Annotated in this window: 83 protein-coding genes and 3 pseudogenes; 50 read left to right on the forward strand and 36 right to left on the reverse strand. The window is 33.2% G+C overall.

Translation table 11 applies throughout. The annotated features are described in order from the left end of the window. The first annotated feature begins 281 nt into the window (after positions 1 to 281). From ACIQ0M_RS02035 to ACIQ0M_RS02065, 7 genes and pseudogenes are all read left to right on the forward strand, one after another. A complete protein-coding gene (locus tag ACIQ0M_RS02035) occupies positions 282 to 818 on the forward strand; it encodes a YfiT family bacillithiol transferase (RefSeq protein ID WP_396149204.1) in 537 nt (178 codons plus the stop codon). A gap of 47 nt (positions 819 to 865) precedes the next feature. Continuing rightward, positions 866 to 1,201 carry a n-acetylglutamate synthase gene (locus ACIQ0M_RS02040; RefSeq protein ID WP_396149206.1) on the forward strand — a complete coding sequence of 112 codons (336 nt, stop codon included), beginning with the start codon at positions 866 to 868 and terminating at the stop codon, positions 1,199 to 1,201. 11 nt (positions 1,202 to 1,212) lie between these two features. After that, complete coding sequence (locus tag ACIQ0M_RS02045) at positions 1,213 to 1,683, forward strand: OsmC family protein (RefSeq protein ID WP_396149208.1); 471 nt, start codon at positions 1,213 to 1,215, stop codon at positions 1,681 to 1,683. A gap of 8 nt (positions 1,684 to 1,691) precedes the next feature. Further along, a pseudogene (locus tag ACIQ0M_RS02050) lies at positions 1,692 to 2,429 on the forward strand (carbon-nitrogen hydrolase family protein). An 11-nt stretch (positions 2,430 to 2,440) separates the two neighbouring features. Continuing rightward, positions 2,441 to 2,605: pseudogene (locus ACIQ0M_RS02055) on the forward strand (DUF1272 domain-containing protein); the annotation flags it as partial. A gap of 637 nt (positions 2,606 to 3,242) precedes the next feature. Then, complete coding sequence (locus tag ACIQ0M_RS02060; RefSeq protein ID WP_396149210.1) at positions 3,243 to 6,986, forward strand: transglutaminase domain-containing protein; 3,744 nt, start codon at positions 3,243 to 3,245, stop codon at positions 6,984 to 6,986. 15 nt (positions 6,987 to 7,001) lie between these two features. Further along, positions 7,002 to 7,367, forward strand: a complete 366-nt coding sequence (locus tag ACIQ0M_RS02065) for a bleomycin resistance protein (protein ID WP_396149367.1) — start codon at positions 7,002 to 7,004, stop codon at positions 7,365 to 7,367. A 41-nt stretch (positions 7,368 to 7,408) separates the two neighbouring features. Here the strand turns inward: ACIQ0M_RS02065 and ACIQ0M_RS02070 are convergent, their stop codons facing one another. The 15 genes from ACIQ0M_RS02070 to ACIQ0M_RS02140 all read right to left on the reverse strand — a co-directional run bounded on the left by ACIQ0M_RS02070 (position 7,409) and on the right by ACIQ0M_RS02140 (position 25,163). After that, positions 7,409 to 9,481 (reverse strand): CotH kinase family protein, encoded by a 2,073-nt coding sequence (locus ACIQ0M_RS02070; RefSeq protein WP_396149212.1) that lies wholly within the window; start codon positions 9,479 to 9,481, stop codon positions 7,409 to 7,411. A gap of 38 nt (positions 9,482 to 9,519) precedes the next feature. Further along, positions 9,520 to 10,269, reverse strand: coding sequence for an Asp/Glu racemase (locus tag ACIQ0M_RS02075; RefSeq protein WP_396149214.1), 750 nt, complete (start codon positions 10,267 to 10,269; stop codon positions 9,520 to 9,522). A gap of 89 nt (positions 10,270 to 10,358) precedes the next feature. Continuing rightward, positions 10,359 to 11,828: a hypothetical protein gene (locus tag ACIQ0M_RS02080; RefSeq protein WP_396149216.1), complete on the reverse strand. Its 1,470-nt coding sequence runs from the start codon at positions 11,826 to 11,828 to the stop codon at positions 10,359 to 10,361. An 82-nt stretch (positions 11,829 to 11,910) separates the two neighbouring features. Next, positions 11,911 to 12,534, reverse strand: a complete 624-nt coding sequence (locus ACIQ0M_RS02085; protein ID WP_396149218.1) for a response regulator — start codon at positions 12,532 to 12,534, stop codon at positions 11,911 to 11,913. Positions 12,535 to 12,580: 46 nt separating this feature from the next. Beyond that, positions 12,581 to 13,936, reverse strand: coding sequence for a 7TM diverse intracellular signaling domain-containing protein (locus tag ACIQ0M_RS02090; RefSeq protein ID WP_396149220.1), 1,356 nt, complete (start codon positions 13,934 to 13,936; stop codon positions 12,581 to 12,583). A gap of 60 nt (positions 13,937 to 13,996) precedes the next feature. Further along, positions 13,997 to 14,905 (reverse strand): fumarylacetoacetate hydrolase family protein, encoded by a 909-nt coding sequence (locus ACIQ0M_RS02095; RefSeq protein ID WP_396149222.1) that lies wholly within the window; start codon positions 14,903 to 14,905, stop codon positions 13,997 to 13,999. A gap of 98 nt (positions 14,906 to 15,003) precedes the next feature. Then, positions 15,004 to 16,191: a retropepsin-like aspartic protease gene (locus ACIQ0M_RS02100; protein WP_396149224.1), complete on the reverse strand. Its 1,188-nt coding sequence runs from the start codon at positions 16,189 to 16,191 to the stop codon at positions 15,004 to 15,006. A 10-nt stretch (positions 16,192 to 16,201) separates the two neighbouring features. Then, complete coding sequence (locus ACIQ0M_RS02105) at positions 16,202 to 17,311, reverse strand: cupin domain-containing protein (RefSeq protein ID WP_396149226.1); 1,110 nt, start codon at positions 17,309 to 17,311, stop codon at positions 16,202 to 16,204. A 41-nt stretch (positions 17,312 to 17,352) separates the two neighbouring features. Continuing rightward, the gene (locus tag ACIQ0M_RS02110) at positions 17,353 to 18,330 is read right to left on the reverse strand and encodes a carbon-nitrogen hydrolase family protein (RefSeq protein ID WP_396149228.1); all 978 of its coding nucleotides are present in this window, start codon (positions 18,328 to 18,330) and stop codon (positions 17,353 to 17,355) included. Positions 18,331 to 18,375: 45 nt separating this feature from the next. Continuing rightward, positions 18,376 to 18,801, reverse strand: coding sequence for an acyl-CoA thioesterase (locus ACIQ0M_RS02115; protein WP_396149230.1), 426 nt, complete (start codon positions 18,799 to 18,801; stop codon positions 18,376 to 18,378). Between the two features lie 18 nt (positions 18,802 to 18,819). Continuing rightward, positions 18,820 to 19,614, reverse strand: a complete 795-nt coding sequence (locus tag ACIQ0M_RS02120; protein WP_396149232.1) for a hypothetical protein — start codon at positions 19,612 to 19,614, stop codon at positions 18,820 to 18,822. 16 nt (positions 19,615 to 19,630) lie between these two features. Then, positions 19,631 to 21,208, reverse strand: a complete 1,578-nt coding sequence (locus tag ACIQ0M_RS02125) for an AMP-binding protein (protein ID WP_396149234.1) — start codon at positions 21,206 to 21,208, stop codon at positions 19,631 to 19,633. A 3-nt stretch (positions 21,209 to 21,211) separates the two neighbouring features. Further along, entirely contained in the window at positions 21,212 to 22,042 is an 831-nt protein-coding gene (locus tag ACIQ0M_RS02130) for a KilA-N domain-containing protein (RefSeq protein ID WP_396149236.1), read from the reverse strand. Between the two features lie 44 nt (positions 22,043 to 22,086). After that, positions 22,087 to 24,390, reverse strand: coding sequence for an FAD-dependent monooxygenase (locus tag ACIQ0M_RS02135; RefSeq protein WP_396149238.1), 2,304 nt, complete (start codon positions 24,388 to 24,390; stop codon positions 22,087 to 22,089). A gap of 167 nt (positions 24,391 to 24,557) precedes the next feature. Continuing rightward, positions 24,558 to 25,163 carry a flavin reductase family protein gene (locus tag ACIQ0M_RS02140; RefSeq protein WP_396149240.1) on the reverse strand — a complete coding sequence of 202 codons (606 nt, stop codon included), beginning with the start codon at positions 25,161 to 25,163 and terminating at the stop codon, positions 24,558 to 24,560. A 257-nt stretch (positions 25,164 to 25,420) separates the two neighbouring features. On the opposite strand from ACIQ0M_RS02140, the gene ACIQ0M_RS02145 reads away from it, so the two are divergent. From ACIQ0M_RS02145 to ACIQ0M_RS02225, 17 genes are all read left to right on the forward strand, one after another. Then, positions 25,421 to 25,840 carry a helix-turn-helix domain-containing protein gene (locus ACIQ0M_RS02145; protein ID WP_396149242.1) on the forward strand — a complete coding sequence of 140 codons (420 nt, stop codon included), beginning with the start codon at positions 25,421 to 25,423 and terminating at the stop codon, positions 25,838 to 25,840. 110 nt (positions 25,841 to 25,950) lie between these two features. Then, on the forward strand, positions 25,951 to 27,330 hold the full coding sequence (locus ACIQ0M_RS02150; protein WP_396149244.1) for a porin: 1,380 nt from the start codon (positions 25,951 to 25,953) through the stop codon (positions 27,328 to 27,330). An 18-nt stretch (positions 27,331 to 27,348) separates the two neighbouring features. After that, complete coding sequence (locus ACIQ0M_RS02155; RefSeq protein WP_396149246.1) at positions 27,349 to 27,609, forward strand: DUF4212 domain-containing protein; 261 nt, start codon at positions 27,349 to 27,351, stop codon at positions 27,607 to 27,609. A 144-nt stretch (positions 27,610 to 27,753) separates the two neighbouring features. Further along, positions 27,754 to 29,466, forward strand: coding sequence for a sodium:solute symporter family protein (locus tag ACIQ0M_RS02160; RefSeq protein WP_396149248.1), 1,713 nt, complete (start codon positions 27,754 to 27,756; stop codon positions 29,464 to 29,466). A 271-nt stretch (positions 29,467 to 29,737) separates the two neighbouring features. Continuing rightward, positions 29,738 to 32,431: an ATP-binding protein gene (locus ACIQ0M_RS02165; protein ID WP_396149250.1), complete on the forward strand. Its 2,694-nt coding sequence runs from the start codon at positions 29,738 to 29,740 to the stop codon at positions 32,429 to 32,431. 2 nt (positions 32,432 to 32,433) lie between these two features. Further along, positions 32,434 to 32,805: a response regulator transcription factor gene (locus ACIQ0M_RS02170; protein ID WP_396149252.1), complete on the forward strand. Its 372-nt coding sequence runs from the start codon at positions 32,434 to 32,436 to the stop codon at positions 32,803 to 32,805. 60 nt (positions 32,806 to 32,865) lie between these two features. After that, the gene (locus ACIQ0M_RS02175; RefSeq protein WP_396149254.1) at positions 32,866 to 34,761 is read left to right on the forward strand and encodes an acetate--CoA ligase; all 1,896 of its coding nucleotides are present in this window, start codon (positions 32,866 to 32,868) and stop codon (positions 34,759 to 34,761) included. 106 nt (positions 34,762 to 34,867) lie between these two features. Then, positions 34,868 to 36,775 (forward strand): acetate--CoA ligase, encoded by a 1,908-nt coding sequence (gene acs, locus ACIQ0M_RS02180; RefSeq protein WP_396149256.1) that lies wholly within the window; start codon positions 34,868 to 34,870, stop codon positions 36,773 to 36,775. Positions 36,776 to 36,846: 71 nt separating this feature from the next. After that, positions 36,847 to 37,104 (forward strand): hypothetical protein, encoded by a 258-nt coding sequence (locus tag ACIQ0M_RS02185; RefSeq protein WP_396149258.1) that lies wholly within the window; start codon positions 36,847 to 36,849, stop codon positions 37,102 to 37,104. A 52-nt stretch (positions 37,105 to 37,156) separates the two neighbouring features. After that, on the forward strand, positions 37,157 to 38,278 hold the full coding sequence (locus tag ACIQ0M_RS02190; protein WP_396149261.1) for an NAD(P)/FAD-dependent oxidoreductase: 1,122 nt from the start codon (positions 37,157 to 37,159) through the stop codon (positions 38,276 to 38,278). Beyond that, entirely contained in the window at positions 38,278 to 38,988 is a 711-nt protein-coding gene (locus ACIQ0M_RS02195; RefSeq protein ID WP_396149262.1) for a methyltransferase domain-containing protein, read from the forward strand. The genes ACIQ0M_RS02190 and ACIQ0M_RS02195 overlap by 1 nt, the downstream gene beginning before the upstream one ends. A 10-nt stretch (positions 38,989 to 38,998) precedes the next feature. After that, entirely contained in the window at positions 38,999 to 40,051 is a 1,053-nt protein-coding gene (locus ACIQ0M_RS02200; protein WP_396149264.1) for a type III polyketide synthase, read from the forward strand. After that, positions 40,045 to 40,824, forward strand: coding sequence for an SDR family oxidoreductase (locus ACIQ0M_RS02205; protein ID WP_396149266.1), 780 nt, complete (start codon positions 40,045 to 40,047; stop codon positions 40,822 to 40,824). The genes ACIQ0M_RS02200 and ACIQ0M_RS02205 overlap by 7 nt, the downstream gene beginning before the upstream one ends. Before the next feature lie 12 nt (positions 40,825 to 40,836). Next, positions 40,837 to 41,265: a 3-hydroxyacyl-ACP dehydratase FabZ family protein gene (locus ACIQ0M_RS02210; RefSeq protein WP_396149268.1), complete on the forward strand. Its 429-nt coding sequence runs from the start codon at positions 40,837 to 40,839 to the stop codon at positions 41,263 to 41,265. Position 41,266: 1 nt separating this feature from the next. Further along, positions 41,267 to 42,541: a beta-ketoacyl-[acyl-carrier-protein] synthase family protein gene (locus ACIQ0M_RS02215; RefSeq protein ID WP_396149270.1), complete on the forward strand. Its 1,275-nt coding sequence runs from the start codon at positions 41,267 to 41,269 to the stop codon at positions 42,539 to 42,541. Positions 42,542 to 42,568: 27 nt separating this feature from the next. Then, on the forward strand, positions 42,569 to 42,823 hold the full coding sequence (locus ACIQ0M_RS02220; RefSeq protein ID WP_396149272.1) for an acyl carrier protein: 255 nt from the start codon (positions 42,569 to 42,571) through the stop codon (positions 42,821 to 42,823). After that, positions 42,820 to 43,293, forward strand: a complete 474-nt coding sequence (locus tag ACIQ0M_RS02225; RefSeq protein ID WP_396149274.1) for a 4'-phosphopantetheinyl transferase superfamily protein — start codon at positions 42,820 to 42,822, stop codon at positions 43,291 to 43,293. The genes ACIQ0M_RS02220 and ACIQ0M_RS02225 overlap by 4 nt, the downstream gene beginning before the upstream one ends. Here the strand turns inward: ACIQ0M_RS02225 and ACIQ0M_RS02230 are convergent. Next, positions 43,286 to 43,903 (reverse strand): 3'-5' exonuclease, encoded by a 618-nt coding sequence (locus ACIQ0M_RS02230; protein WP_396149276.1) that lies wholly within the window; start codon positions 43,901 to 43,903, stop codon positions 43,286 to 43,288. The genes ACIQ0M_RS02225 and ACIQ0M_RS02230 overlap by 8 nt on opposite strands. 3 nt (positions 43,904 to 43,906) lie before the next feature. Continuing rightward, positions 43,907 to 45,826, reverse strand: a complete 1,920-nt coding sequence (locus ACIQ0M_RS02235) for a DUF294 nucleotidyltransferase-like domain-containing protein (RefSeq protein ID WP_396149278.1) — start codon at positions 45,824 to 45,826, stop codon at positions 43,907 to 43,909. Between the two features lie 94 nt (positions 45,827 to 45,920). Between ACIQ0M_RS02235 and ACIQ0M_RS02240 the strand changes: the two genes are divergently transcribed. Both ACIQ0M_RS02240 and ACIQ0M_RS02245 read left to right on the forward strand, forming a co-directional pair. Then, entirely contained in the window at positions 45,921 to 46,523 is a 603-nt protein-coding gene (locus ACIQ0M_RS02240; RefSeq protein ID WP_396149280.1) for a Pr6Pr family membrane protein, read from the forward strand. Positions 46,524 to 47,006: 483 nt separating this feature from the next. Continuing rightward, positions 47,007 to 48,653 (forward strand): DUF4832 domain-containing protein, encoded by a 1,647-nt coding sequence (locus tag ACIQ0M_RS02245; RefSeq protein WP_396149282.1) that lies wholly within the window; start codon positions 47,007 to 47,009, stop codon positions 48,651 to 48,653. 61 nt (positions 48,654 to 48,714) lie between these two features. On the opposite strand, the gene ACIQ0M_RS02250 is transcribed toward ACIQ0M_RS02245, so the two are convergent. The 8 genes from ACIQ0M_RS02250 to ACIQ0M_RS02285 form a co-directional block, all read right to left on the reverse strand. Continuing rightward, positions 48,715 to 52,638: a DUF2194 domain-containing protein gene (locus ACIQ0M_RS02250; protein ID WP_396149284.1), complete on the reverse strand. Its 3,924-nt coding sequence runs from the start codon at positions 52,636 to 52,638 to the stop codon at positions 48,715 to 48,717. 2 nt (positions 52,639 to 52,640) lie between these two features. After that, the gene (locus tag ACIQ0M_RS02255) at positions 52,641 to 54,611 is read right to left on the reverse strand and encodes a hypothetical protein (protein WP_396149286.1); all 1,971 of its coding nucleotides are present in this window, start codon (positions 54,609 to 54,611) and stop codon (positions 52,641 to 52,643) included. Between the two features lie 3 nt (positions 54,612 to 54,614). Beyond that, positions 54,615 to 55,178, reverse strand: a complete 564-nt coding sequence (locus ACIQ0M_RS02260; protein ID WP_396149369.1) for an endo alpha-1,4 polygalactosaminidase — start codon at positions 55,176 to 55,178, stop codon at positions 54,615 to 54,617. Between the two features lie 15 nt (positions 55,179 to 55,193). Further along, positions 55,194 to 55,439 carry a hypothetical protein gene (locus ACIQ0M_RS02265; protein ID WP_396149288.1) on the reverse strand — a complete coding sequence of 82 codons (246 nt, stop codon included), beginning with the start codon at positions 55,437 to 55,439 and terminating at the stop codon, positions 55,194 to 55,196. Beyond that, entirely contained in the window at positions 55,411 to 56,304 is an 894-nt protein-coding gene (locus ACIQ0M_RS02270) for a hypothetical protein (protein ID WP_396149290.1), read from the reverse strand. The genes ACIQ0M_RS02265 and ACIQ0M_RS02270 overlap by 29 nt, the downstream gene beginning before the upstream one ends. Continuing rightward, entirely contained in the window at positions 56,301 to 57,023 is a 723-nt protein-coding gene (locus ACIQ0M_RS02275) for a hypothetical protein (RefSeq protein WP_396149291.1), read from the reverse strand. Before ACIQ0M_RS02275 ends, ACIQ0M_RS02270 begins: the two co-directional genes overlap by 4 nt. 72 nt (positions 57,024 to 57,095) lie before the next feature. Then, entirely contained in the window at positions 57,096 to 58,646 is a 1,551-nt protein-coding gene (gene pelF, locus ACIQ0M_RS02280; protein ID WP_396149293.1) for a GT4 family glycosyltransferase PelF, read from the reverse strand. 384 nt (positions 58,647 to 59,030) lie between these two features. After that, the gene (locus ACIQ0M_RS02285) at positions 59,031 to 60,569 is read right to left on the reverse strand and encodes a DEAD/DEAH box helicase (RefSeq protein WP_396149295.1); all 1,539 of its coding nucleotides are present in this window, start codon (positions 60,567 to 60,569) and stop codon (positions 59,031 to 59,033) included. 210 nt (positions 60,570 to 60,779) lie between these two features. Here ACIQ0M_RS02285 and nhaA point away from each other — a divergent pair, with 210 nt between their 5' ends. From nhaA to ACIQ0M_RS02300, 3 genes are read left to right on the forward strand one after another with little or no spacing between them, the layout of a single operon-like run. Next, on the forward strand, positions 60,780 to 62,141 hold the full coding sequence (gene nhaA / locus ACIQ0M_RS02290; protein WP_396149297.1) for a Na+/H+ antiporter NhaA: 1,362 nt from the start codon (positions 60,780 to 60,782) through the stop codon (positions 62,139 to 62,141). A gap of 2 nt (positions 62,142 to 62,143) precedes the next feature. After that, on the forward strand, positions 62,144 to 62,755 hold the full coding sequence (locus ACIQ0M_RS02295) for a YqaA family protein (protein ID WP_396149299.1): 612 nt from the start codon (positions 62,144 to 62,146) through the stop codon (positions 62,753 to 62,755). 1 nt (position 62,756) lies between these two features. Further along, positions 62,757 to 63,029, forward strand: coding sequence for a DUF3817 domain-containing protein (locus ACIQ0M_RS02300; protein ID WP_396149301.1), 273 nt, complete (start codon positions 62,757 to 62,759; stop codon positions 63,027 to 63,029). A 4-nt stretch (positions 63,030 to 63,033) separates the two neighbouring features. Here ACIQ0M_RS02300 and ACIQ0M_RS02305 read toward each other — a convergent pair whose 3' ends face one another. Next, positions 63,034 to 63,423 (reverse strand): acyl-CoA thioesterase, encoded by a 390-nt coding sequence (locus tag ACIQ0M_RS02305; protein WP_396149303.1) that lies wholly within the window; start codon positions 63,421 to 63,423, stop codon positions 63,034 to 63,036. Between the two features lie 266 nt (positions 63,424 to 63,689). Here ACIQ0M_RS02305 and ACIQ0M_RS02310 point away from each other — a divergent pair, with 266 nt between their 5' ends. Both ACIQ0M_RS02310 and ACIQ0M_RS02315 read left to right on the forward strand, forming a co-directional pair. Then, on the forward strand, positions 63,690 to 64,994 hold the full coding sequence (locus ACIQ0M_RS02310) for an OmpA family protein (RefSeq protein WP_396149305.1): 1,305 nt from the start codon (positions 63,690 to 63,692) through the stop codon (positions 64,992 to 64,994). Between the two features lie 81 nt (positions 64,995 to 65,075). Then, positions 65,076 to 65,480, forward strand: coding sequence for a glyoxalase (locus ACIQ0M_RS02315; protein WP_396149307.1), 405 nt, complete (start codon positions 65,076 to 65,078; stop codon positions 65,478 to 65,480). Here the strand turns inward: ACIQ0M_RS02315 and ACIQ0M_RS02320 are convergent. Continuing rightward, positions 65,477 to 66,247, reverse strand: coding sequence for an META domain-containing protein (locus ACIQ0M_RS02320; RefSeq protein ID WP_396149309.1), 771 nt, complete (start codon positions 66,245 to 66,247; stop codon positions 65,477 to 65,479). The two genes, ACIQ0M_RS02315 and ACIQ0M_RS02320, sit on opposite strands and share 4 nt — an antisense overlap. Positions 66,248 to 66,553: 306 nt before the next feature. Here ACIQ0M_RS02320 and ACIQ0M_RS02325 point away from each other — a divergent pair, with 306 nt between their 5' ends. The 5 genes from ACIQ0M_RS02325 to ACIQ0M_RS02345 all read left to right on the forward strand — a co-directional run bounded on the left by ACIQ0M_RS02325 (position 66,554) and on the right by ACIQ0M_RS02345 (position 71,756). Next, complete coding sequence (locus ACIQ0M_RS02325) at positions 66,554 to 67,267, forward strand: esterase family protein (protein ID WP_396149311.1); 714 nt, start codon at positions 66,554 to 66,556, stop codon at positions 67,265 to 67,267. Between the two features lie 20 nt (positions 67,268 to 67,287). Next, the gene (locus ACIQ0M_RS02330) at positions 67,288 to 68,244 is read left to right on the forward strand and encodes a RimK family alpha-L-glutamate ligase (RefSeq protein WP_396149313.1); all 957 of its coding nucleotides are present in this window, start codon (positions 67,288 to 67,290) and stop codon (positions 68,242 to 68,244) included. Positions 68,245 to 68,282: 38 nt separating this feature from the next. Further along, the gene (locus ACIQ0M_RS02335; protein WP_396149315.1) at positions 68,283 to 69,392 is read left to right on the forward strand and encodes a carboxylate-amine ligase; all 1,110 of its coding nucleotides are present in this window, start codon (positions 68,283 to 68,285) and stop codon (positions 69,390 to 69,392) included. A 267-nt stretch (positions 69,393 to 69,659) separates the two neighbouring features. After that, entirely contained in the window at positions 69,660 to 70,487 is an 828-nt protein-coding gene (locus ACIQ0M_RS02340) for a type 1 glutamine amidotransferase (RefSeq protein WP_396149317.1), read from the forward strand. 75 nt (positions 70,488 to 70,562) lie between these two features. Then, positions 70,563 to 71,756, forward strand: coding sequence for a hypothetical protein (locus ACIQ0M_RS02345; RefSeq protein WP_396149319.1), 1,194 nt, complete (start codon positions 70,563 to 70,565; stop codon positions 71,754 to 71,756). A gap of 21 nt (positions 71,757 to 71,777) precedes the next feature. Here ACIQ0M_RS02345 and ACIQ0M_RS02350 read toward each other — a convergent pair whose 3' ends face one another. The 5 genes from ACIQ0M_RS02350 to ACIQ0M_RS02370 all read right to left on the reverse strand — a co-directional run bounded on the left by ACIQ0M_RS02350 (position 71,778) and on the right by ACIQ0M_RS02370 (position 76,797). Beyond that, the gene (locus ACIQ0M_RS02350) at positions 71,778 to 72,188 is read right to left on the reverse strand and encodes a hypothetical protein (RefSeq protein ID WP_396149321.1); all 411 of its coding nucleotides are present in this window, start codon (positions 72,186 to 72,188) and stop codon (positions 71,778 to 71,780) included. 37 nt (positions 72,189 to 72,225) lie between these two features. Continuing rightward, complete coding sequence (locus ACIQ0M_RS02355; protein ID WP_396149323.1) at positions 72,226 to 72,768, reverse strand: hypothetical protein; 543 nt, start codon at positions 72,766 to 72,768, stop codon at positions 72,226 to 72,228. A 212-nt stretch (positions 72,769 to 72,980) separates the two neighbouring features. Next, positions 72,981 to 74,198 carry an acetyl-CoA carboxylase biotin carboxylase subunit family protein gene (locus ACIQ0M_RS02360; RefSeq protein ID WP_396149325.1) on the reverse strand — a complete coding sequence of 406 codons (1,218 nt, stop codon included), beginning with the start codon at positions 74,196 to 74,198 and terminating at the stop codon, positions 72,981 to 72,983. A 3-nt stretch (positions 74,199 to 74,201) separates the two neighbouring features. After that, positions 74,202 to 75,611 (reverse strand): leucyl aminopeptidase family protein, encoded by a 1,410-nt coding sequence (locus ACIQ0M_RS02365; protein ID WP_396149327.1) that lies wholly within the window; start codon positions 75,609 to 75,611, stop codon positions 74,202 to 74,204. A gap of 46 nt (positions 75,612 to 75,657) precedes the next feature. Continuing rightward, complete coding sequence (locus tag ACIQ0M_RS02370) at positions 75,658 to 76,797, reverse strand: alpha/beta hydrolase (RefSeq protein WP_396149329.1); 1,140 nt, start codon at positions 76,795 to 76,797, stop codon at positions 75,658 to 75,660. Positions 76,798 to 77,013: 216 nt separating this feature from the next. Between ACIQ0M_RS02370 and gcvT the strand changes: the two genes are divergently transcribed. From gcvT to ACIQ0M_RS02390, 4 genes are all read left to right on the forward strand, one after another. Further along, positions 77,014 to 78,096, forward strand: coding sequence for a glycine cleavage system aminomethyltransferase GcvT (gene gcvT / locus ACIQ0M_RS02375; RefSeq protein WP_396149331.1), 1,083 nt, complete (start codon positions 77,014 to 77,016; stop codon positions 78,094 to 78,096). 80 nt (positions 78,097 to 78,176) lie between these two features. Then, positions 78,177 to 80,204: a S41 family peptidase gene (locus ACIQ0M_RS02380; RefSeq protein WP_396149334.1), complete on the forward strand. Its 2,028-nt coding sequence runs from the start codon at positions 78,177 to 78,179 to the stop codon at positions 80,202 to 80,204. Positions 80,205 to 80,214: 10 nt separating this feature from the next. After that, positions 80,215 to 81,252, forward strand: coding sequence for a hypothetical protein (locus tag ACIQ0M_RS02385; protein WP_396149336.1), 1,038 nt, complete (start codon positions 80,215 to 80,217; stop codon positions 81,250 to 81,252). A 79-nt stretch (positions 81,253 to 81,331) separates the two neighbouring features. Further along, on the forward strand, positions 81,332 to 82,042 hold the full coding sequence (locus tag ACIQ0M_RS02390) for a YebC/PmpR family DNA-binding transcriptional regulator (RefSeq protein ID WP_396149338.1): 711 nt from the start codon (positions 81,332 to 81,334) through the stop codon (positions 82,040 to 82,042). 303 nt (positions 82,043 to 82,345) lie between these two features. Here ACIQ0M_RS02390 and ACIQ0M_RS02395 read toward each other — a convergent pair whose 3' ends face one another. The 3 genes from ACIQ0M_RS02395 to ACIQ0M_RS02405 all read right to left on the reverse strand — a co-directional run bounded on the left by ACIQ0M_RS02395 (position 82,346) and on the right by ACIQ0M_RS02405 (position 85,511). Next, positions 82,346 to 84,016, reverse strand: coding sequence for a T9SS type A sorting domain-containing protein (locus ACIQ0M_RS02395; protein WP_396149340.1), 1,671 nt, complete (start codon positions 84,014 to 84,016; stop codon positions 82,346 to 82,348). A 148-nt stretch (positions 84,017 to 84,164) separates the two neighbouring features. Continuing rightward, on the reverse strand, positions 84,165 to 84,338 hold the full coding sequence (locus tag ACIQ0M_RS02400; protein WP_396149342.1) for a hypothetical protein: 174 nt from the start codon (positions 84,336 to 84,338) through the stop codon (positions 84,165 to 84,167). A gap of 3 nt (positions 84,339 to 84,341) precedes the next feature. Next, on the reverse strand, positions 84,342 to 85,511 hold the full coding sequence (locus tag ACIQ0M_RS02405) for a class I SAM-dependent RNA methyltransferase (RefSeq protein ID WP_396149343.1): 1,170 nt from the start codon (positions 85,509 to 85,511) through the stop codon (positions 84,342 to 84,344). Between the two features lie 71 nt (positions 85,512 to 85,582). On the opposite strand from ACIQ0M_RS02405, the gene ACIQ0M_RS02410 reads away from it, so the two are divergent. From ACIQ0M_RS02410 to ACIQ0M_RS02455, 10 genes are all read left to right on the forward strand, one after another. Continuing rightward, positions 85,583 to 86,347 (forward strand): class I SAM-dependent methyltransferase, encoded by a 765-nt coding sequence (locus ACIQ0M_RS02410; protein ID WP_396149345.1) that lies wholly within the window; start codon positions 85,583 to 85,585, stop codon positions 86,345 to 86,347. Further along, positions 86,347 to 87,078 carry a ZIP family metal transporter gene (locus ACIQ0M_RS02415; protein ID WP_396149347.1) on the forward strand — a complete coding sequence of 244 codons (732 nt, stop codon included), beginning with the start codon at positions 86,347 to 86,349 and terminating at the stop codon, positions 87,076 to 87,078. The genes ACIQ0M_RS02410 and ACIQ0M_RS02415 overlap by 1 nt, the downstream gene beginning before the upstream one ends. Positions 87,079 to 87,233: 155 nt before the next feature. Further along, positions 87,234 to 88,049, forward strand: a complete 816-nt coding sequence (gene murQ, locus ACIQ0M_RS02420; RefSeq protein WP_396149349.1) for an N-acetylmuramic acid 6-phosphate etherase — start codon at positions 87,234 to 87,236, stop codon at positions 88,047 to 88,049. A 53-nt stretch (positions 88,050 to 88,102) separates the two neighbouring features. Continuing rightward, positions 88,103 to 88,330, forward strand: coding sequence for a DUF6095 family protein (locus tag ACIQ0M_RS02425; protein ID WP_396149351.1), 228 nt, complete (start codon positions 88,103 to 88,105; stop codon positions 88,328 to 88,330). Beyond that, on the forward strand, positions 88,314 to 88,889 hold the full coding sequence (locus tag ACIQ0M_RS02430; protein ID WP_396149353.1) for a DUF1572 domain-containing protein: 576 nt from the start codon (positions 88,314 to 88,316) through the stop codon (positions 88,887 to 88,889). The genes ACIQ0M_RS02425 and ACIQ0M_RS02430 overlap by 17 nt, the downstream gene beginning before the upstream one ends. Continuing rightward, on the forward strand, positions 88,886 to 89,254 hold the full coding sequence (locus ACIQ0M_RS02435) for a DNA topoisomerase IV (protein WP_396149355.1): 369 nt from the start codon (positions 88,886 to 88,888) through the stop codon (positions 89,252 to 89,254). Before ACIQ0M_RS02430 ends, ACIQ0M_RS02435 begins: the two co-directional genes overlap by 4 nt. A 33-nt stretch (positions 89,255 to 89,287) precedes the next feature. Continuing rightward, a complete protein-coding gene (locus tag ACIQ0M_RS02440) occupies positions 89,288 to 90,067 on the forward strand; it encodes a TerC family protein (protein WP_396149357.1) in 780 nt (259 codons plus the stop codon). A gap of 71 nt (positions 90,068 to 90,138) precedes the next feature. After that, positions 90,139 to 90,975, forward strand: a complete 837-nt coding sequence (locus ACIQ0M_RS02445) for an alpha/beta fold hydrolase (RefSeq protein ID WP_396149359.1) — start codon at positions 90,139 to 90,141, stop codon at positions 90,973 to 90,975. Between the two features lies 1 nt (position 90,976). After that, positions 90,977 to 91,462, forward strand: a complete 486-nt coding sequence (locus ACIQ0M_RS02450; RefSeq protein WP_396149361.1) for an RNA polymerase sigma factor — start codon at positions 90,977 to 90,979, stop codon at positions 91,460 to 91,462. Then, positions 91,459 to 92,028 carry a hypothetical protein gene (locus ACIQ0M_RS02455; protein WP_396149363.1) on the forward strand — a complete coding sequence of 190 codons (570 nt, stop codon included), beginning with the start codon at positions 91,459 to 91,461 and terminating at the stop codon, positions 92,026 to 92,028. The genes ACIQ0M_RS02450 and ACIQ0M_RS02455 overlap by 4 nt, the downstream gene beginning before the upstream one ends. A gap of 23 nt (positions 92,029 to 92,051) precedes the next feature. Here ACIQ0M_RS02455 and ACIQ0M_RS02460 read toward each other — a convergent pair. Further along, positions 92,052 to 92,154, reverse strand: a pseudogene (locus ACIQ0M_RS02460) (IS1595 family transposase); the annotation flags it as partial.

Genomic DNA, 92,154 nt, shown 5'->3' on the forward strand with positions numbered 1-92,154 from the left:
AAATGAACTTGGTAGAGCATTTTTGGGGTGAGTTCTTTTTTTCCTTGCATGACTAAAATTACAAAAAGTGAATCTTTTTTGCAAGATTTTTTTGGTATATTTGGGGAGTTGTGCAACAAGCACAGCATCTAGCGTCAATGGCAAGGCTTGGGCAAGTCAGGAAAGTACGCTGGTGTAATTAAATTTTGGATTTGTTTGTACAGTGCTAGTAGTAGCTACAAACATTACAGGAAGGACGTTATCGGTCAGGCTAAGATTAGACATGGTAAAAAATAATGTAAATGGACATAGAAAAACTAAAATATCCGATTGGAAAGTTTGAAAAACCAACAACAATCACGAAAGACATTTTAAAAAATTGGATTTCAGACATTTCAACATTTCCAAAAAAACTTTCAACCGAAGTTCTTGACTTGACCGAAAAGCAACTTGATACTCAATATAGACCTAACGGTTGGACTATAAGACAAGTAGTTCATCATTGTGCCGACAGCCATATGAACAGTTTAATTCGTTTAAAGCTTGCATTAACAGAAGACCAACCAACAATAAAACCCTATTTTGAAGAACGTTGGGCAGAACTTCATGACACTAAAAATATGCCTATTGAACCTTCTTTGAAAATGATTGAAGGAATACACGAAAGATGGACAGTTTTACTAAACAATTTGACTGACGAACAATATGCAAGAATTTTTATTCATCCTGAACACGGAAATACTTTTAGAGTTGACGAAAATATAGGAGTTTATGCTTGGCATTGTAACCACCATCTTGCTCACATCACTGAAACAATAAAAAGAAACGATTGGAACTAAGAATTAAAAACGAACCTTAACATCGTTTATTTTAGAAAAACGACACGATGAACTACAACGATAAAAAATTCAGACCGATTAGCAATACTGAAAACGGAGAAACTTCAAACGAAACTCTTTTTCATTACAAGCAAATCGGAAATCTTCTTACTTCTGAATATTCAGGGGGAAAGATTAAATATGGACATCTAATTGGTTTGGTTGACCATTTAGGAAACATAGAAATGCGTTATCATCAAGTAAATGACAATGACGAATTGATGACTGGAATTTGCATTTCAAAACCAGAAATTCTTGAAAACGGAAAAATTCGCCTTCACGAAAATTGGGAATGGACTTCGGGAGATAAATCAAAAGGAACATCAATAATTGAAGAGCAATAAACTTAATTAAAATGGCACACGAACACAACTACAAACTAACTGCGGTATGGACTGGGAATAAAGGTGACGGAACTAAAAATGTACGAACCTATGACCGTAGCCACACAGTTTCTATTGAAGGGAAACCTGAATTATTACTTACAACGGACAATCCTGCTGTTGGAGACAAATCAAAATTGAATCCCGAAGATTTATTGGTAACAGCTATTTCATCCTGCCATATGCTTTCCTACTTGTATGTATGTTCATTAGAAGGAGTTGTAATCACTTCTTACACAGACAATGCCACAGGTATTATGGTTGAGAAGGCAAGTGGTGGCGGAAATTTCAAAGAAGTAACTTTGAATCCAATCTTTTATGTAGCAGACGAAAGTATGGTAGAAAAAGCCATCGAGTTGCACCATAAAGCTCACGAAATATGTTATATAGCGAATTCAGTAAATTTTGAAGTAAAGTGTAATCCAACCTGCAAAGTAGAATAAACAAACATATGAAAATCTGCATCGCACAGACAAAACCAATTAAGGGCAATGTTTCAGCCAATATTGAACTTCATAAAAAATTTATTGAGCTCGCTTTGGCATTAAATGCGGAAGCAATTTTCTTTCCAGAACTTTCATTGACAGGTTACGAACCAGCACTAGCAAAAAAATTGGCGACTAATCAAAATGATCATCGTTTGGACATTTTTCAAGAAACAAGCGACAAAACCAATATCATTATCGGGCTTGGATTACCTACTGCTTCAGAATCGCAAATCCGAATTAGTATGATAATTTTTGAACCAAACAAACCGAGACAAACCTATTCAAAACAACAACTTCATTCAGATGAATTTCCTTATTTTGAGAATGGAGTTGGACAAGTAATAATCGAAACGAACGATTAAAAAATCGCACCGGCAATTTGTTACGAGAGCTTACAACCAACACATATTGAAAACGCTTTTAAATTGGGTGCTGATGTTTATTTAGTAAGCGTTGCAAAACCAGCAAAGGGTGTTAAAAATGCTTTTGACCATTATCCAAGCATAGCAAAACAATACGCAATGCCTGTATTAATGGCTAACTGTGTAGGTTTTTGTGACAATTTTTTAAGTGTTGGGAACAGTGCTGTTTGGACAAAAGAGGGAGAATTGGTTGGGCAACTTGACGACAAAAATGAAGGAGTTTTAATATTTGATACTGAAACAGAAGAAATAGTAATAAGAAATTTAACTAACAACTAAATTTATAAAAAATGTTAGAAATTAGACAATGCTGTGAAAACTGTGGTAAGAGTTTGCCAAACGAATCAAATGAAGCAATGATTTGTAGTTATGAATGCACGTTTTGTATGCAATGCGTGGAAAATATTTTAGAAAATGTTTGTCCTAATTGTGGTGGTGGTTTTGAAAAAAGACCTTGTAACTTCAGTTACTATTAGGTCAAGTGGTTAAGACTTCAACCTTTGTTATAATGTCTACATTTGACTTAGACAGAGGAAGTTATTTTGTAGAGGTGGCTACTGATAAATGAAAAAAACTAAAGTGTTACTAGTGGAGTAAATAAATTGTTCATACTATTGTAAAAGTATTTGACAAAGAGCTAATATAAAAACTCTCTATTCACACTTTTTGTTACCAAGAAACTACTGTAGGTAATAAAACCGAATAACTAACAGTTCTACTACCGCAACAAAAAATAAATTCTCATACTCCTTATAAAAAAACAACCTCGTTTAATCCTTTCTAAGCGATTTTTATTATTGGAATGAAGTTGATGTTGCAAAAAAAAAGGTTAAAAGAACGTTTTGTTTACAAAGTGTTTGGAATTCTATCAACTATTTATCCTCAACATCTAGGAAAATAAAATATTGAAAAGGAAAAATTAACTTTGAATTAGGATATAAAAAGCTCTAAAATTTATTTAAAAAAGTACGTTTTTTTTTATTTATATTTGAACTTAAACAAAAAATTAAAAAGTAAAATTAGCTCTTTACCAGTATGCATAGGCTAAATTGGCTTTTTTAGATTTACTATTCACAAAAATTTACCCTATTTATGAAAAAAATTGGATTCCTTTTTTTGCTTATCAGTCACATAATCTTTGCTCAAACTTCTGAAGAAAAGGTTTGGGATTTGTTGTTAAATAACAAAAGAGCAGAAGCCAGAAAGTTGTATGATAAGGAATTTAAAAATTCAAGTAAAAACAGTTTATCCTATTTTTTGCTAGGGGAAATCATTGATCTGGAAAATGGAAAAATGGATTTTGATGAAAATTTTGTTACCAATTTATCCAAATTTGAGGAAAGTAAAAATTATTTAACTTCTTTAATTAAAAAGCCATATATGCTGGATGACATTGCTGATGCTGGGTTTAATAACAGTACATATAATAAAATAGACATGCTTTCAACTCATGCTTTGTATGAAAAAAATCCAATGATAATTTATTATAAAGCCGTCGCTGATAGAAATCGTAAAAATTACCATGGATTTGCTGAAGGAATAAAAAAATTAAACGGAGTTATGGATTGGCAACTTTGTGGTGTTTTTGAAAATTTAAATGACAGCGGTATTGATATTGAATACGAACCTGAAGTATATCCTAAAAATGATAAGTTATTTGACGGTAACAGCAATGGAAAGCTGGGTTGGTACAATCCTAGTGTACCTCTCCGCGAAGGTTATCAAATTTTTTCAAACGAATCAGAATATGGTAATGGTATTATGTATTCTCAATTGTTTGTTGAAAATCCTGAAACACAAACGGTCTTCTTTAATTTAGGGATGAGTGGTTCGCTAAAGTTGTTTATCAATGATGTTGAGGTTTACTCCAATACATTGAGCAAAATGACCGATTTAAATGCCTATCAGTTGAAATTAACCTTACCAAAAGGGATTAATCGAATTTTGGTAAAGTCATCAATTCAATCAAATAGCTATTTTTTTCTATCACTCACAGATGCAAGTAATCAAAAAATAGAATCATTGGTTTATCATAATACTTATCAACCATATAATAAGTCAACATTGGTTTCATTGGCACCAGAAGAACTTATACCTGATTATGAAATTTATTTAACAAAAAAAATTAAAGAAAACCCGAACCACGTTCTATATCAACTTATGCTTTATGATGCATATATTCACAATAGAAAGTTAGATTTAGCAGAGGAAATAATCCATTTACTTGATGAGAAATACCCCAACAGTTCGCTAATCAAAACCCGTTTGGCGAAGTACCACAGCCTTAGAGAAGAAGGGTCAAAAGTTAATGAAATTCATAAAAATATAGAACTTAACGACAGTGATTATTTTTATAATATTGCTGTTAAAGCAACAGATAACAATTGGCTTACATCTGCCAGTATTTCAGAATTAGAAAACTATCGAGAAAAAGCAAGTAAATTACTATCTCCTCTTTTTTATGAACTGTATGATTTTTTGATTAATGCACGCAATTCTAAAGTTGATGCAATGATTAAAAATATAGATACCATCATCAATATGTCAGATTATAGAGAGAGTTACATTGTTAAGTTTGCACCGTTGTATGATTCTTTAGAAAAAAATAAAAAAAAGACCCTAGACATGCTGGAGGAGTTAGTTGGCAAACGAGACAATTATTCAGCAATAGCAAAATTAATTGACTATTATAATGCAGCAAACCGCAAAGAAGATGTAAAAAGAATTTTAGCAGAAAGAAAAACAAATTTTCCTTATTTTACTGGAATCATATATGATTATATTAATGTATTGATTGAAGAAAAAAAATATGCGGAAGCAATGGTAGAAATTGATTATTCTCTTGGACTTTTTCCTTATTCCTATACAATTTTAGAAAAAAAGGGAATGGTTTATCATTATATGAATAATGAAAAAGAAGCAGAAAAATACCTTCGTAAATCATTGGAACACAATTCTGAAAATGGAACACTACGCAAACAATTATATGACATAAAAAAAATTAAAGATGAAATAGAAGAGGTAACTTTTAAGGATAAATATAAATTAATCAAAGAACGCAGAAATGCAACCCTTAAAAGTGATTATGGTGTGGTTACTTTACTTGATGAATACATTATAAATTTGTTTCCCGAGGGTGGGATGAAATCAAAGGTTGTCTTAATTTATGAGATTACAAGTGAAAATGGAATCGATGAATTAAAGGAATATAGTTTAGATACTTACGGAATAACTATTCAAAAGACAGAATTTGTAAAAAATGATGGTTCAATTGTACCGGCAGAAAGGGGAGATGGCGTTCTAGTTTTTTCAAACCTTAAAGTTGGAGATGTTGTCTATATTGAATATGAAGGTTATAGTAATTCAACGGGAAGATTTTACAAAGATTTTAATTTAGATTGCTATTTTAATAGTGTTTACCCATCCGTTGAATCTGTTTTTACAATTATTAATCCTGATCATATCCAGTATCAATATAAGCTCTTTAATGGAGATATTAAACCTACTGTAAAAAAGGCCAATAATAAGGTGTTTACTACATGGCGAAAAACTAATATTGAAGCCATTCCATTATTAGAGTCGTTTTCTAAACCATATTCAGACCTCACCAATACAATACAAGTTAGTTCAATTAAATCATGGAAAGAAATCTCTAATTGGTATTCTGACCTAGTAAAGAAAACACTTATACCTGATAAAGTGACAAAAAGTACATTTGACCAACTTTTTCCTAATGGAGTAAAAGGATTCAATGAGGAAGAGATTGCCAGGATCATTTATAACTATATTACCGATAACATAAAATACAGTTCGTTAGATTTTAGACAAAGTGGCTATGTTCCCCAAAAACCATCTAAAACTATCCATACAAAATTAGGAGATTGTAAGGATGTGTCGACGTTGTTCATTGCTTTCTCTGAATTAGCAGGACTTAAGTCAAACTTAGTACTGGTATCTACCAATGATAATAGTGATCATGAGATGGCGATGCCTTCAAAAGAATTTAATCATTGCATTGTAAAAACAATTCTCAACGGAAAGGAATATTTTTTGGAACTCACCAGTAAACACATCCCTTTTAAAGCTTTACCAATATCACTTTACAATGCTAATGCATTAGTAATTTCTTTTGACAAAAAAGAAAACGAAAAATCACAAATCATAAAAATTCCTTTTGACAATGCAATCAAGAATTCTGTTGAAACAAACATGATTGTAACGGTTAATGAAAAAGAAATTAACTACATTTTAAAAAATAAGATAAATGGTTCTATCAAATCATATTACAGCGAATTATTCGCTGAATCAACTTCTGAAGATGTACGAAAAAAAGACTTTGAAGAAAGTTATAATGAGAAATTGAAAAAAACTGTTTCTTTGAAATCAGCGAAATTAATCAGCAATAATAAAAATGATGTGTTTATAGAATTTGAAACACAATTTCAAGTATCAGAAAAACTAAAAAATGTTGGAAGTTTAAAAATTATCGACATCCCCTTTGTATTTAATGTTTACACGCGAAACATCATTGCTCAGGAAGCCCGAAATTATGATATTAATTATATCACCTATGAAGATAGTTTTACTTACAGTAATATTGTAACCATTAACTTAGAAGAAGGTAAAAAATTTACAGATATACCGGAAGGTAGTCATTTTACCTTTCATAATCATCAATATTCACTCAATTTTGAATTAATCTCACCAAATTCATTAAAAATTACACGAACTGTTTCAACTCCATGGGATAATATTTCAAAAGAAGATTATCCATTATTTAAAAAGTACGTTGAAGATGTTTTGATGGTAGAGGAACAAGTATTAGGATTTAAATAATAAACAATAAAAATGATGTTGATTAGTGTTCACCCTAAATTACCCATGCGAAATAAAGCGGTTACGCAGCAATATTACAACGATAAACTAGGCTTTACCGATTTAGGTTCAGCGGATTATCCTGAGTATTTGATGGTGGAGAAGGATAATATAGAACTCCACTTTTTTCTTTTCCCTGAACTTAACCCTGAGGAAAATTATGGTCAGGTTTATATTCGAGTGAATCGTATTGACGACTTTTATCAAACCTTGTTGGATAACAAAGTCAGGATACATCCCAATGGATTATTAGAGAATAAACCTTGGGGACAACGGGAGTTTTCGCTGTTAGATCCGGACAATAATTTATTAACTTTTGGCGAGACCTTACCGGAAGAATAAACGTATTGCACTAAGAAGAAAATGTACCTTTTAATTTATTCTTACTCAACGATTAGTTTATGTTGTTCTTTAAAATTATCAGTAGCTATGGTTACCACATACGTTCCGGAGGATAATTGAGAAATGTCAACGCTTTTTTGCTTGCTATCAATTGAAATATTCATCACTTTTCTACCGGCAAGATCAAAAATAGTTAGTTTAATCACTTCATTTTCAACAATACTATCCGAATGTAAATAGAATTCATCTTTAGCCGGATTGGGATATAATTTTATGCTTTCGATGGTTGATTCTGATAATGTTAAGGTACAATCATTCAAATTACCGGGTAAATTATTGTCTAACCAATTCATTCTGGTTGTTATCCAATTCTTGAATTTTACAATTTGTCCTTCAAAAGTAGTAGGGTCATTCTCCAATTCAGGCGTTCCCGTATTGATTCCTAGATTTCCCCAACGTTCAAATTGTCTAGCTTGTGCTTGTTGTAAAAAGGCAGCATTTGAATCGATATAAGCATTTAGTTCTGATTCACTTAACAGAGTTTGACGCAAATTATGCCATCTGCATTTTAATTCATTTTGAAATGCAGGATCTTGAAGCAGGCGAACAAACCAACCGGTAGAATTATTATCCGGATTGCAATCATTTATCAAATGTGCCCAACCCGAACCATCTGTTGTGGCCAATATTCCACATTCATTAATGTTTTTCCATGCCCAATCAAAATCCCAAACCGGTCCGGCTTTCAGTTTGGCCAATTGGTTATTACTGTCTTTATCTTTATGAAAATAACTGCTTTTTTTGAAACCATCGTTATTTCTGGATAATTCATTAATAATAAAATAATCGATAAATGAATTTGTGTCCATGTATTTTCTGTAACCATCAGTTAAAGACGTAAAGTTTGGACTATATAACGCTGTTTCAAAATCGTTAATAAACGACTGAATATAAGCTTGTTGCTGTGCACTAATGTCTTCCGGTTTTGGATAGTGATAAACCAATCGAACATCTAATTCCGGATGGTCAATTGGGCTATAATTCAATTGCCAACTATCATTGTCATTCCATAAATCATTTTTTAAAATATAACCGCCGGTCAAGTCATTCCCGGTGTTTTCATCGGGGTCTAACTTAGCAATATCAACTCGATTATTATCTCTTTTGATACTTTCCATCCAAATATAAACTCCTTGATAAGTTCCATTTATAACAACTTCACAATATTTATGTCGAGCAGCATAATGACCCATGTTTTGAAATAATGAATAAGCAAGTGTATTTCGCATAAAGGCCTTGTCGTTATAACTGGCAATCAAAACCCAATCATGTTCTTCCGGCATACCGAAAACAGAAACATTTGATTCCTCAAATGAAGCATCTAGTGTTTCAATTTTAAAAGGTCTCTGAGGTAATATTTGAGAATAATTTCCTCTGTACTCGATGTTTATATTTCCATTATACTCATTAGGAGAGTCATTAATCATATTCATATTTCCCTCACCATTATATATAATCCCCATCGTTGCATTTATCGCCGGCTCATCTTGTATAGTCAAACCATTTGTATTAATTACAATTATCGGAAGATTAGACGAAGTGAACACAAATGGAGTAGGTGCATCTTCCCCAAAAGTAATTGACCAATTTAAAACAGAACCAGTGTCTGCATCCGGATAAGTATCAATGATCCGAAGTTTCCAAATGCCATTCCCGTTTTGATTACTATTGAAGTTGCCTATTGTTTCCTGAGGCTTAAACTGACCCGTATAAGGTGGATTTCCAAAATTTATTGATGTCGCAGCCGTTTGGCTCAAGCAAGTATTAGTAAAGTTATCTCCATCACCACCAATTCCTGAGAACAGATTGACTTGTGTACCGGATGGTGAAATTAGAAATACATTTAAGTCTGAATTCCAAGTATGAGTAATGTTCAAACAAACCTCTTTTAAGCCAATGGTGGAGGACAATGTATTTAACGAGACGTCATTTACGATTAAGTCATAATCATTAGGTTGACCATCATCGGTAATGTTTCCGACACTTCCGGAAAAATTTTGACCGTTTACTACAGTCAATGCAAAAATTAATAGTAATGTAAAATATAGTCTCATTTGATTTAATTTTCAATAATAAATATCCTTTGTTTCAATCAATATTTTCCATTCAACAATTCGCCTCCAATAGTTGATTTGGCTTCAATTCCTAACTTTTTCATCATTTCATAGGTTGTGCAAACCGCAGCAGAGGTTACCGGAATACCACATTCGGCTTGAATCAAATCGATAGCTTCCAACGAAGGCATTTGCACACATGCTGAAACCACTAAAACATCAACATCAGTCAAATCTAATTGTTTATAGATTTCCAATAAATTCATTGGGTTTTGAGCGGCTACTTCCAAATTATCAGGAATTTCCAATGCAATACTTTCCTTTACTTTAATACCTTGATGTTCAATATAATCTACAACCATATCCGTAAGCGGACGCATATATGGAGTAATAATCGATATTTGTTTGGCTCCCAAAACCTTCAAACCATTAATCAATGCTCCGGCTGAAGTCACAATTGGAGTAGGGAAGTCGTTTGCCACCGTTTCCTGATGCAAATTCACTTCGGAAACGCAATGATAACCTCGACCCATACTCATAATGGCCACTAAACAAGCATAGCCCATCACATCTACATGAGCATCAGATAATTCTTGTGCACATTTTAGACTCATCGCATCCATGGCTTCCAGTTCTTCTTTCGTTACTTTTTTCATCCGCATTCGACTGGAATGAAAGGTAAATTTTTCAGGAAGAATGGTTTCCCTTCCTCTGAAAATAGCAGGGATTTCGGTTTCCATTGTTACGTTTGAGGAAGGTACGATTTGGCCTATTCTGAATTTTTTCATAAAAATTAATCCACTTATTTTAAGTATCGAAGTTAGCTAAAATATTCAAATAGAGCTTTTTTTTTTAAAACATATTTCAAATGTATTAATTAATTTGTTGGTATTGCAGATAGTTGGTTTTCTGACCAAAAGTTACTTCCTATACCAGCCATATTGTATGTGGTTGGAGTAGTTCCATATTTTTGAATATTTGCCCAAAGATAGTAGCGTCTAGTAGTGCCACTCGTATTATTTATTAAAGTTTGACCATTGGCTAAACCAAAATCAGTTGGACCAGCTAATGTGCCGGATACTAATCCACCAGAAATAATATCTGGATTTGAAACAATTGTATTGCTTATGGATAGTGTTGTTCTCACAAAAATACTTTGTCCAGCAGTTAAAGTTGTTGATCCAGCCAATAAATAAGTACCAAAAACAATCCACTTTCCCGGAGGCAAATCTATATAAACATTACAATAATTCATTGCACTTTGTATTCCTACAGGTGTACCGTTACCAAAACTTGCACCACCACCCGCAAAAACTCCAACTACTGCGGGTGTAATAGCACTAGTGTTGACCCAAGTGCCCACTCCGTTTGCGTCTGATGCTAAAATTCTTCCTGCTGCTTGAGATCCGTCTGTGATTTTTACCTTTCCAATAACGTCTAGCTTTTGAGTAGGATTTACAGTTCCTATTCCCATATTACCCGTATTGTTAATTACTGCCATATCGATGTTTCCAACTCTAAAACCAATATATCCTAGCCCTGTATTTTCCTTGTTTAAAAGTGTAAAATTCCCATCAAAAGAATGTAAAAGACCATATCCAGTTGAATTTGCTTGGTTTTGATGAGCAAAACCTCCCCAATTACTGCCAAAACCAAAATCTCCAATTATAGTATTATTTATCCTTGCATTTCCTCCCTCTACTTCTAATTTTCTTAAAGGATTTGTCGTGCCAATTCCTATGTTTCCATTATTTAAAACAGTTAATTTTGGAGTGTTATCTGTAGTTAAGTGAACTGAGCCCAAATTCCCACTATAAGTGCCAAATTCAATATCATTTGGATTACCTGTATAACTTCCAAAATAACCTCTATAACTACCATTTTCTGCAAAAGATATATATAAATTATCCGCTCCATCAAAAATTACTGGATTAGAGGAATTGGATACAATATGTAAATTCGTAAAAGGAGTAGTAGTGCCAATACCGACAAAGTCGTTTATGTTAGAGGGAAAAAGTTGACCAAAACTAGATCTACTCCACTTTTCGTCGTTAGTAGAAAATAACTTTACCCAAATTGAACCGTTCCAATAATAATATCCTTCTCCGTTTCCGCCTAACACGAAAGGATTTGTATTATACACTAATAGACTTAACGCAGGTGATAATATGGGAAATGTTGAGTCTGTTACATCACTTAGATTAACTCTTGGAATAAGAAGTCCTGTGGAATTTGAATTTATGTCTAAACTTGAAGATAAATCAGGTGAAGTAGTTCCAATACCTACTTGTGAATAGAAGTTAATAGTAAAGAAAGCTATTATCAGTGTGGTGTAAATCTTTTTCATAGCTACATTTTTATCCAAAAGTACGGTTGTTAATTAACTAAGTCAATCAACCTTTTGTACCATTTTTTTAGACTAAAAAAAATCAGCTTTTACCGTAAAGTTTGTTGACTGCTTCTGTTTTATTTTGTACCTGAAGTTTCGAATAAATGTGGTTTAGGTGTCTTTTTACAGTGCTTAGAGAAATAAATAGTTTTTCTGCTATTTCTTTATATAAAAATCCTCTGCTCAATAATTCTAATACTTCGTGCTCTCTATTCGTTAGAATTTCTTGAACAGAAGTACTTGTATTGTTGTTAAAAGATAAAAGTACTTTTCTTGCAATTTTAGGTGACATGGGACTTCCACCTTCATAAAGTTCAATTATAGCTTCTGTAATTTTTTCGGGAGACGTATTTTTTAGAATATATCCACTAGCACCAGCCTTTAATGCTTCGAAAACTTGATTGTTATCCTCATATATAGTAAACATAATGAACTGAATATTTTTTTCTTTACGTTTAACTTCAATAATACAATCTATACCTGTTTTTTTGGGTAAGTTAATATCGGTAATAACTACATCAGGTTTTAAATTAGGGATATTTTTTATTGCCTCTTCAGCTGTAGTAAAGCATGCTAGTAATTGAAAATTACTGTTTTTTTCAACTATTAATTGAAGTCCTTTTTGAATTTCAGGGATATCTTCTAGTATGCAAATACGTATCATCCTTTTTCTTTTTTTTGAAAAAATATATAAATCTCTATAGGTTAATTTATTGATTTAGTTGATTTAAAGGTAGTGAAAAAATAACTTTTGTTCCTTTTTTACTTTCAATTTCAATTTGACCTTTGAAAATTTCTATTCTTTTCCTCATATTTTTTATACCATTGCCAGTTCCATATTTTTTCATATTTTGGTTATAACCCACACCATTATCTTCTATCGTAATTTCAATTTGGTCTACTATTTTAACCGCAATAGTAACATTTGTGGCTTGGGCGTGTTTAACTACATTGTGAAGTGCTTCTTTTACAATAAGATAAATACTTCTTCTGCAATCTCCATTAATTTCTATTTCATTTCTTTCAATAACAATAGTGAAAGTGGATGTTATTTTGTTATTATCAAGATATTCTAAAGCATATAATTTAATAAATGAAACTAAATCATCAATAGTATTATTTTCTTCTTTAATTGCCCAAATTATTTCACTCATACTCTCCACTAATTGAGATGAAGCTTTATTGATTTTAGATAAATTTTCTGTAACGTCAATATTATTAATTGCTAAATGACTTAGATAGTTAATCTTTGTTAATCCGCTACCGAGATCATCATGCATATCTCGAGCAATTCTATTTCTTTCATTTTCTAATGTATTTTGCTTTTCCAGTACAATTTTTTGAATTTCGATAATTTCATTCGCTTCGTTTAGTAAAGCAGCGTTCATTTTTTCCCATTGCTTTTTATTTCTATAACTCATGGCGATAGAGAAAAAAAGAATGTCAATGAAACTTCCAATCATCAACCATTCTGGTGGATATAAAATCATATCCATTGAAAGATTTAAATTAGAAATAAAGCTTATTATTCCAAATAAAAAGTAAAAAGAACTTCCTAAAAGTATAAATAATTGGAAGGTAATATGGCGTAATTTGAAACATTGCCAGAGCATAATGAAAGTTAAGCAAAAAATAAAAATTCGAATTGAAATGAATGCTGTTGAATAACTTTCAAATTGAAATATAAATTTACTAATGATGAAAAGTATAGAATATCCCAACAAAACAATTAGAATTGCAATCCAAGATTTATACAAAAATGATTTTTTTGCTTTCGAAACTTCTATTGACTGGAGGATAAAATTGAAATAAGTAGTAAGATAGATGATTTGAATTGGTTCATTAAAGTAGTCGAAAAAATAGGTCTCTACATCTTGGCCAAATAAAAGTGCCATAAATCCTGTTCTCATGAAAACAAAAATCCATGTAAACAATAAATAAAGTAAATAGTGAAGAAATAGTTTGTCTCTATTAAAGAAAAATAAGACGAGATGATAAATAAAAGCAATTGAAATTGCTCCAATCATCAATACCGAAATTACCGAAACAATGGTTAATTCGTGCATGTTTATTTAAATTAATAACTACGCTCAGAAAACAAAATAACTGAATTCCAAACAAATGATCTATATCTCCTTAATTGTATTCACTATAGTTCCAATTCCTTCTACAGTAGCTTCCACGACATCGCCATCCCACATCCATTCTTGCGGATTACGACCGGCTCCAACTCCAGCTGGTGTTCCTGTTGCAATGATATCGCCAGGCTCAAGTGTGAAAACAGTACTTAAATCTTCGATTAAATCATTGATATTAAATAGTAGGAACTTTGTATTGGAATTTTGTTTTTCAACTCCATTTACTTTCAAAGATAAATTCAAATTATGCGGATCTGAAATTTCGTCTTTTGTTACCAAATAAGGTCCCATCGGGGCAAAAGTATCTTGTCCTTTCGAAACAATCCATTGACCTTCTCTGCGGCAATCTCTCGCCGAAATATCGTTAATAACTGTATAACCAAATACATAATCTAACGCATTTTGTTTCGGAACATATTTTCCGTAGTCGCCAATAACGACAGCCAATTCAACTTCCCAATCTAATTGTTGCGTTAATTTGGTGTTTAATATAATTTCAGTATTTGGACCGGTAACAGCTGTTGGAGGTTTAGAAAAGATAATTGGTTTTTGAGGTAATTTTCCGGTAGTGTCGAGTGTTCGGGCACTTTCTGCTACGTGTTCGGTGTAATTTAAACCAATTCCGATAATATTTTTTCTTGGACGTTGAATTGGAGCCAAGATTTCTACTTCTTCAAACGTATAACCAATTTGTTCGAAGTCTATTTCACGGGTTTCTTTGATCATTTCGGTGATTTCTTCAATGATTTCAAATCCTAAATCGATTAAATCCAACATGTCAATTGGTAAAGGGAAATTAGAGATTTCACCGAAATCTTCCATGTCGATGATTAGGTTGTTGTGAAGAAAGCCTAGGCGAGGTTCTGTGTCTTTTGTTTTGTAAGTGAGTAGTTTCATTTTTGTTTTTTGTTGTGGTATTCGGTATAGACGTTACATTGCAACGTCTGTACTGATTTGATGATGTTTTGATAAAGAGACGTTGCATTGCAACGTCTTTACTGTTGTTGTATAAGTACTGTATTATTTGTTGTTTTATCTTTTGATTTTACTTCTATTTCATACGATTGATTACCTTTTCTAAAGTTTTTTATTTTGACAATATCGCAAAAGTCCATTTCTTCAAGTACAAACGAATCCACTCGGATGATTTCATCTCCATAATTCATTTTATCTCTTAAAGTAACATCCCAAACAAATCCAACTGAATATTTATTGTCAATAATTGTTGCACTGTAAATAGGCGGTTTTTTATCTAAAATGATGTTTTCAATAGCTTCAAAATAGAATTTCTTCTTTTTAAAATCGATTATTATATCACCATGTTTTAATAAATCTAATCCAATTCTGGAATTATTGTCGTCTGTTGTATTGGTAATTAAATTTTCAAACGTGGTGTCATTTAATTTTAAAAAAGGTGCTTTGAATAGAATTTGTTCTTTTAACGGAGCTGTTCCGAAAAGCCCGATGCTACTTGAACCGGTACTTCTTGATAATTCTTCCCATACATTTTCTTTAGAAAGAATACCGAAAGCTCTATTAGACATTTCATAAAAACCATCCATCCCTGTATCAAGTAAGGCTTGTTCAGTTATTTTTTTCTTTTTATTGTTAGAAAAATTTATTTGTACATAAGGTGATTTTTGTTCACCAACCAATAGCAATTTACTTGGTTTAGCAGTCGTTTGAAGGTTTTTAATATCATCTGTAATAATGATTTTTTTATCCTTTAAACTAATTTTTATCACAGAATTACGCAATAAATTACTACCAATAAAACCATCCATTTTAAAACATTTCAAAATAAAATGGTTATCTAAATCACTGACCAAAGCCACAGTATTATCAAATGAAAGATTGCCTAGTTTCATTGATTCGATGGCAACCATTTCCATTTCATCGCTTTGATTATTAGCATCGGAAACGTTTATTTTCTTACTATTTTCGACGTTAATTTCCGCTAAAACTGTTTTTGAAATTACGTTAGGTGCACCAGTATCCAATAAAAATGTAAAGGTTTTGTTATTGATGACTACCGGAAGCATGATTTTATCATTAACCAATTCAAAATTAATTTCTTCGTAGTAATTCTTTTGATTGATTTTTCCTTGATCAAAAGCTATTTTTTGAGAAAATAATAAACTTGAAACAAATAAAAAAAGAATCGATATATTTAATCTTATCATTTAAGTAGTTTTAGTTATAAGTTTGAAAACCATTATTTTCTGAATATATTTTTTCTTGATATAATCCCAATTTTTCAATGACCGGTAAATCATTAAATGCAAATAAACAGGCATCTTCAGATTCAGAAAGATTATGATGTTCGTGCCAAGCCCAAGATGGAACGCAAAAAATATCTCGCTCTTTCCAGTCAAAACGTTGCCCATTGATGATGGAATAGCCTTTTCCTTTGGCACATTGAAACACAAATGAGCCAGTATGCTTATGAGCTTTACCCTTAAAACCTACCGGAAGCAATTGCATCGAAGCTCCCATTGTTTGCATAACGTGTCCACCCGTTAACGGATTAGAATATTTCATAAAAATACCATCAAACGGATTAGGTTCATTCACTTTTTGAGTTTCCAATAAAGCGGGATAGACTTTTGACCACGAATATTTAAAAAGGGGAGAATAGGGTTTATCCCAAGTTTTGTCTGCAGGAAGGAGTCCGGCACAACCATAGGTCATTGGTGAATAGTTTAATGGAGCAGTCAATGGTTGTTTGCCATCATAAACTGCATAATCATTCGCTTCCAAAGCATTTACTAACGGAATATCGAGACCATCTTGCCAGATGCAAGTTTTTCCACCTTCTTCAACACCGTGTTCGTGCCAAGTAGAGTTAGGTGTTATGACAAAATCATTCACTTCTAACATAATTTTATTACCATCTACCACCGTATATCCTTTTTCACCTTCCATGATAAAACGTAGAGCAGAAGCACGATGACGATGAGCAGAAGTACTTTCGCCCGGACGAGTGACTTGAATGCCGGTGTACAACCATCCCACAGCAGCAGCGACGTCTTTTCTTTTGTCATTCACCAAATAAACCACCCGTCGTCCGGCTTGTTCCGGTGTTACGAGTTCAGAAGATTTAAGGACTAATTCACGTAAACTGTCATATTTCCACAACATCGGAACGGAGTTCGCTCGTGGTTCCCAAGGTTCAATATCATTGGCAACGGTCCATAAAGCACCAGCTCCAAGATTTTCTAAATCTTTATAATAAGCTTTCAGTTCATCAGAATCTTGAACTCTCGCTCTTCCATAAACATCATCTGAATATTTTGCGTCCATATGTTTTTGTCTTAATACTTATTACTTCAATCTTAATACTATTACTTATTAAACTCCTCGTGATTATCAATAAATGTAATCTTTCTAGTAGGAGCCGTATTTACACGTAAATCAAAGATATCAAATCGGTTGTAATGTCCCAAAATATCGTGCATTTGTTTCGGTTGAATGCATTTTTCCAAATCGATGTCGGCATACACAATTCCTTCGTCATCAATTAATGGTTCGCCCACAACTGCTCCGTTTGGACCAATAATCCCGGAGAAAGCAGAACTTTTTCGAGTCAACAATTCTTCAATATTCGGAACATCGGGTTTTAAAACATCCATAATTTCTTTGGAAATCGTGGAACATGAAACAATGGTAAACAATTTCCCTTCGAACGAATGAGCAGCAGCACGGATTTTAATCGCTTCCGCCATATTGTAATCGGGTGGAGACACAGGAAGTGAAATGTAATTGGCAATGTGAATCAATTCGCCTTGTGATAATAATGTAAAACGAGCTAAAGTATTGGTGTTTTCGCCACAAGCTAGGGTTCCGATTGGGCCAATTTCAGTTTTATATACTTTTAAAGAGGAACCGTCTCCACTTGTCCACGTGAGTTTTTCTGCCCAAGTTGGGACAAGCTTTCGGTGTTTTCCGATTAATGTTCCGGTGTTATCGATGATGAGATTGGTATTGTAAATTTCGCCATAACTATCGCCACGTTCATTAATTCCGATGACAACGTGCATATTGAAATCTTTAGCCGCTTGGAATAACGGTTTCATCGACTCATCCGTTACAGCGACTGAATTTTTATATAATTTTTCGTACCATTTGCTGCCTTGCACTGGTGTCATGATCCAGTTCCAATACGGATAACCTGCCACAAACACTTCAGGGAAAGCAATTAATTGAGCTCCGTTTGAACTGGCTTCTTTGATGAAAGAAATGGCTTTTTCAATGGTTTTATCTACGTTTAAAAAAACGGGGGAGGTTTGAACGGCGGCGGCTTTGAATTTTGGAAAGGTCATTTTGATAGTATTAAGATGAAAGTATTAAGTATTAAGACAAAAGTATTAAGTATTAAGACTGATGAATCTTGAAATTTTCTCTTTCATTTCATCCGAAAAGCCTTCTGCTTTGATTTTTTCTCTGTCTTCAGCGATTTTTACGTTGACCAGAGTTACTTCGCCTTCTAAAACGGTTAATTCCTTTTCATTGACGAATTGAAATCCGCACAAAACTGATGCAAAACCAATGTCTTTTACCCACAATTTTTTGGTTAAGACATCTCCCAATCGAGCGGGATTTTTGAATTGAACTTTCAAATCAACAGTTGGAATACCGTTGGTTTCATGCATTTTTGAAAACGGTCTTTCCAGAGCTTCTTCAAACCAATCTTCTACTAAATCATTGAGCATTTCTAAAAATCGCGGATAGAAAACGATTCCTGCATAGTCGATGTGTTTGAATTTTATTTTTTCTTGTTTGGTGAAGTACATTTTAAATGTTTTTTTAGTTTAACTACCTATTTTACCATAACGTTGACTTTCTGAAAAATAAATGATAAATATTTTATTTCCTTTTTTATATGGATAAAATAATTCATAATTACCATTGTAAGAGGAAAATCTTAATTCAGTACTTTTTTCATTAAACACCTTATCCAAATATTCTCTTTCAGGTTTCGTTGTTTTATAAATATAATCAATTTTTTTTGGTAAAATTGTATCATTCATTTCAACATTTGAATAATTATCAAAGCTTAAATATACAGGTTTGTTTTGTAATGAGTCTCTCATTATTATCTGGGAATATGGAAAATTTTTATCCATATTGGAATATAATTGTAATATAGATGTCGATTCTATAATATATTCTTTATTAAATGAATAGTTTAATAATCTATCTGTTTTATCTGGATTCTGATTAATAATATATTCTGCCGAATTAATTAATAATTTTTCTTTTTTTCGAGTTGTCAAATAATCTCCACCAAAAAGAATAATTGCAATTATTGGAAATAATATCAATAAACCATAAACAATACGCTTATTATTTGTAGTTATTTCTTCATCATTATTATGTTTTTGAGCAATTCTAGTAAGATTAAACATGATATTGATTATCAAAGCACCTGCCATCAACGCCAATATTCCTAAAACACTTAAATAAAATGAATCGGTCATATTTTTTCTAAATACTTTTAGTCCAAAGACTTCAATTAAAATGAATGTAAAAACCCAATACACTAAAAGCATAATGGATATTATTCCAATATAATTACTAATTTTTACTAATTGCTTTGCATTCATAAAGTTTGTGTTTTTTTTATTTCAACTTAAACCGCTGTATTTTCCCCGTCTCCGTTTTAGGCAAAGCCTCCGTAAAATAAATCACTCTCGGATATTTATATGGTGCTGCTACTTCCTTAAACCAGTGTTGAATATGGTTTTTCATGTTGTCTGTTGCTTTAGCTTTATCTTTTAGAACAATATGAGCACAAACCAACATGCCACGTTCATCATCGGGCAAACCCACGACGGCACATTCCAAAATTTCTTCGTGGGTTAAAAGTACGGATTCTACTTCAATTGCCGCAATATTATAACCGGAAGAAATGATCATATCATCACCACGAGCCACAAACCAAAAGTAACCGTCTTCATCTTGTTTAAAAATATCGCCGGTAATATTCCAACCGTTTTGTACATATTCCTGCTGTTTTTCATTTCGATTCAAGTATTTACAACCGGTAATTCCACGAACGGCTAAACGTCCGGGTTCGTTTCTGGCAACTTCGTTTCCATTTATATCAATTATTTTTGCTTCATAACCGGTAATGGCTACTCCGGTGGCTCCTGGTTTCATATTTTCTTCGTTTGAAGAAATAAAAATGTGTAGCATTTCTGTCGCACCAATGCCGTCGATAATTTTTAATTCGGTGGCGTTGTACCAATCTTCCCAAACTTTTAAAGGTAATGTTTCACCGGCAGAGACACATTTGCGTAAGCTGGAAATATCATAGTCTTTCACTTTTGTAGTGATGATTCGCCATGCCGTTGGAGCCGTGAAACAAATGGTGATTTTATGGTCTTGAATGGCTTGCAGCAAAATATCCGGTGTAGGTTTTTCAATCAAAAATGTAGAAGCACCAAAATACATTGGGAACAAAACCAATCCACCCAAACCAAACGTAAAACCGATAGGCGGACTTCCGGTAAAAATATCATTCGAAGTCGGTTGTAGCGAATAAGCTGGAAAAGCCTCGCAAATATTCAAAATATCTTTGTGGTAATGAGCTGTCATTTTGGGCAAACCGGTTGTTCCCGAAGTAAAACCGATTAATGCCACACTATCTGCTTTAGAGTGAAAATTGTCGAATGTTTTCGGTTTGGAAGCCATCAATTTTTCCAATTGGGCATTACCATAAAAACACGTTTTTTGAAGAAAATTTGATTTTACCAAATGCATTTCTTCTTCCAATTCTTTATCACATAAAGCAATGGAAATCTCCGCACAATCTATAATGGTAGTCAATTCTTTCGAACGAAGTAGGGGCATAGTCGCCACTACAATTCCACCTGCTTTTAAGACCGCAAACCAGCAAGCCACCATCATGGGATTATTGGCCGATCGCAACAAAACTCGATTACCGGATTGTAGTCCTAAATCGTCTATTAAAACATGTGCAATTTGATTCGCTTTTTCATATAAATCGTTATACGTCCAGGTTTCTTCAAAAGTACGAAGGCAAGGTGCGTTACCATGACCATTTTGAATGTGAGTATCTAAAAGACGTTCGATACAATTGAGCATTTCGGTTTCGTAATTTCCTTGTAAATAGGACGGTTGCAAGTCGATACTTGGTAGGGAATTGTGGGCGAAGTTGTCGTCAAAATGTTTCATGAGCTAGGCTTTTAATTTTTTTACTTCTTTGGAATGAACTAGCGATTTCATTTGAGTAATGGCAACTTTATTGAGTTGAGTTAGTCGTTCGCTTTGTGACAAACTTTGTTGAATTAACAAAGCATTAATGCTTTCTAAATTACTCAATACTACTAATTGCTCTAAAGTAGCAAAATCTCGTATATTTCCTTTTAGATTCTTATTATTATCTCTCCACTCTTTGGCTGTAATTCCAAATAAAGCTACATTTACTAAATCTGCTTCATTAGCATAAACAAAACTCGCTTGTTGTTTTGTAATTTCAAGTGGAATTAAATTTTCCTTAATCGCATCCGTATGAATGTGATAATTAATTTTTGAAATCGTACGTTGTAAATTCCATTCTAAATTTAAACGATCGTTTTCACTTTCTTTTAATCGTTGGAATTCTTTGATAATATAAAGTTTGAATTCGATTGAAATCCATGATGCGAACTCCAAAGCGATGTCTTTATGGGCAAATGTTCCTCCATATCTTCCTGATTTTGATACGATGCCAATTGCATTAGTACTTTCAATCCAACGCTTTGGAGTTAAAACAAAACTATTTAAGCCAGCTTGTTTTCTAAACCCGTCGAATTCGACGGGTTTAAAATTTGGATTATAAATCATTTCCCAAAAACCCAAAAGTTCGATAGTATTTCTGTTTCTTAACCAATTTTTTATAATATCATCTGTTTGAGCAGTGTCTTTATGTTTAGCAATATCTGTCAAAGAAATATAATCGCTATTACTTTGATTCACAACGGCAATTTCAAAACCTTGAACATCTATTTTAGATTTTTTTTCTTTCATTTTTTTATGGCTTAGATATTTTATGAGTAATCAAATTTTTAAAATTAATTCTTTTTGTTGCTTTTTGGTTTTAAAGCTTTTTTCATTCCTTCAACTTGTTTCCTTTCTGATGCTTTTAATGGATATAAATGTGAACTTCCCATTTTGTATTGCAGTGGAATATCATCGGTTTGCACATTTTCATATGCTTGAGCATTTCTAACAAAGTTAGCATCGGCTAATAAAGGTCGGCCTAATGCTACTAAATCAGCTCTTCCGTTCAAAATGATAGTGTTAATTTGATCAATATCTTGAATAAATCCGGCGGTTATGGTGGGAATATGAACCGTATTTCGAACTAAATCCGAAAAAGGTGTTTGCCACATTCTGCCCATTTGCGGTTTTTGATAAGCCACCGTATTTCCAGTGGAAACGTTAATGATGTCTGCTCCGGCTGATTTGAAAGCATTCGAAATGTAGATTACTTCTTCTTCTGAAATTCCGTTTTCAGCCCAATCAGAGGCTGAAATGCGAACGGACATGGGTTTTTGTTGTGGAAAAACATTTCGCATTTCAATAAAAACACGTAAAGGGAATTTGATTCGGTTTTCAATACTTCCGCCAAATTCATCTTTCCGACTATTGGTCAACGGTGATAAAAAAGAAGCCAATAAAAATCCGTGATGGGCTTGTAATTCAATCATATCAAATCCGGCTTGTTCAGCATTTTTGGTGGCTTGGACAAATTCAGCAGTAATTTGATTCATATGTTCCAACGTCATTTCCTTCGGAGTTGCTATGTTGGAATGTAATGGAATAGGAGAAGCGGAAAGCAATTCCCAAACCTTATCAATCGGTTCATTTTGACCTTCCCATGGTTTTTTAATTGCTCCTTTTCTACCGGAATGTCCGAGTTGGATTCCGATTTTAGTTTGCGTATGTTGATGAATAAAATCAGTAATTTTTTTCCATTCAACCACTTGATTTTCATTATAAATACCGGCACAACCTAAAGTAATACGACCCGTTGCAGAAACCGCTGTCATTTCGGTTAAAATCAATCCAACTCCGCCGGTTGCTCGACTTCCGTAATGTACCAGATGCCAATTATTCACCAAACCGTTTTCGGCAGAATATTGTCCCATCGGAGCCATTACAATTCGGTTGGAAAGTTCTAAATCTCTTAATTTAAAAGTAGAAAATGCCGCTGATTGATTTTTGTCATTGACATTGCAATTGTCATTGAATTCTTTTAAAACCTTATCCGTAAATGACTTGTCTCTAATTTGTAGATTTTCAAACGTCACTTTTTTGGAACGCGTCATGCAACCAAAGGCAAATTGATAGAATGGATGTTGCATATGACGATCCATATTTTCAAACCAATCCAACGAAACGAGTGCGGCATATTGAATCATTTCTACCGTATTTCTTCGAGATTTGTCGTATTGTTCAAAAGTGGCTTGCACATTATTGGGATTGGCAATCACGGCATCTGATAATCCGATTGCTGAATCCATGGCTAATTTTGTTCCGGAGCCGATGGAGTAGTGGGCGGTGGCTTTAGCATCGCCTAATAAAACAATGTTATTATGCGACCATTTTTCATTGGTTACGTGCGGAAATTGTCGCCAATGCGATTTATTAGAAATCAGCGGATGACCCTCTAATTCTTCGGAAAATAGTTCACTTATTTTGTCTATTGTATCTTTTTCGTTGGTCACTTCAAAACCAAATTTTTGCCAAGTTTCATCGCTACATTCAAAAATCCACGTACTCATGCCTTCTTCGTATTGATAGGTGTGAGCCACGATGGTTCCGAAAGGTGTTGTTCTGAAAAAATAGGTAAACGCATCCAAGGGTTTGGTGGAGCCTAGCCAAACAAAACGGTTCTTTTTGAGTTCAATTTTGGTGCCGAATTCAGAAGCAAATTGCGTTCGAATGGCACTTCCAATTCCGTCACAAGCCACAATAATATCTGAATCAGCAAACTGACTCAAATCATCTACATTTTGTTCGAAATGCAGATTGACGCCTTCTTCACGGCAACGTTGGTGTAATAATTTTAGTAATGTTTTTCGGGAACAACCGCAAAATCCGTTTCCGGAAATGTTAACAGTTTGTCCGTCACGAGCGATAATGATATCATCCCAATAGGCAAATTCACTTCGAATGAGTTCATACGATTGTACATCACGCATCAAGAACTCGCCTAAAGTTTCATCGGAAAATACGACGCCGAATCCGAAACTGTCTTCGGGTTTGTTGCGTTCGTACACGTCAATTTGGCAATTTGGCATTGCTTTTTTGGTTAATATGGAAAAGTAGAGTCCGCCTGGGCCACCACCGATTACGGTTATTTTTTTCATTTTTTACAAAGTCTCATTTGACGACATTATTTTATTATTTCAATCTTTCTAATTTTTAAAATCATTTTTTTGAACACAGATTAAAGAAATTTAGAAAATTTTTAAAATCTATTTTGTTTTTAATTTTTCAGATTTCTCGAATTTTTAAAATCTGTGTTCTTAAGATTTTACGCTCTTTTAATCGAAAAAAGTTCACCCAATGTACTATAATTCGAACCTGCCAAACGAGCTACGGGTTTATATACATCCAAATTAATGCGGTTCTTTTCCATTAAAATGGAATCGTCAATATGTATCATTTTTATTTTACCAATCACGATACAGGCACCACCTCCTTCATTATTATCTATAAAATAATGGTGAATCATTTCACACTCCAGATGAATCGGACTTTCTTTGATGCGTTTGGGTTTGATGAAAACAGAGTCGATAGGCGTGAGGTTGGTCAATTCAAATTCATCTACATCGGATGGAACCGATGCTGAAGTGGCATTCATTTGTTCTACAACATCCATGGTTACCAAATTCACAACAAATTCACCATTGTGCAACACATTATTCAGTGTGTCTTTGTATTGATTATTATCTCTTCGGGTGGAAAACATCACACAAGGCGGATCGCTCGAAACCATGTTAAAATAGGAGAAAGGTGCGAGATTATTGACTCCGTCTTTGTCAATGGTAGATATCCAACCAATTGGTCTTGGAATGATTGTTCCGGTTAATAGTTTATATAAAACAGAAGGATCTGTTTCATCCGTTTTGAATTGCATACGTTTAGTGTTGTTTCTACAAATTAAAGAAAATTGACTGAATATCTTTCCATTTCAAAAGCTAAAAATGTATAGTAAGTTATTAACGAAGCTATAATCATCATAAAATCAAACTATTTTAAAAATAGAGTAATTTTATTCAGAATGTAATTTTTTCCTAATAAATTTAAGCACTTTGTAAAATTTCACTAAAAAAATTATAAAATATGTTTTTTATATTATTGCTAATTTAATATATTTATGCAAAATTTTTATATATGGAGATTTTAGCGTGTCCGAAATGCCATAATAATCAAATTGTTAAAAGTGGCATCATCAAAGACAGACAAAGGTATTTATGCAAAAAATGCAATTATTATTTCACCGTAAATAAGTTAGGCAAAAAGATAGATGATTACTATGTAACCAAAGCACTTCAGTTGTATTTAGAAGGGTTGAGTTACCGTGAAATTGAACGCATTATCGGGGTTTCACACGTGACAGTTAGCAATTGGGTAAAAGAGTTTAAAATCAAAAAACCGGCACATACCGACTATCATCCTACCTATAAGATTTATAATCATTTAGAATTGGTTGAATTCTTAAAAAACAAAGAGCATTTGAAGGGTGCCGGAATGATTATAACCGAATTAGGGGATAAGTTTATGCTTATAAAATGGGAGCGTTTCAAAGATTAACTATACTAATTTACAAAAATATATAACAGAATTTTTTTATGGAATTAATAAATAGAATTTAGTGGAGTCAAAAAAGACAAACTGACCCTTATTTAACCAAAATTCTATTTATGAAAAAAACTATTTTAATCCTTAGTCTTTTGATGTTATCCGGACTTGCTTTTTCGCAAGGTTCACCGGATTACGGAGGCGGACTAAAATTTAATTTAAATCCGGAAGGAACCAAATACTTGCGATTTATTGCATGGAATCAGATTTGGTTACGTTCCTCTGAGATGAATCCCGGAACCATGATTGGCGATGAAGCAATATCGAAGCAAGAAGACATTGGACTCAGACGTTTGCGTTTATTGGCCTATGCACAAATTTCACCTCGTTATATGATTGTAACACATATTGGTATTAACAATCAAACCTTTATTAATGGCGGTGCATCAGGTTCAGGTGGAACCGGTGGATATGGAAACGGTAAAAAACCGGGGCTGTTTTTTCATGATGCGTGGAATGAATATGCTGTTGTGTTGCCAAAAGAAGAAAAACCGTTTAGTTTGAGTATGGGAGCCGGTTTACATTATTATATGGGTTTATCGCGTTTGACAATGTCGTCAACATTAAATTATATGACCATTGATGCACCTATATTTAATTGGCCATTGATTGAAAATTCCGATCAATTTGCCCGTCAAATCGGAATTTTTGCCAAAGGAAAATACAATCGGTTTGAGTACCGTTTGAGTTTAAATAAACCTTTTGCTACCAACAATGTTCCGGTTGATGTAACAAATGCAGATTTGGCAAGAGCTGTAGATAATAATCACAATGCGAAATGGTCAAAAGCGGGTTATTTTGAGTACCAATTTTTTGACAAAGAATCTAATTTTCTACCTTTCAAAGTTGGAAGCTATTTGGGAACTAAAAAAATGTTCAATTTAGGAGCCGGTTTTTACACAGCACCCAGTTCAACTAAAACTTCAGTAAATGGGATTGAAGAAAGGCATGCTACCAATTTATTTGCCGGTGATGTATTTGTGGATTTACCCATTGGAAATAAAGAGAAAAAAATGGCAGTAACAGGTTACAGTGTTTTCTATTCCTATGATTTTGGTCCTAACTATTTAAGAAATATAGGAATTATGAACGAAGGAGTTGTAAATCCTGCATTTACCGGAGGTCAAGCATTAGCAGGACCCGGAAACCTTCAACCAATGATTGGAACCGGTTCTATTTGGTACACCCAAGCCGGAGTATTGTTACCTAATAAAAATGAAAAACCAAAGGTAAGAATTCAACCTTTTGCGGCATACACGTATAAAAATTTTGATGCTTTAGAAAAAGCCAGTAATCAATTTGATTTTGGTACAAATTTTTTCCTGGATGGACACCATGCAAAAATTACAGCACAATATTCTAATCGTCCGATTTATACAGCGGTTGACAAAATAGATTCCTATAAAGGTGAGATCTTATTACAATTACAAATATATTTATAACCAATAAAAACAATAATTATGAGTAACCAAGCTAACGCTACGGCCTATTGGAAAGAGAATTTAAAATACCTTCTTATCCTGTTAACAATTTGGTTTTTGGTATCATATGGTGCCGGAATCTTATTTAAAGATGCACTAGATGCTATAAAAATCGGTGGATTCCCACTCGGATTTTGGTTTGCACAACAAGGGTCAATTTACGCATTTGTGATTTTGATTTTTGTGTATGTACGACTAATGAACAAATTAGATAAAAAATACGGATACGACGAGGAATAGGAATCAGTTTGCAGTGTTCAGTGCTCAGTTTAAAGTGCTCAGAATACAGTAATCAGTTAACTATTCATAAGAAAATATTAAAAATAAATAAAAACTCAGCTGCTCAGTACCTCAGCTACTCAGCAACTCAAAAAAATAAACAAAATGGATGTACAAATTTGGACATATATTATAGTAGGAGCCACCTTTGCTCTTTATATCGGAATTGCAATCTGGTCTCGTGCCGGATCAACAAAAGAATTTTATGTTGCCGGTGGAGGTGTTTCACCGTTGGCTAACGGAATGGCTACTGCTGCAGACTGGATGTCGGCTGCTTCCTTTATTTCAATGGCTGGTATTATTTCCTTTGCAGGGTATGATGGTGCTGTTTACCTGATGGGATGGACCGGCGGTTATGTTTTATTAGCGTTATTACTAGCTCCTTATCTCAGAAAATTTGGAAAATTTACGGTGCCGGATTTTATTGGTGATCGTTATTATTCTAAAACAGCTCGTTCAGTTGCGGTTTTTTGTGCCCTAATCGTTTCGTTTACGTATGTGGCTGGACAAATGAGAGGGGTAGGAGTTGTCTTCTCTAGATTTTTGGAAGTTGATATTAATACTGGTGTTATTATTGGAATGGTAATCGTTTTGTTTTATGCTGTTTTGGGTGGAATGAAAGGAATTACCTATACACAAGTGGCTCAATATTGTGTGTTGATTTTTGCCTTTATGGTACCAGCCATTTTTATTTCCATTCAAATGACAGGAAATCCAATTCCGCAATTAGGAATGGGTGGAACGGTGGCTGATGGTTCAGGAGCGTATTTATTAGATAAATTAAACGGATTGCAAACGGAATTAGGTTTTGATGAATATACAAGTGGTTCTAAATCCATGATTGATGTATTTGCCATCACGTTAGCTTTAATGGTGGGAACCGCAGGATTACCACACGTAATCGTTCGTTTTTTTACTGTTAAAAAAGTGAAAGATGCTCGTAAATCTGCCGGTTGGGCTTTGTTACTAATTGCTATTCTTTATACTACAGCTCCTGCAGTTGCGGTTTTTGCAAAAGCAAATTTAATCGAAACTGTTAGTAACAAAGAATACAGCTCTATGCCTCAGTGGTTTGTGAATTGGGAAAAAACTGGTTTGCTAACTTTTGATGATAAAAATGCAGACGGAAAAATTCAATATGTGGCTGATAAAGAAGCAAACGAATTAAAAATTGATAATGATATCATGGTGTTAGCCAATCCTGAGATTGCTAATTTACCCAATTGGGTGATTGCTTTAGTAGCGGCTGGAGCTTTAGCTGCGGCATTATCTACAGCCGCAGGATTGTTATTGGTTATTTCTTCATCTGTATCACACGATTTAATTAAGAAAATGATTAACCCTAACATTTCTGAAAAAAATGAACTTTGGGCAGCTCGTGGTTCTGCGGCAGTGGCTGTAATTATTGCCGGTTATTTTGGTATTAATCCTCCAGGATTTGTAGCTGCAGTTGTGGCATTAGCCTTTGGTTTAGCTGCTGCGTCTTTCTTCCCGGCAATCATTTTAGGTATTTTTTATAAGAAAATGAATAAAGAAGGTGCTATCAGCGGAATGGTTGTAGGTATGGTTTTGATGATTTATTATATGTTGAAATTCAAATTTGGTATCTTTGATGGAGGTAAAGAAATAGTTGATTCCTTAAAGCCCGATTGGTGGTTTGGTATTTCACCGGAAGGTTTTGGAACAGTAGCCATGATAGCCAATTTTGTTGTTGCTTTAATTGTAAATCGTTTTACACCGGAACCACCACAAGATGTTCAGGAAATTGTAGAAAACATTCGAATTCCATCTGGAGCTGGTGAAGCAACCGGGCATTAATAAAAGAATTATCTCTATATAATTTTATATGCTCTGCTTTTGAATTTCAAGAGCAGAGTTTGTGATTCAATTGAAATACTAAAAATGAAAAAAAGGCATCTTCAAAAATTTGTACTGATTAGCTTGTTGTTATGGATGGCATTCAACTTTCCTATACTATTACTTTTCAACAAATCTGAAGCTCTACTGGGCATACCAATTATCTATTTTTACATTTTTTCAGTTTGGACATTGTCCATTATTATTTCATTTTACTTTTTAAAAAAATACAATGAATAGCGGATTATTATTAGTCATATTATTGCTTTATCTCGGATTACTTTTCTTCATTGCTCAATGGGCAGAACGAAAAGGAAACTCGAAATGGACTAATAATCCTTATGTTTATTCACTTTCACTGGCTGTTTATTGCACCACTTGGACGTATTACGGAAGTATTGGTGTGGCCGCCAATTCAGGCCTAAATTTCATTCCTATTTATCTAGGACCTGTAGTTGCTTTTCCGGCTTGGATTCTGATTCTAAGAAAAATCATTCGCATTTCCAGAGTGAATAAAATTTCCAGTATTGCTGATTTTATATCCTTACGATATGGCAACAGTCGATTCATGGGTGCTTTGGTCACGATAATTGCATTAATCGCCATTTTACCTTATATCGGATTACAATTAAAAGCAATCTCTGAAACATTTCATATTGTTACTCAATCAGAAGAAACCAACAATGTTTTTTTAGACACTTCTACCTACGTAGCTATTGTTCTTGCAGTTTTTGCTTCATTTTACGGAACTCGTTATGTGGATGCTTCTGAAAAAAGAAAAGGAATTGTGACTGCAGTAGCAATGGAGTCTGTACTTAAATTATTTTTCTTCATTATTTTAGGATTGTATGTAACTTTTTATGTTTTTGATGGTTTTGATGCCATTTATGCTAAAGCGTCCTTATTGGAAAGTTTTGAAGAAAGAAATACCGTTCATGGTTTGGAAGGCGGCATGAATTGGATGATGCTCATTATATTGTCATTCTTTTCAATTTTCCTTTTACCTAGACAATTTCACATGTCAATTGTGGAAAACAATCGTGAAAAACATATTCAAACTGCCATTTGGTTATTTCCATTGTATCTTTTGTTATTCAATTTATTTGTTTACCCAATTGCATGGGGAGGAAATATTTTGTTTGAGGGAAAAGATGTCAATCCCGATATGTTTTCACTTTTAATTCCTCAACTATTTGATAATACTTTTATGACGGTTTTGGTCTTCTTAGGAGGATTTTCTGCAGCGATTTCAATGATTGTTGTTTCATCTATTACACTTTCTACTATGTTGAGTAACAATCTTTTAATTCCGTATGGTGTATTAGGTTCTCTACAAAAAGACAATCAGGAAAGTAATAGCGAACGAATTGTCAACATAAGAAGAATTGGTATATTTCTAATGATCATTTTAGCTTTTATTTATTACCGCTACTTTATCATGGATTTTTCGTTGGTATCCGTCGGAATGATTTCGTTTGTGATTGTTGCCCAACTCGGACCGGCTTTTTTCGGAGCTATTTTTTGGAAAAGAGGCTCGCTAAATGGTGCTGTTGCGGGAATAATTGTTGGAATGCTGATTTGTTTTTATACCATCATGCTACCTTTTTTATTAAGTTCCATCAATCCTGAAAGTAATTTTTTTAAAGAAGGTTTCTTTGGTTTTACTTTTTTACAACCATTTCAATTGTTTGGATTAGATTATCTGGAACCTATTCCACATGCACTTTTTTGGAGTTTACTGTTCAATAGTTTAGTTTATTTGTTTGTTTCAGTAAGTTTTAAAGGTGATTACCGCGAACGTAATTATGCGGAAATGTATGTTGATATCGATAAATACATCAACAATCATGAAAACGCTTTTGTATGGAAAGGAACCGCTTATGTATCTGATATTCAAAAAGTATTAAAGCGTTTTTTAGGTGAAGAACGAACCAATCGGGCACTTTCCATTTTTAAAATGAAATACAATATTGCTCCCGATAATTTGATGGCGGATGCTCGTTTAGTCAAATTTGCTGAAAACTTATTAACCGGTCACATTGGAACCGCATCAGCTAAAATCCTTATTGAAAGTGTTACCAAAGAAGACAAAATTAGTTTACCGGAAGTCTTGAAAATTTTAGAGGAATCGAAAGAAAATCTCATCATCAACAAAAAATTAACGGAAACCTCTAACGAATTAAAAGAGCTTTCTTCTCAATTGAAAAAAGCGAATGAAAACCTTGTGTTAAAAGACAAACAAAAAGATGAATTTTTGGATACTGTTACGCATGAACTACGAACGCCAATAACCGCCATTCGTGCCGCAAGTGAAATTTTGCATGACGATGATGAAATTCCGGAAGAATTGAAAAAGCAATTTCTTCAAAACATCATTACCGAATCGGATCGTTTGAATCGTTTGATTGATAAAATTTTGGATTTAGAAAAATTTGAAACCGGTAAGCAGAAAATTTTCCCAACCAATGGAAACATCATTCAAACCATTTCAAAATCGCTATCGCCTCTGCAACAATTGATTTCTAATAAAAAAATTCATCTAGAATTTGATGAAAATCAACATTCTATTCTTATCCATTATGATGAAGAACGAATCATTCAAGTGATTACCAATTTGGTTTCCAATGCAATTAAATTTGCCGATGAAAAAGCAGGAATTATTATCATCACCCTTTCAGAGAAAGAAGATGAATATTTAAAAGTGAATGTTTTTAACAACGGAAAAGGAGTCAATCCCGAGGATTTAGAGTCTATTTTCGACAAATTTTATCAATCCAGCAATCAAAATATTAAAAAACCAATCGGAAGCGGTTTAGGATTAGCCATTTGTAAACAAATCGTAGAAGCTCATAAAGGCAATATTTGGGCAGAAAACGTTCAAAATGGCGTAACCTTTTCATTTACGCTTCCCAAGAAAATACAATAAAGATGAAAAAGATTTTATTAGTAGATGACGAACCCAACATTATCATGTCGTTGGAATATACATTCAAAAAACAAAATTTTGAAGTATTTATAGCCCGTGATGGTCAAGAAGCATTGGATATTTTAAAAAATGAACAACCTGATTTAATCATTTTGGATATTATGATGCCGAATGTAGATGGTTATGCCACAATTGAATCGGTTAAAAAGAATGAAAAATTAGTCAACTGTAAAGTTATTTTTCTTTCTGCCAAAAACAAAGAAAGCGATATTGAAAAAGGAATGCAGTTGGGAGCAGATGCGTACATGACCAAACCATTTTCAATCAAAAAATTAGTGGATCAAGTGAATGAATTGCTTGCTACTAGTTCTTAGTTCACAGTCCATAGTCCTTAGGTGAAGAATGATTTGCAACAATAGTAACAACACACAAAAATGAATTATTTAGAATTTTATCAAAAAAGTCTTGACAATCCACAAGTATTTTGGAAAGAACAAGCCGAACATATCCAATGGTTTAAAAAACCCGAAGCCATTTTATCAAATGATAAAAATGACTATCCACTTTGGTATGCCGATGGCGAATTAAATGCTTGTTATTTGGCATTAGACAAACATATATTGGATGGTTATGGAGAACAAATAGCAATCATTTATGATTCTCCGGTTACGCAAACTTTAAAAAAATTTACCTATAACGAGGTAAAATCAGAAGTAGCCAAACTAGCGGGAGGTTTACTTTCATTAGGCATTAAAAAAGGGGAAACAGCTGTCATTTATATGCCTATGATTCCGCAAGCGGCTTTTGCGATGTTAGCTTGTGCAAGAATAGGAGTGACCCATTCCGTAGTTTTTGGCGGATTTGCTCCACATGAATTGGCAATCCGAATTGATGATTGCAAACCAAGAATCATTTTAACTGCTTCTTCAGGAATTGAAGTGGACAGATTAATTGCCTACAAACCTTTAGTTGATGAAGCGATTGAATTAGCCAATCACAAGCCCAAAAAAGTAGTAGTTTTTAATCGAAAATTAGGGGCTAGAGTTCCATTCAAAAAATACGATGTCGATTATGATGCATTAGTTTACGGTTCAGAAGAAGTTGATTGTGTTTCAGTGGAATCAACACATCCTTTATATGTTTTATATACATCAGGAACAACGGGAAAACCAAAAGGAATTGTAAGAGATACAGGCGGTTATGCAACTGCACTAAAATTTTCAATGCAATACATTTACGGTGCTCAGCCCGGTGAAGTTTTTTGGGCAGCTTCCGATGTAGGTTGGGTGGTTGGGCACAGTTATATTGTTTATGGTCCACTAATAAACAGAAACACAACCATCATTTTTGAAGGAAAACCTATCAAAACACCCGATGCGTCTACTTTCTGGCGTGTGATTTCAGAACATCAGGTAAAAGTGATGTTTACGGCACCTACCGCTATTCGAGCTATTAAGAAAGAAGACCCTAATGGGGAATTTATCAAACAATATGATTTATCATGTTTGCGAACGCAATTTTTAGCAGGAGAAAGATGTGATGTAGCCACTTTAGAATGGTATAATCAACACATTCCTGTTCCGGCTATTGACCATTGGTGGCAAACGGAATCCGGTTGGCCGATGATTGCTAATATGATGGGAGTGGAGTTTCTTCATATCAAACCCGGTTCTGCCGGCAAAGCCGTTTCAGGTTATGATATTCGAATTTTGAATGATAATGGGGAAGAAGTGGGTGACAACGAAGAAGGTTTTGTAGTGATTAAATTACCATTGCCACCCGGCACTATGCTTGATTTGTGGAAAGATAGCGAACGTTTTCATTCCGGTTATTTACAAAAATTTCCGGGTTATTATTTCTCAGGAGATGGCGGATTTAAAGATGAAGAAGATTATATTTTTATAACCGGTAGAGTAGATGATGTAATCAATGTGGCAGGACATCGATTGTCAACTGCCGAAATGGAAGAAATTGTGGCTTCGCATCCTGCTGTGGCTGAATGTGCTGTGATTGGTGTGAATGATGAACTTCGTGGACAAATACCTTTAGCTATGGTAGTAATGAAAACCGGAAATGATACAGAACATTTTCAATTGGAATATGAAATTGTTCATTTAATACGTAACCAAATTGGTGCTGTGGCTTTTTTGCGAAATGTACTGATTGTGCAACGATTACCGAAAACACGTTCTGGAAAAATTCTTAGGAAATTATTGCGAAATATCGTTGACAAAATTGAATTTCAAATTCCATCAACCATTGACGACGAATTGATTATTGATGAAATAATGGAAGTTGTTGAAAAATATGCAGTAACCACACAAAAATAAAATCATAAACACAATTTTACCTATATCTTTTTAGCAAAGATACATTGCAATGAACGATTAGATTCGTTATTTTTACATAAAAATTAGACCAAAAAACTGAAAAATTATGAGTTATTATAAAATACATGACCTCGAAAATTATTTCAAAATGTATAAAAAATCGGTTCGAGAGCCCAGAAAATTTTGGGATAGAATTGCCGATGAAAATTTTACGTGGTATCAAAAATGGGACAAAGTATTTGAATTTGATATGCAAGAAGCAAAATTCAAATGGTTTTTGGATGCCAAAGTAAATATTACCAAAAACTGTATTGACCGCCATTTAGCTCGAAGAGGAGATAAAACGGCGATAATATTTGAGCCCAATAATCCTGACGAAGAAGCTCAACATATTACATATAATGATTTGTATGCACGAGTTGCCAAAATGGCCAATGTGCTGAGAGATCAAGGAATTAAAAAAGGAGATAGAGTTTGTATTTATTTACCAATGATTCCTGAATTAGCGGTATCGGTTTTAGCTTGTGCTCGAATTGGAGCGATACATTCAGTGGTTTTTGCAGGGTTTTCTGCGTCGGCAGTTTCAACTCGAATTAACGATAGCGAATGTAAAATGGTTATCACTTCTGATGGTGGTTATCGTGGTAACAAAACAATCGATTTAAAAGGGATTATTGACGAAGCATTAGAAAAATCACCCTGTGTAGAAAAAGTGTTGGTTGCCAAAAGAACGCACACAACTGTGAACATGAAAGAGGGGCGTGACCTTTGGTTACAACCGCTTTTAGACGAGGCCATTCCTAACAATGTAGCAGAGATTATGGATGCAGAAGATTCATTGTTCATTCTTTATACTTCCGGTTCAACCGGAAAACCAAAAGGAATGTTGCATACTACTGCAGGTTATATGGTTTATACAGCCTATACGTTTAAAAATGTATTCAATTACGAAGAAAATGATATTTATTGGTGTACAGCTGACATCGGTTGGATTACTGGACATTCTTATATTTTGTACGGACCTTTATTAAACGGAGCTACAACAGTAATTTTTGAAGGCGTTCCTTCTTACCCTGATTTCAGTCGTTTTTGGGAAGTAATTGAAAAACATAAAATCACTCAATTTTATACGGCTCCAACAGCCATTCGTGCATTGGCCAAAGAAAGTATAGATTACGTTCAGTCGTATCCCTTAAAATCACTAAAAGTGATTGGTTCCGTAGGGGAACCAATTAACGAAGAAGCATGGCACTGGTATAACGACCACGTAGGAGGTAAGCGTTGCCCATTAGTCGACACTTGGTGGCAAACCGAGACAGGGGGAATCATGATTTCGCCCATTCCTTTTGTAACGCCAACAAAACCAACGTATGCATCCTTACCATTGCCGGGAATTCAACCCGTTTTGATGGATGAATTGCGAAACGAAATTGAAGGCAATCAAGTCACCGGAAGTTTGTGTATTAAATTCCCGTGGCCTTCAATGGCACGAACAATATGGGGTGATCATCAACGATATAAAGAAACCTATTTTTCTGCGTTCCCGGGGAAATATTTCACCGGAGATGGTGCTTTACGTGATGAAGTAGGATATTACCGAATCACTGGTAGAGTAGATGATGTGATTATTGTTTCCGGTCATAATTTAGGAACAGCTCCTATCGAAGATTCCATCAACGAACATCCGGCTGTGGCAGAAAGTGCCATTGTTGGTTTCCCACATGATGTGAAAGGAAATGCATTGTACGGCTTTGTTATATTAAAAGAAACCGGAGAAACCCGTGATAAAGAAAATCTCCGTAAAGAAATAAACCAACAAATTTCTGATCAAATCGGACCGATTGCTAAATTAGATAAAATTCAATTCGTATCCGGATTACCAAAAACCAGAAGTGGAAAAATCATGCGTCGTATTTTGAGAAAAATCGCGGAAGGAGATTATTCTAATTTTGGAGATATAACTACGTTATTGAATCCTGAAATTGTGGAGGAAATTAAGGAAGGAAAATTGTAAATTAATTATATTTGTTAAATTTTAAACCGCTAGACTTCAACGTTCAAGCGGTTTTTACTACTAACAAAGTTATGAAAGAACAAGATTTAACCAAACTCACTGTTGACGAACTCAAAGCAAAACAGAAAACGCTTAAAACATCGTCTATATTAATCTTAATAGCAATGTCCATTATGTTATTTAGCGGCATATTTTTTATGATAAAAATGAAAAGTGCGGTTTTTACAATTTTACCGGTGGCATTTTTGCCTTTGATTATTGTGTTCTCCAAACAAATAAAATCGATTAAAGAGGAATTGGAAAAAAGAGAAAAGATAAACAAATCTTAAATCATTTTAAAACAGTCTGTTTTTTTGAGTTATTTAGTATAACTTAGCTCAAATGAACCCAAATCCCCAAATAGCAATCATCGGTGGCGGTCTCGCCGGATTAACCGCAGCGATTCATTTGTGTAAAGCCGGAAAATCGGTTGTACTATTTGAAAAAAACACTTATCCGAAACACAAAGTATGTGGCGAATTCATATCGAATGAAGTTCTTCCTTATTTTGAAGAATTAGGTTTGAATATTGAATCATTACAACCAACTCACATCCATAAAACATTAATTTCAATCATTAGCGGAAAATCGATTTCTGCCAATCTTCCGTTAGGCGGATTCGGAATAAGTCGTTTTAAATTAGATAATTATCTTTACGAAAAAGCCATAGAATCCGGTTGTCAAATCATTAATCAACAAGTAAATGAAATTGATTTTTCAGATGATTTGTTTACCATTCAAACCGAAAACAACAAAACTTTCCAAGCCAAAGTAGTTTTAGGAGCTTTTGGTAAACGGTCAAATTTAGATATCAAACTTCTACGGAATTTTATTCAAAAAAAATCACCTTGGTTAGCTGTAAAAGCTCATTATAAAGGCGATTTTCCGAATGATTTAGTCGAATTACATAATTTTGATGGTGGTTATTGTGGTGTTTCAAAAGTAGAGGATGACATCATCAATATTTGTTATCTGACTAAATTTGAATCATTTAAAAAAGAAAAAGATATTTCAAATTTTCAAATAAATGTTTTAAATAAAAACCCAAAACTGAAAGCTATTTTTGACAATTCAGAACTGCTTTTTGAAAAACCATTAACCATAAGTCAAGTATCCTTTGAAAGCAAAAAGCAAGTTGAAAACCATATTTTAATGCTAGGCGACACCGCCGGATTAATCCATCCGCTATGTGGAAACGGAATGGCGATGGCCATTCACAGTGCCAAAATAGCCAGTGAATTCACGCTTGATTTTTTAAATGGGAAAATAAATCGCAGCGAATTGGAAATGAATTACGCCAAACAATGGAATTTCAATTTTAAATCACGCATTCAAATGGGTAAAATCCTCTCCAAATTACTACTCAATCCATTTCTCAGTAATATGATGATGAAATGGCTGATAATCTTCCCAAAATCACTACCTTTCCTAATTCAAAAAACGCACGGAAAGCCAATTCAATAATGTTTGTACACACCAAATTTCGCAACAGAGAAGAAGAATTAATGGATGATTTTTCTATGGAAGGAAGTGAATTATCCTCTGCTTTACAAACCATTGCCTCAATTAATCAGAAATTAGGCGGAAACAAGTTAACACTTAATGGTGTAAAAGAATTACTAAAATCAATCGATAAATCTCAACCAATTACCATTTGTGATGTCGGTTGCGGAAATGGCGATATGTTGCGTGAAATTGCAAAATTTGGACTTTCAAACGGATATCAATTTGATTTAATTGGGATAGATGCTAATGCTTACACAATCAGTGAAGCAAAACAATTATCTGAAAATTTCCCAAATATCAACTATATTCAGGAAAATATTTTACATAAACAAAAAAGTCAAGTAAGATTTGATATTACCTTGTTTACCTTAACATTACATCATTTTAGTGATGATGAAATTAATCTAATTTTACAAGATTATTTAGCAAAAAGTAAGCTAGGAATTGTTATAAATGATTTGCACCGAAGTTCCGTTGCTTATCACTTATTTCAATTGGTTTGTTTTATCTTTCAATTAAGAGAGATGCCTAAAAAAGACGGTTTGCTTTCTATTTTAAAAGGGTTCAAAAAAGAAGAATTGATTGGCTTTTCACGAAAAATTAACGCAACAGAACAAACGATTCAATGGAAATGGGCGTTTAGATACCAATGGATTATTCGGAAATAAATAAATTAAAATGACTGTTAAACTCATCACTGTTGCTACGCAAGTGCCGCAATATTCTCGAAAAACTTCGGAAATTATTCCTTTTTTGGATAGTTGGTTGCATAGTCAGGAAGATCGATTCATACGAAAAGCAAAAAAGATTTTTGAAGGAGCTCAAGTAGATAAACGTTATTCCATTATGCATCCGGAAGAAGTTTTTTCCTTATCATCTTTTGAGGAAAGAAACGCCATTTATTCCAGAGAAATGATTGTTTTGGGCGAACAGGTGCTACAAAAAGCTTTAAATAATGCAAAATGGAGTCCGAAAAGCATTGATTATATTATTACTGTGAGTTGCACCGGGATTATGATTCCATCCCTAGATGCTTATCTAATCAATCGCTTAGAGCTAAAACAAGATATTGTTCGATTACCTGTAACCGAAATGGGTTGTGTTGGTGGAGTTTCGGGTTTAATTTATGCCAAAAACTTCCTCAAAGCCAATCCCAACAAAAGAGCGGCAGTGATTACCGTTGAAAGTCCAACAGCAACGTTTCAATTAGATGATTTCTCGATGGCAAACATTGTCAGTGCTGCGATTTTTGGTGATGGAGCAGCGTGTGTTTTAATGTCTTCCCATCCCGAAGACGAAGGTCCAAAACTAGTTGACGAAGCCATGTATCATTTTTATGATAAAGAACACATGATGGGTTTTGATTTGACGAATAAAGGTTTAAAAATGGTTTTGGATATTGAAGTTCCTGAAACAATTGGCGAACATTTCCCAACTATAATTCATCCATTTTTAGAAAAAAATAATTTGACAATTGCTGATATAGATTATTTAATTTTTCATCCGGGTGGGAAAAAAATCGTACATTTAGTCGAAGATTTATTTTTAGATTTAGGTAAAAACATCGACGATACTAAAGAAGTGTTGCGATTATACGGAAATATGTCAAGTGCCACAGTTTTATTTGTTTTGGAAAGAATTATGCAACAGAATCCAACATCAGGTCAAAGAGGGTTGATGTTGAGTTTCGGTCCCGGATTTACAGCACAACGAATTTTAGTAGAATGGTAAACGAATTTCAACATACTTGGGCAATTATCCTCGGAGGAAGTTCCGGATTAGGATTAGCTTCTGCTAAAAAGTTAGCTGAAAACGGAATGAATATTTGCATCGTTCACCGAAATACGCGAGTGGAATTACCTGAAATTGAACAAGAATTTGAATCTATCAAATCAACCGGAATTTCCTTTTTGAGTTTTAATGTCGATGCTTTACAAACTGAAAAACGACAAGAAATCATCAGTCAAATAAAGACTGAAATCGGTTCAAACAAGATAAAATGCCTCATACACAGTATCGCAAAAGGAAGTTTAAAAAGTATGACTTCAGAAAATTCATTGTTAACCGATGATTTTTTGTTAACTATCAATGCAATGTCGATTTCGCTTTACGATTGGACAAAAGCAGTTTTTGAAGCTGAATTATTTCATAACGATGCCAGAATCATTTCTTTTACCAGCGAAGGAAGCCTACGACCAATTACAAATTACGGAGCTGTGAGTGCAGCCAAAGCCACATTGGAAGCCATATCAAGACAAATCGCTTTTGAATTTGCACCCCTTGGCATCAAAAGTAATTGTATTCAAGCGGGTGTGACTGATACAAAATCACTTCAATTGATTCCGAACAGTGAAAAAATTAAAGAAATTGCAATTAAACGAAATCCATTCAAACGATTGACAAGGCCCGAAGATGTGGCCAATGTGGTTTATTTACTTTGTAAAGAAGAAGCCAAATGGATCAATGGCACAATTGTAAAAGTAGATGGTGGTGAAAGTCTTTAAAATAAAATTGAAATGAGTGAAACCGATTTAATTTTAAGTAAACTTCCGTACCAAAAACCGTTTCTTTTTGTAGATGAATTGCTCCAAATTAATGAAAATGGTGCAAAAGGAACCTTTACGTTTGATGAAAAGTTAGATTTTTACAAAGGTCATTTTAAAAATAATCCAATTACGCCAGGTGTGATTTTAATCGAAACAATGGCTCAAATTGGATTGGTTTGTTTGGGAATTTATCTGACGTTGAACGAAGATGTTTTGAAAATCGCCTTTTCATCCTCCGAAGTTGAATTTTTAAAACCCGTTTACCCCAACGAAAAAGTGACCGTAATTTCAGAAAAAGTGTATTTCCGTTTTGGAAAATTAAAATGTAAAGTTCGAATGATGAATAGCAAAAATGAAGAAGTTTGTAGTGGAACTTTGTCAGGAATAATAGTAAAATAAAATGCAAAAAAAACGTGTCGTAATAACCGGATTAGGCGTTGTTGCTCCCAATGGTGTGGGCGTGAGCAACTTTTTGCATGCCATCAAAGACGGATTTTCGGGAATCAAACACGATGCAGAATTAGAACGATTGCAATTTTCCTGCCAAATTTCGGGAACGCCTGAAATAACGGAAGAACTAAAAAATGAATATTTTACAGCATTAGAATTAAAAAACTTTAATGCATCCGGAATTTTATATGGAGTGATTGCCGGCATTGATGCTTGGAAAGATGCCGGATTATCCATTGAAAACAACAATAATCCCGATTGGGATAGCGGTACAATTTTCGGTTCAGGAACTTCCGGAATTGAAAAATTCAGGGAAAGCATCTATAAAATTGATGATTTTCAAACCAGAAGATTGGGAAGCACTGCTGTTGCTCAAACCATGAATAGTGGCGTGAGTGCTTATTTGGCAGCCAAATTAGGTTTAGGAAATCAAGTAACCACCAATTCATCTGCGTGTGCAACCGGAACAGAAAGCATTTTGATGGGCTACGACCGAATCGTTTCCGGACAAGCCAAGCGAATGTTGGTGGGAAGCACCTCCGATAGCGGTCCGTATATCTGGGGCGGATTTGATGCCATGCGGGTTTGTACTTTCAAACACAATGATTCGCCTGAAAAAGGCTCTCGACCGATGAGTGCAAGTGCTTCTGGATTTGTGCCCGGAAGTGGAGCAGGAGCAATTCTTTTGGAAGATTTAGAGTCGGCTTTAGCTAGAAATGCTACCATTTATGCAGAAGTCTTAGGTGGAAACAGTAATTCCGGCGGACAACGAGGTGAAGGAACAATGACCGCACCTAATTCCATTGCTGTACAAAAGTGTATTGAAGATGCGTTGAAAAATTCAAATATAAATTCCAATGAAATTGATACAATAAACGGACATTTAACTGCCACAATTAAAGATAGTTTAGAGATTTTTAATTGGAGTAAAGCTTTAAATTTAAATCAATCTAATTTTCCTTATATTAATTCGTTGAAATCGATGATAGGACATTGTCTTTCGGCTTCCGGAAGTATTGAAAGTGTGGCGACCATTTTGCAAGTTCATCACGGATTTATTTTTCCTTCGATTAATCGTGAAGATTTGCATCCGGAAATTGAGGCTTTGGTTGAAAGGGAAAAAATTCCGCAACAACTTATTCAAAAAGAAATTAATATTGCGGTAAAAGCCAGTTTTGGTTTTGGCGATGTTAATGCGTGTGTTGTTTTCAAAAAGTTTCGCTAAGTTGCGTATCTTCGTAAAAAAAAGAAGATGAACAAAGAAGAAACCATTCTCCAACTCAAAAATATAGTAAAACCTTACATCAAAAATCGAGAAGCGTTTGACAATTTAAATGAAAACACTGATTTTATTAATGATTTGAAGATTAATTCCGCCAATTTGGTTGATGTTATTTTAGATATTGAAGAAGCGTTTGATATTGTGATTGACAATGCATCGATGGAAAGAATGCTCAATGTTCAAGCAGCGTTGGATATTATCGAAAAAAAATTAAATGAAAAATGATTGGGAATGATGTTGTAGATTTAGCTTTAGCAAAAGTAGAAAGCAATTGGCAACGAAAAGGTTACCTCAATAAAATATTTACTACAAAAGAACAAAACCTTATTTATTCCGACCAAAATCCAACGGTTATGGTTTGGATATTGTGGAGTAGGAAGGAAGCCGTTTATAAAATCATCCGACAACAAAATGGATCAAGAGGATTTTATCCTTTGCGAATTGAAAACACTGATTTTAAAAATGGAATAATAGTATTTGAACAACAACTTTTCTATACCAAAACAACAATAAAAGATGATTTCATCCATTCGATAGCACTTAAAAACCAAGCTTTTGGTGGTGTACTTGAAATTTCAAATACAATTCAAATTCATAAAAAAGATGGAATTCGTTTTATAATTAAGAATGGAAAACACATTCATATTTCAAAAAGTCACCATGGAAGGTATGAAAAAGTGGTTAGACTTATTTAATATCCAATCGTTTCTTTAGCTTCAAAAAAACTAAAGCTGTAATAAAAGCATCACCGGAAGCAGTGTGACGGTCGCTTTTTTCTACTTTTAAAATTTTACATAATTCATCTAAAGTAGAATGTTGATCTTCCTGTAAACCTTTGAATTTCTTATACATGGCATCAGTATCCATGCTGTCATTTTTGAGTTTTCCCACTTCCAAGCGTTTGAGAGCTTGATTAATCATTTCAATGTCAAAATTCACGTTATGGCCTACTAGAGTAGAATTTTTAATAAACTCTAAAAAGCGAATGATGGCTTCGGCTTCCACAATTTTTTCTTCCTTTCCTTCCTTTAAAATACCATGAATTGAAGCGGTTTCTGATTTATAAAGATCTTGTTTTAAAAAAAGTTCAAGTGAATCGTTTACAATCACGGCATTATCAATTACAGCAACTGCTCCAATTGATAAAATAACATCTTTACGATGATCTAAACCCGTTGTTTCGCAATCAAAAACTACATAACGTTTTGGTTGTAACTCGTCGGGTTCTTGCTCGAAATTTTCAAGATAATTTTCCCAAAATTTTGGATAATCTTTGCTTACTTTTTTAAACCAATCGAATACCATATCTTATGTGAAATAGGTGAGTTGAAAACGATTTTTGATAGCATCTTGGATATCGCGGATAGGTTGAAAAGCATTTTTAAGTTTTACTTTATCTGATTTCGATAATTCATTCAAATTCAAATACCTACCGTTATTATTATTGGTTAGACCTTCTTCCGTTCTGAAGAGAGAAAGGGTAGAAAAAGCTTCGGCACAACTTTCAAATAAATCAGCGTTTTGAGGCTCTAATTCGGCTAATTTTTTATACCGTTGATAGGTGTTGTTGATTCCTTTTATATCCTGACTTAAAACCAATAAACGAGCAGCATCAACCAATGGCATGATTGCTCGGCTTTTAATGTCAAAAGTATCTTTGTGTTCGCCGTCATCTTCCACCAAAAACTGACGAAAAAAGCCAAGTGGAGGAGGGTTTTTCAATGCATCTGTGCCCAAATAAGCAAAAAATAATTGGTTATTGTGCACATTGGCAAAGATGTTATCTGTAATCAAATCCACCAAATTTTCATAACCCACAATAAAATCATAATCAAAGAAAATAGAGCACATTAAAATTCCTTTTTCACCGGGTTTATTAATCCAAGAATTGTACTGCTTATTCCAATCGGTGACAGATTTACACCACATTGGATTACTGGCCATCATTTCTGCAGGACAAAATTCATAGCCAACTTTATGGAGTGTTTTGGTTACTTTTTCGGCTAATTCGAGGAAATATTTTTTCACATCGTCATAACGTTCTTCTTCCACATCTTCAAAAACTAAGGCATTATCTTGGTCGGTCATCAATAATTGCTCTTTACGACCTTGACTGCCAATGTTCATCCAGGCAAAGCGAGTAGGGGGTTGTTCCTCCATTTTTTCAATGGCTAATTCTACCGCTCGTTTGGTAATGGCAATATTAATTTCGCCGACAAGAGATGAAATATGTTGAATTGGAATGTTTTTATCTAATGAATTCTGAATTAAATCATTTAGTTTTTCACGAACCGCTTTTAATTCTTTCGAACGTGTTGCCCGTTTGGTTTGCTTGAGTAAAACCCCGGGGTTGTTGGCTTGAGCTACTACTACATCATGTTCAGAAATAATTCCCATGATTTTGGATTTGTTCGTTCCATCGGCTGTCACGCAAAGATGTCCAACATTGTGCTTAAGCATCATCATTTGTGTTTCTGCAATCGAAATGTTTTCGGCAACTGTAATGACCGGTGCCGACATGATTTGATCTACGGTAATATCAATAGGAAATAGGCCAGTGGCGATTTTTGAACGCAAATCTTTGTCGGTCACAATGCCAACCGGTAAACTATTATCTTGAATAATTACGCTACCAATTTTGCTTTGTGTCATCGTTTGTGCCACAAATTTCACAATATCTTTTCTGGATGCTGTGATAGGACTTTTTGTATAAGAAATAGGTTGAAAATATTGAATTTCTGAACTTTGCTCGGTATAAATTACATTCTCGGAAATCAATTTTCCTCTATTTTCTTTATCATAAGGGTTACGCGTATTAGATGCAAAACTTTCTAACAAAAAGCTTAAAACTTCGGCATTTTGACTCACATAGGGTTTGAAAACATCAATTGGAATAGCGTACAAAAGGCTTTCTTCACGGGCTTTGGCGGTCATCAAATAATTGTTTTTTGCAAAAAATGGACGTAGTCCCAAAATATCTCCTTCATCACATTTGTCAATTAATGCTTCTTCGGCATCGGAAGTAACGGAAAGTCCGATTGCACCCTCTTTCACGACATAAAAGAAAGGATGGGTTTTGTCTCCGATTTTAAACAAGACATGGTTTTTTTCTACATGTACCACTTGAATTTCATTGGAAATTGTAACCAATTCAGTATATGTAAGACTGTTGAATGGCGGGAAGTTTTTCAGAAAATCTGCAATTCGTTCAGCAATTGAATTTTTCATGGCTCTAAAAATTTAAAGTATAAAGTTACATAAATTCTATTACTGAAGTCAAATTTACAATTGGTTTTATTAATTTTATCAAAAATAGGATAATATGCAAACTCACAAATTCATTTTATTATTCGGATTTATATTGGGATGGTTTTCATTAGTGACACAATTCATTCTTTTATTACAAAATAGTAGCGTTGATTTACTTAATTCTATTATTAGGTTTTTTTCTTTTTTTACAATTTTGTCTAATTTTTTGGTTAGTATTTGCTTTACAACATTATTTTTTAAATTTTCTACTTTATTTAAATCTTACAAAACGCAAACTGCTATTGCAGTATATATTAGTATTGTTGCAATCGTATATAACATTGTCTTACGATTTATTTGGGAGCCAACCGGTTTACAGAAAATTGTGGATGAATTATTACATGTGGTCAATCCGATTCTTTTTGTTGCATTTTGGTTTATTTCAAAAAATAAAATTTATATATCGTATACATTTACTTTCAAAATCTTGATTTTTCCATTGATTTATCTGTTTAGTGTTTTATCGATTGGTCATTACTCAAAGTATTATCCTTATCCGTTTTTAGAAGTTAACCTTATCGGTTATTCCAATTTAATAATCAATTGTATAGTTATAACAGTTGCTTTTATTTTGATTTCTTTGTCATTTATATTTATCAGCAATAGAAGGGTTTAGCCTAGCTTTTAAAATATTCTATTTTACATAATATAAATTATAATTCAATTATGAGTAAATAATAAGAGTATATTTAAATCAATATATTTTCTTAGAAATATTGGTTTAATAAATATTAATCAAAAGAAAAAAAAGATAAAATTTATGGTGAAAGAATGAATATGACAAAATTAAAAATTCTTAGTAATCATTTTCTTAAATCATTACACACCAGTTGATATGTTTACATAAAAAAAAGTTTAAAAAGTGAACCAAAACCTACATAAATTGTTGTTAATACTTAATCATAATCTTACATTTTTTTACACTTTATGTATTTCATCGATTTTTAGTGCATTTTTTTAACGCATTTAATCGATAAAAAAAAAGCATTTCATCTATATTTGAATCCATAATACAATGAGCCACAACATCGTATTATGCTAGTAAAACTAAAATTGTTTAATCCGCTAACCCAAATTTAGCAAAAACTTACCTACTACTATGAGAAAAGTATTTACCTTTTTTGGTGCTCTTCTGTTTATTTACGGAGGTGCACAAACAACAACAGTAACGTATACTGAATCGAGTGCCAACTTTCCAAATCCTGAGCGTGGATTTTATAAGTACAGTGATACCCAATCTTCATCTTCAGGTGGTTATGGTCTTTTGAACCAATCTTCGTTGACCAACTATCGAACGAACCAAAATATTACGTTGGTTTTTCGCTATTTTTATTTAAATGATTTTGTTAATTCTGCCATTCCGCAATCCTATTTGAACAACATGCAAACGGATTTTAACCGAATTCGTAATGCCGGTTTAAAAAGTGTAATTCGTTTTGCCTATTCTGATGATTATGGTGATGATGTTGTTTTGGATGCTACTAAAGCCAGAATGTTGGAACATATTAATCAAATAAAACCTATTTTGATTGCTAATGCAGATGTTATCGCTGTCATGCAAGCCGGATTTATTGGAGCTTGGGGCGAATGGTACTACACAGACCAAGCCGAATTTGGCGGTTGGGGCTACAATGAAACCAATTTGACTGCTGCCAATTATGCTCACCGTAAAAATATCACTGATGCCATTTTAAATGCTTTACCTAATACAAGAGCTGTACAAATTCGCTATCCTAAGATGAAACAACAAATGTATAATACTCCCGCTCCTCTCCCACCGAGTCAAGCTTATACAAATACTAGTTTAGCAAGAATTGGACATCATAATGATTGTTTTTTATCAAGTAACACTGATGTTGGAACTTATTCAAACGTAAATACTGAATATCCGTATTTAGATCAAGAAACTCAATTTTTACCAATGGGTGGAGAAACCTGTGCTGTTTTTGAATCCAGAACTAATTGTACGACTGCACAATTTGAAATGGCTAAATTTCACTGGTCTTATCTTAATTTAGATTATCATCCAAATGTAATTAATGGTTGGCAAACCGGCGATTGCTATCAAGACATTCAAAAAAATCTTGGGTATCGTTTTGTACTAACCAGTGCAATTTTGCCACAAAGTGTTTCATTGGATAATCAATTGTCGGTTACAATTAACATTGAAAACGTTGGATATGCAGCTCCTTTTAATGAGCGATATGCTTACATTGTTTTGAAAAATTTAGTAACAAATGACGTTTTCTCCATAATGTTGGATTCAGATCCTAGACTTTGGCAAGATGAAGTTACCATCACAGAAAATTTAACTCTACCGGATGGAATTATTCCCGGAAATTATGATATGTATTTGCATCTTCCTGATGCCTATGAATCATTGGCTAACAGACCTGAATATGCGATTCGTTTTGCCAACAACAATGTTTGGGAATCGTCCACCGGTTACAACCGTTTGAACCATAAAATTGAAGTTACCGAAACACTTGGTATTGCAGATAACAATCGTCTAAAAGTTATTTTACATCCTGTACCAGCCAATAACGAGTTAATTGTAGAAATGGATGCGGCTTCGGAATACAATTTTGCTATATACAATTCGTTGGGTCAACAAATGAAATTAAGTTCTACCCAAAACGGAAACAAAGTAAGTTTTGATACACAAGCATTAACAAACGGTGTATATTTTATTCAGTTTGATAATGGAGAAACCAATGATTCCAGAAGATTTATTGTAAGACACTAAAACAAGCTCCTGTTTTATTTATAGATGATGAAGTACAAATTGATGTACTTCATCATTTTTTTTACTTTTTACGATTCTTTTCTTTGAAGCTATGTTTTAATCCAAATTGAACCGTATTAGAATAGAATTTATCTTGATTAAAAATTTCAAAACCGGCTACCAAAGCGGTGTAATGAAATAATCTATACGATACTGTACCTGAAAAACGTTGAAAAACTTCTGCATAATCATCAAAAAAGTAAGCCGCTTCAACCTTTGCTTTAAAATCATTTGCTTCTAAACCATAAGTGTAGCTGAGTCCTGCTCCACCAAATAAACGTTTGTCCAACATCCAATAGGGATATCCATCACTTAAATCAGCAGAGCCGGTTTGAATGGATGATTCTAAGAAAGGCACAAATTTTGATTTTTTTTCTTCACCATCGTCCCAACCAATTCTTAATGTTCCGGCGATATCGATGTTGTTATCGGTCACGAAATCATTATTAAACTTGCTTTTGGTGTAGTAATTTGATTCTATCGCCAAAGAAGCATTAATTTTTTTCATGAAATAAACACTTTGGTATAGAACCGATTGAACGTGATAAATTTCTTTTGCATGACCCGGTGCGGTTTGCACGGGAAATACATTCACTTGAGCCGAGCTGAAGTTTTTATTAAATGTTTTACTAATCCCGGCACCAAACTGAAAATACGTCTGCTGATAATTATCCATTTCTAGTCTGATTCTGGACCAATATTGGTATTTGTCAAAAGAAAACGGATTTTTATATTGGTATTCTATTCCATACACACGAGTAAATTTATTATCATCGGAAATAATCAATTCTTCATTATCTTCTCTGTTTTCAAATCGTGGCAATGATATGATGGTATCCACTGTAGAACGAATCAAAGGGAAAAATTCAGAGTATGTTCCGGCAATTCGGTGAAGATTTTTCTTTTTATCATAAAAATTATAGGAATGTCTAGTCATTAAGGATGCCATTCTATCTCTATTCGTTTGAATTTCGTTCTCAGATTCAATAAAATTACCATATTTCAAACGATTTGTTTTGGTTACGGCCATTTTGACATTATCTAAAAACAATTCGGGATAATTGGCTAATAAATCCTGTTGCAAAAAATCATCCTGAAATACAACATCGGCATTTAAAGATTTTCTCAGCGATTCTTTCTCTTTTGACTCCGGAAGTTCATTGGCTAAAATCCATGCTTCTTTAAATTTGCCCATATCGTGATAATAATTCGCCATTAAAGCTTTGGTCTTATAATCATCGGGGTTTTTCTCGATATGATTTTTGTATTCATTGATTAAACTATCATACTGTTTTAGCAGAAAAAGCCATTCCATTTTATTTGCGATATCAATTTCATTGCTGTAAAACGACCAATCATAGGCTTTTTGATAGTTTTTTTCATTGGCATAAAGCCAAGTAATATTAGTAGCTAATTCTCTGTAATCCTCTGAAGGCTCGATTTTTTCTAATTCAACCAAAGCCGTTTGAGGTTCATACCATAATAAATGTTGTAGGTAGTTAAACATACTTTGCTTTCCTGTATCAACACCTAACAAAGCAATTAATGCCTGCTTGATTTTTTCTTTATTTTCCGGTGTGTTAAAATTGGCTACATAGCTGTTTAGTAAATCTTTATCTCTTGGATTAACTAATAGCTGAGCATTAATCCACTTCTCCATTGCCAAGTCATTGGGGTAGCCAATTAATTTTTCTAACTCTTGTGAATACATTACATTTTCTTTGGTCGGATATTTTGCACAATGCTTTTCGAGCATAGTCCAAACCTCTTCGCCTTTATTATCCCACGACATGTATTCTGCATATTTGTTCCAAGTAGGATAATCAATTGTGGATTCAGAGAGCATTCGTTGTTTTAATGCTGCTTTTTCCTTTCGGATTTGTTCTTCATAATCTTCAGAAACATCTTCGCCTTGTTCAAACTCACGAACTTTCGCCACATAACTGTAATAATCATTTTTTACTTTACTGAAAATAAAATCTAACTCTTTGTCTCTGTATTCACGATAGTCTTTCATTCGTATGGAAGGCTCATTAGTATACACAGAATATAAAAATCCGTCTAAGTATTTTGTTTTAGAATAAATTACTGCGATAGACTTCAACTGAAGTTCAATATTTTCAGCATTTTCTGTAGTTCCGTAAAGAAACCAATACTGACTGTTTGACATTGAATTTTCCGGATTCAACTCTTCTACAATATATTTCCCGTCATAGGATTTATGGTTAAATTTTGAAGCTCTCCAATCATAAGCAATCTTACCACCTTCACCGGCATTTAAAAAACGAGTTTGCGGAAATGCCGTAGTGAATTCTTTTAAATATTTGTCAAATTGTCCTAATAAACCACCCGCCTTTCCTTTTGTTTTTCTCCAGCCTAACCCTTTTGCGTTTCGCAATTCAAAATCACCGGCACTTTTGTTAAAAGGACTTGGAATTTGATACACATCATCCGGATGAACGAAGTGGTTCCAGATTCCTGTGTACAAATATAACGATTGGATATTGTATTTAGAATTTTCATCAATTTCAAAACCACTGGAAATTCGAGGATAATCAAACATTCCGTGATGATAAGGATCAAAATCAAATTCGCGATTTCCGCCATCATAGGTTTCACCCAAATATAAACTACACATAAAACTGATGGATGGAAGACCATCTTTTAATCTTTTTAAACCCATTTGGTCAATGAAATTTGATGGTGGAACATACGAAACAGGTAAATCACCGAAACTACTAACCTTCCATTTCTTTTGAACACCTTCTAAAGCAGTTACAATGAATTCAGGTTTTTTCCAATCTCTTTTTACTAATGAAACGTGATTGTAACCATGAAAACCTAATTCGTGTCCGGTTTTCATACAGTCTCTCATAAGCCAACTACTAATGGGTTCAACCCTACCACCACCTGACATTTTTTTTGCATCCCACTGACTAAAAAGAAATGGTGGGTCGGTTTTGACATTATAATCAAAAGCCGGAATTGCAGTGTAGCTCATTTGGTATTTTTTGGCTAACTCTTTCATATCCGGCCACCATACATTCTTTACAAAATCAGAAATTGATAAATTCATTTCTGATTTGATAGGTTCCATTTTGGTATCATACAATGGCGATGGAAAATCATCCAAGAAAACGGTGCTTGTATTGGCAATTGGATAAGGAATTCCTTCGAGTCCCATCATCATTCCGGAGAACAAAATTCCTCTGTCCATTTTTTCAAACTCAAACGTAGAATTCAAATTTATGACTCTTCCCTTTCCTACTTTGCATTCAAAAATAGCCGGAAATGATGGATTATTGACAGAAGTAGCATACACTTTAATTTTAGATAGATCAAAGTTTTCACCACTCATTCCAAAATGAACGATTGCTTTTCGAGTAGAAGTTCCTGCCAATGTAGGGATAAAATTTTCTTTGAAATTTATGCCCAACGATGTCACATCTGTAGAATATTCTGAATTTGCTTTCATTCCTATCATAAAACCAAAACGTTTGTCTTCGCAGGAAAAAGGTAAGTATAATGTTCCGCCATCAGAAACAAATTTTAAGAGTTTAGCAACGGAAGCATCATTTAACTTTTTGGTTTCCAACACACATAAAACTCGTGTTGACGGAGCAATTTCAAGGTTGGCATTCCAAGCTTTAAGATTAATGTTTTTAAATGGAATCTTGGTATAATTACAAACTTTTTTAAGGTGATTACTGTATTTTACACTAATTGGGTTTTCAAAATCCACCACATACTCAACCAAAGGCGGAAGATTCAAATCCGTGTCTGAATAATGTTTTAATAAACCGTTTTTTCCGACTTGATCTTTTGAAAATAAATCAATATTATTTGGATTCATTATGGCATCAAAGTCGGCACAGCTAGAAAAAATCAATACAACCGCCATCAGGCAGTGAATAATTATTCTATTTTGGGTTGCACGGGTTTTCATACTTAATAGATTAGGTCATCAATCTTACTTGATTTGGGTTCGTTTACAATTTCATACACGTTTACGTAGGGGCTTTCATAGTATAAAGAGACATTTCGTCCTCTTTTTTCCAACGTGTTGATATGTTCTTTTAATAAGGGCTCTAATTGATTTTGATCCGCAAAATGGTTTTCCGTTTCTGTATTATCGTGATAGACAAATACTAAAACACTTTTTGGAATCACATACTGTGGATTCTCAACAAAAAACCTAGGTTTCTTTCTGTTGTGATGATATATCGAATCACTGTCTAAATAACTGAATAAAAAATCTTCATAGTTTATAAAGAAGTGCTTGTTAACACTCATGGTTTGAGCAATATTATCATTGACAACTGCATAGCTATTTGGAAAATATTCATGTAAAATTTTATCATAAGCATCCAAAACCATTCGAGGTGTTTTGTCTGAAGATTTAATGTTTTGTAACGGCGTTATTTGAGTAAATAAAATGCCACTAAAAACCAATAATGAAGCAGCAACGGCAATTGCTATTTTGAACTTTAAAAACCGTTTATACAACGGAAATAATAATCGTAAAATCACCGCAACGGATATTCCAAAACAAATGGGAATAAAAACGGATAATGCCAAACGAAGTAAATCAGTATCAATCCATTCCACATGAATAAAACTTAATGTAACCAACAGATTAAAATAGAGCATAAATACTAACGATGGTTTCCATTCCTCTTTCTTATACCAAATCAAGAAAGGCAGAATAATGATACTAAACAACGAACCGTATTGATAATACTTTAATAATTCTTCAAATGGTATAATCAAGTTCGGCATATACGTAAAAGAAGTTACCGAGATTAAACTTGATTGCAAGAAGATTAAAAAATCATTTTGATAATACTGACACATTAAGTAATAGGTAGTCAAAACGGCTGCTGTTCCTATTATATAGGCAACGAGAGCAATCCATTTAAATGCCAAGTAATTTTTGTTTACAAATACTAATGCAATGATAAAAAACGGAGGCATCAAAATTAATAATGTAAACAAATCAATCAATCCAATGGCAAAAAAACAAATAACCAAACTCATGAAAAAATTTGTCTTTTTAAAATTGATAACATCCGGTTTTAAAATGTAAACCATACTGGGAATTGCAAACGTTAACCCCATCAGTACAGGTTCATTTTGCAAAAGATAATGTATTTCTATTGGTGAAAAAGTATATAAAAAAACATAGGTTAAAAAAGCAATCATTGGAGCTAAAACTTTTGAAGTAGTAATTTTTCGGATTGCCCAAAAAACGATAAGACTTAAAAGAATATCTTCCAAAATAGCTAAACTTTGTAAACCCACTTCCGGGCTAATGTCTACCAATTTTGAGTATAAATTGCTAACGGCTAATTCGCCTTCCACTGAAACAGTTCCATTAAACCAATTGTTTTCATCGAAGAGAATTACTTTATTCAGATTTGAAATCCATAAATCTGAAAGCAAATAAGTGTCGTATGTATAAAAATAATAACGTCCGATAAAAGCAGCTACAATCAAAACCAATGTAGCATAAAAAATAAAAACACGATCGTCTTTTAATTTTTTTGGTCTTTCAAGACGAATAACTTCTCGCAAAGGTTTTCTGTTTTCATTATCCTTCAAAAATTCAAAAAAACGAGATTTTGAAGCTTCTTTAAAATAGCGAACCGGATTTTTAAAGTTTTTAATTCCAACCACATCAATTAAAATGATAAACAGCATTATTAATACATAATTAATTAAACTGTAAACACTAAGTTGAATTAAAACAAATACGACAACCAAAGACAAACTACCATACTTAAACCATTCATTAACAATAAATTGCGTGAGATTATGGCTATATTCACGTTTTACTAATTTATTGTTACAGTAATACAAAAACATCAGCAAGAAAACAAGCCTTACAAAACCTAATAATATGGAGCTGGAAAGTATCATGATTTATTTGGTGAAATTGGGAACAGATTGCAGATCTATTTTTCCAATAAAATAGTCGAAATCGGTCGACGCTAAACGTTTAACTATTTGATCATAAAGTTGTTTGGTATCAGCATATTCAATAAGCAATACCGGTATTTTATATTTTGTATTAATTTCTTTTATTCGCTTTATCCGTTCATTAAAATCATTGGTTTCACGGAGTTTATAGGAGTTTCCCTGGAAAGTATAATCGGTTGCTACAGATTCAAACAAAACAGATTCTATAAAATTTTTGGTGTCCGGAATTAATTCTAGGCCTGAATTTTGGACTAATACTTGGTTTGGATACTCTGTTTTAATTTTTTTAATTAAAGCAATTAATTCTTTTCGTTGTTTAGCTTGTGGTCCGAATGACGAAAAATTGTCAATATTATCCAAAAACAATCCATCAAAGCCTTTATCTAACACTTTTTTGATTAACGACATAAGCACGACAGATGTAGATTTGTCTTTTAGATTTAAATAATAACTATCCCAATTATTGTTTTTTCCTAAAGTTCTGTTTTTTAGTAACTTATAATGTATAGCATTACTATTTACTTAACCTAAACTAATATAGGCCAATACGTTTTTATTGTTCTTTTTAATTTGCTTAACTTCTTCTGCTTTAAAATTTTTTTCTTCCAAAATAACGTAGTTATAACCTTTGATTTTTGCAGGATCTAATTTGCCGTAACAAACCAGAACAGTACTCTTGTTAACAGGATTGCTGAAAACAGGAATGGTTAATAAAGAAGGCAATAGCCAAAAAAACAAATTAAAACGACGCATAATAATGATAATCAAGTTTTTTGAAAAAACGGAAAAAATGCTTCAGGGTATAGAACATAAAAAATAATGCTCCGGCTAACATTCCTACCACACTGTATTCAAAACTAACAAAGCGACTAAGAATAAAACCAATGGTTAGATTAATAACGATGGCATAAATTATTCCTTTCAAAGGTTGTTCTGTTTGACCTAAAGTGAACAAATATAGCGTATTAAGCATTCCCCATGCTAAAAAGAAATAACCTATTCCTCCATAAAGAGTAACTTTTACGCTTAAAGTTTCCAATTCCTCGTGAAACTGACCTTTATAACCCCAAGAAGCAAACATCAATTGATAGATAATTACAAAAATAACCGCTGCTGTTATAAAAAGAATAAGAATATTTTGCCAATACAACTTGTGTAACTCTTTATTAAAAAGTTTAGAATTTTCAAATTGTACTAATTTTTGGGTGATGTCCAGAAATCTTGTAAAAGAAGCAATACTAAATTCTAACACACCGGATAATAGCAAAAACACTAGAATTGCCATATCCATTCCCAACTCATAATCTTTTTCAAAATAAACTATAAATGGTAGTTGTCCGGTTGCACTGGTAGACCAAGCCAAAATTCTATCAATAAAAATAAAAAGGTATACACAAATTCCATATAAAAAATAACGGTGATTTTGGTAAATAAATACCGATGTTTTTATATTTAAATCAGCTCTTGGTGGATGCTTTTTTAAGAAGCCTCTGAAGAAAAAATACAAATATGTTTTGGCCGCAATAATAGCTGCACTAATTCCAAACCAATGCGTATAATAAATTAAAAGAGTAGAATATTTGTTCAGAACAACCGTCACTGCCGTACCTAAAACTACGGCTACAGTAATCATCCACCGTTGCCGAATGGTATGTAAGGGGCTAATACCAGCAAAAGTACACCAATCAAAAAGGCATAGGCAAAAACAATGAATAGTACTTTGTAAGGATAAATATGAATAAATGAATTTACAAAAAGTATAACAGCAAAAACGATAAAAAGCGTTTTAATGCCTAGTTTTAAAAGGTAATCAATTGTTTTTTTGGTCATGGAATAATCGAGGTAATTCCAATAAAAAGTGGCTTGACGTCCAATAACCTGAACAAATCCACCGGTAGAAACGATACCAATAATTACTCCCAAAACAACTGCTGTAGATTGCAGGTGGTTAAAATGAACATGCGTCCACAACGAATAACCAAAAACAACTATGGCAGCAATTTGAAGAAAAACAGGAAGAAGATGAAAGATACCCAATGGATAATACTGAGCAAAAATTTTAGCTTTTACAGCCATATAATCAGAAAGTTGAATAGTTTCCGGATTAGTGGCTAAGTACTCACGTTGTTTGGCATTCAAACTTTCTTTATGTTCTAAAGAAGTTGTGAGTTGTCGGTAGACGTAATTAGCTAAATCTTGAATGTCTGAAACACCATAATCAGCTTCTGTATCTATATCTCTAATACCAAAAGACTCAATAGTAGCGGCAACAACTCTGCTGCTTACCGGTTTACCTATTTTATCTTTTACATTATTAATTAATACTTTTATATTTTCACTATGCTTTTCCATTTTGCATTAGTAGAACACATACATTCTATTTTTTTGGTTAGGTTTGGGTTTAGGTGTAAATTTGGGTGGGGTTTATGAGGCTTTTACTGATTCTATTTCATCTAATGATTGGATTAAAATTGGCATTTGTACTTCTTTAACTTCACGAGTAACAACTCTTTCGTATACATCTTCATATGCATTGATAAATTTACCAATAGTAAAATTATCAATTACTTTTTTTCTGGCGTTTATACCCATTTGCTCTCTTAGTTCTTTATTATTAAGAAGCTCCACTACTCTATTTCCTATATCTTCAGCATCTTTTGGTTTACAAATATAGCCGCAAGATTCGTCTAAGGCTTCCGTTACTCCACCTACATCGGTGGCAACAACAGGAATTCCGCAACTCATTGATTCCAATACTGTATATGGGAAACCTTCGGATATTGAAGTCAGAATCGAAATATCGCCTTCGCAAAACAATTCGCTTGGTTTGTCGTGATAACCGGCTAATTTGAAGTTATCTCTTACACCTAATTCATCAATTAAACGTTCACATTCAGCAGTATATTCTGGCACAGCATTATTATCGCCATAAACCAAATATTGAATGTTTGGTATTTGACGTTTTGCTACTGCACATGATTTTATCATGGTGACAATATCTTTCAAATCAAAAATACGAGCCGCCGCCACAACTGTTGGAATATCTTTCAAATGTTCCGGTTTAGCTGTCGGTTTAAATACGTTATGATCGATACCGTTGTAAATAATTTCAATTTTTTCAGGATCTGCTCCATACATTTTCTCCCATTTGATGTTGAATTTATTTACAGACAGAATTTTATCTGCTTTGTAATAAACTAATTCCGTCACACACTCAGAAAACTTAATCAACATTTTTTTAAGAAAATATGAATATTCTGAGGAGTTGATTGCCAGTAAACGTTCACGGATAAAGACACCATGTTCAGTAACAATCATAGGAGTTCCATATTTATACTTTAACACTAAGGCCGGGATTACAGGAAAACCGGATAAAGTTAAGTGCGAAACATCTACTCTAGGAACATCAACAGAAAGCGGAATCAAAAAACGGTAAATCCAACGCATTCCCGAAGTTAAATCATACAAAGAAACTTTTTCATTTTCTTGTTCCGAATTCAAATCAGAAACCATATAACAGAAAGTTCTCCAAACCGGTTCACTTTTCATTGTTTTTTTATAATCGTGCTTTTGAAAATAACGCCACATTTTTTGAATTGTTTCATCAAAAGCTCTTACATCTCTATTGTTAGAAAAAATGTGTCTCAGTAAATCTTGAAAGATTGGAATAAAAACTTGGTTGATTTTATCTAAATCGTTTTTCTCTTTTTGAGATATAATTTTATAATACTTTTTACCGTAATCAATCATCTCCTGAGGTTCCATTGGTGACCAAAGCGGAACTTGGATTACGTTTTTTACGTTTTCACTTAATCTATATTTGGATTTAGACTCAAATTCTGCATTGATTGAATAAAGTGTGAAATTTGAATTTTTCACTTCATTGCAAAGCATGTGTGCCCAAGTAGAAACTCCACCACCATTGAAAGGATAAGTTCCTTCTAAAATTAACATTACATCGTGCTTTTTGCTCATAACTTTTTAGATAATAAAATTCCGTTCGTCGATGAATCTGCCAATGCAGAACCAGACAATTTGGTGCACTTTAACAATCTTAGGGTGGTTTGTGGTATTTTTTTGGAACGCCGGCTTTTGGGGACGACTTCTAAAAAGTTTTTTAACTAGATAAAATGATATTAACATAGAATTAATAAAACTTTACACGGTTAAAAGACATTTCAAAAGTAGAATTAAATCTAAACAGCACAAAATAAATCCTCTGAAATCTGTTGAAAACACTCATTTCATCGACGAAATGCATAGTGCTCTGGATGAGTAACTTATATTACCGATTAACGGTAAAAGAATTTTACCAATGAAATAAATAGGAAGGTATTTTAACAAGTGTAAATATAGGAATTACTCACTTAAAAACATTTTTTCTCGAAATTTTCTACCAATTACAAGTAAAAGTCGTGTTTTATAATCGTCAATTAACCAATCGCAATAATTTTTAGTAGAACTACTTAAACAGTTAGTGAAATGACGAACTCTACTTTCAATATCATCCGCCAATTCTTTAGCTAATTGCTTAGCCTCTACTAGCGTTTCTGAATTTTCTACACACATTAACGCATGATGATCAATCGATTTTTCAATCACAATTTTAGGTCGCATATTATTTGCTAATGCAATGCGGTATTCTGACTCTACATCAAATTCTATGTTAGCCGTTTTGCTAAACTTGGCCCGAAGCTCCGGAGGCATTTTGTAAAAGAAGTTCATTTCAATTTCCACATCGCCTTTTAAATTGTGGATGTATTGTTCTGGATATTTAAAAATATGTTGCCAATCCAATTTATCGGTCCACAAGCCAAATCGAGCCGCATTGTTTCCTAAGTCAATAATTGTAAAGGCATCTTTGTTGGGAAGTTTTCGTGAACCACGACCAATCATTTGAAAATAAAGCGTCAGTGATTTAGTAGCACGGTTTAAAATAATTGATTCAACGGTTGGTTCATCGAATCCAGTGGTAAGAATTCCAACCGAAGTCAAAATTGCATCCGGCGTTTCTTTAAACCATTTTAAAATATCCCTTCGTTCCTCATTATTGTTGGTATTGTCCAAATGCTTGATGTTTTTAAAGCCGGCTTCCCTAAAAACATCTAAAACGCCTAATGAAGTGATGATGCCGTTGTTGAAAATTAGCGTCTTCTTTCCTAGCGAATGAGCGGTGTAAGCATGAATTAATTTTTCCTGCATGGCCATATTGGTATACAGCTCATCAGATGATTTAACAGTATAATCGCCATTAATTCCGATTTTTAAGGAGGTCAAACCAACATCATAACTGTAGGTTGTTGCTTTAGCTAAATAACCTTTATCAATCAATGAGCCAATGCTATTTCCAACAATCAATTCATGATAATTTTCATTCATCGGCAATTTAATATTGGAACTTAAAGGTGTAGCGGTAACACCTAGGAAAAAAGTATTTTTAAAAGCATGAAATAGTTTTCTAAACGAATTAAAATGTGCCTCATCTATAATCAATAAACCAACATTGTCAATATGCAACTTTTCATCATTCAAACGGTTTTTCAACGTTTCAACCATGGCTACGAAACACGAATATTCGTCTTGGTCAGGTAATTCTTTTACAATGCTGTTGATGATTTTATTTTTTACATCAAAACCTTTCAGCATTTTTGAGGTTTGTTTACATAATTCGATCCGATGCGTTAAAACCACCACTTTTTTATTGTACTTTTCTAAATAGCGACGTGTAATTTCAGAAAATATAACAGTTTTACCTCCACCGGTTGGCAATTGATAAAGTAAATGATAATTGTGTGGAGCATTTTCAATTTTATCAAAAATGAGGTCAATATCGCCCAATTGATAGCTGTAGAGCTTTTTTTTCTCTTCAATTTCAAGCAATATATCTTTTTTTGACATGACAAAATTTTAAAAAATCAATTTTTGCAAAAATAAGCAGATAAAGTCCCATTATTTATTTTTTAGGTTAATTAATTTTTAAAATTCAAATGACCACATCTTGTAAAGGTTAAATTAAACATAAAATCGATTAAAAAAAAACGTCCGAAGTTTCATATTCAATGAATATTCTTAAATTTACATCCCTTTTGAGAAAGCCTATAAATTAAGATGAAGTATAAAATTAAAATCACTCCTATAGATAGATGGGTTATTGATCCGGTGAACCGGTTTATCGGGAAATCAACCACAGGGGGAATTGTTTTATTTCTATCTGCAATTGTGGCTTTAGTTTTAGCAAACTCTCCATGGAAGGATGCTTATCACCACATATGGGAACATAAAATAAGTTTCGGAATCGACAACAAGTTTATGTTGGACAAAACTCTTCACCATTGGATTAATGATGGTTTGATGGCTGTATTTTTCTTTGTTGTAGGATTAGAATTGAAAAGAGAAATTATTGGAGGTGAATTATCCAATCCAAAAAAAGCCATATTACCTATTGTTGCTGGATTTGGCGGTATGATTTTTCCTGCCTTGATTTATTTAATGTTCAATCCTTCCGGAGAAGCTCACAGCGGTTGGGGAATTCCAATGGCAACTGATATTGCTTTTGCCTTAGGAGTTTTATTTTTGCTTGGCAAAAGAGTTCCTACTTCACTCAAAGTATTTCTAACTGTTCTTGCCATTGCAGATGACTTGGGTGCTGTGCTAGTGATAGCACTTTTTTACACTTCAGATATTTCTTTTACAAGTTTAATAGTAGGAAGCTTATTTCTGTTACTACTAATAGTTTCTAATTTAGTCGGTGTCAGAAATACATTTTATTACGGAATACTTGGGGTTGGTGGACTATGGATGGCCTTTTTATTGTCTGGAGTTCATGCAACTATTGCCGGAGTCTTAGCGGCATTTACAATCCCTGCCAATGTTAAAGTTGACGAGCTGGTATTTATTGAAAAAATGAAAGATTACCTTAATAAATTCAAACACGCCGATCCAAATGGTGTACCAACTGTTACGCCTGAACAGTTGCACATTTTAGAGGACATGCGTACACTTTCTAAGCAGGCAATGACTCCCCTTCAACGTCTTGAGCATGGTATGCATCCATTTGTTACTTATATAGTAATGCCCATTTTTGCTTTAGCGAATGGCGGAGTAACCATTTCATCAGATTCAACAAATTCAGGTACAAGTTTAGTAGCCTTGGGAGTGATATTTGGTCTATTAGTTGGTAAGTTTATTGGAATTGTAGGAACAACATCGCTATTTGTAAAATTAAAACTAGCCAGTCTACCTTTAGGCATGACTTATAAACATTTAATTGGAGTTGGACTTCTGGCTTCAATCGGGTTTACAATGTCACTTTTCATAGCCAATTTGGCCTTTAAAAACCAAGAATTAGTTCAACAAGCAAAAATGGGAATTTTATTTGCCTCACTCCTTGGTGGCACTTTAGGATTTCTCTTTTTATATTTTAATAACAATAAATCAGAGGTAAATATCACAGAAGCTGATACACATTAATTATGCAACGCGAAAAGATTAAAAAAAATAAATGGAGACAACTCCACATTTATTATACTTACACCGGTTTTTACAAATTCATTCTTGATGGATTAAAAAGTGCTTTTTGGCCTACTGCAATCATAGTAGGAGCATTATTTTATGTGCATTATTATGTAATAAATATAAATGAAGCTTTAATAATGTTAACGGAACGTTACAGCGATTTAACCATCTTCTCTGTATTTTTTGCCTCGGAATCTATTTTGGGCTTACTTCCACCGGACATTTGGATTGCATGGACAAAAAATACGGATTATCCAATCCTTTACTTGTCATTATTAGCAATTTTATCTTATTTTGGAGGAGTAATATCGTATTTATTAGGCAAAGCAATGTTGATTATTCCGTCTGTAAATAACTTTATGTTCAACAAAATGAGTAAACATATTGCGAATATGAGAAAATGGGGAGGATTATTAATTGCTGTTGGTGCTCTTTTACCCCTTCCTTTTGCCATGGCAGCTATGGCAGCAGGCATGATAAAATTTAACTTTAGAAACTTCCTAATCTTTGCTTTACTTCGCCTTTTGCGTTTTGTGATATACGGTTTTGCAATTTATCAAATGTTATAGTATGTTAGATTTTTTTAAAAAGATAGCTCTTTTAGAAGGTATTTCACTTTTGGCACTATTGTTTTTTGCCATGCCCATGAAATATATGTTTGATCAGGAAATATATGTAAAGACTATCGGCATGGCACATGGAATATTGTTTATTGCTTACATCTTTTTGGCTCTCGTATTGAAGTTTACTTTGAATTGGAGTTATAAATTATTTACAATAATAGGTCTAGCTTCTATAATTCCTTTTGGAACATTCTATGTAGAGAGAAAATACCTGGCTTAAAATTTTATTTTTCAAGCCTGTCTTTCACATACTCAATTTGTGTTTTGCCGTGAGGAAGTGGTTTTCCTTCTTCACTTAAATTTACCATCGTTATTGTATCTACAGAAATAATAGTTTCTCGTGTCATAATATTACGAACTTCACATGTTAACGTTAACGAAGTTTTACCAAACTTAACTACATCAATTCCAATCTCTACAATATCTCCCGGTTTTGCAGAACTTTTAAAGTTTATTTCAGACATGTGCTTGGTTACTACTTTTGCATTTTCCAACTGAATAATTGAGTACAAAGCAACTTCTTCGTCAATCCAAGCCAATAATCTACCGCCAAATAATGTGCCGTTTGGGTTCAAATCTTCAGGTTTTACCCATTTCCGTGTATGAAATCTCATAACTATTGAATTAAATTTATTGCAAAATTAAGCTTAAAACACTTGTTCTTATAAATTTAAATACAAATTAACCTAAAAGCTTTTCGTAATTTAAGTCAATCATTTTTACCTTGTTATACAGCTATAAGAACTGCATTTCATCGCTAACTACTTTTAAACTAAGAGATTATTTTTGCTTTTTTTTAACAAAAAGGTTGAATTTACAAATTTTTAAACTATCTTTGCACGCAAATAAAATTTGATTTTTCAATAAAATAAACACCAAAATGAAAAAAAACCTACTTATTTTTTCCCTGTCAATCTTTGCATGTGTAACATCTTTTGCACAAGATTCAACAGAAGTATCAAAAGTTGATGAGTATAATAAATGGTCTATTGAGCTAAATGCAGGTCAGAGTAAAGGTATCAAACCTTATACAACGGGATATTTTGCTAGTGACCGTAACAAAGTATTGGGTAGCATTACCTTAAACCACTACGAGCTTGGAGTACGTTATATGTTTAGCCCAACATTTGGTTTAAAATTAGATGGAGCTTATGACAAGTTAGAGAATTTGAGTAATGAAAGTAATGATTTTGAATTGCAACAAATTCGAATTGGTCTTCAAGGTGTTATTAATGCCGCAAGACTATTTGATATTCAAGAAAAATTAGGGCGTTTTGGAATGTTATTTCATGGAGGTATTCAAGTAGCTCAAATGACACCTAAATTTGGACCATTAGACGGAAGAAACGAGTGGAATGGTGGAATCATGGTTGGTTTTACACCTGAATTCAGAATCACAAAAAATTTAGCATTAACTGCTGATTTTACATTAATTTCAAATGTTAGACAACACTTCAATTGGGATGGTGCTGAATACTCTGATGATAATAATAACTTAGCGGGTAGTATGTATACTACTTCGTTAGGTCTATCTTACTCTTTTGGTTCGCACAAAATTCATGGCGATTTTGCAACAATCACTACAAAACAGCAAGAGGCTTTGAATGCTCTTGAAAAACGTGTAGGTGAAATTGAGAACGACATGAGCGACAGTGATCAAGATGGTGTGCCGGATTATTTAGATGCTGAACCAAATTCAATTGCCGGTGTTGCAGTAGATACAAAAGGAAGAATGGTTGACATTAACCAAAACGGAGTGCCTGATGAGTTAGAGAAATATTTGAATAACACTTATGTTACAAACCAAACATATAATAACGATGCTAAATCTACAGAAATGATGAAAAAATTCATCAATGATGGATATGTGGCTACTTATTTTGATTTTAACAAAAAACAACCAACTAATGTTTCTACAGAAGGTATTGATTTTATCCGTACTTATTTGTTAAACAATCCGGAAGCATCAGTTGATATTATCGGTTTTGCTGATGAAATTGGAAATACACCATACAATAATAAATTAGCAAACGATAGAGCTACTAACGTGAAAGAAATTTTAATGAAGGCTGGAATTGCTCCAGAACGTTTAAATGTGATTTCACAAGGAGAAGATACTTCGGTTGATAAAGACTCTGCTGGTGCAAGAAAATTGGTAAGAAGAGTAACTTTCAAAGTGAAATAATTAACAATCGATTCTTAATAACTATAAATCAACCTCTGTTTTACGACAGAGGTTTTTTTATAACTTTAAAATAAAAAAATCATGACAACAAGAGATAGTTACATTATCGAAAACCGAGGTGATGCACTTGGAGTAGTTACCGAACAATCTTCTGCTGAAGAGAAGTTTCAAAACCTAACCATCCGCCCTATTCTCAAACTTCAGAATGATTTGTTTGTAGATGTATTTAAAAATTATATTTCTAAGCATAAAAATGATTTTTACACTTATTCAACCGAAAAAAAATTACAGTTCATCGAGAATTCTATCCAAAAAGATATCAAATTCAGAAACTCATTAAAAGGAATGGTAATCGGATTATTCACCCTTTCTGAATATGAAGATTATATTAAAAATTCATCCAACCTCAATAAGCGAATGATGAATATGTTGATTGAACGATTGAAAAGCAATATCATGCTGTTTGATACCCAACAAGCATCTTAATCTATTTTTTTAAAAACAACTTTTACTCCATCTGAATTAGTTAAATACAAACGATTATTTTTAATTTTATAACCGGTTGAGTTTTGCAACGCATTCAAAAAAGAATTTTCTTTATTTATTTCGCCGCAAGCCATTCGAGTAGAAATTATGTTTGTAAAACGCAACAATTCCCTTTCCTGAAAAATGTTTCCGGAAATACGATTGCAACCACCTTGACCGAAAAATTTCTTTTCGGAAGAATTTATTTCAATACTTGGTATTTCTTTGTTAAAGTCATCTAAACTAACTTTTTTACCCTCTATTTCTTCCAAAAGCCATAAATCAAACAGACGATAGTCAACAATATAATTTCCACAACCCGAATAGTTTACATTTTTTTTTGTACTATTTCCTTTCATATTAATGGTAACTTTATAATCATGTTTTTGATCTGACATTCCATCAGAACAATTTTGCAAACTAATCGTGATATCCATTTCACCTTTTTCAGTATTTAATCGATATAATTTCGTGTTGGTATCCATTGCACGAATGGGTTCAACATGAGGTGCTTTAAGTTCACTTTCGGATTCGATCCCTTGAAAGCGAATCATTTCCTCTGAAATTTCTAAACTCCAAAATGGCTCTGTACCAATGGCCTTGAAATAGCCATCTGTCTTAGACTTCAATAATGGTACCTCTTGAACTATAGTATGATTTTGAAAGTTTGATTGACTAGAACATCCTACAAAAAAATAAAATAGTGCTAAGAATAGTATATTTTTCATTTCGGAATGAATTAAATTATGACCTTAAATTTACAACATTTATTTAATATTTTTTATTCTTTTGATTCAATTTGCATGCAATTCCCATCGGTTTAGCTCGATTTAAAATACATTACAGCAAAATCACTTATAAAATGAAGTCATTTTTTTTGCAAATACTTAAATCGAACGCTTAAATTCAATGTATTTTTTGAGCTTTTTACACCCTTTTCAAACTGTTAAAGACTAAATCATAAAAATAATCAAAACTCTCTCTTTTGTCATTAATTCTGATATTTTTTCATTATTATTGTTAAAACGAATGTTATGAGAGAAGAATACTTCAAATGGCACTCCCCTAACTTGGGCAGAGAAATTCAAATGTTGGTTTTTGGTCACGCCGGTTATCCCGTAATTTTATTTCCCACTTCGATGGGAAGTTACCATGAAAATAGAGATCAAGGACTTATCGCCTCAGCGAGTTGGTATATTGAACAAGGTCTAATTCAAATTTTTTGTCCAGACAGTATTGACAAGGATAGTTTTTACAACAAGAAAATCCATCCTACACATCGTATACAAAACCATGTTTGGTATGATAAGATGATTTGTCATGAAATTGTAGAGCGTGTTAAAAACAATACCTATGCCGGAAAAGTAGCCGTTGCCGGTTGTAGTTTCGGTGGTTACCATGCCGCTAATTTTGCTTTCCGTCATCCCGGATACGTCAGTCATATGTTTTCTATGGGAGGAGCTTTTAATATCAAAAGCTTTATGGATGGTTATCATGATGATAATGTTTTTTACAATAGTCCGGAAGATTATTTACACGGTTTAAATGATCGTGAACTATGGAATATGGATATTGTGCTCGGCACTTCCAATTGGGATATATGTTTTGATGCCAATTTAAAACTTAACCGTGTCCTCGCCCACCGTGATATTCCTCATTGGTTGGATGTTCGTCAAGATCGTGAACACGATTGGCCGGTTTGGAAAGAAATGTTTCCACACTATTTATCGAGAATTAAATTTTTTTAAACAATATAACATAACTCACTATGAAAAAAATTGGAATTTTATTTGGAATGGAAGACACCTTCCCACAGGCATTCATTGAACGTGTTAATTCAAAAAACGAAAAAGGCATCATTGCCGAAGCCGTTTCGATTGATAAAGTTGTACAAAACAAAGCTACAGAATACGCAGTTATAATTGACAGAATCTCACAAGACGTTCCTTTTTACAGAGCCTATTTAAAAAATGCGGCTTTAACCGGAACAGCTGTCATCAACAATCCATTTTGGTGGAGTGCCGATGATAAGTTTTTCAACAACTGTTTGGCAGATGTTTTAGGCGTTCCTTTACCGAATACAGTGATTTTACCATCAGCGGAGCATCCAACCGATACGACCAGTAAATCGTTTAGAAATTTAGCTTATCCGATGGATTGGGAAAGCATTTTTGATTATGTAAAGTTTCCGGCTTACATGAAACCATATGCCGGCGGAGGATGGAAAAACGTATATCGCTTGGAAAACCGTGACGAGTTCTGGGATATTCACCGTGAAACCGGACAATTAGTGATGCTCTTGCAAGAAGAAATTGTTTTTGACCAATATTTTCGTGTGTATTGCTTAGGCGGAAAAGCAGTGAGAATCATGCCTTACGAACCACGTAATCCGCATCATTTACGTTATGTTGTTGACGGACCACCGGCAGATAAAAAATTGTTAGCCACCGTAAAAGATTACACGTTGCGTCTTTGTAAAGGTTTAGGTTATGATTTTAATACCGTAGAATTCGCCGTTCGTGATGGTATTCCCTATGCAATTGATTTTGGAAACCCTGCACCGGATGCTGAATTGACCTCTGTTGGAAAAGACAATTTTGAATGGGTTGTTGAAGAAGCAGCGAAAATGGCTATTGAAAACGCTAAAAAGCACAAAGATGGTCAAATGAACCTCACTTGGGGAACTTTTATGAAAGGTTCTGTAAATGACGCCAAACGATTTTAATAAAAATATAATATTGAAAATAGAGTAATAGAACGATTATGAAGAAAGCGTTACCCGTTTTTACACTGGGTGTAGAAGAAGAATATTTGATTATTGATCCGGAAACGAGAGACTTGCGTTCGCACATGTCTAAAATTGTAGATGGTGCCAAAATCATTCTCCAGGAACAAGTGAAAGCCGAAATGCACCAATCCGTTGTGGAAGTAGGTACCAATATTTGTAAAAGTGTAAAAGAAGCCCGTGAAGAAATCACTTTTCTTCGAAAAAAAATTGTGGAACTAGCCGCAAATCAAGGTTTGGTTGTAGGTGCTGCCGGAACACACCCGTTTTCAAAATGGCAAGACCAACCGATTACGGATGACCCTCGTTATCACAATATTGTAAACGAATTGCAAGATGCCGCCCGTTCTAATCTGATTTTCGGAATGCATTGCCACGTGGGCATTGAAAGTCGTGAAGTCGGTTTACAATTAATCAATCAAGCGTGTTATTTTTTACCGCATATTTTTTCACTTTCAACCAATTCACCATTTTGGGAAGGAAGAAATACCGGTTATAAATCATTTAGAACAAAAGTATTTGATAAATTTCCCCGAACCGGTTTACCGGAATATTTTGATTCTGTGCAATCGTATGACAATTTCTTAGAAACTTTAGTTAAAACGAATTGCATTGATAATCCGAAGAAAATTTGGTGGGATTTGCGTTTGCATCCATTTTATAACACGATTGAATTCCGTATTTGCGATATGAGTTTAACGGTGGATGAAACCATTTGTATTGTGGCAATCATTCAAGCGATTGTTGCAAAGTTGTATAAACTAAACATGTCCAACACCAGTTTTAATGTGTATCGATTGGCTTTGATTAAAGAAAATAAATTCCGTGCCGCTCGTTACGGTGTGCAAGGAAATATGATTGATTTTGGTTTACAAAAAGAAGTACCAACCAAAGATTTAATTCTCGAATTACTCGAATTTATTGATGATGTGGTAGATGAATTAGGAAGCCGAGACGAAATTAACTACGTGCACACTATCCTTCGCGAAGGAACCGGTGCCGCCAAACAATTAGCCATTTTCGAACAAACACAGGATCTAACCAAAGTAGTTGATTTTATTACAAGCGAGTTTACAAAAGGAATTTAGAGGAAAGAGGATAGAAAAAAGAAAAAAGAGAAAAATAGATGTTAGAATTATATGCATGCGTGGAAATCCGCTTTTAATCCATTAATCGAAGCTTCGAAAAAAGAAATCCGCGAAAATCTATTAAATCAATAAAATCCGTGTTCAATTAAAAAGTTTTAAAATCTGTGTTCAATCAAAAATTGTTAATTTCTATTGCATAAACAACAATAAAATCCTACAAGACAATAATTCAAAAAAGTTATCTTTGCATCACTAAATAGTTACCAAATGAACGGACAAATAAAAATAGCGGTTTTAGACATGTACGACGGCGAACCCAACCAAGGCATGCGTTGTATTTTTGACATCATCAACCGATTCAATCAAATGGTTACCTTTCAGGTTTTTGATGTTCGTGGAAAAAATGAATTTCCTGAAATCAAAAAATTTGATATTTTTATTTCAACCGGCGGACCCGGAAATCCTTTGGAAGGCGATGGAAAATGGGATGTAAATTATTTCAACTTAATCGATTCTCTTTGGAATTGGAATAAGGAAAACGAAATGAAAAAGCATGTGTTATTCATTTGTCACTCGTTTCAAATGGCTTGTAAACACTTTGGTTTAGCAGAAATTAATAAGCGAAAAGATACTTCTTTTGGTGTAATGACCACACACAAAGTGAATGAAGGTTTTACAGATCCTTTGTTTGAAGGTTTAGAAAATCCGTTTTACTCGATTGATAGTCGCGATTTTCAAGTGGTGCAACCCAAGTTGAAAAACATCAAAAAAATGGGTGCAAAAATTATTGCGTTAGAAAAAATCCGTGATCATGTACAGTATGAACGAGCGATAATGGGTATTCGTTTTTCGAATGAGTTTGTAGGTTTGCAATTTCATCCGGAAGCCGACCCACTCAGTTTCTTAGCTCATATGCGAAATAAAAGCTTCAAAGAAAAAATTATTAAGATGAAAGGTCGTCCAAAATTTCTGAAAATGTTAGAAGATTTGGTGGATGAGGAAAAAATCTATCGTACCAACGAAACCATTATTCCGAACTTTCTTCGCATCGCCATCAACGATTTGATGAAACATAAAAAAATACTCTCTAACTAAGTTTTATAAATTTTAAATTCCAAAAAAGGCACACTAGTATTTTCTTTTGTGTCTTTTTTTTAAAAATGTTTTACAATGAATACAGCTTTCAGAAAACAATTTAACAAAGAATTCTCAACCGAAAAATACAATCAGTTAATTGATTCAATCACAGCAGATTTTGATTACAAACCAACTTTCCGGATTGGAGAAACGCCTTTTTTCATTCCAAATGAATTGAAAGAACAGTTATTGGAAGGTTGCAATCAAGTGATTGATTTTATTCAACAAGATGGATTTAAAGAATTAACTAACAAAGCGTTAGAGTTAAACAGAAAAGTGCCTAACGAAGACAATCACACCACTTTTTTAGCTATCGATTTTGGTATTTGTGAAGAAGATGGAAAAATTATTCCGAAATTGATTGAAGTACAAGGATTTCCTTCGCTGTTTAATTTTCAGAATCACTTGTCGCAGAAATTTGTTGACTTCTACCCTTTTCTGAAGGAACTGACTCCTTTTTTAAATGGTTTGGATAACGAATCCTATTTAAAATTAATCGACGAAGTGATTTGCAATAATCATCTGAAAGAAAATGTAATTCTGCTAGAAATTGAACCTGAAAAACAAAACACCAAAATTGATTTTTACTACTGCAAACGCGACATCGGAATTCCTGTAGTTTGTGTGACGGAATTAATTCAAAAAGGAAAAAAGCTGTTTTACACGAATGATAAAGGAGTTGAAATTGAAGTAAAACGAATTTATAACCGTGTCATTTTTGACGAATTGGATTTACGCACCGATTTGCAACTCAACTTTGATTTTTCTGCCGATTTAGAGGTAGAATGGGCCGGCCATCCGAATTGGTTTTTCCGAATCAGTAAATTTATTTTGCCTTATTTAAAAGGAAAGTATTTTATTGAAACCACCTTATTAAGCGATTTAAAAGAAATTCCAACTGATTTGGAAAACTATGTTCTCAAACCGTTGTTCTCCTTCTCCGGAAGTGGCGTAATTTTCCACGTGAAGAAAGAAGACATCGAAGCCGTTACAGAAAAAGACTTATACATTCTACAGAAAAAAGTAAACTATCTTCCCATCATTCAATCACCGGATGGAAAAGTAAAAGCCGAAGTTCGCTTGTTAGCCGTTTGGAAAAAAGATGCTCCCTCACCTACTCTCGTGACCAACTTAGTTCGTCTTAGCCGTGGCGAAATGATTGGTGTGAAATTCAATAAAGATAAAGATTGGGTTGGTGGAACGGTTGGGATGTTTGAGAGGGAGTAGTAATAAATGCTTAATATTTTATTAGGATTTTTCAACTTTCAACATTATTCCACTTTCTAAAAGTTTAAAAAATTGACCTTTTTCATTTTTTAAATACTGAACTCCAATTATTGAATAATTATCCTCTTTATTCCCTATCATTATCATATTTGATTTTGTAATAAATTTCCATTTAGTTCCTTTGGTCATTTCTTTTAATTCTTTGGCAAAAGGGTTAGAACTTTTAATATTCAATTCAAATGAATTGTTACTTTTAAAATCAAAGGTTGCATTCAAAAACATTTTTGCCATTTGAATTTCATCTTGTTTTCCTTGAATTGGAATTCCTATTGAGACATCAATCACATTCCATTTTCCAATTAATGAACCTACTTCATTATTTTGACTGAAAACATTTATAGATAAAAAGAGTATTAAAAATAATTTATTCATTACAAACATATTTTTATTGGTTTATCAAATATATCAATTATTTCAACAAATTTCTCCTCGCCTCCCCAAAACTCATTCCATCATAAATCATTTTCTTCACAACATCATTACGTAAACCCTCCAAATCCTCATATTCCAAATACTTCGCCCAATCATCTTCATTCAAAATTTGTTTGATACTTTTAATCGTTTTGGCAGTTTCAGAGGCATTTCGTAACGCAGCTTTTCCATCATAAAACGGCATATCTTTATGAAAAAAATCAATGGTTTTCTGTTCAGAATCTACTTGAATAAAGAATAAGTTGGCGGTTTCATCATTGGGGTAAAAATCTGTCCAGCGAGCAAAACCTATTTTGGTATGTTGGTTTTTATAATTGGTCAATGGTAACAATCGCCAACGACAATTGGCGGCTCTTCCCCAATGGTTGGAAATACGGTAAACACCTTCCTCAGTAAAAAAATATTCACTTCCTGACTTACTTTTAAAATTCGATTTTTGCAACTCAAAATCCGTTTGAGAAACTTCTTTCCAAAGGCAAAAAGTGTGTTTGTGGAAGTTTTTCGAGTGGTATATTTTCAAATTAGATTATTTTTTAAACATATAAGTCATATAAGTTTTAAAAAATCTAAAGCTTATATGACCTATATACAAAGTTTTAAAATATATAAGCAATTGTAAGCTTCAAACACATATCAAAAAACTTAAATGAATTATATGGAAATTTTTAAATTTTATACATTCAAAAAATAAAAAAACTTATATGACTTATATGGTAAATAAAATAGTATACGTTAATGCAACTTCTTCACCGCCTGTTGCTCTGCAACTGTAGCAAAGTCTCTCACCAATCGCTCTGCATAATCATCTAATAATTCACGAACTCGCTCATGTTTATCACATTTAACAATCAATCCGGCATGGTATTCCAACGGAACACGGAAACACACTTCGCTATCATTGAATCCGCTCAAATCAGGCTGTTCAAATTTAGATAATGTCAAAACAATCCCCGCAAATTGTTTCTTTTGTGAAGGAACTTTGTATTCTTTACCTCTGACCAAAGCATCTTCAATTTTTGCCCATTCTCCCCATAAATTGATATCAGAAGCGGCTTCCACCATTTCGGCTAAATGAGCTCCTCCTACTCTTGAAGAAGTTTCTAAAAAGTAAATTTTCTCATCTTCATTGCATTTGATAAACTCGGTGTGAGTTGCTCCGTGTTTCATCCCAAACGCTTTCATCACTTGCTCGTTCACTTTTTTGATGGCTTTGTCATCGGCATTATTATATGGAATATTGGCACTTCTAAAAATTCCGCCACCTTGAGAAATCTCCATTGGAGTCGCTAAATATTGCGATGTTATACTAAATAAAACTTTGTTGTTGAAATTCAAACCATCACAATGATATACTGCTCCAGGTTTAAATTGCTCTACCAAATATTTTATGCGATTGTCACCCAATTCATGAATTTTTTGCCATAATTCCTCTTTCGAATGCACTTTCATAATCCCTGATGCAGAAGCTTCGGAACGCGGTTTCAATACCCAAGGCGGCGAAACAGTATCCGCAAAATGATTAATGTATTCATCGTTAAACAAAGCACTGAAAGCTGGCACCGGAACACCTTCTGCCTGAGCTTTCACTCGCATAGCCAATTTATCTCGGAAATACCTACCGGTGGTTTGCCCCATTCCGTCAACACGTAAATTTTCACGCAAAAAGGTTGCTTTTTCCACATCAAAATCATCTAATGCTACGATGGCATCGATTTTTTCTTTTCGCATTAATCCGGCAACGCCTTGCAAAAGCATATCCAAATCCCAATCAATATCTTGGCCGGGCATATAAAAAATTTCATCAATCGAATCGAAAGCCCAAGGCTTGTCTCGCAGTTTTTCTGAAGTGATTAGAAAAACTTTGTTTCCTAATTTCTTCATATTAATTAAAAAATCATTTCCTTTAAAATAATTGGAAATGCAGATGAAGGTTTTGGTATTATTTTCCATATATTATTGGTTTTCAATAAAATTAGTAATTAAATGCACGCCGAACGCCGTTGCGTGTTTGGTTTTTGCAAATTCATCATCCACGAAAGTAACACCGGCAATATCAAGATGTGCCCAAGAGGTATGATTTTCAGTAAAAAATTCTAAAAATTTAGCCGCAGAAATTGCTCCGGCAACCGGTTTTCCTGAATAATTTTTCACATCGGCAATTTCACTTTCGATATCGGATTTATAGGCATCCCATAAAGGCAATGGCCACAAACGTTCCCCTATTCCATCGCCTGCTTGTTGTAATTGTTTGACTAACAATTCATTATTTGTAAACAAAGCTCCACATTCATTGCCAAAAGTGGCAACGCTACTTCCGGTTAACGTGGCTAAATCAATAACCGTTTCCGGATTATAATTTTTAATTAAATAAGATAAACCATCTGCTAAAATCAATCTTCCTTCGGCATCGGTATCAATGATTTCGATGGAATGGCCGCTGTAACTTCCAATCACATCACTCGGTAAAAACGAATTGGCATCCACCGAATTTTCACAAGCAGGAACTATCGCCGTTACTCGATAAGGAAGTTGCAAATCAGCAATCAACTGCATTGCTCCTAAAACTGCAGCAGCACCCGCCATATCGCACTTCATATGAACCATTCCCGCCGTTTTGATGTTGAGTCCGCCAGTGTCAAACGTGATTCCTTTTCCAACCAAACCGATGTGTTTTTTAGCATTTTCAGGTTGATAATCCATTATGATAAATTGCGATTCATTGGCACTTCCTTTTCCAACAGAAATAAAGGCATCCAAACCTACTTCTTTTGACTTTTGCTGACCGAAAACTTCCACTGAAAATCCGAATTTCTTTCCTGCTTCAATGGCCCAATCGGCTAAATGTTTTGGAGTAATTTTATTGGGAGGTAAATCCACTAAATGATAGGTTTCCAATTGAGCATTGGCAATTTTCAGACCTTTATCAATTACATTTTTGACATCCGAAGACGAATTCACTTCAAAAATAAATTCATTTAATTCTAACGGATGCTTAGTAATATCTTTTTTATAATGACCTAGTTGATACGTTCCTAACCACAAACCGGAAATAATAGCTTCAATATAATCGTTCGATAAATCGCCTGATAAAAACAGTTTAGCTTCCTCTTTAAAATAGGATTTTTGCTTAGTTGAAATTCTTCGGAATGTCGTTTTAATCGATTTGTAATCCGGATCCTTTCCTAAACCAATAAATATAAAAATATTTTCATCCTTTTCATAAAAATAAAGACTGTCTTTTTTTCCTGAAAAAATGGTTTTGGATAAATGGATTTCATCAAAAATAATCGCCTCTTCTGTTTCCAAAAGCGGAATTAAGTTTAATTTTTTATGGGTTTGATTATTTGTATAATGAATTTTCATTGTAAATTTTTATTGATTTTTGACATTGATATTGTCATTGAAATTGTCATTCTTCTTTCGTACTAAAAAACAACCATTCAATTGCTTTCGGAAATTCATCACTCCAATACACTTCATTGTGTTTTCCTTGTTCGTTGATGCTTAATCGCACTTTCATTTTATCTTTTAACGCATCTTTTTTGAGTAAACGTTTTTTAAAATTCTTCACGTGATCAATCATCGTGGCACTTTCATCACCGCCGGCATACAAGTAAATTCGGGTATCTTGCGGTTCATCCATATCCAAAAAAGACAACTTGATTTTTGGCACAACCCAAAGTGAGGGTGAAAAAATCATCAGTTTTCCAAAGACTTCAGGATACATAATTCCACTAAAAATACTAACTAATCCACCCATCGAACTTCCGCCAATTCCGGTATGTTCACGTCCCGGTTTTGTTCTGAAATTTTCATCAATAAATGGCTTTAAGGTGTCAGTTAAAAATCGAATGTACTTTTTACCTTGACCGGTTCCAAGAACTGTATTACCAACATTGTATTCTAAAATTCTTTCATTATCAGCATGTTCCACGGCTATAACAATGATTTTCCCAATCTTATATTCAGCCATTACGGCTAACTTTTTATCAATTTCCCAATTGCCGTATTTTGCTTTCTCGTTGAATAAATTCTGAGCATCTTGCAAATACATCACCGGATAATGTTCCGTAGAAGTTTCATAATCATAAGGTAACAATGCCCAAACTTTTCGTTTTTTATTCAATTGAGGAATTTCAAATTCTTCCGAAACCAAATGAACTTTTGGTAAAAAATTGGGTTTAAAAGGCAACCAATTGTGACGCCATTTTGCTACGTGTTCCTTTTTAACGCCACTGTGTTGTTTGCACGAACGATTTTCTGTCCGATTTCCGTATTTATCAATTTCAACTTCGCTCCAATCTCCTCGCGTAAATTTGTACAAAAGTTCGTCTGGATACTTAAAATCAAATGGAAATTTATAGTGATAAAGTCCTTTTCCGACTTTTTCCATTTGAAAATGCTTGTCTTGTGTGATCCAATTGTTAAAATTTCCGGATATGTAAACCGGCCGATCGTCATCTTCATCGGTGGTTAAAAGCAAATTGAGTTGGGGTTCAATAATTTCTTTTTCAGGCTGTTGTGGTACTATATTTTCTGCTGGCTTCATTAAATTAATTAAATCGAAATTTTCATTCGTATTAAAAAGTAAATATAGCTTTTTGGATTGTGATTAGAAATATTTTTTATCAGAAATTCCATTTATATAAGAATTGTGAGTTATTGAATAAATTTTTAAAGAATAAATAATTTATGCATTCTTTTTGAATTAAAAATCGTATTATTTTTAATAAATTAGCCACTTCAAATTTTAGACAACATAGAAATGAAAAATACAGCGTTAACGCACATTCACGAAAGTTTAGGAGCTAAATTAGTGCCATTTGCCGGGTTTAACATGCCGGTTCAATATGAAGGAGTAACTGCGGAACATGAAACCGTGCGTAATGGCGTAGGTGTTTTTGATGTATCGCACATGGGTGAATTTTTATTGTCAGGTCCAAATGCGTTGGCTCTCATTCAAAAAGTAACTTCCAACGATGCTTCTACTTTAACTATTGGTAGAGCTCAATACTCGTGTTTGCCTAATAATCAAGGTGGTATAGTGGATGATTTAATTGTTTACAAAATTAAAGAAGAACAATATTTATTAGTAGTTAACGCATCTAATATTGAAAAAGATTGGGAGTGGATTTCGTCGCATAATGATTTAGGTGTGGAAATGAATAACATTTCAGAAGATTATTCTTTATTGGCAATTCAAGGTCCAAAAGCAGTTGAAGCAATGCAATCATTGACATCAATCAATTTATCCGAAATTAAATATTATCATTTTGAAATGGCTGATTTTGCCGGAATTGAAAATGTAATCATTTCTGCAACAGGTTATACAGGTTCAGGTGGATTTGAAATTTATTGTAAAAATTCAGAAGTTGAACAAATTTGGACGAAAGTATTTGAAGCCGGAGCAACCTTCGGAATCAAACCAATCGGTTTAGCGGCTAGAGATACATTACGTTTAGAAATGGGCTTTTGTTTGTATGGAAATGACATCAACGACACGACTTCGCCATTAGAAGCAGGTTTGGGATGGATTACCAAATTCACAAAAGAATTCACCAATTCTGAAAACTTGAAAAAGCAAAAAGAAGAAGGCGTAACCAAAAAATTAGTTGGTTTTGAACTGTTGGAAAGAGGAATTCCGCGTCACGACTACGAAATTGTGGATGCTGATGGTAATAACATTGGAATCGTAACTTCAGGAACTATGGCTCCAACGGTTGGAAAAGGAATCGGTATGGGTTATGTAAAAACAGAATTTTCAACAATTGATTCTGAAATTTACATTCAAATCAGAAATAACAAAGTAAAAGCGAAGGTTGTAAAAATGCCGTTTTACAAAAAGTAAAAGATTTTTTATAATTTCATTTTTTATTTCTAAATTGGTTGAGTCATTGATTATAAAATAATATCGATCTTTTATCCTTAATGAAAAAAATAGTATTTATTCTTTTTTGTCTTCCATTATTCGGTTATACGCAAGTAAATCCTGGATTTTGTGAGAAGGTAAACAGTACTTTATCCGCCATAAACAAGGAACATTTTAAGCCAAAACCTTTAAATGACAGCCTTTCTATTTATGTGTTTTCCACTTTCTTTGAGAAAGTAGATGAAGACAAATCGTTGTTTCTGAAAAGTGAAATCGAAAGTCTTTCAAAATACAGACTCACTTTAGACAATGCTATAGCTGACCAAAACTGTGCTTTTTTTAATGATTTTTTTCAACTTTATAAAAAAGGATTAGTTAGAAAAAGGAATTTTATTGACATCATCGAAAAAGAAAAAAATTCATTAAATTCTAAGGATACAATTTTTTTTACCAAAGCAAAACTTGAACCATTAAAAGATGAAGAAAAGTTAAAAAAGTTACTACGAAAGCGAATTACATTCGATATTTTAGAATCAATTTCAAGTAAAAGCAAGAATAAAGATTCCATTTTAACTCATTTCAGTTCACTTTCAAAAGAGACCGAAAAGTTGACTTTTGAACGATATAAATGTGAAATTAATCTGCTTTTAAGTGACGACAATTCAATAAGTAAATCACTAGAAAACAAATTTTTAAACATCATTTGTTCGTATTTTGATCCGCATACAGCTTACTTTTCTACGGAAAAAAAGGATGACTACATCACCAATTTACGAACCAGTAATGAAACATTCGGAATTGTTTTTAACAATGCTGATTCTGATAATTTATTTGTAGCAGAACTCATCCCCGGTAGTGTAGCTTTTCTATCTGATAAAGTGGAAAACGGAGATCAATTGATTAAGATTAAAACTTCGCACGAGGAATTTCCTGTGCAATGCAATTATTTTTCTAAAATTGAAGAATTGTTCAGTGATTCATCAAAAAAAATGGCAGATTTTACTTTTCGTAAAAAAAGCGGTGAAATCTACACCATCAAATTAGAAAAAAAAATACTCAAAAATATTGAAAATGAAGTATTTAGTAGTGTAGTAACCAAAAATAAAAAATCGTTTGGTTACATTAGTCTTCCTTCCTTTTATACGGATGAATTAAACGAAAATACTCTTTCTAAAGATGTTGCGAAAGCTATCATCAATTTAAAAAATGAAAATGTGGAAGGCTTAATCATCGATTTGCAATATAATGGCGGTGGCAGTATTGGTGAAGCAATCAATTTGGTTGGGATGTTTATTGACATCGGTCCCGTTTCTGTATTAGTAAATAATGAAGGTAAGAAAACAATACTCAAAGACGTCAATCGTGGAATGGTTTTCAATAAACCCATCATTGTCATTGTTAATGGTTTTTCAGCCTCTGCCAGCGAATTCTTTGCCAATGCTATTCAAGATTATAAACGAGGTATTGTAATTGGAAGTAAATCGTACGGTAAAGGAACTGCTCAGCAATTAATTCCACTTGAATTTACAGATAAATCAACCGGATTTGTAAAAATAACTAAAGATAAGTTTTATAGAATCAACGGAAAAAGTCATCAAAAAACCGGCGTTGAACCCGATGTATATTTGCCAAGTTTGATGGAAAATGTAATTCCAAAAGAATCTAAAGCGAAAAATGCTCTTGATGCTGACATTTTGGATTATCCTATTCGATACGAAATAATGAAGAATGATTTTTCGACTGCAATTCAAAATAGTGTGAATCGAGTAAATAATTTGGATTATTTTCAAAAGGTAAAATCAATTAATAAACAATTGGATCAATATGTTAATGGAGATAAAAAACCGGTAAAACTCACATTTGATGAAGTTTATAAAAATTCTCATTTAACAGATACTATTTACAAAGAAATCAAACAACTCACTCAAACCAATTTTGATTTTGAGATTAAAAATTCTGTTGCTTTAGAAGAGAAAATTAAACACGATGAGTATCTTCAAAAATTTAATGAACTAAATAAAAAACAATTACAAAGTAATGCATTCGCTTTTGAGGCCATTCAATTACTATTAGAACTTTCTAACTAATTTATATTTTATGAAAAACACTACATTATTTCTAATCTTAGCTTTTTTTACAGTTACAATTGGTAATTGCCAAGAATTTAAAACTCCAGTTGATTATTTAAATTTCATAGGCAAAGAACAAAGTATGATTTCCAAAAATATGTGGAAATATACTAGAACCGTTGCACATTCTAAAAGTGCACGAAAAATTGATGCAACCAGAACCAATTTAATTAAAAGTATTCAAACGGCTAAAAAAAATATTGCGGCTTTAAAAGATGGTTATAATGGCGATACAGAATATCGCGATATTGTAGTAAATTATCTGACTAACTCAGAATTAATTTTAAAAGAAGATTATGGCAAATTAATCGATCTTCAAGAAGTTTCTGAACAATCCTATGATTTTATGGAAGCTTATTTGATGACCAAAGATTTAATTGATAAAAAAATAGAAAGCGAGCAAGATCTTGTGCAGTTAGGTCAAAATCAATTTGCTTTAAAATACAAAATTACAATCAATGATAGTGATGATGAATTAGGCAAAAAAATGAAAATATCCAATGAAGTTTTTAAAAACAGAGAAGAATTGTATTTGATTTTTTTTAAATGTAATGTAACAGATATAATGTTGTTAAATGCAATTGAAAATAAGGATTATGCCGCTATTCAACAAAATGCTAGTTCGTTAGAAAATTATGCCAATGAAGGATTAGAAAAATTAAAAACGTTTAAAGGTTACAATGGCGATACTTCTTTAAGTTCAATAACCAAAAAAACAATGGAGTTTTATCAAAAATACAGCACGGATTATTCAGCCAAAACAATTGATTTTTTAATGTATTCAACAAAATTTGACGATGCAAAAACAAGTTTAGAAAGAAAAAACCAAAAAGACAGAACGAAAGAAGAAATTGATAATTACAATGCAATGGTAAAAGAAATTAATTCTAGAATCAATAACTACAATGCATTGTCAAAAAAATACAATCAAGATAGAGAGAACATTGTAAATAGTTGGAATAATTCTAGTGAAAATTTCTTGGCTAAGAATGTTCCGAATGATTAGTTTTTGAAGGAATGATTTAAAATTATACTTTTGCATCACAATTTTGAACAACAAAAACAGAATATTGAAATAAATAGAAATGGGAAGAGCATTTGAATTTAGAAAAGCACGAAAAATGAAACGTTGGTCAGCAATGGCAAAAACGTTTACCAGAATAGGAAAAGATATTGTAATGGCTGTAAAAGAAGGTGGTCCGAATGCGGAAACCAACTCACGTTTGCGTGCGGTTATTCAGAATGCCAAAGCGGCAAACATGCCGAAAGACAATGTTGAAAGAGCAATTAAAAAAGCTTCAGACAAAGACACCGCTAATTTTAAAGAAGTTTTGTTTGAAGGATATGCTCCGCACGGAATCGCAATTTTAATTGAAACAGCTACAGACAACAATAATAGAACAGTGGCCAACATCCGAAGTTATTTTAACAAATGCAACGGAACAATGGGAACACAAGGTTCTGTTGAATTTATGTTTGATCATACGTGTAACTTCAGAATTCCTGCCGAAGGTCAAAATGTAGATGATTTAGAATTAGAAATGATTGATTTTGGTGTAGAAGAAATTTTTGCCGATGAAGATGGCATTTTAATGTATGCTCCATTTGAAAGCTTCGGAGCCATTCAAAAAGAATTGGAAAACAGACACATCGAGATTTTATCATCCGGATTTGAAAGAATTCCGCAAATTACTAAAGAAGTAACTGCAGAACAAATGGCAGATGTTGAAAAACTATTAGAAAAAATTGAGGAAGATGATGATGTGATGAATGTGTATCACACGATGCAAGAATAAAAAAAAACTCTCTTGAAAAAGGGAGTTTTTTTATGCTGATTTATTTTTTAAACTTTCTACTAAAGATTCAATTTCTTTTTTATTTACTTTAAAAAGCAAAATTTCAATCTTTGAACTTGTCAATTGAATAATCAATTTATCTTTCTCTTTATAATTATTAAAACTAGTTGAATCGAAAATAAAATCAATTACTAAACTAAATGTAGATAAAATCGATTTTGTTTTACTTCTTAACGTATGGCTTTTACTAAGAAGATCTCACTAATACTATGGAAACTTACGTAGTATTGTAAAAATATTTTTTTATAATTTAATTATCTTTAAAACTTTAATGCCGCTTTCAGCATCTATTTTAACAATATAATTACCCGATGTCAGTTTTGACAAATCTATTTTTTCCTCATTAGTATTTACTTTCTTTTCATAAACCAATTGACCTAAAGTATTGAAAATAAAAATAGAATTAAAATTTTCTTTGGCAAAAATAGTCGTATTATCGATTACAGGATTCGGAGTAATATTTATTTTATCCAAGTCAAAATTCAAAACTGAAAGTGAATCTTGGACAGATAAAATAATAGAGCCATATATTGAAGATGAAGTAGATCGTCCGCCAAGATAAGTAATACTTACATATATTGTTTGAGGATTAGAAGTATTCAAGAAAATAGTTGGATTTGTAATTTGATTTAAATTTATAATGGCATCTTCATAGCTCGTAAAAAATGTAACGATATAGTCATCTAGATTTGAATCATCATTGATTATAAATGGTATTTGGGTTGTCAAATCAAAAATTGCTATACCATCACTATCATTTTCATAAATGATAAAATCTTGAAAGTTTAAGATTACTGGAACATTGACTACTTCTAATACAAAATTCGATAGCACGAAACAATCTGAATTCATATTAGTTACTCTAAAATATATAACCTGAAAATTAGAAGAATTTGTGTATTCAGTTGTATTAATAATTTCATTTACATTATTATTTGCATCGCTTTGATTTTCGAAAAAACTAACTTGAAAATCATCAAGAGGTAGACCATTCAAAATGGCTGGTATTTGACTTGTTAAGTCGAAAGTTACAATACCGTCTGAGTTTTCCTCACTTACTATCAAATTTTGTGGCTCAACAACTATAGGTGTTACATCTATCGTTACCATAAATGAAGATTCGTTGCTGCAATTTCCATTGCTTGCAAAAATATAAATGAGTTGACTACTAGTAATTAGTGTACCTTCAGGGATTTGAAAACCTGATCCATTACTACCTGAATAATAACTACCAACCGTTAATGGAGTTAAAAAATATGATTCGCAAGCGTTTATATTGTCAAATGTTTCTACTAGTGGTGGAGTATTATATTCTATAATTATAGAATCTGCACCTACAATATTTGTTGAGATATCGGTATATACTACTTCATAAATTCCGGGTTGTGTTACAAGCAAGGAAGAAGTTGTTTCGTTTGGAATTACAACACCATTTTTTTTCCATAAGAAAATATAATTTGTAGAGGTAAATCCTGTTGAAATAGTCGTAGAATTACCTTCACAGACGGCAGTGTTATTTGCAATTGTTAAATCTGGACCTAAAACATCTTGATCGATACTCAAATTATTTGACTTCAAAAAAAAAGAATAATCATATTGAGAATTTGCACAATTTGCTTCGATAATCTTAGAACGTGAAAAAAACTTTTGATTAAGATAATCTGGAAATTTCATTTTAATGGTTTGACCGATGAAGTTTATTACCGAAGATGATTCGATTGTAAATCCATTTAAAACTCGGAAATACTTTGGGTTTGAAGAATGACAAAGAGTATTGAGAGTATTATTTCTAATGGAAGTAGCAGAAATTGGGATATTTATTTTTGTTACTTTTGCTAGGTTATTCGTTGTTATTGCTTTTGAATACCCGGCAAAAACAATTAATAATACTACTCCTAAAATAGCTTTTTTCATAACAAATTTATTTTGATGTTTGTTACAAACTTAAATAAAAAAATCATATACAGCAATACTTAAATTCAGACTTATAAATTTTCTATTTAATTGCAAAATAATTATTTAACCTTAAAACATTCTTGATTTTATATTCTTATGGATTTGTTTATGATACAATCCAATTGGTTTTACCTTTAACTAAATCAACCGAAATAATTGAATTAAATTTGAATTCACTATTATTTGAAGGATTATCTTCATCAATCAAATGAAAATCACTATCATTAAAAGTAAATAATAAATGTGGTTTGCTTCTTAATTTATAAATTGTCTTCGCCATCAATTACTCTTCTTCCCTATTCTGAAACTTCGCTCGTTTACTTCCTTCGTAAATATCATATTTCAACAATTTTGCTTCTAATTTTCCGTTGAATAATTTGATTTTTCGGGAAGGTTTTAATCCCACAAATTTCAACGCTTCCAAATTGGCCGTGATAAACCAAGCTTGTGTGTTGGGATAACTTTGTTTGAAAGTATCACCGATTTCTCTATAAAAACGTTCCATATCAATATCCAAGCGTTCACCATACGGCGGATTGAAAACCATATGAAGCGGACCTTCGGTTTGTTTTTCTGTTTCAAAAAAGTCTTTCTGTTCAATCGTAACATAATCATCCAAATTAGCATTTTGAATGTTGTCTTGGGCTTTTCGAACGGCACTTGGAGCCTTATCAAATCCTTTTATTGTATAATGAAATTCACGTGTTTTCTTCATCAAACTATCAATAATTTGGTCGAATAAATCATTGTCCCAATCATTCCATTTTTCAAAAGCAAATTCTTTTCGGTTGATATTCGCGGGAATATTACATGCAATCATAGCGGCTTCTGCTAAAATGGTTCCGCTTCCACACATGGGATCGAGAAAATGAGAAGTGCCATCCCAACCGGAAAGAATCAACATTCCGGCTGCTAAAACTTCGTTGATTGGAGCAATATTGGTAGCCGAACGATAACCACGTTGATGCAAAGATTCGCCGGAAGTATCCAATGAAACCGTACATTGCTCACGATCTAAGTGAATGTGAATTCGCAAATCCGGAAAATCTTTATCAATACTCGGACGAACACCGGTTTTTTCACGAAATTGATCCACAATCGCATCTTTAGTTTTTAAAGCTACAAATTGAGAGTTGTTGAAAGCTTCGGAATACAACGTTACATCCACCACAAAAGTCTGCTTTTCGTTCATGAATTGACTCCAGTCAATACTTGAAATACTGTCATATAAACTCTTGTCATTAAACACTTTAAACCATTTAATTGGTTTTAAAATTTTAAGAGCCGTTCGCAATGATAAATTCGCTTTATACATAAAACCTTTGTCGCCGGAAAAAGTGACAACTCGTGTCCCGGATTGCACATCTTGTCCGCCTAATTGCTGCACTTCTTTGGCTAAAATCTCTTCAAAACCAAAAAAGGTTTTGGCTACCATCTTAAAATTCTTCTCCATGTCTGTTTAAATCTGTAAAACTTGGCAAAAATACACTAAATTTGCACGTTCTTAAAGCATCTATCCAATTAATGTCAGAATCTAAAATTCCTTCAACCCGCATCTCGCAACTCGTCACCGAAAACTGGTACGCCTCTTGGTTTGACACTCCGTATTATCATATTCTTTACAAAGACAGAGATTATGAAGAAGCTCAGGTATTTATGGATAATTTAACCCATTATTTGAATTTACCGGAAGAAGCCAAAATATTGGATTTAGCCTGTGGAAAAGGACGTCATTCGATTTATTTAAATCAATTGGGTTATGATGTAACCGGAGCCGATTTATCAGAGAATAGTATTAAAGAAGCTTCTAAATCTGCTAATGAAAAACTGCATTTTGTGGTTCACGATATGCGAATTTCGTTTGAAGAAAAGTTTGATGCCGTTTTCAATTTATTTACTAGTTTTGGCTATTTTGAGGATGATGCAGATAATTTAATCACGTTAAAAGCTATTCGCGACAGCTTAACAGAATACGGATTTGCCGTGATTGATTTTATGAATGTGGACTTTGTTTTAGAAAATTTAATTCCGGAAGAGACAAAAACGGTTGATGGAATTGATTTTCACATCAAACGTTATGAAAAAGACAATCATATTTATAAAGAAATTTCGTTTTCGGATAAAGGACAAGCATTTCATTTTACTGAAAAGGTGCAAGCTCTGCGATTATCGGATTTTGAAAAAATGATGGAAGAAGCCGGAATTTATTTATTGGATGTTTTTGGGGATTATAAACTCCGAAAATTTTATAAAACACAATCTGAACGTTTAATTTTGATCTTTAAATAATGCAGTATATCATCACTTTTTCGGCTGTTGTTTTGGGGTTTTTAATCGCCTTATTTTTAAAACCACAGAAGAAAAAAAATATCAAATTATTACTTGCTTTTAGTGGAGCTTTTTTGCTTTCTCTAACAGTTTTGCATTTGTTACCTGAGTTATTTGAAGATTCCCATCATGTGCATGAAGGCGAACATGTGCATTCGAGCATTCCGGTTGGCGTTTTTATTATGATTGGAATTTTGTTCCAAATTATTTTAGAATTTTTCTCAAAAGGAGCCGAACACGGTCACGTTCATGTTCATACCGACGAAAACAATGAAGTGCATCAAATTCCATGGCTTTTATTCATTAGTTTATGTATTCATGCTTTATTGGAAGGATTTCCGATTCATGAAAATACCAATTTAGCTTATGGAATTGCGGTGCATCACTTCCCTATTGCGATTATTTTAACGCTGTTTTTTGTGAATGCAAAGATGAATAAATGGATGGTTTTTGCCTTTATGTTTTCGTTTGCATTGATGACACCAATCGGAACTTTATTGGCGGAACAATTGCATTTTGCTCAACATTATTCCAAAGAAATTTCAGCCATTGTAGTTGGAATTTTATTCCATATTTCGTCTACTATTATTTTTGAAAGTAATGAAGGGCATAAATTCAATCTAGCGAAAATCACGATGATTGTTTTGGGATTTTTATTGGCGTATGTATTGGAAATGGGGCATTCGCATTAAGGTTTTGTGTTGTCGGTTGTCAGTTTTCTGATTTGGGATGACGTTATATTTTATCATTATCATCAAAAAAACTCAGATTCTCAGCAACTTTTTTTGCGTCTTTGCGACTTTGCGAGAAACTATATTTACTTTATCTTTGATTGAAAATTAAAAGTATGTCTTTTACTAAAATAACCGAGCAAACCTCTCACTACGAACATCTGGAAAAGATGTCGGTTTCAGAATTACTACAAAACATCAATAATGAAGACAAAACGGTTCCTTTAGCAGTTGAAAAAGCATTGCCAAAAATTGAAAAAACAATTGAAAAAGTAGTTAGTCAATTAAAAAATGGCGGAAGACTTTTTTACATTGGAGCCGGAACTTCCGGTAGATTAGGTGTTGTAGATGCTTCGGAATGTCCACCAACGTTTGGAGTTTCTTTTAATTTGGTCGTGGGAATTATTGCCGGGGGCGACAAAGCCATCCGAAAAGCGGTAGAATTTGCCGAAGATGATACGGAACAAGCTTGGAAAGATTTAACGGAATTCAACATCAATCAAAATGATTTTGTGATTGGCATTGCGGCTTCCGGAACCACGCCTTATGTAATTGGTGGTTTGGAAAAATGCAATCAAAATAACATTCCAACGGGTTGCATTACTTGCAACGAAGGGAGTCCTCTTTCACAAGTATCGCAATATCCTATTGAAGTTGTGGTTGGACCGGAATTTGTCACCGGAAGTTCACGAATGAAAGCGGGAACGGCTCAAAAATTGGTTTTAAACATGATTTCAACCGCTACGATGATTCAATTGGGAAAAGTGAAAGGCAACAAAATGGTGGATATGCAATTGAGTAACAATAAATTAGTTGATCGTGGCATTCGAATGATTATGAGCGAAATCCCTGTGAGTTATGAAGAAGCAGGAGTTTTGTTGAACAAATTTGGTAGTGTGCGGAAAGCAGTGGAGGGTTTTCTCTCGCTGTAAACAATTATCAACCATAGAAACTCAGTCACTCAAAACCTTAGCAACTTAAAAAAATGGACAACAAAGAACTCCTTTTCAAAGGATTAAAATATAGCATTGGAGCAATTCCGTTAATGTTTCTAGGACCAATTCTCATTCATAATGCCTTTATGAATAAGCATACGAATTGGCATTATTTGGTTTTAGGAATTGGGATTTTTATTTGTATCACTTCTGTTTCGCTTATGTTCAAAGGCATTAAAATTATCATGAAAAGTTTATTTGATGGAAACGATAACTAACTACCTTGAAAGTGTCAAAAAACAATTTCTCTACTATAAAACGTTGGGAGAAAAGGCGATTGATCAATTGGAATCTGAACAGCTCTTCATTTCACTGAATGACGATACAAACTCCATTGCGATAATTGTAAACCATTTAGTGGGAAATATGCTTTCTCGATGGACGGACTTTCTAACCACCGACGGCGAAAAAGAATGGCGAAATCGGGATGCAGAATTTGAAGAAATTCTCAAAACAAAAACTGAATTATTAGCACATTGGGAAAAAGGTTGGCAATGTTTATTTGATGCGTTAAATAGTTTACAACCAAAACAACTAAACGAAATCATCTATATTCGAAACGAAGGTCATACCATTTTAGAAGCCATCAACCGTCAATTGGCTCATTATCCCTACCACATTGGTCAAATTGTTTTTTATGCCAAAATGATAAAGAAGTCTGAATGGCAAAGTTTATCCATTCCAAAAAACAAATCAATTAGCTATAATTCAGATAAATTTTCTCAAGAAAAAAGCATAAAGAATTTTACTGATGATGAATTAAAAAAATTACAATGAAAAAGTTTCTCCCTCTTCTGAGTTTATTATTCATTTCCTGTTACCAACAAGAACGCAATTGCACAATTTTCAAAACCGGAAAATTTCAATTTGAACAGGAAATTAAAGGCAAAAAAGAAATATCCGTTTTTGAACGAAATGATACGTTACAAATAGAAACTTTCCGCGGAAAAAGAGATTCTTCCTCTGTTCGATGGATTAATGATTGCGAATTTGTACTTGAAAAGCTTCATCCGAAAGGCATGAAAGAAAAAAAAGCCATACACATGAAAATATTAACAACAGACGAAAAAAGTTATACATTTGAATATTCTTTTGTGGGCGATTCCAACAAACAAAAAGGAATTGTAACAAAAGTGAATTGATTACGTATAAAATTCATCTAACAAATTATTTTTATGGAAGTATTTGCAAATCCCGATGCCTGGGTTGCCCTTTTAACCTTAACATTTCTTGAAATTATTCTTGGAATTGATAATATTATTTTCATTTCCATTGTAACCGGAAAATTACCCGAAGAAAAACGGAAAAAAGCTACTCGCGTTGGACTATTTTTAGCAATGTTTATGCGTATTGCTTTGCTTTTTGGTATTACTATATTGATAGCTATGAAAGCTCCTTGGTTCACCATTGATTGGGGTTGGTTTAGCGGAAGTTTCACCGGTCAAGCAATGGTTCTCTTTTTTGGTGGTTTATTTCTAATTTATAAAAGTACCAAGGAAATTCATGAAAAAGTAGACCACAAAGGCGATGAAGAAAAAGACTTAAAAAAATCTGCTGCCAAATCGTTTGGAAATGTGATTTTCCAAATTCTTCTTATTGACTTAATTTTCTCTGTAGATAGTATTTTAACTGCTGTTGGTATGACTAATGGAATTGAAGGAGCTTTATTTATCATGGTTACTGCTGTGGTTATTTCTGTTGGTGTAATGATGCTTTTTGCTGTTCCGGTTGGAAATTTTGTAAATGCAAATCCATCTATTCAAATACTTGGTTTGGCTTTCTTAATCTTAATCGGATTTATGTTGATTACCGAAAGTATGCACTTATCTAATGCTGAATTAGTCGGACAACACGTAGGAGCAGTTCCTAAAGGTTACCTTTATTTTGCTATTGCTTTTTCATTAGCGGTAGAGTTTATTAATATGAAAATGCGTAAGAAAAACGGACATTCATAAAAAAAATTAAAAAAAGATGTAACAATTTTCATCGTGATGAATCAAAAGGAAAATTTTAAAAATCACGAACCATGAAAACTGTTACATTTTTTATTTTATCACTTATAAGTTCATTCGTAACTTCAATTTATGCTCAAAAATCATTTGACGTACTTATTAAAGGAAAAGGAGAGCCTGTTTACTTTTTCCCGGGATTTGGTTGCACCGGCGAATTATGGAATGAAACTGTTGAAGAACTTTCTAAAACCCACGAATGCCACATTTTTACTTTTGCCGGTTTTGGCGATGTGGCACCAATTGAAACAGCTTGGTTTTCTACAATCAAAGAAGAAATTATTGCTTACACTAAGTCAAACAAAATCAATAAACCTACTTTAATTGGACATAGTTTGGGTGGAACATTGAGTTATTGGTTGGCATCTTCGGAACCCAATTTATTTAAAAAAGTAATTGCCGTTGATGCTCTTCCCTGCTCTGCCGCTTTGATGATTCCGAATTATAATGGCGAGAAAATTCCTTATGAAAATCCGCAAAGTATAATGATGTTGCAAATGGATGATGCTGCTTTTAAAGGAATGAATGCACAACAAGTTCAGTTTATGTGTAAAAATCAAGAAAAGCAAAAAGTAATTCTTGAAATGATGAACAAAGCTGATCGAAAAACGTATGTGAATGGTTATATTGATATGTTGAATTTAGATTTAAGAGAAGAAATAGCTAAAATAAAAGTTCCGGTAGTCATTTTAGCTGCCACTTTTCCGGATAAAGCAACGGTTGAAAAAACGTACCAAACACAATTTGAAAAATTACCCTCAGTAAAGATTTTTTATGCCGAAAACGCCGCTCATTTTGTGATGTATGACCAACCGGAATGGTTTCGTAATAACTTAATAGTTAATTTGAATTAATTTGGAAAAGCAAGCCCAATTTAACGAATTATTCAACACACATTATCCCAAGGTTTTGCGATTGTGCAAAGGCTATTTCAACGGCGATTCTGATTTGGCTGCCGATGCATCCCAAGAAGTTTTCATTAAAGTTTGGGAGAATTTAGATACGTTTAGAAATGAATCCAGTATTAGTACATGGATTTTCAGAATTACCGTAAATACTTGTTTGATTTATTTACGAAAGAAATCAACTAAAAAAGAAATTCGTTCTGAACAATTTCCAAATCTTGCAACCGAAAATTATTCTCCTGAAATGGAAGAAAAATTAAGCAAAATGTATGCTTGTATTCAAAAATTGGATGAAATGGGAAAAATGATTATCCTTATGGTTTTAGAAGGAATGGAATACAACGAAATTGCTCAGGTGGTTGGTCTGACCGAAGAAACGCTTCGAGTACGAATTCATCGCATTAAAAAAAGTTTAACCCAATGTGTACAAAAATGACAGAATTTAATAGCATACAAGAAATTTGGAATTCACAATCGGATTCCAAACTCAACACAACTGCTTCCGCATTAATTGCTAAAGCAAACGAACATACCAAAACCTTAAAACGCAATCATCATTGGACCATTGGAATTATTTCTGTGACCGTTATGATTTTATTGTTTTACTTTTTTTGGACGAATTCACATCAATTTAATTCACTCACCATTGGTTTGAGTATAATGATTGTCATGTTGATTGTTAGAATTATTTTGGAAATCAATAGTGCTGCAAAATTAAAAAGCATAAAACCGGATTTATCATTGATAGACTATACTCAAAAAGTAAAAACATTTTATGAAAGCCGAAAAAAGATTCATCTGATTCTAACACCAATTATTTACATCAGCTATTTTATTGGTTTTACAATGCTTTTGCCGACTTTTAAAGCTAATTTCAGTTACGGATTTTATATCTATTGTTTGGTAAGTGGTTATGGATTTTTCTTTGTTTTTGGCTATTTTTTAATCAAACAAATTAAGAAAGAATTAAAATTGATTGAATTTCTTAATCAAGTGAAATAATTTTATTGATTGTCCGTTATTAGTCATAACCCTGTAATGCTTGCTATCACTAGCCTGTCGAATAATTTTTCTTCAAAATACCGTCTATTAAGCTTGTAAACGAACTCATTTAGGTATAATTGTAAA

The sequence above is a fragment of the Flavobacterium sp. genome (assembly GCF_044339515.1).
In the GTDB taxonomy this organism is placed as follows: Bacteria; Bacteroidota; Bacteroidia; order Flavobacteriales; family Flavobacteriaceae; genus Flavobacterium.

What these genes read in the sequence shown, in the direction of transcription:
- ACIQ0M_RS02135 (WP_396149238.1), bottom strand. Translation starts at nt 24,390, where the DNA reads ATGAAAAAAATAACCGTAATCGGTGGTGGCCCAGGCGGACTCTACTTT.
- ACIQ0M_RS02370 (WP_396149329.1), bottom strand. Translation starts at nt 76,797, where the DNA reads ATGAAGCCAGCAGAAAATATAGTACCACAACAGCCTGAAAAAGAAATT.
- ACIQ0M_RS02075 (WP_396149214.1), bottom strand. Translation starts at nt 10,269, where the DNA reads ATGAAAAAATTCAGAATAGGCCAAATCGTACCTTCCTCAAACGTAACA.
- ACIQ0M_RS02125 (WP_396149234.1), bottom strand. Translation starts at nt 21,208, where the DNA reads ATGAAACATTTTGACGACAACTTCGCCCACAATTCCCTACCAAGTATC.
- ACIQ0M_RS02405 (WP_396149343.1), bottom strand. Translation starts at nt 85,511, where the DNA reads ATGGAGAAGAATTTTAAGATGGTAGCCAAAACCTTTTTTGGTTTTGAA.
- ACIQ0M_RS02345 (WP_396149319.1), top strand. Translation starts at nt 70,563, where the DNA reads ATGAATACAGCTTTCAGAAAACAATTTAACAAAGAATTCTCAACCGAA.
- ACIQ0M_RS02085 (WP_396149218.1), bottom strand. Translation starts at nt 12,534, where the DNA reads ATGATACGTATTTGCATACTAGAAGATATCCCTGAAATTCAAAAAGGA.
- ACIQ0M_RS02365 (WP_396149327.1), bottom strand. Translation starts at nt 75,611, where the DNA reads ATGAAAATTCATTATACAAATAATCAAACCCATAAAAAATTAAACTTA.
- ACIQ0M_RS02250 (WP_396149284.1), bottom strand. Translation starts at nt 52,638, where the DNA reads ATGAAAACCCGTGCAACCCAAAATAGAATAATTATTCACTGCCTGATG.
- ACIQ0M_RS02155 (WP_396149246.1), top strand. Translation starts at nt 27,349, where the DNA reads ATGAGTAACCAAGCTAACGCTACGGCCTATTGGAAAGAGAATTTAAAA.
- ACIQ0M_RS02100 (WP_396149224.1), bottom strand. Translation starts at nt 16,191, where the DNA reads ATGATAAGATTAAATATATCGATTCTTTTTTTATTTGTTTCAAGTTTA.
- gcvT (WP_396149331.1), top strand. Translation starts at nt 77,014, where the DNA reads ATGAAAAATACAGCGTTAACGCACATTCACGAAAGTTTAGGAGCTAAA.
- ACIQ0M_RS02235 (WP_396149278.1), bottom strand. Translation starts at nt 45,826, where the DNA reads ATGAAAAATTCAATTGCTGAACGAATTGCAGATTTTCTGAAAAACTTC.
- ACIQ0M_RS02440 (WP_396149357.1), top strand. Translation starts at nt 89,288, where the DNA reads ATGGAAGTATTTGCAAATCCCGATGCCTGGGTTGCCCTTTTAACCTTA.
- ACIQ0M_RS02140 (WP_396149240.1), bottom strand. Translation starts at nt 25,163, where the DNA reads ATGCAATTCAAAACGGATGAAACAGATCCTTCTGTTTTATATAAACTA.
- ACIQ0M_RS02060 (WP_396149210.1), top strand. Translation starts at nt 3,243, where the DNA reads ATGAAAAAAATTGGATTCCTTTTTTTGCTTATCAGTCACATAATCTTT.
- ACIQ0M_RS02400 (WP_396149342.1), bottom strand. Translation starts at nt 84,338, where the DNA reads ATGGCGAAGACAATTTATAAATTAAGAAGCAAACCACATTTATTATTT.
- ACIQ0M_RS02385 (WP_396149336.1), top strand. Translation starts at nt 80,215, where the DNA reads ATGAAAAACACTACATTATTTCTAATCTTAGCTTTTTTTACAGTTACA.
- ACIQ0M_RS02165 (WP_396149250.1), top strand. Translation starts at nt 29,738, where the DNA reads ATGAATAGCGGATTATTATTAGTCATATTATTGCTTTATCTCGGATTA.
- ACIQ0M_RS02300 (WP_396149301.1), top strand. Translation starts at nt 62,757, where the DNA reads ATGTTAGATTTTTTTAAAAAGATAGCTCTTTTAGAAGGTATTTCACTT.
- ACIQ0M_RS02145 (WP_396149242.1), top strand. Translation starts at nt 25,421, where the DNA reads ATGGAGATTTTAGCGTGTCCGAAATGCCATAATAATCAAATTGTTAAA.
- ACIQ0M_RS02390 (WP_396149338.1), top strand. Translation starts at nt 81,332, where the DNA reads ATGGGAAGAGCATTTGAATTTAGAAAAGCACGAAAAATGAAACGTTGG.
- ACIQ0M_RS02285 (WP_396149295.1), bottom strand. Translation starts at nt 60,569, where the DNA reads ATGTCAAAAAAAGATATATTGCTTGAAATTGAAGAGAAAAAAAAGCTC.
- ACIQ0M_RS02200 (WP_396149264.1), top strand. Translation starts at nt 38,999, where the DNA reads ATGACTGTTAAACTCATCACTGTTGCTACGCAAGTGCCGCAATATTCT.
- ACIQ0M_RS02410 (WP_396149345.1), top strand. Translation starts at nt 85,583, where the DNA reads ATGTCAGAATCTAAAATTCCTTCAACCCGCATCTCGCAACTCGTCACC.
- ACIQ0M_RS02070 (WP_396149212.1), bottom strand. Translation starts at nt 9,481, where the DNA reads ATGAGACTATATTTTACATTACTATTAATTTTTGCATTGACTGTAGTA.
- ACIQ0M_RS02090 (WP_396149220.1), bottom strand. Translation starts at nt 13,936, where the DNA reads ATGCACGAATTAACCATTGTTTCGGTAATTTCGGTATTGATGATTGGA.
- ACIQ0M_RS02350 (WP_396149321.1), bottom strand. Translation starts at nt 72,188, where the DNA reads ATGAATAAATTATTTTTAATACTCTTTTTATCTATAAATGTTTTCAGT.
- ACIQ0M_RS02230 (WP_396149276.1), bottom strand. Translation starts at nt 43,903, where the DNA reads ATGGTATTCGATTGGTTTAAAAAAGTAAGCAAAGATTATCCAAAATTT.
- ACIQ0M_RS02340 (WP_396149317.1), top strand. Translation starts at nt 69,660, where the DNA reads ATGAACGGACAAATAAAAATAGCGGTTTTAGACATGTACGACGGCGAA.
- ACIQ0M_RS02455 (WP_396149363.1), top strand. Translation starts at nt 91,459, where the DNA reads ATGACAGAATTTAATAGCATACAAGAAATTTGGAATTCACAATCGGAT.
- ACIQ0M_RS02225 (WP_396149274.1), top strand. Translation starts at nt 42,820, where the DNA reads ATGATTGGGAATGATGTTGTAGATTTAGCTTTAGCAAAAGTAGAAAGC.
- ACIQ0M_RS02045 (WP_396149208.1), top strand. Translation starts at nt 1,213, where the DNA reads ATGGCACACGAACACAACTACAAACTAACTGCGGTATGGACTGGGAAT.
- ACIQ0M_RS02160 (WP_396149248.1), top strand. Translation starts at nt 27,754, where the DNA reads ATGGATGTACAAATTTGGACATATATTATAGTAGGAGCCACCTTTGCT.
- ACIQ0M_RS02425 (WP_396149351.1), top strand. Translation starts at nt 88,103, where the DNA reads ATGGACAACAAAGAACTCCTTTTCAAAGGATTAAAATATAGCATTGGA.
- acs (WP_396149256.1), top strand. Translation starts at nt 34,868, where the DNA reads ATGAGTTATTATAAAATACATGACCTCGAAAATTATTTCAAAATGTAT.
- ACIQ0M_RS02315 (WP_396149307.1), top strand. Translation starts at nt 65,076, where the DNA reads ATGACAACAAGAGATAGTTACATTATCGAAAACCGAGGTGATGCACTT.
- ACIQ0M_RS02035 (WP_396149204.1), top strand. Translation starts at nt 282, where the DNA reads ATGGACATAGAAAAACTAAAATATCCGATTGGAAAGTTTGAAAAACCA.
- ACIQ0M_RS02210 (WP_396149268.1), top strand. Translation starts at nt 40,837, where the DNA reads ATGAGTGAAACCGATTTAATTTTAAGTAAACTTCCGTACCAAAAACCG.
- ACIQ0M_RS02205 (WP_396149266.1), top strand. Translation starts at nt 40,045, where the DNA reads ATGGTAAACGAATTTCAACATACTTGGGCAATTATCCTCGGAGGAAGT.
- pelF (WP_396149293.1), bottom strand. Translation starts at nt 58,646, where the DNA reads ATGAGCAAAAAGCACGATGTAATGTTAATTTTAGAAGGAACTTATCCT.
- ACIQ0M_RS02310 (WP_396149305.1), top strand. Translation starts at nt 63,690, where the DNA reads ATGAAAAAAAACCTACTTATTTTTTCCCTGTCAATCTTTGCATGTGTA.
- ACIQ0M_RS02395 (WP_396149340.1), bottom strand. Translation starts at nt 84,016, where the DNA reads ATGAAAAAAGCTATTTTAGGAGTAGTATTATTAATTGTTTTTGCCGGG.
- ACIQ0M_RS02305 (WP_396149303.1), bottom strand. Translation starts at nt 63,423, where the DNA reads ATGAGATTTCATACACGGAAATGGGTAAAACCTGAAGATTTGAACCCA.
- ACIQ0M_RS02295 (WP_396149299.1), top strand. Translation starts at nt 62,144, where the DNA reads ATGCAACGCGAAAAGATTAAAAAAAATAAATGGAGACAACTCCACATT.
- ACIQ0M_RS02040 (WP_396149206.1), top strand. Translation starts at nt 866, where the DNA reads ATGAACTACAACGATAAAAAATTCAGACCGATTAGCAATACTGAAAAC.
- ACIQ0M_RS02430 (WP_396149353.1), top strand. Translation starts at nt 88,314, where the DNA reads ATGGAAACGATAACTAACTACCTTGAAAGTGTCAAAAAACAATTTCTC.
- ACIQ0M_RS02080 (WP_396149216.1), bottom strand. Translation starts at nt 11,828, where the DNA reads ATGAAAAAGATTTACACCACACTGATAATAGCTTTCTTTACTATTAAC.
- ACIQ0M_RS02240 (WP_396149280.1), top strand. Translation starts at nt 45,921, where the DNA reads ATGCAAACTCACAAATTCATTTTATTATTCGGATTTATATTGGGATGG.
- ACIQ0M_RS02320 (WP_396149309.1), bottom strand. Translation starts at nt 66,247, where the DNA reads ATGAAAAATATACTATTCTTAGCACTATTTTATTTTTTTGTAGGATGT.
- ACIQ0M_RS02245 (WP_396149282.1), top strand. Translation starts at nt 47,007, where the DNA reads ATGAGAAAAGTATTTACCTTTTTTGGTGCTCTTCTGTTTATTTACGGA.
- ACIQ0M_RS02110 (WP_396149228.1), bottom strand. Translation starts at nt 18,330, where the DNA reads ATGACCTTTCCAAAATTCAAAGCCGCCGCCGTTCAAACCTCCCCCGTT.
- ACIQ0M_RS02150 (WP_396149244.1), top strand. Translation starts at nt 25,951, where the DNA reads ATGAAAAAAACTATTTTAATCCTTAGTCTTTTGATGTTATCCGGACTT.
- ACIQ0M_RS02130 (WP_396149236.1), bottom strand. Translation starts at nt 22,042, where the DNA reads ATGAAAGAAAAAAAATCTAAAATAGATGTTCAAGGTTTTGAAATTGCC.
- ACIQ0M_RS02335 (WP_396149315.1), top strand. Translation starts at nt 68,283, where the DNA reads ATGAAGAAAGCGTTACCCGTTTTTACACTGGGTGTAGAAGAAGAATAT.
- nhaA (WP_396149297.1), top strand. Translation starts at nt 60,780, where the DNA reads ATGAAGTATAAAATTAAAATCACTCCTATAGATAGATGGGTTATTGAT.
- ACIQ0M_RS02065 (WP_396149367.1), top strand. Translation starts at nt 7,002, where the DNA reads ATGTTGATTAGTGTTCACCCTAAATTACCCATGCGAAATAAAGCGGTT.
- murQ (WP_396149349.1), top strand. Translation starts at nt 87,234, where the DNA reads ATGTCTTTTACTAAAATAACCGAGCAAACCTCTCACTACGAACATCTG.
- ACIQ0M_RS02190 (WP_396149261.1), top strand. Translation starts at nt 37,157, where the DNA reads ATGAACCCAAATCCCCAAATAGCAATCATCGGTGGCGGTCTCGCCGGA.
- ACIQ0M_RS02360 (WP_396149325.1), bottom strand. Translation starts at nt 74,198, where the DNA reads ATGGAAAATAATACCAAAACCTTCATCTGCATTTCCAATTATTTTAAA.
- ACIQ0M_RS02415 (WP_396149347.1), top strand. Translation starts at nt 86,347, where the DNA reads ATGCAGTATATCATCACTTTTTCGGCTGTTGTTTTGGGGTTTTTAATC.
- ACIQ0M_RS02275 (WP_396149291.1), bottom strand. Translation starts at nt 57,023, where the DNA reads ATGGAAAAGCATAGTGAAAATATAAAAGTATTAATTAATAATGTAAAA.
- ACIQ0M_RS02115 (WP_396149230.1), bottom strand. Translation starts at nt 18,801, where the DNA reads ATGTACTTCACCAAACAAGAAAAAATAAAATTCAAACACATCGACTAT.
- ACIQ0M_RS02175 (WP_396149254.1), top strand. Translation starts at nt 32,866, where the DNA reads ATGAATTATTTAGAATTTTATCAAAAAAGTCTTGACAATCCACAAGTA.
- ACIQ0M_RS02170 (WP_396149252.1), top strand. Translation starts at nt 32,434, where the DNA reads ATGAAAAAGATTTTATTAGTAGATGACGAACCCAACATTATCATGTCG.
- ACIQ0M_RS02220 (WP_396149272.1), top strand. Translation starts at nt 42,569, where the DNA reads ATGAACAAAGAAGAAACCATTCTCCAACTCAAAAATATAGTAAAACCT.
- ACIQ0M_RS02325 (WP_396149311.1), top strand. Translation starts at nt 66,554, where the DNA reads ATGAGAGAAGAATACTTCAAATGGCACTCCCCTAACTTGGGCAGAGAA.
- ACIQ0M_RS02095 (WP_396149222.1), bottom strand. Translation starts at nt 14,905, where the DNA reads ATGAAACTACTCACTTACAAAACAAAAGACACAGAACCTCGCCTAGGC.
- ACIQ0M_RS02195 (WP_396149262.1), top strand. Translation starts at nt 38,278, where the DNA reads ATGTTTGTACACACCAAATTTCGCAACAGAGAAGAAGAATTAATGGAT.
- ACIQ0M_RS02445 (WP_396149359.1), top strand. Translation starts at nt 90,139, where the DNA reads ATGAAAACTGTTACATTTTTTATTTTATCACTTATAAGTTCATTCGTA.
- ACIQ0M_RS02435 (WP_396149355.1), top strand. Translation starts at nt 88,886, where the DNA reads ATGAAAAAGTTTCTCCCTCTTCTGAGTTTATTATTCATTTCCTGTTAC.
- ACIQ0M_RS02330 (WP_396149313.1), top strand. Translation starts at nt 67,288, where the DNA reads ATGAAAAAAATTGGAATTTTATTTGGAATGGAAGACACCTTCCCACAG.
- ACIQ0M_RS02185 (WP_396149258.1), top strand. Translation starts at nt 36,847, where the DNA reads ATGAAAGAACAAGATTTAACCAAACTCACTGTTGACGAACTCAAAGCA.
- ACIQ0M_RS02215 (WP_396149270.1), top strand. Translation starts at nt 41,267, where the DNA reads ATGCAAAAAAAACGTGTCGTAATAACCGGATTAGGCGTTGTTGCTCCC.
- ACIQ0M_RS02380 (WP_396149334.1), top strand. Translation starts at nt 78,177, where the DNA reads ATGAAAAAAATAGTATTTATTCTTTTTTGTCTTCCATTATTCGGTTAT.
- ACIQ0M_RS02255 (WP_396149286.1), bottom strand. Translation starts at nt 54,611, where the DNA reads ATGATACTTTCCAGCTCCATATTATTAGGTTTTGTAAGGCTTGTTTTC.
- ACIQ0M_RS02105 (WP_396149226.1), bottom strand. Translation starts at nt 17,311, where the DNA reads ATGGACGCAAAATATTCAGATGATGTTTATGGAAGAGCGAGAGTTCAA.
- ACIQ0M_RS02270 (WP_396149290.1), bottom strand. Translation starts at nt 56,304, where the DNA reads ATGATTACTGTAGCCGTAGTTTTAGGTACGGCAGTGACGGTTGTTCTG.
- ACIQ0M_RS02120 (WP_396149232.1), bottom strand. Translation starts at nt 19,614, where the DNA reads ATGAATGCAAAGCAATTAGTAAAAATTAGTAATTATATTGGAATAATA.